The following is a 113,750-nucleotide window of genomic DNA, read 5'->3' on the forward strand; positions in this document are numbered from 1 at the left end:
TATCGTCATGCAATATAAACCTTTTTAGAAATGGGCATAGATGTTCAAATAAAAGATCATTAACAGTTAAGTGACTTTCACTTTCAGGGCAGACGATAATCGCTCCTTGTTCCTCCTTTAATTTCGATTCGACCACTCTGAAATGATGCATGAAATCTATAACATTTGATAGTTCATTTTCCTGACCTTCCAATTGAACCCTAATGGTCATAAAGGCAATACCGAATGGGCCTAAAATAATATCCACGCTTTGGATTTGGAAGAACATGCTCTTATCTCTAAGTTTTAAATTAAAGTGCTTCATGATAGGCTTTGTAAATCTGTGGAATCCATTTTCTTTTAATGAGGCTGGAAATAGTTTATTTTCAACATACGGAAGAAAGTATTGTTCTAGTTCTTTTCCATCGACAGCAATTTCTTCACCGTAAATATCCATTTCCCGTGAAGTGCCATCAATTTGAAAAAAACTATAACCATTTTTCTTTAGCATTTCTACCAGTTCAATCTTTTTTCTATTGTCATACCCTAACGGTAGAATGAAGGACATATGCGATCGATAGATATCTAGATTATTAATCAAAATAGGTTTTCGCATTAGTATCCACCCTTGAAAATCACGTATTAGTTGAACTTTATGGGCGACGAATTTCCGACCATCCCGAAAAATTATTCCTTGATACAATTAACATTTTATTTCCCCCAAACAGGTAAAATTAAACATAATGATTAAACTCGATACAAAACTTATATATGTAGAAGGGATTTTCAAAACAAACTTATGCTAGATAAACAGTCTTCGGATTTTGCAATGGCGTGATAATCATTATGATGTTCTTATAATAAAAGACCCAATGATATAGCGTATATAAGAGGCGTTCCTGCCAACTGGCTTCTCATTTCATGCTCTCCATAAGCGCTGCCGCTAACAAATCAGTCTCTAGAACTGATTGAAGCCAGTGAGAAGACATTGTTATTTGCGATTGAATTTCCTAAGTTCAAGGGCCATTTTTTCAAAACAAATAGGACTTGCTGAATATTATCCATATGATTAAAGAATCAATGCGCTTTTTGCTACCTAAACTCTATGAGATAGTTGATTTTTAAATCTCTACTGGTTTACTGTAGCAATAGTTGTTCAAGAAATTCAATAGTTACAGACCAAATTGTGAAAGTTCATTTGAAGGATGTAAAAGAATTCTATTTAGAGTCAAATTGAGATGTTATACGAAGCGGATGCAGATTTTCGGAGAGAATGTTTCATTATTTTTAAACATTTACGACTATACAATCGCGAAGTTATCACGATTGGCGCAGCAATGACAGGCGACAAAAATCGCTAGAGCGAAAATGACATGTAAAGTCGGTAGTTGACAAATTTTGATTTTTATTATATATTATTAATTGTCTAGCACGAAAAAATACATAGCATGATTCCGTAGCTCAGCTGGGAGAGCGCCACCTTGACAGGGTGGAGGTCATGGGTTCGAGCCCCTTCGGAATCATACCGGGTGTCAAAACGTTGTTACTAAGCGTTTTGGCACCTTTTTTATTTCCGTTGACATAGGCGGAGACTTAGCGCAGGGTGGCGGTTCTATTACGTACAAGGTGGCGGTCGTTGTCGTTGACATATTCGAAGGGATGATAATGTTGACGGACAAACGTAAGGGTAAACGAGTTAAGACAGCGCGGGTAAATGTGCGGAAAACCTCCGTGAAGCTGGACGAACTATACGAACGGTTCATCGAAATAAAGAAGGCGGAGGGTCGTGCGCAAAGTACGTTAGGACAGTACGAAGAAAACTACGGTTATTTTATCGAGTATCTACGTAAATACGATATACCCAAGGAAATTAACGCAATAACGAAAGATACTATTCGAGAGTATATCGTCTATATGCGCGACACACTTGTTAAATTCGAGGAACATCGCTTTAAGAATGACGACGCAAAGACTACGGGGCTTGCGCCAAGTACGATAAATACTCGGTTAAAAACGCTGAGGGTCATATTTAAGTGTTTGGAGGAAGAAGAACACATTAAGTTAAATCCGATGCACGGAGTAAAGAATGTTACGGAGTTAGAAGAAGATATATGCGTACTAGATTCGGAGGAATTGAAGAATCTTTTAGCCGTTCCCAATAAACGCAGCTATGCGGATTTTAGGGATTTCGTCTTAATGAACTTTCTGTTAGACTGTATGACGAGAATTAGCGAGGCTATAAATCTAAAAATAAGCGATTTCGATTTGTCTTCGCAGTTAGTAACGATACCGGCGTCAATCGCTAAAAATCGTAAATTTAGAATCCTTCCGTTAACTCGATCTACTGCGAGGTTAATCGGGGATTTAATTCGAGATAACGAAGCCGATTTCGATAGTGAGTACGTATTTTTAACGAATTACGGAGAAAGAATCTCTCGTGACCACTTTCGTAAACGTCTGAATACTTTTGCGGAACAAGCGAAAATAACTAAAAACGTACATCCGCATTTATTCCGTCACACATCAGCGACAATGTTTTTAGAAAACGGAGGAGATATCCGTCATTTGCAGAAGCTGTTAGGGCACGCTGACTTACGTATGGTAGTTCGTTACACACACCTTTCCGGCACAGCCCTAGCAAAACAACATGCGCAATATTCCGGTATGAATCAAGTTTTAGGTAATTTAAACAAGAAACGTAAAATTAAACGCTAATAAACGTAAAAGCCCCGCGCGGATAAATGCGTAGGGCTTTTTGTTTAAAGAGACTTCGCAATATCCACGAGTAAATCCATTAATATAGGAAGCATCTGTATTAACACGTAGCCAAGTCCCGCTTTTTGAATCATCGCAAATCCACGGTCAGCATTCCCTACCATTACGAATAATCCGCCGCCTAGCATCATTACGAGTCCAATCGGATAAGATAGCGCCTTTACTAAGTCGACCAACGGATTAAACGCGTTAACCACCTTCGACGCCACCGCGCCATCTATCGCATTAGCAAACGCAAAAGATACGTCGCCAAACGTTAAGCAAAGGACCGTTGCGCCTACGGTAACGCCCGCTCTCAGCAACGGTTTATAATCTTTACGCTCACGGTGTTTGCCCGCCATGAACTCGCTAATTGTGCCGACTGTTTTAACTTTGTTCCGCATGAACATTTCGATAACCTCCCGTTATTTAAAGTCGCTAACCGTATAGATACGCGCCGTCAAACCTTCGCATAACAACGTCAATTCTTTCCGTCTATATTCCGTCGTAGTAAGCCACGTAAATTGCGGCTGCTTTTTAAATACGCCTAGCTCGCATAGCCGTTTATACTTCGTTATCTTCTCGCGATTCACCGCCATCTTCTGCGTATGATCTATTTCAATAATATTGTAGCGTCCTCCCACCGTAAATAATGCGTCGGCGACAATCGATAGCTCGCCTTTTACCGTTAGTTTTACTTCACTTCGCCAACTAGCCGGACAATCCGCCGCTAAATAAAGCTCGTTACGCATAAGATGATGCTCGACTTGATACGTCTTTTTTAACGCCTTGACTGCGCCAACTCTTCGCCTGCCTTCCGCGTTGAGGTAATAGACGTGCTCCTGCGTCCTTAGCACGTGCATATACGGCTTTAAATCGTTTAGTATACGGTTAGTATTCCGAACGCCTCCGAGCCTGTGTAGGCGCTGTATTTGCGTCCTGCTAAGAAATCCCAACTTCTTCAACGATAAGAGTATTTCTTCGTGGCGCTGCTGTTTCTCTACGGTCGCTAAACGCATTATTACCGTCCCCTTTTCCGCGTATATTTACTTTCAAATTAAGCGTTTCTTCTATAAACTTATTTTCGATCATTGGCGTCTGTACCGTTGTCTTACGGTCGGTAACGTAGATCGCGCGTCCTTTGATTAACGGTAAGTCCTCCGCTCCCTTTTCGTCAATGACCGCCATGCTTGCGGCAACCGTATTCAGTCGAAAGGTTAATCGCGCACTACAATTCTGACGGACTTGCGGACTTAGCGTTTCATTCGTTGGGTATTGCGTTGCGTAAACCAGTCGGAAGCCTGCGCCCCTGCCACGTCTTGCAATATCGCGTATGACCGCCTGACACGCTTTGTCGCCGCTTATGTCCGCAGCTTCGTCAATAATAACGAAATGACGCTCTTTAAAGCCGGCTTCCTTTACGTCTTCAAAGCCGTTTTGCAATAGATATTCGATAGTTGCGTTCATCTTCGTCTGAGCTTCCGTTAGTATTTCGAGTGCCTCTTCGGGATTCTTCGCCAATCCGTCGACCTGTTCCAGACCGCGAAAACGATTGAACGCAAGGCCGCCTTTTAAGTCGACGAGATAAAGCCGCGTATGCTTCGTTTTGCGAGCGACTAGCGTAGTTATAATGTTTTTGAGAAACACGGACTTGCCGTAATCCGTCATGCCTGCGACGATCAAATGGCAGTGCTTATCGAAATCATGCCGTATTAACTTAGTGCGCGTAGTACCGACGGGAATTTCCCAACCGTTTAACTTATCGAAGAGAGCCGCCGTGTAATCGTATCGTGCCGTCATTTGCTCGGCGTAAACTTTGACGCATAATACACCGTCATAGGACAGTTCGACTTCCTTCCGTGCGCCTTTCTTACGTTTAAGCAGGCGTTTTATATCGTTGATTAACGTCGGACCAAAGCGTAATTCCCGCAAGATACCGAAGTCGATCGCTTGCTTGGCGTTTAAACCGTCCTGTATAGCGTCCTTAGCTCGCTCGAAGTCCTTAAACGATAAGCCTAACGGAATGCGATAAGCGTACTCGACGCCCCACGTGCGCTTGCTACGTCGTAATAACTGCATTGAATCGTCTTTAACGGATAGTCCGCTGTTGGCGCATATACGAGCGATCTTTTTACCGTCGTCCGTCAGACCGTTTTGAGCGAAGTAAGTGTATCCGATAAAGCTACCGACGAGTGCAGACGAAACTACTTCGAACAACATGGCGCCACCTCCTTATACATAGTATAGTCCCGCGCAACTGGAATACTGCCGACTGCTTGTAAACGTTGCTACGTAGCGATTCCGACTATTCCAGCCGCAATTCCAGCGTGGTATTTTAATTGGCATAGTTAATGGTATGTAACGCTGCTTGTCCAGTATGTTACTTTTTTGCACGTATAAAAAACTTGGCGCGTGTCGATACTTGTACTAAAAACGCAGGAGTTGACCGCTATGTTTTCGTTTTTTGGGTTAGGTAAGGACCGTACGAAGTTTGGGCGATGGATGGATCGGAAGGATTTAACGCAGATAGAGCTAGAAGAATTATCGGGGTTGAGTCGCAGGACTATATCACGTTTATGTAATGACGCTGACTATTCGCCGAAGTATTCGACTGTCTCACGTATAAAGAAGGCGTTAACGAAGATCGGCGAGAGTGTGCCGGATGATTATTTCGGCATGTAAACGCAAAAAATCCCCGACAGCTACGTGAGCCATCGGGGTTAATTCGTACATTATTTAATAATAGCGCCGGTACCTTTGCCAACGTAAATGTTCCGCTTGCCTCGCGAAGTATTAATCGTAACCACATCCGCGTAAGGCTTGCCGATTATTTCGTAAGTTAAGCCGCCGAATGCGCTAGGCGTCAGCGACCAGTCGGAGTTCTTCGTGACTGGCTGAACGGACAACTTGTACGTACGCCACGTCTTTGCAGATGCCGGTAAATGAACCATTCCTTTAGGTTGTACGGACGTTGCGCCGCCTTTTACCTTCGCCAATAACGTGATATTCTGCGATGCCGTTCCGCTGTAGTTTTTAATGCCGTGCTGTGCTGCTAGTTTAGCGCGATTAGTGAACGTTGAGGAAATACCCTTTGCGTTAAGATAATCGACAATGCTTCCTCCGCCAGTTACCGGCTTGCTCACTGATGGCGGACTGTACGCCTTTAAATACACAGTCGGGTCGAGACAGTTACCCGCGCGATTGGCTTCCCATCCGTAGCTCGGCGCACATGTCTTACGTACTTCGAAGTGTAAATGCGAGCCAGTCGATTGTCCCGTCGTACCTTGGTAACCTACGACTTGCCCTTTCGAAATACGCGCTCCTGACTTAACGGCAACACTGTCGAGGTGAGCGTATACTTGCGCCCGCCCGTTTTTGTCTTTGACGACGACTACGTTACCATAACCGCCTAATCCCGTGCCTGCATTGCCGAAGCCTGCGTAAAGTACAGAACCTTCGGTAAATGCATTGATTGGCGCCTTGTGCGTCTTTACTACGTCAATTCCCGTGTGAAACTCTTGCGCGCCTCCGAACGGGCTTTTGCGCCAACCAAACGGCGATGTAACTCGATATCCTGTAAACGGCAAATTATTCGTCTCCCTTCGTTTTCAAATCGCGTAAATATTCGTCAGCTTTCTGCGCTTCTTTCGTTACGCTGTTATTCTTCCACCACGTCCATAATGCCGCTCCAAACGTAAACACTCCGGTCATAACCGACTCAACTTCCGCGTCACCCCAAGGTAATGGCGAATATCCTGCGAGTACAAGCGTTTGATTAAGGAGTGCGACTGCTAGTACGATTGTTCGAATTAATACTGCTGTGTTCATCCGTAAATCCCCCTTAGTAGAATATTTTCGTAATTACAAACGCAATGATGCCGCCGACTACCGCTGTGATGCCTGCGGTAATGATAGCTCCGGTAATCTTGCGTCGAATCCAGTTGGTATCGTCCTTAATTTCGGTTAGCGACTCTTTTAACGTCTTAATCTCCTGATCCTGCATTTTGTCGCTGAATTGTAGATCGCGTATTGCGTCACGTTGCGTTAGTTGTTCGCTTCTTATCTGCGTCTGGTTGTTCTTTAATTCGCTGATGTCCTGTTGAATACGGTTTTGCCAAACGTCCATGTCCGCAAATTCCTCCTTTGGTCCCATAGTTACCTCCTCGTATTATTGCTAGAATTGAAATAACCGCCGGCGCTCCTCGCGCTGACGGCTAGGGACTGTTCGCGCAGTCCCGTTTTTTATTTAGTTCATTAGACTAAATTCAGCAAGAAGTTTTCTATCTCTCGCGCTCGTATTACATGCCCCGCTCCGTTCGGATGCAACCCGTCACCTTGATAAAAGTAATTTGTATTAATAAAGTTAATATCTGGTTGTAAATCACAAGTCGAGAAACTATCTAGCACAGGGATAGCATACTTAATGGCTACCTCTTTTATAGCACTGACATAAGGTTTTAGTCCTTCGTTGTTTGCGCGATACTTGATGGGGGTAATGATTACTTTTGGCTTATTTGGAAATTTAGTTATCATGTTTTTACAAAGTATGTCTAACGCCCCATAAAAAGTAGTATTATCTGTGCTGTCCATTGTGCCTAAAGGTAGCCCGTTTCTTAAATCGTTAACACCTCCAGCAACAATTACAACATCACAATCATCATCTAATTTTAAAATCCTCTCGCACATGTGATCCGACGTATGCCCTGATACGGTGGATTTTGTTATCATCGATCCTGATACTGCAAGATTGTTAAGTGACATATTATTTCGATCTGCAATCTGTTTCGGATACTCCATTCCATTACCTTTATATCCAACAACTGAAATACTATCGCCAATAATACCTAGTTTCAAACCATACAATTTATTTAATTCTAAAAGTTTCGTTTCAAGTGTTTTGGTTTCATCTACATATACCGCTTTAGAAACTGTTACAGGAAAAATGTAATTCCCTAAGCTATCTTTTATTTTTTTTAAATTGCCTAACATTTACCGCACCCCCAAACCGTCATAAATTTGTGTAACTTGTTGTTGACGCATGGCTGTTTTATACATTTTTAAAAGTTTTAACTCTGTTGGAGCAGTGCGTTGAATATAACTAAACAACTTTACTGATGGCGCTATTGGTGTCCAACTCTTAAAATCAGATGTAGCGTTAACCGTGGATACTAATACGCCATTTACATAGACTTTTATACATGATCTGGCGTTTATAACTTCGGAAGTCATAACGACATGAGTTAATTCTCCCAATGCAAAAGGAATGTTATCCGCTCTTACGTATGTTGCAAAATCTGCAGTATTAATATATCCGAAATTTAATTGCATTTTATTACCTGGAAGTGTCGTTACCCTAGTAGTAGAAGACGCGCTTCCCGCATCGAGAAGTATAATATTCCCTGTACCGGTTTCACTTTTCGCCCTAAATAAAAGTTCTATGGTTGCTCCTTGGTTAAATACGGTCAAGTCTGAGGTTGCCGGAATTGAGACAGTGTCATTGATTGAGTCAAATAATAAATATCCGTTATTCCACCCACTATTTATATCATGGCTAAAGTTTATGAGTGATGCTTTATAACCACCTACACTTGAATTCCATGCACTAGAGCCTAATGTTCCATCAATAGCATCAAATGCCATAAAGGGATCTAACGATGTAATAGCTTGCTTGGTATAAGTTACCGTCTGAACAACACTCGCGTTCCCCGCGATATCTACTGCGTATACTTTTATAGTAGTTGTTTCAGTTAATGTAATAGCAAATGTGTATTTAGCCCTTGTTGCCGATGTTTTAGGATCAGTGCTGTCTTTTGTATACCATATATCAGCAGTTTCATCCGTCGTCATTGTAACGATTTGTGTATCCGTAAATGTCCTTGCTGACGTAATCTCTATCATCGGAGGAGTCGTATCCGCCGGAGGTGTATCCTCATTATCAATATTAACCGACTCACCACCCACCCAATCTTCGAAAAGAATCACATTAGATGGAGCACCTCCACCTTCCGTTACCATGTCATTCAACTTATCTATAAGCGTCGGAAACGCGCCTTTTGCATTGTCTATTTCGGACTTACTTTCGTCTAACTGCGCCTGTAATCCCGTCTGCTCGTCCGTAAGTTTATCGATTAACGGTTTCTTTTCCTCAATATAAGTGGAAGCTTCCTGTGCCTGTTTTATCACCAAGGGTCCGCTACCAAGCACGACTTCGATTATCGACTGCTCCCGATCGGAAGGAACGAAACCATCTCCGGAAGGGTCTTTAATGACGATGAACGCAAATTTAATCGTTGAAACGCGCTCGTCCGCCGTATATAACTGAATTACCGCGTCTACTTTGCCGAGAACCGCGATCTCCGAAGTACCAAGATCGAATGTAATTTCGTTTAAACCCGTCTGCGTCCCCGCCGTGACTATCGTTTCTTTATCGGTACGCGTGCATACAAGAGTGTTCGTCGATACTTCGTCTAATTTAAAAGGTATGCCTTCGTCAAGGACCGAGACAATTAAACGGACCGAATCGTTTTGTGTTACGGTATAGACCGGCACGCGTCTAAGTCCTTTTAAATCCACCTCAACCGCTAATATATTCCGCATTTTTCACCTCATAAAAATATTCAATGGACGCAAAAAAGACGCCGTAATTAATAGGCGTCAAGTATATGCATCGCTTGTATTTGATATTTCGTAGCTTCTCCGGTAGTTAATCCGTTGTACATTCCGCTTAAAACTTCGTAAAGTTCGTCGTCTGAAAAGCTGCCGTAAGTCTCCGTGTAATCCTCGTACATTTCGTTAACCTTCGTCGTTTGGTCGCCGTCTTTAAACATCTGTACGTATAAAGCTTGCGATTCCTTTACGAAATCCTCTTCTTTATTTACGCCACAACCACCGATTAATACCGCTAACAACGCTAATATTACGAATATTCTTCTCATTGACGACGCCTCCCGATTGTTTTGTTATCTCTATAATACACAATCGTTATTGTTTCGTCAAGCTTTCGTTACAATTCGTTTAATATCGAAACGTCCGAATATGAAATCGCCTATAACTACGGTGTTTACTTCGCTGTCATTTAGCTTTTCGTTAACTTCCATTGCGTCATACTCCGCCACCTCTACGTTAAATAATTCGCCATCGTGCGTTAATACTTCGAGATTTATCAAGCGTCTACACCTCCCCGTGATTGCATAAAGAATTGCGTCATAACTTCGGCATTAATACGTCCGAGATCGTTGGGCGTAATTTCCACCGTGTGCCAGCCGCGCGTTACGCGATTTTCTGAATCTAACGGCAAGTACGGTATCAAATCGATTGAATCGCCGTAAGTAGCCGTGATAGGCACGGTAACGCCGTCTACTTTAATCGTTACGCGCGATGGTGTGCGATTTAACTTAAATATTCCGTGCTCGATTTCGTGCGTATGATTCGGCAGTGTAATTTCGTGCTGATGCGCCGGTATATCTATATCGTGTTGGTGAGACGGAATATCGATACTGTGTGTATGCGCCGGTATCACGACATTGTGTGTATGGTTTGGGATAGATACGTTGTGAGAATGACTAGGCACGTCGAAATCGTGAGTATGCGAAGGCACTGTCACACTGTGCGAATGATTTCCGCTCGAACCGTGAGTACTAAAACTCGTCATAGTCGGTGTATTTCCGTCCAATGCAAAAAATACCGCACCCGCCGTATTCGCGAGAACGGGTTCTCCGCCCGAAGAAGGAACGGTGCCCGTCGTTTGGAACATTACATGCCTGTGGTCTCCGCCTGCTGCGGATGATTGCGTTGTTGCCCCGCCACTCGCCGTCGATTTCGCCACGCCGCCCCCGTTTGTACTCGTCGCCGTCGTACCGCCACCGCTACTTGACGTAGCCGTTGAACCTCCGCCACTTGACGTTGACTTAACGACCGCACCGCCGGCTGACGTACTTTTAACGACCGCACCGCCCGCCGACGTAGAACTTACGATAGCGCCTCCGCCTCCAATAGCCCGCGAATACGTTCGGAACTCCGCAGTCTCATACGTTAGTTCTAGCTTATTGATGCGGACCATTTCGTCGGGTAATTTAAAACGTATGATAGCCGCGTTTTGTGCATCGGCGTTGTCCTCGTAAGAGTAAATCAACATATTCGTAGCGCCCTGCGCGTATACTTCGTTGATTTCCTGTCGCCTCTCAACGTCTGCGAGCGATGTACCGATGTTAGCCTTCGTATTCGCTATTTCGAGGTCAATGTCGCCCGGCGCTCCGTATATGTCCGCTTTCGCTTCGTTAACAATGCGCGCTGTAAACGTGCCGATTTCCGGGTCTACAATACGCACGACTTTGCCGACCGTAAACTTGTCGATAGATAAGCCGGTCAGCGACGAAAGGTCTACGGCTTTGACGCTATAACTTACGCGAGGCACCGACCATTCTTCGAGAAACGCTTTAGCAGACGCAAGTAAAGTCGGGGCATCTTCGAAACGCCTATCGACCCATACGTATTGACCAAGTCCGTATTCCGCTATCGACGCAGTGTTTTCGATATATGCGCGCCCACCGTTTACTTTTTCGATAGTTAACTGATTGACGCCCTCGCCGTAACCTAACGCATACAGCCGATTAACGATATTTGACGGATCGACTTCGCGCTCGATTTCCGCGAGGTTCTTGCCGAATCGTATTTCCGCTGATGGCGTGGTACTCGGTGTTGTGAGATTAATCGTCCAAGGATACGACTGCGTATCGAAAGTCCATACGTAAGGAACATCGAAAGGCTGTGCGATAGAAAACAACGGACCGAGCAAGCCGTTTTCGTTTTCCCACTTGTAGTGAAAATAACGCGTAATGTCGCAAGAGCCTAATCGCCAATGCTTCGTCGTTTGTCGCGCAAGAACGTATTCGATATTCTCCCGCGTGGTTAAGTTCGAGCGTTGATGATACCGGAATAATACGTCGTTAAGCAACGTCGCTAATACGTGTTCTAATTCGTAGTTAACTTCGTTTAACGTTGTGAGCTTCCGCGTCTTTGTTGGAATAATCCGGAATAAGCCGATATACTCGCCCGTGTTGTCGTCCGTGATTTCAACGTAGTTTAACGGCTTGCAGTGCGCGTTCTTGGTATCGTCGAGTGGCAGCGAAAAGCTCGCCGTCCAAAGTTCGTTGAGTTTGCGCGAATAGCCGATGCCGAACGCGTTTTCGAGGATTGCGACCGGTTGGCGCGATTGATTTAATATGCGGATGATATGCGATTACCTCCTTCTTTTAGAAATGTCGAAAAGACGTCCGGATAGGGACGCCTTTTCACGTTATATACGATATTAGTTACGACGCAGTTTGTTCCAAAGCCGCTACTGTCTAAACCTACCACAAACTATACACTTATTTGTATAATAATCATATCTGTGTTTTTTAAATAGCCTGCAATCAACCCAGTGTTTTATCTTCCTCATATAAACCCTCCGAATTACTTTAAATTATATTCGATTACTTCTATTAATTAATGTACTATAATAGTAACACTACGAAAGGGTGAATGAGCAAGTGAACAAAAAAATAATTAATGAAGTTATCTGGTTAAGGGTCGTGGCTTGCATTTCAGTAGTTTTAGGTCATTCTTTAATTACTACTAATACCATATTATACGAAGATGTAGATAGTTTTGGTAAAAAAATAGTGTACCTAATCCTAATGGCGACATATTTCGCTACACCAGTTTTTATTTTTATATCTGAATTTTTATTAGCTAAGAAATATTCTAATGGTCTACCGCCTAATTTCATAAAGAAGAGGGCAAAATACCTCCTTGTTCCTTATCTTTTTATGAGCGTTGTGTATGGGTTTGTTAATGCTGATTCTCTTAACCCACAATCGATTATGATGACAATAATTAGGAATATTCTCTTAGCTGAATCAACGGTTTATTTCATATTAATTATTTTTCAGTTTTATTTTCTACATATAGTTTTCTATAAAAAGCTAAATAAATGGAAACCTTTAACGGTGATCAGTTCAACTCTTTTATTAAATATTCTTTACTTGTCTTTTTTTCACTTTGTAAATGCTCCTGAAAATGAAATAGCCTCTTATATTTGGAGAAGAGGCCATTGGCTATTATTTGTCGCTTGGATTTTTTATTTTGTAATGGGTTTCTATATTGGTAAATATTTTAATAAGGTAAAGAAGAAATTACATTCGAAAAAAGTTGCGATATCCCTTGCATTTTCGACAACGTGCTTACTAATACTAGTGATAACAAATAAGTATTTTGATTTAATTCACACCGTTTCATCAAAAAGAATAGATATTTTGATATATACTGCAAGTGTTATCTTGTTAGTATTTTCATTGTCAACATTTATAAAGCGTACTCCTAATTTCATAATTACGATTAGTAATTATTCATTTAGTATTTACTTACTTCATAAAGTTTTTTTGGCTGTTTTTGAGGCATTTAATCTTAATTATTTTAACCCCATTCTTCACGTGGTGTTGGCTTTTCTGTTTAGTTTTTTTTCCTCTATATTGATATCTTATTTACTTAATTTAGGGAGTTTCGGAAAGTACCTTGTTGGTCAGAATCAACAATTGAAAAAAGATTTTAAGAATGAGAGAAAATTAGCTGGATAGAATTATATTTACCAGCTAATTTATTATCGACTGTACAATTCTTGTTTCGATAACACACTTCTCAGCTATTGGAGTAGAGCCGACAATTTCAAAGGACCTTAAATTCGACCAGTTTCTAAAAGTGATAGATAAATTAGTCTTATTGCCGATAATTTTAACGTCTTCTGAGCCTGTAGTGCCATCCAGCAATCTCGTAATAGATGTATTGTCGCTTTTGGTGAAAGTCACTGAATTAACTCCCCCGCCCCCATTAAAATGGAAGAAATCAAAATAGAAATTTTCTTCACCCGCTGAATGGAAGCATTTAATATAAACACGACTTCTAATTTTTTTTGTTAGTAGTTCTGTAGGGTAGTCCGGGTCAGATAAAACGAAAGTCCGTTCAGACCCCATGAGCCTTGAATTGATTTCCATTTTAATATTAACCACCTGAAACCCTCCCCTCGGTGAAAGTGCGATAGAGTTCTGTGGTATTTCTGCTATATCTATGTTAGATTTCAAAATTAAATTTCTGATATTGAGTCCATAAGCGATATTAAATGTGCCGGTAATTCTTTGCAATACAATCTCATTATTACTTAATTCAACTTTGTTTAATATTGTATTACTACTTGCTAATGTTGAGTTAATCAATGTTGTTATGCGGGGCAGTGCAATGTAGTTTCCGTTCATAATTATATCTGACAATATTTTATTATTTTCTTTTGTACTTCTTATTTGAACTAGTGTTATTCTAGTTAATGTGTTTTGTTCTTTTTCCACAATAATTGTATTATTATTAAATAAAAATTTCTCTTTATCTGTTAAATCTTCCCCGCTCCCAAAACCTTCCGGATAAACAGAAAGTAGCGTAAATACACTTCCGTAAAATGTCTCTGCGCGAATTGAGTTGTTTGAAAAGTTTATACTTCTATTTCTTTGATACTCTTTCATTCCTATCGCATAAATATTCACGGTATTATTATCTACGATTACATTTTCAATTTCCATCTGAAAATCGTACAAGTCAGCACCTAATTCACTATAAGGACGACCAAAAAAATCGGCGAAAGATTTCTCGATCTCATAGATATTACCTTTGTAAATTCGAGAGGTTCCCTTATATGTTTTTAAATTATGCATTTTCGACTTCATTAAGACGGCATTGCTTTTGTTTTCATAAAAGCACACATTATTCTTCCATCGATTATTTAGGTAATTTAATTCTTTACATGATAGATAGGCATCATATACCGCTATGTCTTTCCCTACCGTGTGCAGTCCCTCGACTGTATTGTTCTCGTAATCACACTTAGCCCCTTCAAAAAGCACAAACGCATGGTATCCTTCGTCGATATCAAAGTGCCAATCTCGGTCGTTTATTACTGTATTTCGGTCAACTTTTAAATATTCCATGCGAGTCGATATTTCACTCAAATAGGGATTGTCATTAAACAAAGATTGATAATAAAATACATTAGAAAAATTATTGATATCATTATCTAAGACACACCCATACTTTAACGGTACATTACTTAACAAAATGAAGTGTTTAGGCGATGTGTTCTTGATATTAGAACACTTATTTTTTGAAAAAGAAAAAAAAGAGATGCCATAATCATTGGAGTTTGGGTTAATATAAACCCCATCAGTAAAACTCCAAGCAACAAGGCTAATATTTCCTTCATACCCACAATCTTCAGCAATAAACCTATTAATTTTAGTATCATTTTTAATGACTATTAAATGCGTCTGCCCAAACCCGATGTGCATAAAATCTAAGTTTGCAAATTTGAGGTTGCTTCCTTTAAATTCAAACAATGTCGATGTGTTTAGAAACATAAATCCGGCATTGCCGCTAATACCCTCTATGAATAGGTCTTCATGTATAATTTCGGGTAAAGCATTTCCTGTGATGTGATATTTATCATCAACCAATATTTTATAACCTGCGTTTATAGCTCCGCATAATTTGGCGAAATTACTAACAGCTTCGATATCTGTGTTTGCAATAAGTCCTAATTGTTGACACGTTTTTTGATTGTGCGTTATATCCGCCAACTGCGTCGTAACTTTCGTAAACCCATCGTCCACACGCGCCTTCAAAGTCGGATGCGCCGCGCCTATTTCGTCCACTCTTGCCGCCGCTGCCTCAACGCTCGAATCTCCTTCGATGATTACTTGGTCAAATTGCGTTTGAACACTATCGGCTTTATTCTCGGCAGTCTGCGCAATCTGTTTCGCCTGCCCTGCCGTACTAACCGCATTCCCCGCAGTTACCTTCGCCGTATCTGCGTCTTGTATCGCCTCGTTAAGTTTCACCCGCCCATCGTTCAACGAGTCCGTTTTCTGTATTAAATCCGCCATATGTTGACACCCGCCTTAAATGTATTTGTCGCGGTATTTCACCGTTAGATCGAAGTTTAACCCGCCACCACCAACTACTACGTTGTTATCTCCGTTAATTAGCTCGATAAAGTCGCCCGTCATTGCCGCTAAGTCGAGCGTTCCATTCCGCTTAACCGTAAAATCAGCACCGTCGATTTCCCACCGTGTATTTGTAAACGCCGGCAAACTAAACGACTTTCCATTCGCGCTAATCGTTAACGCCTTCGCACTTCCGTCGATTACGAAAATCGGACGTAAAGCATCGCCGTGTAAATTAACGTTAAGCGCTCGTGGCGCTGTAACTTTAATACCACCGAAAGCTTCCGTTCCTAGTAGATAATTAAACTCAAACGTAATAACCTCGCTGCCCCACAATATTTCGTCTGCCGTTACCGTTGAATAAGCGTAAGGATCAAACGCCGTAAGCCCTAACGTAAAAAAGCCACGCTCGGCAACGCGGTCAATCGAGATTCCTTCCGTTATGCGTGCGTTATAATACTTATCTACCTCGTCGCCGAAACGTAATTGCACCGTCTTAGGGCGTCCATATTGGTCGACAAAAAGACGATTAAGGGCGCGTATCTGTCGTTTTAGGTCGTCGTAAGGCTGCCGTTTGAATACGCAGTTAAGCGCAAATTCCCTCGGCTCAAAGTAAGCCCCGAAGTCATAAGCGCCGTGTCTGCCGGGCACCGTTACGCCCATGTTCCGCATAGAGGGCAACGCCGGTTCCTCCGAATTAAGAAGTACCGCGACGTTAAAGTCCTTCTGCAATAGCGTGTCGTCGATCCATACGCGCGATTCGACTGCGCCTTCCGTAAAAATAGTCATCGTATTCTCCGTTGCCCCCTTCCCCGTGTTGCCTGCGTTGACTGACCGTTTATAGCTTCGCTAACCGTTGGCGCTACGATATGACCGACTTCTCTGCCGTCCATTTCGACGCGTAAGTCCGTTAGCTTGCGTTCTAGGCTTGCGATTGCGCCCGCGAGCATATCGTTACTTGCGTTTACGTCGACCGATCCGTTTAGTGCGCCGGAAAGTGAATCGTAAGAACCGCTAGGCGTGTCGTATGCCATCGATACTTGCGGAACGTCCGGAGTCATTGCGTCAGCTAATCGTTGCGATGCCGCCTCAACTTTGTAACGCATTGAGTCCATGCCTTTAATTGCGCCGCCCGGTACGTGTTTAGCGAGTTCGACCATGACGCGTGAAGGCGATTTAATCTTCAACGTTTTCTTAGTCGTAGCCGTAATCGTGGACGCAAGTTGCTTCGCTGCGTTGCTAAGTGCGCCTTTCATGCTTTTCATACCTTCGATGATGCCGGCGACCGTATTTTTACCGAGCGCCTTACCGCTATTTCTAAGCGAGCCTAATTTCGCAACGTCCGCACTAAGCGTCTGCAATTTACGAATGTATTCGTTACGTAACAACGAAAGTTCGTTAGTCGCCGCTTGTCGAAGTTCCGCCATCTTCTTCGCTGTGGAATCTCGAAGACCGCTAAGTTGTGTTTCCGCTTCGGTTTTCGCGAGCTTATGTTTTTCTTTCCACAGCTTGATATACTGGTCGAGTTCCGGTTTTGCCATCGAAGATATTGCGCCAATTTCCGCCGATGCACCAACACCCATTTCGCGTAATTCGTCGACAAAGGCTTTCGGTGCAACTCCGCTTAGTTTCGCGATTGAACCGTTAAATTGACGTACAGCCGTTATTTGCGACTTCAAGTTGCTGATTAGATCGTTTTTGCTAACCGCCTTCGATTCGACTTTTTCGAACAAGCCGATTTGAGCGTATATTTGCTTTTGACGATCTGCGAGGGCCTTCGTATATTCGCCGTTCGTTTTCTTTAAATCGGACGTAAGCTTTTTATTTATCGCGCTAAACTTCGACGCATACGTTTTGCTTGCAGAAAGTACCGTATTGTTTACCTTAGTGACCGCGCTTTGTTGCGACTTAACCGTTGCCGCCGCCTGTGCTGTCGATACTTTCGATGCTGCGTCCTGTATACGTTTGATTTCGAGGTTAACCTTCTGGAACTGCGCAGGCGTTTTCGCATAGGCAGCGCGTACCTTTTCGAGCGATTTAATGTGCCCCGACGTGCTGATTTCGCCCATCTTAAAGCGATAGTTTGCGCTGTTGAACGAGTCCTTAAATTGCTTCTCCGTTTTCTGCGCGAGTGCTTTCGTTGCGGCCGTCACTGACTTCGCATTTTTCGTGATACCCTTCGCGACACCTCCGGAAATATGGACGCCGACTTGATCGCGCATGACCCGGGATGGTGACTTAATACCGAGAAAGGACGTTATCGAATCTTTTATATTAGACGCAATGTTTACTGCCGCCGTTTTTACTGCCGACCCCATTGAGCCGATACCTTTAATTAGACCGTTAATAATATCCTTACCGATCTGTACGAGGTCGACACTTTCGAAAAAACCTTCGATGTTAGCCCATATTTTTTCCGCTGTTTCTTTAATAGCAGACCATGCGCCTTCCCAATCTCCGCTCAACAGCGCCATGACCGTGCGGATTATACCGAGTACCAAATTGATGCCGGTAGATACCGCGAGTTTAATAAGATTCCACGCTACCTTCGTTATACTAGAAATAATCGGCCATACGACTTGGAATACGCCCTTAATAACGCCCATGACCGCCTGTATGACAGCTTGTATATTTTTCATAATCGTTTTAACTATCGTCATAATTTGCTCGCCGTTCTCCGCCCAAAACGCCTTTATTTTCGCGAGTTGTCCGCCGAAAAACGAGGTAACTTCTTTCATTACTTTTTTCACGATGCCGCTAATGAACGCAAGCGCTACGTTAAACGCTTCTTTAATCTGCGCCCACACCGCCTGCACGCCGTCACGAAACCATTCGACGTTGTTATACGCCCATATGAAGGCAGCTACGAGTAAACCGATTCCTGCGATAATTAAGCCGATGGGACCGGTCAAAGCCGCGAAGACTATTTTGACGGCGCCAAAACCCGCGATAATTTGCGGTATAAATCCGATAAGTAAAAGAATAGGACCGGCGATAAGCATAAGTCCCGATACTATTGCAGCGCTTATTGCTATAAATCGCTTAGTTCCTTCGCTTAATCCGTTAAATTGTTCGATTAAACCCTTTAGAATCTCAGTGACAGATCGTACCGCAGGCAATAGCGCCTGCCCTAATGACATTGCCGCATCGATTACCGTGTTTTTAAGCATCCCGAATTGAGAGGCTGTCGTTTTGTAACGTTCTTCCGCTTCATTTGTAAGTGCTATGTTTTCGTCCCATGCTTTGTTACCTAATTTAAGAGAATCTCGGAACAGATCGCCTGCTCCGCTTGCCCTCAATAACGCATCCCTAACACGTATTTCAGAAAGACCTAACTTGTCTAACATTCCGAAAGTACTCTCGCCTTGTCCGTCTAATTTATTTAAACCCTCGATGAATGTTACGAGCGCATCCGCAGCATCGTCTTTAAACGCTTTTTGGAAATCTTTCGAAGACATTCCGGCTACTTTCGCGAAATTCTTTAAGTCATCTCCGCCCATTTCAACCGATTGAGCCATGTTAATCATGACGCGGGATATGGCTGAACCCACACTGTTATCGTAAAGGCTTTTTAACCTCTACTTCTTATAGTTTCCTATAAGGTCGGCATACATTTTTACCCTCAACTTTACTTGCTAGGGTAACGGATACTCGTGGGGGAATTATAGTCTGCATTGCAGGATCATCCCCTATGCTCTACGGTGCCAAAGACTTTTTAATTCCTTTGGTTACCTCGGTATTGGCATTTGACAGCTTTCACCGATTTTACCCGTTATTTTAAGCTGCTTGTTTCCAAACAACTGGGCAGTTATGTTTACCCGCTTCAGCTTCTATCCCAACGGAAGACAAAGACCCTGCGATCGCCATTATTTGCGCTTCCGTTAAGCCGATTTGATGTCCAGCTCCGGCAATACGCAGTCCCATAGCCACGATTTCACCCTCCGTTGTCGCCAAGTTATTACCTAAGTCAACGACTGTCGAGCCTAGTCGGTCTATTTGGTCCATTGGCATCTGCGTAATATTAGCGAGCCGCGCTAAACTCATAGCCGCCTCTTCTGCGTTCATATTCGTAGATTCTCCAAGGTCAACCATGACCCTTGAAAACTTTAGAATGTCCTCGCGTTTGATGCCTAATTGACCGGCAGCCTCTGCGACTCCCGCGATTTCTGCGGCACTTGCCGGAAGTTCTTTAGCCATTGCGCGAATACCCTGCTCTAACTCCGCAAATTCGGCTGGCGAAGCATCTACAGTTTTACGTACACCCGCGAAAGCTGATTCGAAGTCGACTGCGGTTTTAACCGCTGCACCAAGACCTACCGCAATCGCAGCTCCACCCGCAGTTACCGCAGCGCCTACGCCTTTGAACGCATCAAACGTTTCTTTGTTCGCCTTGCCGAAATTCGTTAGACTTTTATTTGCGTCCGCCATATTTTTTGAGAAATTCGTTATATCTGCGCCAACTTTAACGAGTATGTCGTTAGTCATTTAGTTCCTCCTTTCCGCTAAAGTTCGCAAATTGCGCCAACCATTCCGTAGCGTTCTCTGCCTTTTCCTGTAAATCAACCGACTTAGATTTCGCAACGCCTTCGTCAATTGGTCGCTTAAACAAGTCGCTCGGCTTTAATCGTTTAGCGTGATAAGCCTGACGCATCATAAATGCTTCGTGAGTCATGCGTTCATATTCGTCATGTTTGCGTTCTGTTTGGGCGCGCATCATTATCGTAAACTCGCGCGGGGTTAACGATAATACCTTTTCTGCACTAAGTCCTAAATAACGCCAACCGTCGAAAATAGCTTGTTCTACTTCGCATAAACCTTCGATTATTTCAATAAGTTGTCCAGCGCCGCCTTCGCTTCCGGAGTGTCCGCCATCATCTTCGTTACCGCGGCTTTGTAGAAAAAATTATCCGTCACCACTTCGTTTGATAGACGTAAAAGCCCTAATAGGTCAAGTCGTTCTTCTTCGACCGCTTGTTCGATCGCCGATTCTATGTCTTTAAGTTTGTATTCTTCGCCTGTGTGGCGGAGTGCTGCGGAAATGATATGTGGAATTAAATCCTCATCGCCCTGCATCGCCTGTCCTACGACTGCCAAAGCACCACCGTCTACTTTTTTATTTAAGTATTTAATGCCCGCATAATTAAGTTTAAGTTCGTGTTCTTTTCCTTTAATTTCAAAAGTCGCCATTTATTATTACGCCCCTTCGCGTTAATTTTCGATAGTAAAAAGACGAGCCGAAGCCCGTCGTGTTTTAAGGTATTTCTGGTTCTGATTGCGACCCTTCTAACGGAGCGCCATCTGGTACTACTGTTAGAATTTCTTCCGTTATACCGCCATTTAGAGTTCCATCAAGCGTGTACGTAGCAAAGTCTCCGTTGCTGTACTCGCGATCAAACGTTGATATCATGTAAAAACCGGATTCTGCTGCTTTGGTACGCGTGTTAATTTCGTAAATCTTGACGAATTGCTTTCCGCGAATTGCCGCTTTAATATGATCGATAAATTCGTCGCCTTCCGTAATAATGCCCTCTAAGGATACCGATTGAGTAATTTTTCCGTAATCACTGCCCGTTTTATCTTTCGTATCAAGTTCGATTTCGTCCGCACTTAAAGACGTACTTCCGCCTGTTTGGTTAAATGGACGGATTAGTTTTTCTCCTACTTCATCCGTAATTTCCACCGCAAAAAGTATCTCTTCCCCGCGATATTCAATAGCCATTTATTTTTCCCCCTGTATTTTCGTATTTATCTTTTAGCACGCATCACCGTGTCGATTTCCACGTCGAAGTAAACGCGATGATATTGCGATATGTCCTCGATACCTTCCGCGTTAAAAGGTTCCTCCGCTGTTAATTCACATCGAAAAAAGCCGTCAGCTTGTGCCGGCGACCTATCCGTATCTAGGTATTCGATTGTGTCGAAGATCAGTGATCGTTTAATTACGTCTTGCCTGCGCGCACGATCGTTTGCACTCGATGCAAAATAGCCGATTTGAAACCGGTAAATTGACTGAACGGCTTCACGTTGTTTCGTGAGGATTGCGTTGTTATTCTGCATTTGCTCGACCGTGATAAACGGCGTGCTTGCCGGTAACTTAACGCCTCCGTATTGCCAGATGACTGTTAAGCCGGTCAATGCCCGTAAGTGCGTAATAATCGAATGCTGTAAGCCGTGTTGGTGCACGTTCATAACCCGCTCACCACCTCGTAAATTCCTTTTTCAACGCTTCTCGATAAGGCGTGCGGTTATTCCATACGGATTTCCGTATGAACCCTTTATGCGACGCATTTTCGTATTCTTGACGCCGAGCATATTCGAGCGTTGATCCGTATTGCCAGACGCCTTTTCCGAGTGGTTCCGGTGACGCTGCGATGCTTGGCGCAAGTATGTTATCGAGTACAGGCGCCATTGCCGCGGACTCATTCGCCATCTTACGCGTGTAAGTTTCCGTAATTTTATCCGCGTTATTTAAAGCCGCCTGCCCTGCAATTCCGCTAATCTTTTTCGTCAACTTTTCGATACCTGTTACGTTTACGTTTATATTCACGAAGCAACACGTCCTAAGATTTCGTATCGATTCCGGATGCCGAGTCCCTTTTTGTCTATCGCGAGAATAACGTGTGTCTTGCCGTCATGTTCTACGCGCTCTATTTTGTCGGCAATGTCCTCGATTAAATCTATAGCGACCGAGAGCCAGATATCGCCTTTTTCGTATTTGATGCCGTTCGCCATGTAACGTTCGGCACCCGCGCCTGTTGCCGAGGATAGTTCGGTCACAACCGCCATTACTTCTCGTTCGATCCTCGTTTCCCCGATTAGCTCGCCCGTATATTCGTCGTACTCGCCATCGAGGTAAACAACGGTAACAGGGCGTTGTCTAAGCGCTGTAATTTCGCCTCTAGTTTCGTAAATCAACTGTAAATCCGCGTCTGTTAGCACGTTATAACCACCTTTCGTCGAGTACGTACGTGATAAACGATGTGCAGTTCGGATGTGGTGCGTATATTTCCGAGTCTGTTGGCTTGTAAATGCCTGCGCCTTGACCGTATGGGTCTGCGTGCGCTAATTCATAACAACGATGCACCGCGTGATTTCGGTGACCATCGGGGCGATCGTTTATCTGCACCCATTCGACCACTTTCGATCTTTCCGCGTTATAAGCCGTTGCTGTCCGATAAGCTGTAGATCCCTCCGTCTGAGCTAAACGACGAATTTTCCATGTTTCGTTTTCGTGTACCTTGCGTATTTGCGGTATCATTGCGCTAACGCCTTCGCCGCGTATAATGGACGACCGCAATACCGTCGCTATTTCTTCGCGTATTCCGCCAGCCAAGTCCCAAACGCGATCGGAAAGCACTAAATCATCGTCGCCAAACCGCTTGGTCACGTAGCGAAATACATCACGGTTCACACGGTCAAAAGATGACGCAGCGATAGCAGGCGAGCCGATTACTGTCGTCATTGCTCCGTTTATCTTGCGCGTTGTCCAGTCCGCTGATTCCGTAATGATTTCGTCTAATGCGACCGTGCCGTTACGTCTTATTTGCGCCTCTATGGCGTCTAGGTCACGTAAGAGTCGGTTGATTCGCGTACGCTTGATTGTGCCGTCGGTAGCCGCATAGTCCGCAAGCAAGTCGGATAGCTCGCCGCGTACACGACCGATTTCACGAATAGCGAAGTCCTGCTGGCGTTTGTTAAGGCGTCCGTATTCGGTTGCGAGCTTGGCGAAAATGGCGTCAAGTTCCGATTGCTTGCTCATAAATAACGCCTTCTGCGTGGTGGAGTCGTCAGTGGGCGGTCAACCCGCGCCATAAGACTAAATCCCGAACCGCTTTCGCTTACCTTTTCGGCGTCATAGTCGTCTTTGAGTTCGCGCGCTAATTTACGATAGTTTTCCGCGATCATCGACTTATCGACTGATTCTTCGCCGTCGGTATATTTAAAGTAATGCGCAACGGAAAAGGCGATTTGAAACGCGCTTTCCGACTGTGCGTATAGTAAGACCAAACGTTGTTTATCCGCAGGGACGTCCGCCGTTAGCGCAAAACCGTGAACTTGCATCGCGTCGCCAACGGAATCCATTGCGTCTGTTAACTCGTAGTTTGGAACGCCTTTGAACCGTTTAAGTAAACGCTCGGCAAGTTCCACTTGTGTCGCCATACGGCGTTCCCTCCTATTCGTTTTTCTTCGTTTTCGTAACCTTCGCCTTTGCAGTCGGCTTTTTCGGCGCTGACTCCTTTTTCACCGGTGCAGGCTTCGGCTTTTCTTTCAATATGCGCACGTAGCCGTTAGCTTCGAGAGCCTTCGCGCTACTTGCGTCAATTTCGATAGTCGAGCCGGGCGCGTTACCGTCGACAACTGCGCCTGTGACTTCGACTTTTACTTTCGCCATTATACAGTGAATACGTCAGCGTGCAATAATAGGCTAGGCGCTTCAACAATCGGGAATCCTGCCGCAGCTACACGTAGAATCGATTGAATCGGCTCTTTCTTGTCGTAAGCGTCAAGTACGATACCCGGTGCGAAGTTGTTTTCGACTGTCGGACCATATACGAAATTACCTAGTCCTTCCGAAACGAATACAACACGATTTACCGGGAAGAATTCGATTACTTCGTCTTCGCCCGTATAGTTATTTTTTGCCGTGATCTTACGATTAGTAATGATTTGTACAGGCGGTAATCCGTATCCTCCAAGCACCGAATTAAGCTCGTCGACAGATACGCGTCCCGTTCCGCTTTGCGATCCGCGCGCTTCGTTAACAATCGTCGTGTTTTTAAGTAACAACGCTTGTGCTTCGCGTGTGATTAAAATAACGTCGGCTTGTTTTCCGTTAGCATCAACGTATTTATCGTTCCAGTTAAGCAAGTCTCCGATAACGTCACGATTTACGTCAGCCCAATCGTTGCCAGCCGTAAGTGCGATCTTTTGGTCGGAAGGGATTCCGTAATCAACAACGATTTTTACGCCGTTCTTGTTATACGTAAAGTTACCTTTCGCGATTGCTTCGACTTTAGCTACGTCTACACGGCGTTGTGTAGCTTTTACCAAGTCCGCGCCTTTAACGAGTAACTTTTCAACCATCGCTGACTTCTCGCCTGCTGAACGTGCTTGATGTAAGGAAAGAAGTTCTTCTTCTGTAGCGATATATTTAAGTCCCATTTTCGCAAGTTCGCCAGCTTTGCTTGCTACTGCGTCACGGTCGATTACTGGTGGCTCTGCGCCGTATCCGATCATTGCCGCGATGTGGTTAGATTTCTTGATGATGTCATATGCGAAAGTAGTCGAATAAATCGAATCGTTCGGCATAAAACGGTCACCGAAAGAAGGTGCGTCCAGTTGCTCTTTTTCCAATGCGTCTACCAATCCGCGAAGTGCGGGCTTAGAAAATTCAGTAAGGTACGTAATTCCACTCATATTAAAATTCCTCCTATAGTTTCCCTTGTTTTTTAGTTTTCAGTTCGTCAGTCAAAGCAGTTATAAACGTGAGCCTCATACTCTTCGGGGCTAAGTCCATTTAACTCCGCTAAATAAAAAACGACGGATTCAAACCTCTTGAGGTCGATGTCCCCGCGTTCTTTAACCCATTCAAATGGATTTTTAGCACCTTTAGACAAATTCAGTGTTTTATCTAGTGGGATTAAATTACTAACTATGGTATCTCCATAACCAGTTTTAACAGGTATGAAATGATCCATATGAATGTTAAGTGAGTCTGTGATAGGACATCTGTACTTAAATCTCTCTAAAATCTGTGCGCGTTGTTCATTAGTTAATTCGATAATACTTCCTCGTTCGCGTGATTTTCTTTGAAATCTATGGAACTTAAAAATATCTTTATTAGCTAAATAGTATTCGCGAGATTTTATTGATATTTTTTCAGCGTTATTATGATGATATTTTCGCCCGTATAACTTCTTTTTCTCACGGTTATTAAAGTAGTTTTCCTGCATTTGTTTTAATATCTTATCTCTATTATTCCGGTAGTAAGTCTTACCTATATTCTTATAGTACTCTGGCTTTTTAGCTTCGGACGCTCTCTTACTAGCAGCGACTTTAACTGGATTTTTAGTGCGGTAATCCTTCGCCTGTGATCTAGTGCAGTCTTTACATTTGGATCCATAATAAACAGACCCTTTGTAACTTCCCGCTTTATAGAACTCACTTACTTCTTTTTCGTTACCACATTCCTTACATACCTTCAAAAAGACACGTCCTCTCATTCGGTATTAAGAAAAAGACACTGACGTTTTCTCGTCAATGCCTCAAATATGACTCACATACCTAATAAGTGGATTCGCTGCTCTAAACTCATCGGATACTGCGTCAGCTAATTTAGCCTCATAAACCGACCCGCGAACGATTACCTCGCCTGCAATCAAGTCGTTAGTACCGTCGTTTTCGAAATCGACGTTAAGGATGCCGAAGTTATCGAAGCCAGCTAAGTCAACTGCAGCTACTACTGGTTCGAATTTACCTGACGTTGTGTTTCTTGCGATTAGTTTACCGACGTCGTTAAATCCTACGTCGAATTTAGTAGCGTCTAAAGTTGCGCCCGCTTCGATGAACTGTAGGTGCTCTGATGCGAGAATGTTTTTACCCCCGCGAAAGTCTGTGTTTGTAAATTTCGGTGTGTATAAAGGCATTAAAATTCCTCCGTTTTATCGTATTTTGTTTTTGATTCGTGCGAATAGTTCGTGTCCATATTCCGTTGCGTCTTTCGTCTCTGGCGTATCTTTTGTTCCGTTGCCAGCGCTAGGATCAACGTAAGTAGGCGTTGGTGGCGCTAGTTTAATAAACCGTTCAACTGACGTTTTCATAGACTCTTCGTCCTCACCCGTAATAAATTCGAGCGCGTCCGTAAGCTTTTCCGCTGTGTAACCGGCTTCGATAAGTAGCGCCTGTTTCTTCGCCTTCAATGCATCAGCTTGCGCCTGCGTTTCTATTTCTGCGATCTTTTGCTGCGCTTGCTCGTATAACGTTTTGTACTCCGATTCATCCTCTAATCGTTTACGTTCCGCTTCGTCTTCGCGTTTCTTTCGGTCGCGCGCCAACCTGTCTTGCACTAACGCGTCAAGCTCTGCTTGCGTAAATTCGATCTTAGGCTCCGTTGGCGTTTCGTCCTTTACCGGTTCGTCAGTCGTTGGATTATCGTCTCCACCATCCGCAAAATGCTGTAAGTTCAGACGAAGCCATTTCGGTTTGTTCGTTTCCATAGTATTACCTCCCGTTTAAAGTCCGTTTGACTATAATTCCGTTCAGTTTACCGACATGACGTACGGTCGTGTTAATGCGTCTATGCTCCTCCGCCTTCTAAGGCGTCAAGTCTTGCGATAGTTGCGTCGTACTGTGCTTTCGTTCCGAATCCCGCTGCGCCGGTGTCGCCTTTCAAACCCTGCGATCCTTGTGCGCCAGTATCACCTTTTTCGCCTTTCGGACCGACTGGTCCCTTCGCACCTTTATTGCTATACATCGGAGTTGCCATCGTCTAACACCTCCCCGTAAGGATCGCCTTCGCTACGTCGTTTTGCGCGCTCGCTTTCGATTTCTTGACGTTTCGATTGCACGTTTTCAACGCCTAGACGTTCCATTGCGCCACGAACCGACTCAAAGCCTGCGCCAGTTTCAAACGTTAATAACTCAACGAGTTCTTTGCGATTGTCCGGTAATGGCAATATAAAGCGCATTTCATTTTCGTAATTATCCCCAATTTTATCGACCACTGAACGGTCATACGCGAAGTTAGGCGCTTTTGTTCTCGCCTGCATGTATCGGATAGTCTTTTCGTGTAATTCCGCTAAGTTATAGCCCCATGAAAGCCAATGTTCCTCAGTGTCCGTGATAATATCGTGATAAAGCACTTGTAACGCCTCGCCGTTGAGTCCGCCGAAATTAAGCTCTTGCGGAACTACTTGCGGTAACCCGGAAATCTCGTGCATAGCCGCCTTAACGCGCATGTACTGATCTTGGAACGCGTCTTTCCAACGGAATCCACCTTCGACTTTCTTAATGTCCGGTGATAATCCGTCCGAATGTCCGCGAGCCTCTACGACTGCACCCGGCGCGACAACCATCTTAGCTGCCGTTCCCTCCGGCGCATTTAATACGGCCGTCATCGAGAACATTTCGAATTTAAGCGAGTCGATTGCGTCCTCGTTCATCTGATTAAGTACGTCGTTTTGTTCGCGTAAGTCGCTAATCTCGGATTCTCCGATTGATTCCGCCAAAAGCTCATTGACTGGAAATACTACGATTGGTATAAAGTCGAGTCCCATCGGCGCTTTCTCCGTAATTGTCGCGAGTAACTTTAAGTCGGATTCGCGGTATACCGCTTCTTCAAACGTACATACGCCGTCTTCAAGTCGATATGTTTGCTTACGTATCGCATCTACTTCCGCGCCTTTTACAACCCACTTGCGCTTATTTACGAAATGTGCTCCGATTAAGTCTTCGAAATCATCGTCGGAATAAATCGGGATAAATTCGCTGTCAGGTCGCCAAATCCATCGCATCTTGCCCGTCCGCTGATTAAATACGATCTTACATACGACTCTATCGGCTATCAAACGATCCCTTGCCGCCTGTATTAAGCGAGCGCGCATTTTGTTTTCGTCCCATAAACGGTAAAGCAAGCGTTCGTAATCTTCGGCGCGCTTGTTTTCAGCTTCCTGCGCTGCACTAGGTGTATATGCGTCAGACTGCGCCGCCTTAACGTCATCAATCTGCTTACGTGGTACGCTGATGCCGTGCGTGCCGCCCATTTGCCATCGTGCTTTTCGGTCGACGATTGCTTTAAAGTAATTCGTAGCATAACGTGTTGGGTCGTAATCTAAGCCGTCCGGCCGAGGTAAATCCGCTGCTTTGACGAGTGCGCCCGTTTCAGGGTCTTCGTGCTGCTTGCCTTCGTAATAATCGTAGTTTTCGAGTTGTCGCTGTATGCGTGCGTACGTTTCTGCTCCGAGTGCTTGTCGGAAGGGAGCGAATAAAAGATCGTTCATTTCCTGCGGCGCTAGTAAATTATAGTCCGCCATGTTGCGTGTGAATTTCGTTAATATCGACAATGTTTCACCTCCTTCGTAATTACCATCGGTTCATGCGTCTGACCGTCTGTACGACCGCCGTGTTATCTGCAACAGCGCTAACCGCCATTTCGAGTGCATCAGGCAAATCGTCATGCGAACCTCCCGATCCGTACTGTTCGAATTGCTCGTTTAGTAACGTGTGTATGCGATTGAATTGAATCGTTTTGTTTTCAATCGAGGGTAATAACGCCTCTATACGCAACTCTTTACGTGAGCGCTGATATATCTTTTTAACGCGCGTGCCTGCCGGATAGCCTACCTTTTCTAGCGCCTTTTTAAGCTCGTCAACGAAAAACTCCTGCGCCGCCTGTGATTCCACTGCAATAACTGTCGGCTGATATTCGAGTACTTTTTTGACGACTACTTTAAGAAATGCGTCGGGTTTTATCCGGTCGCCATAAGCTTCGAGTACATAAATAGCGCCAGTCATACGCTCTTTCGCCACAACAACAATTGCTGAAAAGTCACCGCGCTGCTTACCCATTGCAAAATCTACGCCCATAGCTACCTCATAATTACCATTTAGAAAGTCTATTTCACCGTCGTAATACTTGAAGTTTTCAGGATTAAATAACATATTTTCTTCGTCGATGGGATTATTCATATACTCCGTATTAAATGCGAGACTTCCGTTATCCCATTTCCACGTCATCAGCTTCCATATAGGCTGCACTTCCGGCCATAGGACTTTTACGCCTTCGAGCATTTCTGATCTATTATTCTCGTAGAAGGTTCGAGCATCTTCCGCCCTCGATGGGTTATCTCGGTCGATATAAATAAGCCGACAAGCTTCCCATATATCGAGGTGCTTCGGCTGCCCTATAATTGCACGATATATTTTAGACTGAAAGTCTGATCGTTTATGCAGCAAATTCATTAAAAGCGATTCGCGATGAACTGTAGTTCCAACGACCACAAACGCTGTACGTTCGCCCTTCGGGTCGCCGAGAGGCATTACTGTCTGCGCGAACCACGATAGTAGCTTTGTCCGCTGTTCCGGCGTACTTGCGTTTCCTCCCGATCTAGCATCTTCGAGATCATCGCATATAATTAAATCAGGTCGAGATCCATTCCAGTTTCGCCCACGTAGCGCTTGCCCCGTTGATACTGCTTGAACCAATGTTAACTGCCTTTTACCGCTGTCAACGTCCGCGTGCCACGCTATGAACGCGACGCTGTTGTCGGTTATATTCGACTGATCTTTCGGCGAGAGTAAAGGTCCGAAATCCTCTCGTAATTTATGATTGAATTTTAACTGATTTCGTATCCACTCCATATTGGCTGTAGCGACGTCTGGCGTTTCGGATATAATAATTATATACTTACGCAATCTGTATACGACTTGATGAATCGGAAAGTCCTTAGTGAACCATGTCGACTTTGCGTGCGAACGTGGCGCGGCTACCGCTATCTTGGCGTTAGTATTAACCGCAGAAACATCATCGATAATATCCGTCATTTCTATATGAAAGTCCGGCGCGCTCCTTTTGTCGATTACGTCGAATCCTTCCCAATTTCCACCATTTCCGGGGTTTCTTGCTTCCGTAAAGTATTCGAGGGCGAACTCGTAAGCGTCATTTTCGCAACGGTCAATTCGCTCTAAACGCTGTAATTCCGTTGCCTTTTCGAAATAGTCGGTCAAAATATCCGCCGGCATATCGTCAGTTGACGGGTATTGGGCGTCTAGCATGTCGATGTACTGGCGATACGTTGCGATGATTTCCTTGCGTTCCTTACCGGCGACCCATGCTCCGTTTAACCACGCGATAGTAACGACCTCCTTTCCTTGCGTTTTAAGCCGTCATAGCTCCGTTTGATACTTACGTATAGGATTGCGCTTAGGACATCTGTAGTGACGTTGCAGGTGCGTGTGTGATACGTTAGGCGACGTTAGCAAAGCGTTTTAAAAATATCGCGGAATTTTCGGGAGGCAAAACGTTATTTTGTGATGCGCGAATTAAGTTAGCCAGAAATTGTCCGACAATTCCGACATACCCCCGCCCCTACCTCGATATTCGCCCGTACATCTAACGTATTCATAACAATACACTCCGTTGTATATTCGCTTGCATATCGTCTAATACGTTATACAAATCTAGTTAACATAATACTAATTTCAGGAAGCTGGCGTATATTCCAACGTTGTAACGACGCGCTTTATCGACTGTCCGTTTTTATGCGTTATGCAACGTTTTATACATCGTTGGTATGTCGCTGTTTGTGCCGTCTTACATTACGATATTTCCCGTCGATAATGTATATTCGTTAACTTGCGGAGTGTATACGGTAGTGCATAACGTGTAGCCTGCGTGTTGTATACAATTCCGTCTACATTACGTTAGCCAAAGCGTTTGAGGTACCCTCGCGGAATTGGACTTTTCCTGAGTAAATCGCCATCCCTCGTAAGCTATCGAAAGCTCCTCCGTCATGTTCCTTCATATATAGGCGTTAATTACCGCGGTTTCTAAAAGCCTCGATTTCCGCCTTCATCGAATTAAGGTCGGTGTCACCATTACCTTTCGTTTCTACTTCGAGCTTATCCGTCAATAAGGAATGCGCCTGTAGCAGCGTTCTTAGCATCGCAGCATTACCGTCATTTATGATATGATCCGGCACTGACGCCATTACTTCCGGCAATCTGTCGATAGTATTCCGGACTATCTGACGTTTTAACTCGTCATTGAATACGTCTTCCTTACGCCATGCGCGTAATGTTACCGAGCTTACTCCGACTTTCTCTGCGACTTCCTCATACGTTAAACCTCCGCGCTTAGGTAGCGCTAAGTATTCGATAGCTGCGACTTGTAATTCGCTTAATCTGCGTTTTGACATTCGTTTCACCTCCGTTTACATTCTCCTTCTATCCACGTACAACTTCGCGGTTTCCTCTATCTTCGTTATATAAACAAATATACATGCGTTCGTCTTCTCGATTTCTCTAGCGTATAATATCGCAGAATCTTCGTCAGGGAACGTTTTGAATCGTCCTCCGTCGAACATCACGTCAACAATTACGGCCCAACTTCCGCTAAGTAGGTCGTTATCTTCGTTCAAACTTCCGATACTCATGCGCAACACCTCCGTTAATTATTACGCTCTAGTTCACGCTGAACCAGACGTCATATTATCTCGAATAAACTATCCGCAAAGTCTCGACTACTTCGTTTCCATAATCGCTACATTTCGAACATGTTGCGGCGACTGTCGAGTTGTCTATCGCTTCTATAACAACGCTACTGTCTTCGCTCAACTGAACGTATCTTTCGCCTATAGTCCGTAGTTGTCTACGTAACTCTGTTTCGGATTTCATCGTTTCGCCTCCGTTATATAAAGATCAAAACCTACCAAGCCGAGGAAGACCGCCTCGTTTGGGACATCATTACCTTTATCGATAATCTTTTAAGTAATACATTTCCCGCCGAAAGAACCCGGTCTTGGTTGTTGAGGCGGTATCTCTTAATCCCTTTAAGTATTTAGCGATGGTTTCGTTATTAGCGTTAGCTCTAAGAAGAAGACGACACTTCCACGCTAAAACGCCTCAACGCCTACTCTCCGTAGGTCTCAACGCCATTTTCACGTGTTCTGTTTTCGTCACACTGAAACCCCGTTTTGTTCTGTTTTCGTCACACTGGGATTTATCGACGTGCCTTTTTCGCATGATCCTCGAACATTTTCCGCACTGCCCACGTCCATTTCGTCTCTGTTCCTTCGGCTTGACGGAACATTAAATCCGGATGCACTAAGTAACGCGCTTCATTTCGTGTGCCTGTCGTTAGTATTGCGCCAGCATTCTGTAGCTTGCCGATTAAACGCGACACAGTTTCCGGGGCATGTCCGACCTCTTGCGCCAGTCCTTCGCGTCCCATATACTCGATGTTACTAACGTCAGCATTCGCGTTTGCACAAAGGTAGTATTCCGCGTAATGAAAGAACGGTATGATTTTGTACAGTAATCCGATTTCGTTTAACTTTAACCCTGCGACTATCTCGCGTGCTCTCACCGTATACATCTTCGTAAACACTGCGTTTGCAGCCGTAGTGCCCATTACGTGATACTTAGCGTTAATCCGGAAGCACTTAGCGACAGGGTCATACAGTAGGACGTCAATCGCCATTAGCCGGTCTATGATGCCGTTCGTGTTCGATTTACTGCGCCCAAATAGGCGTGCTATGTCCGCCTTGTTAAGCGCCTTGTCGCCGTAAGTTATTCGCCCGTTATCGTTCACCTTTAACGTCAGCAACAACTTAATTAGCGCGCCTGCTTCCGTTAGCGAAAGATCGCGTATAATCTCCGCCACTTTATCGTTATAGCTGACGAAGTAATTGCGCCCATGGTGGAATCGTTTGCGAGCCGGGAGTGTAGCGAACATCTTAGCGCGTTCTATTTCTTCCGGCGTTCGTATGACCGCATTAGCAGCGTCTGGCACGAATACGCCGACTTCGCCATCTTCGGAAATTACTCTATCGTAGTTGTTCATCGTTTTCCCTCCGTATAAATTAATACGAAAGGGTGGGCGGAGCTTATGCCGCCTCATTCGTTACCCTTCGCCAAACAAAAAGAACGCCCGCAAGGACGTCCTAGTTCGTTACTTTATCGAGGTGTAAGCGCGCTAAGTCCCCGTGTGGCCCGATTCGATGTTCCGTTACGCCTTCCCTCGACGCTAACTCACGTCTAAGCTCCGAAGTAGAAATGCCTGTTAAATCGCTTTTACCGTGCTTAGCGAACCATTCCGCACGGCATTTCCTCGAGCAGAAATCGTAGACACGCATATCATCACTACGGTATTGTTTGAAATCTTCCGGAATATCTATCGACATAGTGTGGCCGATGAAATTCGGATCAATTTGCGGATTCACGTTATTGCGGCAGATATCGCATAAGGATACTCTCACTCGCAATCACCACCCAATCCGTAACTCCGCGTGATGTCATCCGTAATGGATTTCGTAGCAACCTTGTCGCCTAACGAAATCATCGCGTTTGCTGCGTCAGTTATAGTAGGCTTCGGTATTACGTTGACCTTCTTACCGTCCATTTCTACGTCAACCGGAAATGATTTCGCATGTATTGCGTCACGTAAGCGCAGTAACGTCGCATCAGACAGCGTAATCTCTCCGTCACCTTGCGTCTCGCTTTGCGCTGCCTCTAACTCCCGCAGTACCTTCGTAGCCTCACGCGCTTCACGCTGCAAGGACTTTAGTCCGACTAGTGCTTCCGATACGTCTACGTTGACCTTTACCGTTAATTCTCCGGACGAGTTACCGTCCCTTATCCGAACTTCGTTTCCGCCTACTCCCGTATACGCATCGAGTAACTTTTTCGCATCTCTTTGCACCGTCCAATGAAACGGGGAATCAGTGTCGATTTCGGGTTTATTATCGAATTCAACTACGATCTCTTCGTCAAGTCCTTCCGTTACATATACCGTCTTTCCTTCGCGCGACTGTTTGTCCGCCATGATATCGTCTCCATTTCGTTTATAATATCCGCCGTCCTCGTGAGTCAGCGGAGTTATTGCGATAATGGCTTTCGCCAATCTTACGTATCTGGCGGATTTCTCCGCTAATTAAGGTAATTCCGCAGGCGTGTCGGCACTCACGCATCTCCAACTAGGGTGACGGCTGCCTGTTCCGTCCTCTGCGGCTGAATTCCGTTTAGGACTTTCTACTGTTCCTGATACAATTTCTGCGACTCTATCGGAAGATCACGCACATTATACGTAATTACCGGTTGAATCTTCGTAAATTCGTTATATTTGCGACGCCTTTCTTTATTTCTACTCCGCGTATTTTCATCAATCGTTAGATTATCGGTCAATGTGCGCATTTTACGTAATGGTACGCGATGATCCTTGCCGTCAATGCCGACGAAATCCGCCGTAGTAAAGTTGAGTTCACCGCTGCCGCCTTCGTTCTTACGCTGATGTACGCCGTCTCTCCGACGCGCTAACTGTAAGTCGCTAAGAAACGGATATTCCGATTGACGCGATTTCCATGCGGTCGTGTCCGTTAAGTCTTCGTGTAGTACTAAATTCGCTAATTGTTCGAGTAAGTTTGCGTCGGGCGGATTAAACGGTAGCTCACGCGGCTGACGGTTCTTTTCTTCCGCGACCAAACGTTCCTTTTCGCGTGCAAGAACGTTAAGTCTGGCGTGTTCCACCGCATAACGTGACGATGCTTTTTCGACTTCAATAATGCGCTGTTCCAACGGTAATTCGCCTGCTTTCGTGCGTGTGCGTATGTCTTTTATCGCTGCTTTTAGTTCTTCGATGTACGTCATTAATACGTTCCCCCTTCGTCTGTTAGCGCCCATTTATCGTAAACCCGCTGTATCTTCGCAATTCCTAACGCCAATAACTCGCTCACCGTATTCTGTCCGACGCCTAATCGTTCCCCTGCGTCAGCCTGCGTTAAGTCATCACCGTACACCAACGCTATCGCTTGCGCCTGCCTGTCCGTTAAGCCTGCGCGTGTAATCGCCTCCGCGAGGTCTACTAGCGTCACAACCGCGTCGTAATCGCCTTTAAACTGGCGCTCGTGTATGGCGTGGTATTGCGCTAATAGGCTGCGGACATTTGGCGCTTTGTTTACGTTTTTATGCGTCAATTAATCGCCCACTTTCGTTTGTTTGTATATTTCGCTTGTCTTACGTCAATACTTCGGATATAATCGTTGTATATAATGAAATACGGAGGTTTTCGCATGATTAACGCCCAATTCGAATGGATTTCTAACGTTGACGCTAACGCACCGTTCCTCACCGTCGACAGTCAACGTAGGATTTACTTTAATTCCGGCACACGTGCGCTACTCGGCGTCGAAGCACACCAACGTTGGCTAATCGGCTTTGATCCGGCTAACAAACGCCTAATACTCGCCAAGCCTGACATCGTAAAAGCCGTCAATGTTGCGCCGTTTAGCGTGGACAAGCGTTTTTATATGTCGGCGCGGAAGTTCGTTGACAAACTCGGCTTGGAATCGTCGGACTTACCCATGAATTTCCGCTTTGTCGAGCATGTGACGGTAGCTAACGGCGCCTATCCGAGTGGATCGTATGTGTTTCAAGCGGATGGCGGCGGTTCGGACGGTTAGTCGATTAATTTCGCTACAATAGCGTCGATTTGCGCATGTAAGTCGTCCAGCGTGCCGTCATTCACTACACCGTAATCAACGACAAACGAGTCGACATAGCTTTCCGTCTTATGCGCCAAGTCCGCCATCTCGAAGGCATCGCCGGCTCTTTCGGCGCGCTTCACGCGGTCGGCTAACGGCGCTGACACGCGGATTAACGTAAAGCCATTCGCCTTACACCACGCATAGTCGTCCGGATGCCGGACGTCGGAAATAACGATGCCACGCGTACTTTTACTGTCGAGCGCTACTTCGACTTGGCTTGCGATGTGCCTCGACCATACGTCCGGGTCAAACTCGCGCATAACGTCCATGAATTGGTACAACGCGCGTGGCTTCGGCTCTTTCGGTATGTGCGGAAATATATCGTGTGCGCATCGTTTGAGCGCTGATCCGAAAGCTAACGGAAATTCGAAGCCGTGTGCGAAGTAGAGGTGTTCGCTAATAACGTCTTTACCCGCCCTAATTTGACCGCACAATGCGACTTTAATTACGTCAGTCATTCGCAACACCGCCTAGCAAGCGCGCTAATTCTTCGACATTTATTAGGACTTTCTTCGGCTTAGTCGCGTGCTTTAATTCCTCGACTTCCTGCGCCCAAGTTTCGATGTCGCGTTTGATTCCGGAAATGCTTTCGTCCAACTCCCCGTATTTCCGCCAGACATCCGACATTTCAACGTCTAAACTTTCGATGAATTCGCGATGCTCCACGTCCTTACGTTCTAACTCCGCCATACGACGTACTAGATTGGTGATAATGTCGTCGTTGGATTGCGGTGAGGCTTCGGTGGCGATCGGTTCGAGAACGTGGTAATATTCGTTTTCTATACGCTTCATCCTCGAAGGGCCATTCGAAGGGTGCGCAAAGTTTACTTGATTAGATTCGTTAGGTGCGTCAACAAGTCCAGAGATGACTTCGAGAACACTTCCCGGCATAAACGAGTACCATTTCGAGGTTACGATAATACGCTCGCCTACGTTTGCCTTCCGGTTGGTCATGCGATACCGATCGCCTTTTACGTGGATATAGGGGGTCATAATACGCCAGCCGTCGTTGTAGATTTCGTATTCCCGTAATACTCCTCCGAGCAAATCATCCGCAATTAATTCAATCTTATAACCCGCCATATTAACGCTCCCCTTCGTTTATAATTTCGACCGTCGCCGCCTGCCTTCCGAGCCTATTCGCTTCGTCCCGCGTCGCTACTAATACGTCAATCCTTGCGCCTTTAATGTCGCCACCTGTGTCGCTCGCCACCGCCTTAAACGTAGAACCGTCCGCCAACGTAACCCGCACTAACGAGCCTAACGAGATTTGCGAAGGGTCCACGGCAATAACTCGGTAACCTTCCGGTGTGTATATCGTGTTACTTACGTCTAAGCCTGTCGCGGTTATTCCGATGCATCCAGTCGGGCAAAATGCGGTGTAAAACGTGGCTTCTACGTTAATAGTTTCGCTACTCCGAGAATTGCTACGAACGTCACTATGAACGCTTTGATTACTTCGATCATCTCGATTACGATAACGTTCGACCTCCTTCTTTAAGCGAGCAACCTCCGCCTTTGCCCCGCGTAACTCCGTCTTGACTTCGCCTAAATGTGCGTCAGGTTCGGTCAAAACGGGATCATCTGCGCCTGCTATTATTTGTGCGATTAATGCCGTTGATGTGATAAATCCGATGTTAGATCGCCACCTTTCCGGCAATGTGCGGATGTGGGTCGTAGCCATTAATGCCGATGTTATCGAAGGTAAAGTCGTCAATATTATCGATAAGCGGACTCAGTCCCAACGTCGGTAGTTTGCGAGGTTCGCGCGTCAGTTGCAGCCGGACTTGTTCCGTGTGATTCGTGTATATATGGGCGTCTCCGATTGTATGGACGAACTCGCCGACTTCTAAGCCGGTAACATGTGCGATCATGTGCGTTAGAAACGAGTAGCTTGCGATATTAAATGGTAAGCCGAGAAATACGTCAGCCGAACGTTGGTATAACTGACACGATAGCTTGCCGTTAGCTACGTAGAATTGAAAAGCGAAGTGACACGGTGGCAGCGCCATTTGGTCGAGTTCTCCGACGTTCCATGCGTTAACGATAAGGCGTCGGCTGTCGGGATTCGTGCGGATTTGTTCGATTACATACCGAATCTGATCGTGTTCTATATACCCGTCACCACTCGCCCAATTGTAATCGCGCCAACTACGCCAATTGTGACCGTAGACAGGACCTAAGTCGCCGTTTTCGTCCGCCCATTCATCCCATATTCGGACGCCATTATCGCGGAGGTATTTAACGTTTGTATCTCCGGATAGAAACCACAGTAACTCATGCGCAATCGACGGCCAGTGTAGTTTTTTCGTCGTCAATAACGGAAAGCCTTCCGCCAAGTTGAATCGCAATTGCCAACCGAAGGTGCTTAGCGTGCCCGTTCCGGTGCGATCCGTTTTAACTGCGCCATTTCCGAGTATGTGTCGGCATAATTCGAAATACTGCTTATCTGCGTTGTTCATTCGCCTACCTCCTCAAATTTAACGTGAATTGCGTGATTCATATTAATCGTAAACTGAGGAGTTCCGACCCAACCGATTGTCGGCGCTGCGTGCGGGCCTCTATTCCCCGTAAAGTAACCGTGAATATCAGCAACTATAGCGCCAGTTATCGTAAATACTTCACCATTTGTCAACGTAATGATCGCCTTCATTCGCCCACCTCCGTATTTACCCCTGTTGAACCGAAGCCCCGCGTCCCTCTTTCCGAAACACCTAACGTGTCAACCTCGTAAGCTACTACGTCGGGTAGACGCTGTATCACCAACTGCGCGATGCGGCCGCCTTTACGGATGGTGTAAGTTCCGTAAGGGATTCGTCCGCCTACATAGGTCAAGTCGCCCGCGAGCGTTAGTACCTCCGGGTAAAAGTCGTGACGATCTTCTTCGTCAACCGGAAATATATTATCGACAATCACGCCAATCTCGCCGGCATATCCGTTGTCAATCGTCCCTAACTGAACGCGCAGCTTCGTTTTCGATGTAACGCCCGACCTCGGTCTTACTGTAGCCTCATAGCCAACCGGAAGCTGAACGGCAATGCCCGTCGGCACTACGACGGTAGCGCCTGGCTCGATAATTACGTCCTCTGACGCGACAAGATCAAAGCCGCTGTCGCTTGCGTGTGCTTTCGTCGGTATTACTGCGTCGGGTGATAGTCGTTTAAATCCGATTTTAATTGCGCTCATTCTTCCGCCTCCAATGCGATTCCACGTAGTTTTTGTAATACGTAACTGTGTTTTTCCGCTTCCTGCGCATCGCGTAATCTTAACGCCGCGAGGAATAACGCTTCTTCCCGCCTTATCTCACGAAGGAGAATCGATTTCATCCGCGCACCTCCTTTACGTTACCTTCGTCATCGAATACGAAGCCATTCCGTTTGGCGAGCGCCTGTACTTCGCTAAAATCCGGTTCCCTTGCGTCAACGATGATTTCGAGTAAACGGGCGAATTCCTTCTTAATTCGACTATTTCGTATGATTTGCGGTTTTTGTTGATTCGGCATATTATCGTCCTCCTATTTATACAATCGATTGATAACGGAAAGTGGATAGTTTTTACCACGTTAATTTATCGGCATGCTGCGATATAACTCCGCGGAAATTCGTATGAAGCTCGCAAACCTTCGCGTATGGTTCATTGCGGAAATGTTCGAGATAAGGCACGAAGCCACTTTTCGTTGGGTCGGCTAAATCGTTCTGTCCGTCGTGTCCGATCATAATAACGGTAACGTCCGAATGTACGCGCGTTAAAACTTTCTTTAATTCCCCGCGTGTCATATTCTGCGCTTCATCGATAATCAACGTAGCGTCCTTAATATTCGTGCCGCGCATAAATACGTGTGATTTCGCCGTTACCCACGCAGCCGCGTTCATAAAGTCGGGGTTACTGTCGCGGTAAATGGCAAGGCGAGGGTCTTCGCGTATTACCGTCAGCGCATCGATCAGTGGCGTAATGTACTTCGATTCCTTGTCCTCTACGTCGCCGGGCGTGAAGCCGAGCGCATCTTCTTCGACGGTTGCGAACGTATAATATAACGGCTTTCCGATTAACTTAGCGCAGGCGACGGCAAGGGTCGTTTTGCCCGTGCCAGCCTTCGCGTTGACGATCGTTACTTTATTATCGAAAATGGAATCGACGTAAATGCGCTGTTCCTCGGTAAGCTTCGATGCGAATCCGAATAATAAATTATCCTTCGGTAGTCCCATATAACCGCCCCTTTTCCGTTTTATTTACGCCTCACACATAACGCAAATCTTATCCTTACTAAACTGTTGCGCAGCGTTAGTGCTGTGTTGGTAGTACAACGTTTTAACTCCGTTCCTCCATGCGAATAAATATAAGTCGTTAATCTCTTTCGCGGAAACTTTCGGATTAATCATGATGTTAAGCGACTGGCTTTGGTCTATAAATTGCTGACGAATAGCTGCCTGATCTAAGACAACGTATTGGTCGATTTCGCTAAACGTCTTAAATACGTCCTTCTCATGTTCCGTTAAGAAGTCGAGGTGTTGCACTGAACCGTCATAATCGCGAATACTGTTCCAAACATCGCGTGTATCATTACCGTATTTAGCGAGGACTTCTTTAAGATATGGATTTCGGATTGTTACCTTCGCTTTAGCCACGTCTTTAACGTAGTTGTTCGACCAAATCGGCTCTATCGACTGACTGACTTGTCCTAGAATGAACGCGGAAGAAGTAGTTGGCGCCACGGCCGTCAAAGTCGTGTTCCTTCGCCCGTACCCTTTTAATACGGAGGGCTCGCCATATAATTCCGCTAGTTCCTTCGATGCCTTGAGCGCCTTCTCCTGTATGAATCGGAAAATCCACGCGTTTAGCTTCGATGCGTCCAAGCTCTCAAACGGAATCATTTTCGACTGTAAGTACGAGTGCCATCCGAGCGCTCCGAGTCCTAAAGCACGGTTAGCCTTTGCGAAGTTATACGCACGCTCCATAAAGCCGAACGCTAGTCTGTCCTCTTTGGCGACTGAATCGCGTAACGCCTCTAATTTGTCGAGGAACTCCGTCATAACGGCGTCAAGGAAATAAACCATCGTTTCAACTGCGTCCGTTTCCTTCCATTCATCGTAATGCAGTAAGTTCATGGACGATAGGTTACAGACGAACGACCATTCGGAGTTATTCGGTAAGGCTATTTCGCTGCATAAATTACTATGATTTATCCGCAATCCTTTATCCTTATATACGTCGACTGTATTGTCGTTCACTGTGTCGGTAAAGAATATATACGGATATCCGATTTCCACTCGTCGCTGAATAACTTTCGCCCATAACGCACGTTTGTCCGCATCGCCCGCGACCATTTCCTCCATCCACTTGTTAGTTACCGTTACGCCGTGCGTTAATTCTTGTATCGGATTGCCTTCCGTGCCGATGCCGAGAAATTCCTCGATGTCCGGATGATCGATAGGTAGGTAAGGAGAGAAGCGTCCACGGCGCGTTGATCCTTGTGATACTACGTCGATGATAGTTTCGAATAACTTCATAAAGTGAACGGCTCCGGACGACTCTCCGTTGTTTTTTATAGCAGCGCCACGGTGTCGTAAGTCTCCGAAGTAGCCGGAGGTGCCTCCACCGAACTTACTCATCATCCCGACCTCGGCCTGCGTGTGTAGGATATCACCCATATTATCGCCTACGTACGAACCGAAACAACTAATCGGAAGTCCTTTGTCGTTTCCAAAATTCGACCATACTGGCGACGATAGCGAGAAGTAACCCTTTTCCATGTAACCGTAAAACTTGTCGGCAAATCCTTCGATTCCTAAGATGCTCTCCGCTGTGTCTGAGATAGTTCGTACACGTTGTTCAGGCGTCACACCTTCCGTTAAATATCCGCCTTTTAAGAAATTCCTACTATTTTCGTTTAACCATTTCATTCAATCGTCTCCTTTTATTTCGTATAATAATCGAACTGCGTACTACTTACGCTGTTCTTTTACTAATTCCCAAATGTTGTGTCTTAACCAACCACTCGTTGTGTAACCTTGTTCTTTTGCTAATTCCTCAACTTCTTTAAACATATTTTCATCAATAATATTTTTAATTACATCTGCTAATTCCTGATTCATAACTTCCCCCCTTAGTTCATAGTTTTGGTCTTATACGAAATAACTTATCCTTTAAAATAAATCATCACCCGTAATGCTGCGCGCTCTTTTACTGTAATTAATCGAACGCTTTACGAAGAAATCGACGTGCTTTGTCGCTACGATTTCGTCATCAAACCAATCCGTCTGCCCTACGACGTCCTCATTAACGTTGAATAACGGTTTATATCCGGTACTTACGAGCGAGTTATTTAGGCGATTCTTCACGAACTCTTTAACGGTTGCTTTCGGCAAGAAATCTAAGTCGCCTTTCTCATAAATCCAATCGATAACGATTTCTTCCGAACGGTACGCCTCTTTGCACGCCTCTACAACAGCGCTCTCTAACTTGTCGTCGAACCATTCCGGATGCTCTTCGCGAATAATATTGATAAGCTCGATCCCGAATAAGCCGTGAATTTGCTCCTCTTTCGACGTCGCTTCGATTACGTTCGATACGCCTTTGAAGATGTTCTTATGCTTATTAAACGACATGATGATAAGGAACTGCGAGAACAGCGATACGTGTTCGATGAATAACGAGAATAGGAGGATGGATAGTGCGTAGTCCTTATCACTGCCTGTTCGTGATAACGCCGCACCTTTCGTTAGATAATCGACGCGTTGGAATAGTTCCGGTATACTTTCGATTTTCTCAAACTCGCTATTGAGTCCGAGGATTTCGAGCAGATGCGAATATGCGTCATGATGGCGTACTTCACTTTCAGCAAACGTATACCCTACCGAACCAACTTCCGGCTTAGGCATGCGGTGGTATAAATCGCCCCAAAACGTCTTAACGGCGACCTCGACCTGCGCAATGGCGAGCATGGCGTTCTTAATTGCATTACGTTCGGCTTCCGTCACATTGACTTTAAAATCCTGAATGTCGGACGTATAGTTAAACTCGGTATGCAGCCAGTACGAGTGCTGTATCGCTTCTTTATATTCGATAAGTTGCGGATATTCGTAAGGCTTTAGGTTTAATCGTGGTCGGAATATATCAGGCTTTCTCGCTTGTGTGCGCTGTTCCCTATATACGATATAAGCCTTTGCGGTGTTCTTATACTCCGAATTTAGCAAAGCGCGCTCTACTAAATCCTGTACTTTCTCAACCGATAATTCTTCGACAACGTTTATCGACTCTACGACGTCCTTTGCGAGCGCCTCCGATTCCTTAGTACCGAATTCGCCTGTTTGCGTACCCGCCTTATTAATAGCTCGCTTAATCTTATCTACGTTAAATTCCACTACTTCCCCGTCACGTTTTTTAATCTTTAGTGGCGCCGTCATCTAAACGCTCCCCTTCTATTTTCGATAATTCCTCCATAATCCCCTCGATACCTTTCCGCAACTTATCGCGCTCGACCGCAAGCTCCGTCAGCCGCGAGCCATAACGTTTTACATCCGCCTCATTTTCGGCAAGGCGAACGTAAAGACCCTCGCGTAGCTTGCGTAATTCAGTCGGGATATTCATCGCGATGCCAAGCCCGCAATTAGCGCAATTATCGAAATTGCTAACGCGACGATCGCTATTATGTTCGCTTGTTTCGGAGTCATTCTGCGTCCTCCCTCATTTTTACGAAATCTACGCTTTCCGAATAATAACCATTACTTTCACCAAGCCATCGAAGTACTACCGTGCCTTTAATAGTTGCGACTTTATAAAACGTCCATGTCTGCGTTCCCCATTCGGACTCACCATCTTGCGAAACTTCTTCCGCCATTAGAATCGGTTCGCCTAATAAATCCGCGATGTCTCCGTTTATATCTTCGATTTCTACCGACTCACAGCAGTCTTGTTCGTGGTACATTACGTAATGCTCGTTATTTGTCGTGTGAAAATGGATTTCGAACTCTCTTTTATCTACTTCTACGTTCTTCAACGTCTTTCCGACGAGTTCCCCGATTTCTACCCCGTCACTATTTCTCCAGTAACTCATTCCGCAATCACTCCAATTCGCCTATCGGCTTATTTTTTCTTCGTATATTAATTTCGCCAGTCCTACAGCGCAGGCGTCCGATTCGTCGTCACACGCAAACTCGCCAGTGTAGCCGGTCCATCGCCGCACTGCTTCGGCAACTTCGTCCTTTTCCGCCTTACCTTTTCCGACGACTATCCGTTTGATCTCCGACTGCGACATGCCTTGCTTCGTTTTCTTGCGTCCAGTTTTCGTTTCCGTGACGTGCTTATCGAATGTTAATCCGAATTTATGCGCAGCTAACTCCGTCCCTGTCCACGCTGCGAATACCGGATAATTCTGCGCCGATGACATGCCGTGAAAGTCCTCGCGAACTACGTAGTCGAATCCGCCTTTAGCTTGGTCGGCGATGAATAACGTCGCCCACGATTCAACGATGTCGGCGCGTAACGCATAAGGTGATTTAGCGTCAGGCTTTACGTGAGACATTGCGGTGATGACCGGCTTGCCGCGTTTATCTACGGTGATGATCGCAACGCCCGGTGATGTGAGCGAAGTGTCGAACGCTAGGATTCTCAATCGACTACCACCGCCGCGAAAATCCCGACAGCTACTCCGAGTAGTATCGTCTCGTAAATTCCAGGAACGTACCCAACCGCTGGATATATAACGAGATTAATTAACAACGCAATCGCAATCCCTATTACGTAACTCATCCTCTCGCCTCCCTCGTCGTTTTAATAAACTCGAAAGCTTCGTGATATTCGCGTTTCTTCTTATCCGGCAATGATGACCGCAAGTAGCGTTGTACCTTCGTCTTTATTTCGTCAAACTCCTCGTCGGATAAGTCGAGTGCGCACGCTGTTTTGAAGTTGTTAAACGTGAATTTATCGAGGTCCATCGGTGGTTTATCGCCCACACGTTGCGTCTTCGTTTGTTCCGCTAATTTATCGAATAGTTCATTGCGTTCAGCGTCGGTAATCTTACGGCAGAACGCCCGGATGTCCGGCGTCTTAGCGTATTGCTCGGCGCTCATATTCCACGCCTGCTTCGCCGCATTTACGTACAAAATGACGTAATAATCGCAATTATACATGGCGCTATAAGCTACGACTTGCGCTGCGTGCGAGCTATCCGGTTCTTTCATCGAATACAATGACGTGCGAGCTGGCGTCCCTTGCTTCGACTTGATTTCGAGTCCGACGCGAATCTTTTCGCCATCGTCCGTTGTATACTCCATAATTCCGTCCGGTGCTCCGTAAAGGTAAAACGTCTCGCCGTTATACGTAATTTTCCGATTAGCCTTCGCGAAATCTTCAAACGCAGGCTGACCGTCCTTTGTACGCAGAAACTTAAAGCGCGGCTGATTGCCGGTTTGCTTGGCGAAATGCTTTTCGATGAACAGAAACTCGCGTTGTATTAGGTCGCCGATGCTGGTTCCGATTTTTTTCCAACGGTTTTGATGCGGCTGCTGCGGAAATTGATCGCGCTTGGCACCCTTTGATTTTACGTAAAGCTCACGCGGACAACTACTGACACTCGATGGGCTGAAATACGGCTTTTGCGGCCATACTTTCGGCGGATTTACGTACCATGCGTGTATTTGCGAATCAAGTGCGTCGTCCCAAACTTCGCTTGCCGTGCCCCATTCGTCGAGCATTGCGATCAAGTCGCCTTCTATTTGAGTTGAAATATCCTCGTAGAATTCCGTCAAGTTATCGACTCCCCTTCGTCATTTTGTCCGCAATCAAATACAGCACACACACGAATATAAATCGCATGTATAATTCGTCTGACGGAACGCCTAGCACTTTAGATACTACGCTTATAACTATCGTAAATACGACTACCATTATAATGAATATTACGTTACTCATTCGCTGTCCTCCTTCGTTTTACTTTCCGCCACTACCGTCAATTCCACGGCTTTGTCGTTTGCCATTAGGATTCCGACCGTCTGTACTATCATCGCAGCCAAAAGCGCTTGTATCAGCGTTATGGTAACGCCTAAGTACGGCATGGCGAAGTAAAAGACGGCGGCTGCGAGAGCCAGTTTAATTACGAACATTTGGCGTCCTCCTTGATTACTTAACATTTTTATATGTGTTGAAAGACACTACTCTTTTCACTTGATCATAACTGTGTCCTAACTTATCCGCTAAGCCTTTTAGCCCGTACTCCCCGCCATCATAAAGCATTCTGATGTTACGTACTTCGTCATTAGTTAAGAACCTTCGGGCATCTTCTTCATATTCTTTGCCGCCTACTTTATACATCATTGTGTCTATTCTGTGTTTGACAATATATACCTTGACGTCCGGCCTGAATTTTCGTACTAATTCGCGTGGAAAGTACAGGTAGTAAAATTGCCTTCCGTCTTGTTTGCGGTCTATACGTAACCGAGGTTTAGTTCCATATAATTCACTGACTTTTTCTATTAATAATTTTGACTGGCTTTCGTCTAATTCGTTAGAATAAAGATGCATTGTACTTCGATGGATGTGCCAAGAGCCATCATCCAAATACCACAAGAATAAATCCTCTTTTGTAATATCTTTAATAAGCTCTTCGATCCCCGCGTCTGAGGCTTGTTTAACCTCTTCGCTGGCGGTTGTGGCATATACGTGTATTACCTTTGTCCCACCGTACCCCGACTCTTGTGTCTTCTTTACTGTTACTTCCAACCCTTCCTCGTTGAGTAACTTCTCTTTATGCTCTAGTAGTTTTCTGTCGGTAGAAATGAAGGTTATTGCCGCTGTCGTTTTATTTAATCGAACCATACCGTCTCCAAGAATTGCGTTCTTCGCTACTCGGCTATATTTAGACAAAGAATTCCTCCTTGCTTATTTCTCCGCCCATCTGCGCGGATTAATTTCGATGTCACAACGGACAGGAACCATTAATTTAACCGCCTGCTCCATCGTTTTCTGTATTTCCGCAAGTTCGTCATCGGCTATAGATGCTGGACAGTCGTAAACCAGTTCGTCATGCACCTGTAGAAGAATGTACGAATCTAAACGTTCGAGCACCGTTTGCAAGTCGACAATCGCCTTTTTTAAGATCGTGCCCGCGCTCTCCTGTATCGGAAAGTTACCGGCTTGCCTTTGCGCGCTGAACTGTTTCCAACGATCTTTCGCCTTAACGTCAGCATGTAAACGGCGCTTTCGACCATATAGCCCCGTAACGAAACCTTGCTTCATTACCGTTTTCTGCTGCACGTCCATATAACGCTTGATTCCGGGATACCCTTCGAAATAATCGTCAATTATCGTCTGCGCTTCGTTACGTGATATTTCGAGAGTGTCCGCAAGTTTGCCGGCTCCCATTCCATATACGATCCCGAAGTTAACCGTCTTAGCCTGACCGCGAAACCTCTTACAGTCATGTCCGTTGGTTTCTTTGTCCGTTTCGATTTCCTCGTAGGTATAACGCCCCTTACTTATCATCGCTGCTGTGACTGAATGAATGTCGCGGCCTTGTTCGAATGCCTCGATTAATACCGTTTCATTCGCCATGTGCGCAAGTACACGCAATTCAATCTGCGAATAGTCCATCGAAACTAAGATACGGTCTTTTCCTGTCGCCATAAACAAGTGGCGTATTTCCGGTCGTTTCGCCGGTATTTGTTGCGTATTAGGGTTCGAGCATGTAAAGCGTCCAGTCGCGGCTCCCCACGTATTATGCCAAGGATGTATTCGACCATCGCTTTTAACGTCTCGCGGTAACTTCTGCGTAAAGGAAGAACGTAGCTTTCCGATTTCTTTATATTCGAGTATTAAGCCAACGACTTCGTGCTCGTTTTTAATCCGCTTCATAAAACGGCTATTCGTCGAACCTTTGCCGAGGTCCGTTAGCTTCAAATCGTCGTATAGCTTCTTACTTAATTGCGCCGGCGAGTTGAGATTTATTTCTCCGCCAAGTATCGTAAATATGCGCGCCTGTAATTCCGCCTCTTCTTTCGCAAGTTGTTCATCTAAATTATGCGCTCGATCAACGTCGAAACGTATTCCGCGTATGTCTGAACGTATAAACTGGCGAGCTACCGGCATTTCTATCTCGTAAAATAAACGCTTAATGTCTCGTAAATCTTCGCGCTTGTCGTACCAATTCGAAATCCAGTCGTATAGCCGCAACGTCTTTTCCGTATCGCCTGCCGCATAAGCTAATGAAACGTCGAGAGGTACTTCGTTAAACGGTGTATTCGGAAAGAGTTCGTCGAAATTATCGCTCGGCTCCTTTAACCAATCCGTCAGCAAGTCTTTTAGCCGATGCGACCTGTTTTCGTCTAATGACATCGCCATAATCCGTGTGTCAGCGTGCAAGTTCGTTATTAAATCGATGTCTAACTTTACCGCGAACCATTTACAGTCGAAAGGAGCGTTGTGCATAACGGTCTTAACGCCTTCAAGTGCCGGCTTTATCTTGCGAATTACTTCCGCACTATCTAACGGAGTTTTCTCGACGTGATTCAACGGTACATAGTAATTCATTGTCCTCGTTGATACGGAAAAGCCAGCGACTTCACCGCGCCAAGGATCGAGTGCCCCGCCTTCTTTACCGAATGTTTCGCAGTCAAACGCTATAATGTCGGCTCTCTTTATCTCGTCGATCATTGTGTTTAACTTTTCGTAGCTATCGACTAGAATGTAATTATCCGGCGTACTCGCTACAAGTTCGGCAAGCTTACCTTCTCGTTGCATGTCGGAAACTGTTCTCCAAAGCCTTAACGCCTCCGCCTTACTAAAACGCTTGCCGGCGACTGAGGGATCTCTGCCTATAAGACCCTCCGCCATTGCCGCCTTTACTTCGATTAAACGCCGTTGCTCCGGTACTGAATTACTCTTCATCGAAAGTATACGCGCCCAAGCTTCGTCCATTGTTTCCGTTGCCGCCTGCTTACGTTTAGCTGCGTCCTTGACTGCGTTGCTTTCGCCTGTAGGACTACGTAGATTTAACGTTAGTTTCGGTTTATTTACCAAACGCATCCCCTCCGTTTAATTGACGTTCATTTCCGCGTAAAACAATACGACTTCTTCGTGGTTATCGTCCGCCCAATCTTCGTAGCAAGCCGTGTCGCAAAAGTAGTGACCACGCCTGTCATCGTATAAGCCGTCGTTGCATTGTCGTTTACATTGGACGCAGGTGATTGGCGTAGTCATACGTTATCAACGCGGCTTTCGACTGGCGCGATTAACGTTAGTCGGTCGCTGTTATTATTTACGCTATCCTCACCGAAATTTGGCGAGTAGTAATATGCACGGTTTCCGTCTACTTTTGTTACGGCGCGCATTACTACCCGTCTGTATTTAATGCTATCGTATCCAATAATATCGCCTATCTTATACTCATTAGGCTTACGTCCAATCGCCGCCCATTTCGTGATTTCCGCTACCTCTTCCGCGCTTACTTTTTCGAGGTTGCTTGCGTCTGTGTAGCCGAAGACTCTGCCGTTATTTTTGCTTACCTCGAAATCGCTGCCTCCGTTATATTCCGTATTTACCTTGACGATATCGCCTACCTCAAATCCGCTGAGTGAGCCTCTAGCTGTCTTCAATCGCGCATAGTCGCCGTTCTTAAACTCCGCTTTCGCTACCGCATTCTCATAAACCTTAATTTCCGCAGGCGTTGCGAGGCGCATTTCGGAATAAAGCGTATAAATTGCGTCAGTATCCCGTCCGCCGGGAACTCGTACAGCTACGTCCTTATCACCATTAAACGGAGCTTCCTCGACTTTACCGATATCACCGACCTTATTTGCGCTGTGATTCGTATTCGCCGTAATGACTACGATGTCGCCCGTATTAGGCTTCGGTGCTTCCGCCTTTACCGGCGCATATACTTTTACGTTGGCTTCCGTGCGGTTAAGGTGCTCTCGATAAACACGTGAGGAACGGTTAGTTCCTGTAACTTCTCCGTTTTCTCCCACCAAATATGGCTTTCCGTTTTCAAACCACATTCCAGTCGTCTCCGTAAACACAACGACATCGCCCGGCTGTGCTTTGCGGTCAACTAGCGTGTAGTTGGCGCCTTTGTAGCTGATTGTTTCCGGCGTATTGGCGCTAACCTTTTCGTAGACTTCGAAATCGTCGGAGCCATATACCGCGACATTATCTACGTCCGCGTCGTCAGTGAACTCCAAGTCGCCTTCTTCGTCAACCGCTGTGACCTCGTAGTACTTACCGGCGGTTTGGTTGTAGTCTGCGTCATCCTCGTCAAACTTTACGTAATCGCCAGCGCGTGGCTTGCGTCCTTCCACTTTGCGGTAAGTTGGCGTGGGTTCCATTGTTTCCGCTGCCGCTGCCTCCGCCGGTTCAAACGTGCGAACAATCTCCCGTAATTCTTCCGGTGTTCCTTCATAAGTTACGCCATTAATCGTCATTTTCGCCATATTATACCGCCTCCGATTGTAATAGTATCCACCGTTTCTTTGCCGTTTGTTCCGTCGACCAGTATTCCGTTAAGCCCTCGCAATCGAACATAAAAGCACGATCGCCGTCAACTCCGACTATATAATCGACCTCGTCGGGCGTATAAGGCTGTCCGTTACCTTTCCGCGCATAAACGACGAGCGCATTGTCGCGATCAGTCCGTATGCGCAGCGTCTTTACTTGGATGCGGTAAGTTTCGCTATTTAACGGGTCGCGCGCCAGATAATCGTATACTTCGGCGACTATCGGTTTTGCGACCTCGTAACCCAGCGACGACATTAAGAGTTTCGCCGCTGTTAATTCGGATATTGCTCCAGTAATTTGCGTTTCATGTGCGATAATTAACGCCTCCTTTTCGTAGTTTAGTTGCGTAAGCCTTGCGTCGGTCAGAAAGGCAAGTCATCGTCCGAGATGTCCGCAATTGCTCCGTCTTCGCCGCCTTCGTTATTTGTCGGCTGTGCTTCCGTTGGCTTTTCGAGTCCGATTAACGAAATATCGAAGCCTGCTTTAACGAGGTTTTCGATTTGCTCCGCTTCGTCAATTTCGTATATAAATTGAGAGAATACGGTGGGATCGAAATCTACGTCGTTAAACTTATCGAAGTTAGCCTGTTGCTTATCGGTAAGGGGTTCGAGCTGCGTCATGATCGGCATGAATGATACCACCGCTTGCTTGCCGGAACCTGTTTTCGAAATTTCGAATGGTATTGAACCGAGATTAGCCGCATATTTTGTGAGTGCCGCTCTGATTACCGCCCACTGGTTCGGAGATATATCGAAATGTACCGGTAAGCCCGTATCAAGATCGACGAAAGCTACTGCATAACGTTCTTTCTCGCGATACTTTCCGGCTTCCGCTTTATACTTCTTCTCATTCTCCGCGTTCTTTTCGTCCATCGCTTTAAACATTAATTCCGTATAGTATTTTGACGCCTTATCCCACGGAGTTAAATTCTCCGAAGCAAATCCGCGTGAGTCTTTAGTCGATGGATTTTTCGCTGAAAACGAGTTAATAACTTTATAAATGCCGTAGTTTCGGAACTTCATAACGGCATTTGTGTAGTTGCGGAATACGCGTACTTTATACGACATGCCCACGTTTAACTTCGTCCAGTCTAAGCTTTCGCCTCCGCCGCCATTATCCGTTGGCATGTTGAACGCATCTTCTCCGATTACGTAGTTACTCATTTAACCGCTCCCTTTACGTTATATTATTCGGACGGGCTTGCGGCAAAAGGTGCGCTCGACAAACTTCGTCGCCTTTCGCCTTGGATACGTAGCTGTGCGAGGTCACTTTCGGCAATTGGCCGCCATCGCCGTACCCTATTCCCGCGCCCGTTCGTGCGTCCGACTCTCACCGCCTTCATTTCACGGATTTTGAGTCGCTAACCGTTCGCGATGCCCTCGCCACCTTGAAGGTGCAGTCGATCGACGACCGTATTAAGCGATTTGGACACGGTTAACGCACGAACCGGCGTAGGAAATCCGGTTAATAGCTTACTCGTCAGCGCATAGAATCCTTAGCACTTTTACTAGCTCCGTCTTTTTAATCTCGGAGCACGATCCGTTATCATGCATAATTTCAACGGTATCTCCGTGATCCTCAAATGAAACTATATCGAATGTCCATTCGGTGTGTGCTTGCGTTTTAATTTCGATTTTCATATTAACTACCTCCGTTAATTTTCGTAGCTTCCGCCCGTGGTCACTCCGGAAAACGCGATAGTCTTGGACCCGTCAGCCGACCGTATTATTTACAGTCAACGTAAGTCAGCGTTATCTTTCCGAAGCATTCACGGACGGGCGAAGTTTATTCGACGCCCATCATAAATCCGACACCAAACGTTATAAATGCGATGATTATCATATCGACTACGCTAATCATGCGTACACACTCACAGCTTTCGCGAATTGGTCAAGTCGATCGAACTCCCGCGTCATTTCCGCTTCCAGTACGTCGATTGACGTTAACAATGCGTTAATTTCGCGCTGTATCAAATCACGCGTTTTCGGATTCTTTGCCTTTGCTTTCGCCAACATACGCTCTCCCTTTTCGACTGCCAGCTCGGCAATCCGAAGCTCAATGGCGCGTGTTTTGCGTGTAACTTCGCGCTTGATGCGTCTGCCTTCGCGTTCAAATACCGGTTTCAAGAAAGTCGTATCAAGTAACGGATATATTGTGACGATTGTGTGGCTCGTAGTGTCGACTATTAATCGCACCTCTTCCGTTTCGTAAACTGCCTGCGTCTTGCCGGCACTCTTTTGCGTAAATAAGTACGCTGCCTTGCGCATGATTTCGTTGAACCATCGTTGCGAATCGACTGGCGTAATGCCTAGCCGGTGCTTGGCGCGTTCAATTGCGTGTAATGTCGGTGTATATTTCATAGTTGCGTTCATGCTACGCGAACCCCCTTTAATGGCGTTTGGAAGTCGGCCGGGTCATCGTCTTGATCGGGTTCACCATTATATAGAAGAAACGTGCTAAAATAATTTGCTGAATCGTGAAACTTTTCCTCGTCTAGCTGCGTATATATAGTTAACATAGTAATTACCTCCGATTTAGTGTGGTAATGCGTTGATTTAATTACTACGCGGTGGTATAATTATTAATGGAAATACGTATAATACTAACATCACGAAATTCCACCGCGCTTTTGCGATATGCCTAGTCGTAAAATCCGTGGTATAATATTAGTAGGCGGTTTTAATAGCCGCCCAAAATTAAATAGTCACTTCGTCCGCTAGGCGTTGTTGACACTCGGTTCTGAATCTTTGGATGAAACGGCAGTGCGATCGTGCATTACCACCTATCGTGAGCGCCAACTCACGTGACAATTTGGTATCGTCGTAACAACCTTCCGTCCAAGCTTTTAGAATCGCCAATCTACGTGAGTCGCCCTTCGCCAAAAGGGCGACTTTTTCATTTACTACCGAACTTACTTCGACTATCTCTTCGACGTTCGCCAAAACGTCTGGTACTTCTAATCTCACTTCGTTTCCTTCTCCATCAGTATATAAAGGCTCGTCCAAAGAAGTTGCATCTTTAAAGCGACTACCCCGTCTTGATAAAAAATCTCTACGCTCTTCCATGATTGCGGATATTACGTGTTGACGTAATGAGCCTTTTTCTGGATTAAAGTTTTTTATTGCTCGTTTAACTTTTATTAGGCATCTACACTCGAACTTCGTTTGACTTTCCACACTGTGCCATATACTCTCGGACTGCCTGTTGATAATAGGAAGAAACATTCCTGCAAGTTCTTCTAGTGCTCGATTATCCCCTTCTTTAAATGAAACTACTAATCTATTTAGTTTTTTAGTTACCATTTTCTTCTCTCCTTTTTTGCTCTATATTATACTACCCAAAATACTCACGTGATTTGCGACACGTTTTTAAATCTTTTTGATTTTTATTTACAATTCATTTTAGTTATGCTTTAATAATATATGAGATGTTCCTAAAAGGCAACATATTTCTGGCGAAACTTGGAGGTTTTGGATATGATTAATTTTGATCCTTTGTTTAAAACTTTAGAATCTCGTAATTTAAATCCTAATTACTTACGTAAGAATGGTTTAGTAGACGGAAAGACTTTAGCTAAGATGGCTAAAGGAGGAAGTATTCGATTAGAAACAGTTGCACGTATTTGTACTTTCCTCGACGTTCCTATCGAACAAGTCGTAAGAATCACGAAATAATAACTAGGCGCCCTCACCGGCGTCTTTTTTAATACGGAAAAACATGGTAAACTTAAACGCGGAGGTGTGCGGCTATTAACGTTCAGTTGCGTTGTTTACTACGCGACCGTCGCCTCTCGCAAGGGCTTTCGCAATATGATCTGGAAGTTTTGTCCGGCGTTTCCAAGCATTCGATTTCGGCATACGAAAACGGTAGAACCGAAATGAACGTGCGAACCGCCGCCAAATTTGCGATAATTCTGAAATGCTCCATCGACGATTTATTCGTGTACAAACGGGATTAGTCGGTCGCGGGCGGTCTATACACGGCCGTCTGCGAAAGTGTTAGCGATTATCTTAACCGAACAAACGTTTTCTTATACGTAGTATATTACCGTATTTTTCCTCGAATGGCAAGAGTTAACGCGCTATTTCGACATGGAAAAACCAACCAATTCGCGTAATCCATTCGCACCACTCGCTTTGAGCACTTCGTTGGCGTCTTTGTAAGCGTTATAGTCCACGTCCTTAAAACGAACATGCCCCCGTAAAAGTCGCTTGACCTCGCGATTAAACTTCGCGCCCGCCTTATCGTTATCCCCCGCCAAAAGTAACGTTTCAATAGGCGACCTTTTTACTATGTCCGCCTGCGCTTCGGTAAATGTGACGCCGCCTGCCGCAATGCCGTAAACTTCGCTTGTTACCGCGTAAGACATGGCGTCGATCTCCGCCTCGCATATCGCTGCTGTTCGTATGCCTAACTGATGTATGACATCAATTCCGTAAACTAACTGACGGATCGGATGCGCCCCTTTTTCGTAGAAGAATAACTTACCGCGTGTTGCGCGATATTTAACGTTTGCAAGGTCGCCGTTAGGCTTGCGCCAAGGAATCGCCGTGAAGCCGTGCTGCTTGCCGTAGCCTGTTCCGTAAATTGCTTGGACTTCTTCCGTGATTCCCCTGCGCAATAAGTATTGACTCGTTGCGGGTGTGACGGTTGATTCCGGTAATGCTTCGAATTTACGCGGCAACGTTAGCTTGATCGGCGGCATTTTCAGCGTTGCGCCCGGTTCGATGCGCCCGTATTCCGTGAGTAAGTAGGATTCCGTTTCTTCATACGTTTCTTGGCGTAAGAATGCGAGTAGCTTAACGAATCCGCCTGACGCATAATCTTCGTTATACGCTCCGGAATCCCCCCATACTCCGGCATACTTTCCTTCGAGATTAACGTAAAAGGATGGCGTATTGTCATATCGGAAGGGACTGGCTGCGATTAATTTATCAGAATTCCAACGCGGGCGAGTCCAGTCGTAATTGCGTAGTTCTCCTTCTACGTCGATGTCGACCGTGTGGCTGCGTATTTTAACGTTTGGCATATTGGCTCCTCCTTCGGTTTATTATCGTAGTGCGAAATAAAAATTTATAGGCTCGGCCTAGCGACAATGCCTGCTAGTGCCTCGAGCGTTTCCCTTTCGGCTCGATGCCGTTCCTCATTCGCCAGGTGCTCGAAGTTCGGATGATAATAAACTTCGGGCTTACGACCGTCTTTTTTCTTCCTACAAAGGTATCCACTTTTTACTGCTTCGTTAAGTGATTTGCGAATCTGCGCTGGAATCGAGTTTATTATCATCCTTACCCTCTCCATCCTCACCAATTCAACGTTGGCTTCTTCTGCGGTCATTTTCCCAAGATCCATTTGATCTTTGAGCCATTCGATACTGTTTTGGTTTCTCAATTTCTCACTCTCCTTATGTCGTTTGCTCATTAAAAATCGGTGAACTGTCCCGCAACCGCCTCGCCTGTCGCCATTTCTTCGACGATCCCGTAATTCGGCAAGTACAACACGTTAATCTGCGTTCCTTCTCCGCCATTTCTTCCTTTGCCTATTTCGATAATCCCTTCGCCGTCCAACGAATCTATTCCGAAAGTGTTCGCGGCATCTTCAAGTACCGCCTTCGTTTTCTTTATTTCCGCACGTTTCGGCGGTCTTAATTCGCGATTACCTTCGTCGTCGATGTCGTCCTTTACCTCCTCGGCTTGTGTTACGACGTGGATTACCGGCTTTTCCGTTCCCGCCAATCGACGTATACGCTTCGAAGTGTTCGCAACATCGCCGCCCGCCGTCCGTGACGTATTCTGCTCGTAGTCCATAAGGTAAATCGGATCGATAAGCACGACGTCGGCTTTAGTCGTAATAATGTCCGATTCCAACTGGCGTATATCTCGGCTTATAAAGTCGGAATCATCTGCCGCCCTCAACGTAATATTTCCGTCGAGTATTTCGCCGTTAGCTAACTTTTCGATAAATACGCGCAAGCCTGCTTCGTAGTCAGCGTCTAGCTTTCCGGTTAGTAACGACCTATTTTCGAAACCAACCTCGTAATCTACTCCGTCAACCTTTTCGATAGTTTCGCTTATTCTTGCGCTGATAGTCGAGTAGGCGCGCGCCATCCATTCGAATCTACTCATTTCCATTGCCCACACGAGTACATTAGCGCCTTGAAACGCAGCTTCGATTATTTCCTCCATTGTGAAAACGGACTTACCGCGTCCTGATCGCCCGTACCACGTGTACATATTTCCGCTGAAATAACCGCCGATTTGCTCGTTGATTGTCGTAAACTTACTGCGCCAAAGCTTAAACGACTTGCCTTCCTTACGGTCGAGATACTCGTCGAGAAACGCTTTTCCGTCCGCCTTAATGTCGGTACCAACTTTATCGCGCGTTGACGTCTTAGCTTCGATACTTTCGAGATTCTTGCGTAAATCATCGAGTAACGCCTTACCGTCCGCACCTGCGTTAAACTTTTCGTTAAGTTTCGGCACGTAGTCTATTAACGCAAGCTTTATCGCGTGGTCCTTTATTTTACCGACTAGATGCGAATATGCGTCGCTGACCTCCGGCACGTAGTAAAAGTCGGGGATTTCCGTTACAACTGTCGCATAGCTTGGCGCGCTGTTCCGATTCCTTTCGGCATAGTCCGTGATAAACTTGTATGCGTCCTTTTCCGCCTTTGTCGGGAAATCCGATTCGGTGACGCCGAGCCGTGCGAATGCTGACGGGTCGTTGCTATCGAGTATTTTCGAGATTAGTAATGTACCGTATTCCAAGCGCGATCACCTCCGTTTTTAATATATTATTATCGGATTGCGTCACAGCAATTTATTCGCTTGTCTGAATGTCTATATCAGGAATAATGGATTCAGGTCGAAATATCACACGATAATGGAATGGGTCCGCATAAACTGCATCTGTTTGTTCAATAAAAAAGCTAACATTATCACTCAAACCTAAATAATGCCGTTTATATTGGTCTTCACCTACTTTGCAAGTGACACGCAGTCGATTGTCGCTGTCGTTGTTGCCTAATGCACATAACCCTTCGACTGTAAGTAGGTATTTGTCAGTTATACCGTTAAAGAATATAATACGTCTGTTTATTTCGAATGAATCTGCTGATTTATCTATGTTCTGATTTACGGTATCTGCTTCCGTACACGCCGTCAAAATAATCGCCATGATACTTACAAGAATTACTACGAGTTTCTTTTTCATTTTCATCAACCTTTCGATTTTTATTTGTTATGAACTTTGTGCCTACTCCGCCGTAACTTCCGCCAGCTTCACCGTCAAATATTCGACCTTCGCGCGATATTCCTCGTCACCAAACATTTCGACCATCGCTTTCGCATCGTTGTAATCGTCCAGCAATGCGTCAATTTTTACCGCCCTTTCTTTCCTCGCCTGTTTACGTTTCTCCGCTTCAATTCCGGATATCTCCTTTGCCGTGGGTTTACGTGGTTCCTTCGCTTTCATTTTCGGCACCTCCCCGAATATTTGGTCGAACATGTTCAGTCTTTCCGTAACTGGCGGAGGACCCGCGTTGTACATCAGATAATCGTCTGCCTGCGCCGCGTTGCAAATCCGCGTTATGTCCTCTTTTTCCGCCATCATGTATTCACCCGTATGCGAATCGGTTAGATCAAACCATACTTCCGTAAATTGTTCGCCCGGCTGGTAGTGGTGCTCGACGACAAATGATTCGACGAAGTACAAGTGTCCGTCGTAAGTGTCTATGCTCACCAAGTCGCCATACGTAATATGCTGAGGTGGTTTCTTCGACATTAGTCCGTTACCTCCGTTTCGTCTGCTACGTCGCTCCATTCCTCGATCTTTTCCGCTAGGCGCCCGTATTTATCCTCGTTGATTTTACCGCTGTGAAATTTGCGTGTTATTAGTTCGAAGTATTCCGTAAGCTTATCGTCGTAAGTCATTCGCTCGCCTCCATTTCGATTACTATATGAGCGATATTGGCGAGTACGAATACGTTTCCTCTCGTAGGTATCGTCCAATGTGCTCCGCGTGCCCCTGCGTCATCTATTGCATAATATACCTCGGCAGCTTCCTCACCGTTAAATTCAACGATATTTCCGCCAGACAACGTAATTACTAATCTTCGCATCATCGTCGCCCCCTTTTCGATTGTCCTGCGAAATGTAAAACCGCCGTTTGATCGCGCATACGGTCATGCAGCCTTGCGTCAAATACTCGCGCCATTTCTTCTAACGGTAAGTTTGACGTATAAATAGTAGGAATGGCGTTAGTCGTCCTCGCGTTAATAATTCCGTGTACAATCGATTTAAAGCTTTCTGTCGCCGACCTAATTCCCACGTCATCCATTACGAGAAATGGCACGCTCATGCAACGGCGCATCGTCCGCTTAACTTCGTCTAGTTCCGCCTCGTCATTCGTCATTGCTGCGAGGTTATATTTCGTTTGATACTCGTTAACATCGAGAAAATATGCCGGCTGCTGTAACGGTTGCCTATTCCGTTTCAACGATCCGACGTAATGTGCGACAAGCCAAGCGTTAAGCAAGGCGGAAGCCGACGTACTTTTCCCAGTTCCGGGCGATTCCGACCAAAGATACAGCGATTTTACACGTTCGCCATCTTCGTCAAACTGCCGGTCGAAAGTTTCGATGTACTGATCGAGCATTGCGTATATCTTCGGCTGTGTTTCTCGTACTGGCGTATCAGCAAGCGTTACATTCCGATAGTCGTCCGGTAAGCCTGCCGCGCCAATTCGTCCGCCTTTTCCGGATAAGCCTTCGAGCATAATTCTATGTGCGCATATACTATCGCAACTTCCGCATCCCCCTTGTTTGTAGTCATTTAAAATACAGTTTTTATGTTTCATCGGCTTCACCAACACTTTCGTCTATTGGATGTATTTTCGTATACGCTTCATCCCCCAATACTTCCACTGCCAGAATGTTATACGCCTTGATTGCGGATTTTACATCTTTAAAATATCCTGTATAATGACTTTTCCCGTTATAGGTAATCCTTCCGGTGAATCTTTGGTCTTTTTTACTCCATCGGATACCTCTATACTTAGTCGTGTATTCTCTTAACGCCGGTTTATTCGGTTCTTCTTCGTAGTTCAATAGCGCATACTCACCGAAATATTTATTAGCATAATAATCATATGCCTTAGCTGCTTCCTCTTTAGTGAGGAAATATCCTATATGTTTTCGAACATTATCTATAGTAATGTAAGCGACCCACTTTCGATGAAATTTCGAATAGCTCGCCCCCTTAAGCCCACTACTGGAATTTGTGGCAATATTACGATTTTGGCTATTTTCCTTTTGTGTACATATCCTCAAATTCTCTCGTCGATTATCCAAGCTATTCCCGTTGATATGGTCGACGACTTGCTCTGGGTTAGGATTCATTATCATGCGGTGCATAGAGTACTTTTCGAAACCTAAATCAGTACCTACGTTTGTCCTAACGTATCTACCGCTATAAAACCACTTATATTTAGATAATACGGGGTAATCCTCCTTATCTACTTTCGCTATTTTCCCTAATCCGTGCTTTCCTGTAAGTTGTATCTCTCTGTGTTTTTCTCCCATTTAACCACCACTCTCCTTCCCGTTCCCTTTTCGCCATGCCTACGTCATCAAAGACCGCCGCATGTTTGCCGAGCATCTTTCCATTAAGTTGCGCAGCCGTATAGCGTTTGCCTATTACGCTTACGACTGTTTTACCTTGCGTTGTTGCTTCGATTGCTTTCGTTAAGCCGAGTTTCATTGGCATTCTCCGTAGCAAACGAAATCGCCGGTTAATTCGTTTAAATCGTTTCTAACATAGCGTAATTCGCGTTTCTGTTCGTCATTAAGACCGTAGCTTCCGAGGTATATTTCGTCTGCCATTTCGGTAATATTTTCGATAGTTTCGTTAGCTTCGCCCTCGCGTTCCGCCGCCTTTGCAATCGCAGTAAATTCCGGCGTGCCCCACGTCATACCTTTTACGGATTTCATTCGCTCGCCTCCCGTGAATCGTCGATTATCCGTACTTGTCCTCTGCTTACTAAGAAATCCGCAGTTTTTATTCGGATGGTACTTATAGAAACGAAACCATTAGGTTTAACCGATTTGGAAGTCGTCCATCCTTCGTGTTTTACAACGTCTCCCACACGCACTTCCGTCGGACTTGGCGCGTTCATATATTCCGTCGGCACTTCGAGTCCTAACGCTCGGCGTAAACTGATAGCCTTGCCGATGTGTACGTTAAAGCAGTCGTCCGGCGCGCATATTGCGAAGCCTTTTTCGATTACATTTCCGAACGCGTGATTTCGTATTACCGCAGTTACTAGCCGTTCTTCTCTATTGATTTCGAACCCAACTTCGGATAATACGCCACCTAATTTCTGTTCGTCTCCGTACTTAAACGTAAGATTAAACGTCCCGTCCTCGGTTATCTTTTCGACGTCCGCCTTCGCCCGCTCAATCGTATTATCGCGTATTTGCTGTGGCGTTTCTTTCGGGCTTGCTTCGTCGAGTTTCCGCATTAACTCCGCGTGCGTACTTTCCGCTTTCTCGCGCCACTGCTCACGCTGAAACGCCCGCCCTGCGTCAAATCCTTCGCCATATGCTTTGCGTCGTAGCTCGTCGATTGCGTCATGGGCTGCCGTGAGTGCTGCGGATACTTGCGATGGTGTTTCGGCATTTTCGATAATGACTTCGTATTCATGTGGATAAATAGGTACGTCATGTTTGTATGCCTTTACGAAATAATCGTCTTCGATCTCTCTCACCGTGAAAATATCACCGTTGTAAAACGAAAGCGCACTAGAGTTAGTAATCAAAATACGCTCGCCTACGTTTGCTTTTCGTTTAACCGTCGTTGATTTCGTCAATATAACCGCCCCTTTTCCGTTTTATTTACTTACCGCAAGTTGGATAATATCGAGTATCCGTTCGAAATTCCATAGTACGCCCATCGCAACTATTATCGCTGCTATTCCGATTCCTTCTTTCATTCCGTCACACCTTTCCGTTTTATTTACACGAAACTCCGCAAAACTCTTCTGTTATCTTCCGTCTAACATCCGCCATCGAAAAGTCCGGCGTATCGAATGTCACTGTCATCGTAGAAGTTACTCCACTTCGTTTACTACGAAACTTAACAGTATAAGTCGCCGGAGTGCTTTCGTGTCTAACCTCTCCGAAGAAAGAATGTTCAATTGTATATTCCGGCTCGCTTTTTAAAGTAATGCTTTCGATAATCACAGGCGCTTCGTTGAATTTTCGTAAAGTTTCCTGCGCTCGTTCTCTCTCCATCCGCAACCTAACTTTACGCTCTGCTTCGGCATAACCGATCTTCTCTCCTTGCGAAAATCCTTCCGCTCTAATTTCGCCTATCTTAGCTTTGGTTAGTATTTTCATTCCGCGATACCTCCGTTAATTTATTTACGCCTACAGCCAATCTGCGAGGTCTTCCCAGTCCGTCGTTTCCTCCGCCTTGCTTGCCGCTTGCTTGCGTTGTTCCTCGATTTGCAGTCGCTGCCAAACGTTTTTCCGATACGCCCAAGAGAAACCGAAGCTTGTGCCGGGATATTCCGCTGTTGGCGTATAGCTTGCGAAACACTCGTCGATAAACTCCTTTACCATTTCGTTTGACGCCGTCCGAGGCTTCGCATTCTTTCCGCTTGTTCCGATTAATCTGCCGAGCAGTCCTTTCTCCGTTATCCAGTTTTTCATCGGTACGTAGTCACATCCGAATAGCTCCGCGTGCTTATCGACCATGTAAGCGTGAAAAGTGGTCGTATTCCAGTCGTTGATATTACGCGCTTGCCAATCTTTTGCGAGTGGTAATCGTTTAGTCATTCGCTACCACCTCCGTTAAAATACGTCATAATATTCTCCCCAATCCCTCTCGTTTCTTACCGACACACTTACTTTCTGCGGGCTTTTAATTAACTTTTCTAACGTTTCATTCTCCGTTTTTAATCGAATAAGCTCGTCCAGCACTGCTTCAATATCCTCGACATATACCGGATGGATTTCGCCGTTAGCCCGTCTTATTCCGTTTCTTAACCTCTCTACGACGACTCTCAATCGCTATCGCCTCCTTTGGCATCATACGTCCCTACCTTTTTCCGAATTTCCGTGACTAATACTTCTGCGGATTTCCGCATAGCATCTCCGAATAATGCCTCAATCAGTTCCTCGTTTAACAGGCGCAACCGCTCAACCTCCGCCAATAAAGCCGGTACATCTTTGCGTGCTGCAGATATAAAATTCATATCGCTATTCCGATTATTGGCGATTGTGACTCGAGCAACGCTTTCACCTGTACTCACTCGCTCAATAGTATCGCAATAGTCGTCATATACCCGCCAAGGACCTTCCGTAACAAGTGACGCACGCTTACGGATTGCTTCGAGCTGTTCCGCTGTTAATTTCGCCATATTATCGACCTCCTTCTTCGTACTGCTTGCGTATCTTCTGTCGATTAAGTATTGCCACTGCTTTGTCTCTCACTATGTCTTTCTCCGCATCACATACCGGACAATATAGACGCTCCCTATCGGTGCTATTAGAAAACATGCTCGTCGTATAATAACGTCCTATCGAGTGCCATTCGTGCGGGCAATGCGCTTGTATCCGCTTAGTCTCGCGCTTTCGTAGCCACTTCGCTATCACTACACAACACCTCGCTAATCTCGATCAACCCGTCAAGCATTTCGTCAGCATCAATCCGCCTGTCCATGACTTGTCCGACAAACGCCGCCGTGATTAACGGTTGTACGTACCGGTGCGCCTTATTTAGCGTGCTGCGTAACTTTGCGTTTTCTTCCGCGAGTGCTACGTTTTTTGATTCCGCTATGAATTGTTGCCGCATGCTACCACCTACCCTCCGCTTAGTTTACGCTTGATTACAGCGTCTTTGACTACGTCCTATACGTAAGTATTAGTCGCCTATTAGAACGTCTGTAACACGCTTAAATTGACGTATACGGGCGAGTGTTAATCCTTTGAGAATACTGCAAATACGACAGCCATCAACACTAATATCACAAGACCAAAAACGTCCATAGTGATTCCTCCTTTGATATACGGCGTTTACAGCCGTTTGCATTACGTTAAGATATAAAGACATTCGGCGAGTGTTAAGGCGCGTTTACTCCGGTGATTTTTACGCCTAGTAGATCTAGTGTTTCTACGATCCCCTTCATCTCCGCCTCTATCTCATAAAGATACGGACTCGAGTCCTCATTTGACGCCAAGACATATAAGCCTCTGTAATAATCGCGTAACTTTTCCTTTTGCTCCGCTTCGAGTTCCTCCGGCGTCTTTTCGACTGTGTAGCCGTTGACTAGGGCGGACATCAGTGTATCGATAAAACCATCGTCGCGGCGGATACATTTCACTAACGTCATCATTCTCGTACCGTATGCCGATCTCCCATCATCAGTTACGACAGTGGCGATAATCTCCGAGTCTCTATAAAACTTGCGTACATCTTCGATTGCTTCCGCGACTTCGCGAGGTAGCTGCACCTTTTGCGTTATATTTTCGTCTGGCATTCGTGAAAACCTCCTAGTGTTTATTTTTAGCCGAGCATTGGTCCGCGTGCTTTTATAAAGTCGGTCGCTTGTGCTTCCGTAAAGCCAGCCGTTTGAAGTCCATCGAATGCGATACGAGTTAATGCCGCGTTAAGTTCGACTTGCTTTCGCAGTAAATCCATGTTAGCGAGCATAAATTCGATTGACTGCCGAATATCCGTGTTTTCAGACATTTGCGCCGCCCCACCTTTTCTTTTTATTTAATTTTTCTTTTGGTAAGTTCTTTTCGATTCTATACCTATGTGTTATTATCGATAATCTTTTAACGTAAGTTTTTCGGTATATAATACATCTTCCGAAACAAGCGCTCTTTGCTTGGGTCGGTATGTTTAGTTTAGATAACTTAAGTCTAGATAACCTAAGTATAGTTAGTCTATCCTTTTAGACACCCCGGGCCTGTCAAAAACGACACCCCCTGCCTGCCATTTTAGACGGTCAGGACTCGTTATCTACGTCAAGTAGGAAATACTGATTCGACGTTTGGTATCCGCGTTTGTCCCTCCTTTCCTCTATATCGATGTAGCCCGCTTCCTTCAACGTTAGTAAAGAACGTCTTGCAACTCGCTCGCTACACCGTGACTTCTTCGCTATTGTTTCGACGTTAGGATACGAGTCTTTCGAATTGTTGTCCGCGTACATACATAGAACGGCGTAAACCGCGATGTCTACCGGCTTTGTGAGGAGCGTATCATTGTCGACTATATCGCGAGTCATCATGAAAAACTTACGCTTGCGAAAGTCGATTACTGTTCGATTGTTTTCATCCGCCAAATTACCGCCTCCCTTTCCGCCCTCTTACTACCTCTATCGAATAGGAATCCAAAGTGGATAGTTATTTCGCAAATTCTTTTATTTCGTCCTTACTCTATATGCCCAGACGAATTTAAAAAGTGGGACATTTATTTCGTAAATTCTTTTTCGCCTTATACTTAACTACCCAAAACGAAAACGTAATCTGCGACATTTTCCCAAAATTAATTTAAAAACTTTCATAATCCACTGAAATATATACGGAAATACGGTAATATGGACCTATATAGGAAGAAGGAGGTTTTTCTGTTGTTATACGGATTGTTTGTTGTGGGATTAATCGTAATGATTGCCGGCATTGTGCTCACCGTTAAGAAGTTCGATAAGAAGATCGCTTTACCTGTATTACTAGGCGGATTATTACTGATGTTCAGCACGGCACCTTTTATCGATGTAGAGGACGAAGTCAAAGAAGCCGGTACGGAAGTTACGATCAAGCCGGACGCCCCCGCTGAAGAAAAGTCGAAGGAATTAACGCTGGACGAAAAGGTTTCCGAAATTATCCACGCTGAGCTAGGTGAAAAGGCGAACACGAAAAAGCCGCGTATTGAGAAGGTGGACGTTTATGCAGACGTAGTAAACATATGGCTTAATGCCGATGAGAACTTGTCCGTCAATATGACGAGGAAAAATATGTGGCGCGATACTTTCGATTTACTCGAAGAATTGGCGGCTATTAACGATGTCGAACTATACTCGTTCATATGGAAGTTTCCGTTAGTTGATACGAAAGGAAATAAAACGGACGCTAAAGTAATGTCGCTCGATTTTCCGAGGGAAACTTTCGAAGACATCGACTTTGAAAACGTAGATTATAATAATGCTCCGGATATTGCCGATAATTACTTCGTACATAAAGCGTTAGAATAGACGAAAAGCCCGGCGCTTAATTGCGCAGGGTGGCGTAATGCTTTCTTGCAAGGTGACGGTGCTATGCGCTATAATCGAAATAACGACAATGACATATCGCAAGACTTAACGTAATAAGACAACGTTTGACATAGCGTAGACTTTCCGATTACCTACCGTACACCTTGACAGGGTGGAGGTCATGGGTTCGAGCCCCTTCGGAATCATACCGTAAAACATAGAGCCACAACAGTTCTAGGGTTTTTTTTTCCGTCAACAACTGCATTTTTTGCTGTTGTTGACGAACTGTTGACGATTTACTATTTCCGTACTTAAAACAGAATTTACGTTCGCATAATTACATAAACAATAAACTAGTCCCCGCTCTCACGAACGGGGATTTTTCTTATTGCACAAACAATAATATTAACACTTATTTTAATATGATCAATCTCTCCTGTATCAAGATCGATCATTTTGGTTCCTGCGTTCATTCCTGTAATTATACCTGTGAATTTTTCATGTTTCCTATTTCGAAATGTAGTTATAGTGATTGTTGATTCAAATTCATATGCTTCTGAAATCCTCTCTCCAATTTCAATATAATCTTCTTCTGTAAGTTTCGGAGTCGCTTTTGATTCTTTCCTCGCTTTCTTCGGCTTTGGTACAGCTAACATTATTATCATCCTCCTAAAACATTTGTTCTCATTGTATTACGAACGTTCGTTCTTGTCAAAAATATGTTTTTTGGTTAAGATAAGAGAAATATTAAATCAGGAGGATGAATGATGATACCTGATCATGATAGGGAGATACTGAGTAAAGCAGTTTGTTTACCCTTTCTAATAAAAGTATTACAACGGGATTTGAAAGTGGTCGAGGTTAATCCTTTTAAATTTAAAGGCCCTTATATGGTTGTAATAGAGGAATTAATGAAGGTAATAAAAAAGGATCTAGCTGAGGTAAAGAGATATTTGTACAAAAATAATATAAAGATTGTTTATGTCGGCAAAGACGAAACGTCTACAAATTATTTATTTTTATACAATGGCTTTGAGGAAAAGACAAATTATTTTAATCCTCATTTAGGGAATAAGGTTGAGGAGATGTTGAGGGAATATATGAATGGTGGACAAAGCAAAAATAGCGACCCGTCCATATAAATGGATAGGTCGATTTAGCTTTTAATTTAAGCCCGGTCAACGCCGGCCTATTTTTAATTACCATTTAATATCTTCGTGTCTATGTCTACGCTCTCTGCACTTACAGTCAAAATCTCGGTCTCGATCACGATCACGGTCACAACAATGCTTGCGCTCGCGCCTTTCTTCACGACACTCACATATCAATCTACGCCGACTTCTTTCATTTTCAAAGCACATACTCTACACCTCCTTTATAACTATTAAGGTCGACCTTAATAATAATATATTGGAAAATGTCGAATTTGATTGTACAAACTGTCTGAGAAAAGCGAGGATTTTTTATTTTATGCAATAAAAAAAGCCCCCTCAGTTATGAGGAGGCTATAGGGAAAGTGGAAACCAAGGATACATATATTATTACTTATACTATGTTTCTTATACCTGTCCAGGCTATTTTTAAGAGACAATAATGTGTAAAAATATCTTTGTTCAACTAACGTTTGTTTAATAAGAAAGATACTGTACAATGTCTATTAAATTCATATATAATTTTCAGTATATTTCAAATGGAAAGGGGAATATTTATGAAAACTATTGGCCTTATTGGTGGAATGAGTTGGGAGTCCTCGTTAGAATATTATCGTATTATTAACGAAGAAGTGAAAACCAAATTGGGAGGATTGCATTCAGCCAAGTGCATTTTATATAGCGTGGATTTTGAAGAAATCGAACGCTATCAAGCTGAAGGTGATTGGGAAAGTTCTGGTAAATTATTAGGCGATGTTGCTCAGTCTTTGGAAAAGGCAGGTGCAGAAATTATTGTAATTTGTACAAATACGATGCATAAGGTGATTAGATATATTGAAGAAAAAGTTAGCTTACCAATTTTACACATTGCTGATTCAACAGCAAATCAAATTCAAAAGTCCGAAATAAGTACGGTTGGTTTACTTGGTACTCAATATACGATGGAGCAAGACTTTTATAAAACACGAATTGAATTTAATGGTATTAAGGTTTTGATACCAAATGATGAGGATAGAAAAGTTATAAATAAAGTAATTTATGAAGAGTTATGTTTAGGGGAAATTCAACAATCATCAAGGGATTATTACAAAAAGGTTATCAAGAGGTTAATTGATGATGGAGCTGAAGGAATAATATTAGGTTGCACAGAAATTGGATTATTAGTAAAACCAGAGGATTCAGAAGTGCCATTATTTGATACAACAGTAATACATGCCATTGAATCTGTTAATATGGCATTAGAAAAATAATTTGATTAGACACTGTACTTCGATCCGAGGTACATTACTTTTTTCTTCATCAACGGGTGCTTTAGTTCAATAAGAAGAGACCGCCAATTACAAGCAAAAAAAGCGACCCATCCACATAATGGATAGGCCGCTTCGTCTTATCTTCTTAGTATATTTAACAAAGTTGCGTTCTGCTTTGCTGTACCTGTGTAGTTTTTAATACCAAGCTTAGCAGCTAGCTTAGCTCGATTATTAAAGCCTGAATCCTGCCCGATTGAATTTAGGTAATCGACCACACTTGTAGTCTTCTGATTACCTTTCGGCTTATTGACAACCACCCCGCCTTTTAGTTTATTCAAGAGAAAAGTATTTTGAACAGTAGTACCTTTATAGTTTTTTAATGCCATTTTTGGCAGTAACTCTTTGCGGTTAGCTATACTTGAATCTACACCGATTGATTTTAAATAATCGACAATACTGTTTGTTTTCATGTCACCTTTTTGGGCTACGAATTTGTGTCTTATTTATATCTTACAAAACTGAAAGGAAATTGTAAGGAAAACCAATTTTCCACTTCAAATTTAACAAATATACTTTTCTCAGAACACCTAAGGAGGAAAGTGTTATGAGTATACCTGACATTAATGTCGATTTGTTTAGAATGATAAATAATTTAGGTAAGGAAATTACGTATCTCAATTCGACTATGGTATTCATAGCTGAGTATTTGGTATTTTTCCTAGCTCTAGCTGTGTTAATTTTTTGGTTTACAAGGCGTCATGAAAATCGGATAATGATAATTTGCGCTTCAATTACTTTTTTTTCAGCTGTAATAGTTGGAAAACTTGCTGGAAAAATTCATTCCAATAACCAACCCTTCGCTGAATTATCTAATGTTAATCAGTTAATTGGACATGCCGTAGATAATTCTTTTCCAAGTGATCATACTATTTTATTTTTTTCTTTCTGTATGACTATTTTTCTTTTCAAGAGAAAAGCAGGTCTATTATGGATAGGTTTAGCAATATTAGTAGGTTTTTCACGTATATGGGTAGGTGTCCATTATCCAGGGGATGTTATTGTTGGAGCTTTGATTAGTATTATGTTCGCAGTAATTATTTACTTCACAATGAAAGAATCAACTCCTATCAAAAAAATATTAGCTTTATACGAAAAAGGAGAACAATTAATTTTACCTAAACATTATAAAAATAAATCCAGAAGTCGTTAATTTTATACTAAAAACTTACATCCCTATTTGATTTCAGCAATAAGGCGATTTTATTATATAAGGATTAATAGAATCCAATGTATAATATCCAAAACAGTTTTCACAAAGAAACATAAAATGTTCATCAAGAACTATTTCGCCCCACCGAAATAGTTGGGCATTTTTTATTGAACGTCTGACTTTTTGACCCACGAATAAATCTCTTTGAGTAATACCCTATCCGATTTAACTTGCTGAATCGTATATATTTTTTTAAATAAAAAAGACCTCCCCAATTAAGAGGAGGTTATCGCAATGTTAAAAAAAGGAGGATTGATAACAGTATTACTCTTGACGTTTTTCTTAAACCTATCTGGCTATTTTTATGAGATAATATAGTATAAAAACATCTTTTTTCAACTAACGGGGCAGTTTAATTTAAGTAGATAAAAAGGATAAAGGGGATAACATAATGCTAACAGAAAAAGTCCATATTGCCGTGCCGACAGCTTTTTTTGAAGATGAATCTTTAAATACTCAAGGGACAATAAGCCATATAAGAGACCTGTATAAACAAGGAGTAAAATCTGTTCTTGTCTCTGGATCTACTGGAGAACAGCATAGTTTAAACCTTCAAGAAAAAATTGAAATAATACACGGTTTAGAACTGGAAGAAGAGCTCATTAGTAATATGGAAATTATATTTGGTGTGGCTTCAATTAGACAGAAAGAGGCAGAGGAATTAGCTGAAAAGATTCGACACACAAAAATATCCGGTATCATGCTTGGGTATCCACCGTATGTTATACCGACACAAGAAGAAGCATTCGTTTATACAAAGAGGATTATGCACCTTAGTAATAAACCTACAATTTTATATAACAATCCAAAAAGAACTGGATTTGATTTATCAGAGAAGAGTATTATTCAATTAAGTAAGATAGACTTAGTGGTTGGAATAAAAGATGCTGGCAATAAAGAAAAAGTTGAACGAATAAAAAATGGTATGCATAAAAATAATTTATATTTTTATGCTGGTGGAGAAGAGGATTTAGAAGAAAAAGTATTACATGGATATGATCGCCTTTCTTCCATTGCTGGGAATGTTTCCCCGACAGAAATTAGTCAATGGTTTCAAAAAATGCTTAGAAAGCAAAAAGTAAGTAAACAAGAAAGTGATAAAATAGAAAATATTATGGAACAAGTTTATCAAGGAAATGCTATTGTGAATCTGAAAAAAACCATTAATCGTAAAGGTGTTCCAATGGGGATCTGCAGGAGTCCAATAGGATGTAATATGTAGGTTGCGATTTCCGAACACTTTTAATTTTCCTCACTCAATGTTTTTCAACTAACTGGTCCTACTGTGGAATAAGATAAGACCGCCAATTACAAGCAAAAAAAGCGACCCATCCACATAACGGATAGGCCACTTATATAATTATAAGCCCGGCCAACGCCTGGCTATTTTTTATGCGATAATAAAGTGTGAAAATATCTTTGTTCAACTGAGGGGGCAGGTTAGTTGAAGAGTGTTGTTTAACTTGTGTTCAACAATTGGGCCAGATTGTGGAGTAACTCTTATATTGTGTAGTAGACACATACTGCGCAGCAATGGACTTAATTATCAGCTGACTTTGTGAAGATATATATTAATACGGACTCACCTATTGGTGGGTCCGTTAGCTTAGTCAGTTTAAAATTAAAGGTTAATCCGATATATTCAGAAAATCACCGATATCCACCACAAGCAAGTACAACACTCGATGAAAAAAGAATAAAATCAAACTAAATACCGGACATACCAAGTTCACTAGTCGGGTTTTTGTGAAAAAACTTAATGATTTTGATTCACCTCTGATCCAAGAGGTACTTCTTCCGGAAGCTTATACGAAGCGCTAGGAATTTCTCGTGGCTCATTATTAATGGCATCTGACGAATACACCAAAATTCTAACGGTTCCACCGTAAACAATTGATCGAATCAATATAGGCTGGTTGTATTTGTTCGTAAAGCGGAAATCGGGTCCATACCAGCTAACAGTAGCGTCTCTTTCTGAAGGTACATAGCCAACCCGTTTGCTATGGGAGTATCGTTCTGTAATAGTTAACCCCGCTTTATCTACTGCATTATACAACGTTGAAGAAATTTGGCATATTCCACCACCAATATCCTCCGACAATTCACCCTTTACGATAACCGGTGCCCGCTTATAGCCCTTTTCCCTCGTTCGTTTTCCGACCACTTTATTAAAGGAAAAAGTCTCACCAGGAAAAACAACGTGGTTATTGATTGCTTCACTTGCAAGTAAAATATTATGAGAACGCTCTCTGTTATTTGAATTAAAATAGGTAGCATAATGTCCAATTCGATTTACTCTTATATGTGAGAGCAGTTCGCTATCCACGTTTGGAAATATTGTATGCATGGGAGCTTCTACGAAATAGGAGCCTTTATTGAAAAAATATGTATAAAACAAACGTGTGAACGCCTCGTGGTCCAGTTTATACCCTACTTTTTCAACAACAATATTCCCATTGTTATCCAGAGAAGCGTTTGTTGGCGGTTTATAGATGGTCTTATCTAGTTTTTGAATAAATTCATTGTAGTTTTTTTGATCAATAAGCGGAATATCTATTAATGGGTTTGAAAAATAAACGCGATTAACATTTGCAATTGTTTTTCCTTCATGACTAACGACTAAATTGTCAGGAAGATTGTTTTGACTTCCTATCAATAATAATACTGACAACCAGATGAATTTCATAAGTTATCCTACCTCCCAAAGTTAGTATGGGTATGGGGATACCTTTTCATGTGTATATTTACACTTAAACTCCCTAAGCTCAATAAGGAGGGAGAGGTTTTAGTCCTTCAAATTCAAAAAGGTTTAAGTATATGATGCAGTAGAAAAATTTATCAAAGTATTAGACCTCTCTTTGCATTTACACGAGTAAAATACCAATTATTAAATTCTTCAACTAATTGGTGCTTTACTTCAATAAGGAGTAAAGCGTTTTTCTTATTCAAGTAACGGGGCAGTTTATTTTAAGAAGGAGCTGACTGGTTTAATTTATTTAATCCTATATTTGTGCAGACCTATATAGCTGTAACCATCGTAATAAAGAAGGAAATGTACAGTGATAACATAGCAGCTAAACTTGCTGAAGAAACCGATGTTAGTGAAATCACAGTCTTTTGGGAAGTGCCAGATCACTTGGAAGGTAATAACGTAGCAAAGTATATGTATGAAAGATCCGGTGACGGAATGGCGAAAGTAGATAATTGGCTTGCGCCCAAAATTCGAGATTGATAGTTTGATAACACAAAAAAAGCGACCCGTCCACATGGATAGGTCGTTTTTAGTTATTAATCCAGGTCAGCACTGGGCTTTTTCTTATTCAAATTCCTTAGTATCGATCGTCTCTACGTTCTCTGCATCGGCATTCGAAATCACGATCACGTCTGCGGTCGCGGTCGCGATCTCGATCTCGATCTCTATCACGATCATGGTCACAATGATGTTCACGTTCTCCTCTTACTTCTCTACATTCACAAATTAACCTTTCCCGTCGTCTCCGTCGGTCTTCTCTTTCTCCGCCAACAAAATCATGTTCAAAACTCATACACTCATCGCCCCTTAATATTATTAAAGTCGGCCGACCTTAATAAATAATATATTGTTAAATGGTATGTGATGATTGGACAATCCGGCTGGTAAAAACGAACATTTTTTATTTTCTGCAATAAAAAAAGACCCCCTCAGTTATGAGGAGGTTATGCAATGTGAGAAAAAAGGAGGGTTGATAAAGGTATTGCTCATAACGTTTTTCTTAAACCTGTCCTGGCTATTCCTATGAGATAATAAAGTAGAAAATATCTTTTTTTCACTAATGGGCAGGATAGTTCCATAACACAAATTGGAAATATATGTGGTAATATAGGAAGAAATATATTAAAGTATGTAATTTGTTTTGGAACTCTTAATATAAAAATTAATTTTTATATCACTATTTATATTTATTATCCATTCTATCGAAAGATGTTCAATAGGGTATGGTATCTATGATGAGGAAGTTGTACATAAACCACAAGGGTATATATATATATAAAACTGTTTTTATGATGAAGAGACTCAATTAGGGTAAGCATCACGAAAAATTGATTGAGGAGTGGAGCTAGTGCATCTAGTATGTGAAACTGAAAGATTAGAAGATTATTTGCTTGAATTAAACGAAATTAATTATTCTAACCCTTTGATAAAGTCGAAAGTAGATGAACTTTTTAATACATCTCAAACTGAAATTGAAAAGGTAAAAGTTGCTTTTGAATTTGTTCGTGATGAAATATCTCATTCTTTGGATATCCGAGGGAAACGAGTTACATGTAATGCATCAGATGTATTAGCCTATAAAGAAGGAATATGTTACGCGAAATCCCATTTACTAGCATCTTTATTACGTTCGCAAGGAATACCAACAGGTTTCTGTTATCAACGTTTGATGTTGTTTGATACACCAGAAAAAAGGTATTGTATTCATGCTTTGAACGCTGTCTTTTTAAGATCACTTAATAAATGGCAAAGACTTGATGCTCGTGGAAATAAAAAGGGAATTGATGCCCAATTTTCCATTAAAGAAGAAAAGCTAGCTTATACAACTCAAGAGAAATATGACGAAAAGGATTATCCTATTATTTATAGAAAGCCACATCCAAAAACAATAGCTGTGTTAGAAGAACATTCAGATGCATTAGAAATGTGTAAATATCATTTACCAGAGAGCTTATAGTTATTCCATTAAAGAGTAGCGATTGTTCAACAGGAACATTCGCTTCTTATGCTAACGGGCAGGTTAGCTTTCCTGTAGATCGTTAAATATCAGGTTTGAAAAAAAATAGAGCCCCTCAGTAAGATTAGAGTATAGACACCACTCTAACTCAGACCCTTAAGGAGGAAGCCCTAAATGAATTTTAAAATGCAAGACAAACAGAATCAACTCATAGAAAGAATTTCCGATACACATCTTATTGTTGGTGTGGGTATCGCTCAACAACTACACGTTGCAAGAGCAGTTAATTTCCGTGGAATTGTAATTGGAGATCCTCTTACCTTTGAAAATAATGAAGAAGGGTTTATAAATCTATTAAACTGGATTCAAGAGTTAAAAAGACTAAAGAACTTAGATGCAGCAATAGTAGGTATGGAGCCTACTGGCCATTACTGGATTAACCTATCAAAATGGTTATATAACCAAAACATGGAGGTAGTAACAGTCAATCCCCACTTAGTAAAAAGGAATAAAGAGAATCGTGATAATACCCAATCTAAGAGTGATAAATAAGATGCGCTCGTTATCGCGGATATGGTCACAAATCACAAATGGCTACTATCGCCCATCATCAGAATCATTTGAAAAACTTAGAGTCTAGTGTCTAATCGTGATGTGATTGTAAAACGTCTCGTAATGTCTATTAATCAAATAAATCGATGGGTAGATGTTGTTTTTCCAGAGCTACGACAAGTGTTTAAAGATGTTTCGTGCAAAGGGGCTATCGCAACCCTCCGTTTGTTTCCGGCTCCAGATGAAATATCTTCAATGGAGTCACTAGATGTCATGACGGGGTGGAAGACATTAATGAAAAGACAACCGGGACCTAAAAAAGCTCAATTACTGATCAATTTAGCAAAATCTTCTATTGGAACTGAACAAGCACTTGATGCTTATAAACTCCATCTAGAACAATTATTAGAAGAATATGACCTCGCTGTAAAACAACTCGAAAGAGTTGAACAACGAGTAAAAGAAGTTCTTAATCAAATACCATTCGCAAAGTTTTGATGTAAGATACTTCACTGCACTTAAAAATATAACAATAAAGTCGTTTAAATCTATATGTTACTCCACAATAGCGCCCGATTCTTGAATAACTCAAGATTAGCTATAAATTCATTCATTTAAAAATCTATAGGACTTTGATATTTAATAATCTCGTTTTAGAGACCATATCAGCACTTTCTAACGTTTGTTTCGAGGGAGTGTTATAATACCAACAACCACAAATCGGATTTAGATTATTGTCATAACACCATTCCTTTAAATGATGAATTATCGTTCTGCCTATTCCTTTTTTTCTGTATTGTTCATTTGTAAACATGCCGATATTTCCATATCTATCAAGTATCTTACTTGTTTCTATAATCCCTATTCCAAGCAGAATACTTCCTTTGGTGTAGGTGAATATTTCCCTATTTTCAATACGTTCCTCCACTTTATCAATGAAGTCCTGACATACCTCAGTTATTTTTGTAGCATCGCTAGGCACCGCAGCTCTGAATTCCCCATCTTTAAATAATTTCCCCTTTGGAATTTCCACTTTGTTATCTTGGAAAAAGTAAGCTTGTTTTTCGATCTTATAATCATGATCTAATACCAAACTTAAAAAAAGTTCGTCGCATGTTGGAACCAGTATTGACCGAATTGAATAATCCTTAAGGACATTGTCAAAAATCTCTTGAGATTTTTTGTAGTATGATAAATCTAAATAAAATTGAGTTAGGTACTGGTTACTATGTATGGCATAATAACCTGCAACTTCAGAGTTGTAACTGATTGTATAAAATACGGAATTGAGAATGTGCTCCTCTAAAAAGGAATCAATAGGAGAACTTAATGTACTAACATATCTTTGGATTAAATCCCCAATATCACTTTGTTTACATTCTTTAAAATAAAAACCCATGTTTGGACACCTCGTATTTTTGTTGATCTCATTAGTGCTCATGCAATATATCTTATTACTCATAAAATAAAGAGAATCTATCCAATAAATCATCTAAAAGTATTAGTGTGTTATTCTATTTTAGTTTCGTGAAATGCTCTAACCTCCAAGTTAGTTGTACAATCTTACTTTACAATCTGGCCCGATTGTTGAATAGCACGACTGGCGTTTTTTAACAACTTTATTATTTGTTAAACGACTTTATTGTAAATTAAACACCTTTATTGTTACTTAACAATAGGATCATTACAAGTCCTTTTTTACGAGCTGTGCAAACAATACAGCCTTTTGCAAAGAAGGAAATTTGAAAGTAGAGATTGATAACCGATTATCAGAGCGCGTGCTTAGTTCAAAGTCCTTTCCAGATTGGTTGAACAAATTTTATGCGACAATCAATGATATGGAGTTAAAGCATGTGGGTGGAGAATCGAGTAAAGAAGCGATGAATCGGATCGTAAAAGTTGTAGAAAATATAGTAGCAAGCAATGCCAACAATACAATTATTGTTACACATGGAAATATTATGTCCTTATTATTGAATTACTATGATAAGAACTTTGGCCTTGAAAAATGGAAATGTTTAAGTAATCCTGATGTGTTTCTTTTGCGTATTTTACGAAATGATTTCCATATCCAGCGTCTATGGAAGGATAATCATTAATTAGTTACAAAAAGACCTTCAATCTTTTATTTGAAGGTCTTCTTTACAATCATTTAATATATTGGTAAATTCCAAAACTTTATTTAATAAAAACTGAATAATTCAGAAACTGAACTAATCAGTTCCTTTGTGCTTTAAGCATAAATGTCAACGTTCGAGCCCCTTCCGAATCATCCTCCCCTTAAAAATCAACTCCTAAACGACTGTTATATCTACTTGGTATGTTTCAATCAGCCCAGTGTTTTCTAAAATCCAATTACCTAAAATATTCTCTTTCTATTTAGGCTTACATTTCATAAACAGGCGGATCATTTCATTGTGACATAAGGCAAATTATGCGCTTTTGCGATGCCCTCGAACATAATTTCCCCGTTCATGATATTAAGGCCTTTGTGCAACGCTTGATTTTCATTAATAGCATTTTTATAACCTTTATTAGCGATTTGCAAAACATATGGCATCGTTGCATTTGTTAGGGCCATAGTGGATGTTCTAGGTACAGCGCCGGGCATATTGCCAACTGCATAGTGAACGACACCATGTTTCACATATGTTGGATTTTCATGTGTTGTTACATGTGTAGCTGTTTCAAAGATTCCTCCTTGGTCGATTGCCACATCGACTATGACTGAACCGTTCTCCATTAATTGGATCATCTCTTCCGTTACCAATTTTGGAGCCTTAGCACCAGGAATAAGTACAGCACCAATAACAAGATCTGATTCCTTAATCTCTTGACTAATCATGTACGGATTAGACATTAAAGTAGAAATCGCATTTCCATATATATCTTCTAATTCCCGTAATCTTGTTGGACTGACGTCTAATATAGATACTTGTGCTCCTAGCCCGATGGCTATTTTGGCTGCATTTGTGCCGACAACTCCGCCGCCGATAATCGTCACTTTCCCTCTTTTTACTCCTGGCACACCACCTAGTAGTACCCCCTTCCCTCCTTTTGTTTTTTCTAGAAATGAAGCACCTATTTGGGTAGCCATTCTTCCTGCTACCTCACTCATCGGGGTAAGTAACGGTAATGAATTGTCTGCTAACTGTACCGTTTCATATGCGATTGCTATCACATTTTTATCCATTAAAGCCTTTGTTAGTGGTTGATCTGCAGCAAGATGTAAATATGCGAATAAGATTAGGCCTTCGTAAAAGTATTGATATTCATCTGGAATTGGCTCTTTTACTTTTATCACCATGTCACATGCCCAAACATCTGCAGCTGCTTCGGCTATCGTTGCACCTGCTTGCACATATTGCTCATCAGGAAAACCTGAATTCATACCTGCACCTTTTTCTATAAATACCTGGTGGTTATGTTGGGATAGCTCCATCACACCTGAAGGAGTGATCGCGATACGGTTCTCATTATTTTTCAGTTCTTTCGGCACACCAATTCTCATGAAACACCAACTCCCTAGATTTATTAAGTATTACTCGTTTGTTTACTATACCCCTTAGGTAAAAAAACACTCATAATCTAATTAGTTTGTATAGATTACAAGTGTAAGCAATATTTTATATGGCATTTATCTCAACTGTTAACGTTTGAATAATAAATTCTAGATCGGCTTCCTCAATATTTAAAGGTGGAGCGAGTGTTAAGACATTATTAAAACCCGCTACAGTTGCGCCGTTTTTCCCGACAATCAACCCGTTTTGTTTACACCCTGATATAACTTTATTTACTAAGTTTGTTTCTAACGGTTCTTTCGTAGCCTTATCTTGCACAAGTTCTATTCCTATCAACAAGCCTTTTCCTCTTACATCTCCAACGCAAGGATGGTTCTCAAGGGCTGTGGTTAAACTGTGTTTCAGATACGCTCCCAATTCTTTTGATCTGTCATATAAATTTTCCCGCTCCATAATCTCAATATTTTTCAGTGCAAGTGCGCATGCAGCCGGATTTCCACCAAATGTATTCACATGCCGGAAATAATCATATTCCTCCGATCCTTTAAAAGCTTCATATATTTCTTTTTTTACTGCTGTTGCTGATAAAGGTAAATAAGCACTTGTAATTCCTTTAGCCATCGTAATAATATCTGGTTTAACACCATAATTCATGAATCCAAAAGGTTTCCCTGTCCGACCAAAGCCACATATAACTTCGTCAACAATAAGTAATGCACCATGTTTCTCACAAACCTCTTTTACACCAGCCATATATCCATCAGGTGGAACAATCACACCACCACCAGTAATGATTGGCTCCATAATCACCCCAGCAATTGTTTCACTTAGCTCCCACGTCATCACACGGTCAATCTCTTGTACTGACTGCAATTCTGAAGGCTTACAATCAGTGCGGTCCGAAGTACGATATAAGTCGGGCGGCGCCACATGTAGGAATCCTGGAGCCAATTGCTCATATTTATATTTTCGTTGTGCTTGACCTGTGGCGGCTAATGCTCCCATAGAATTACCATGATATGCACGGTATCTAGCTATAAACTTATAACGACTATGTTCACCTTTTTGTTGGTGATACTGTCTGGCAATCTTGAACGCAGCTTCATTAGCCTCAGATCCGCTATTGGAAAAGAAGATGACATACTCCTCACCTAACATTTCGTTTAATTTTTCTCCCAGTTTAATTGCAGGTTTATGACTTTGACTAAGTGGAAAATAGGCCATCTCTTTTAATTGCTCAAAAGCTGCTTCTGCGAGTTCAGTTCTACCATAACCAACGTTTACACACCATAAACCCGACATTGCGTCTAAATAACGTTTCCCAGTATGGTCTGTTACCCAAGAACCTTCAGCTTTTTCGGCAATCATAGTAGATTCAGGACTATACGGCTTCATTGAATGCCAAATATAATCTTTATCCTTTGTTAAAAGTTCTTCTCCTTGTTTCATTTTGGTCATTCTTTTCACCTCTTCACTTTTTAATAGTCAAATCTAGATGTAATCATCTTCTTACGGGTAAAGAAGTTCACCCCATCTTTACCATTAACATGAAGATCTCCATAAAAAGAATCCTTCCATCCTGAAAATGGGAAGAAAGCCATTGTTGCCGGAACACCTATATTAATTCCTAACATGCCTGCATCTGCTTCTTCTCTAAATTGTCTTACTGCCCTAGCATCTTTAGTATAAATAGTTGCTCCATTTCCGTACCGCGACTTCCGAATATATTCGAGTCCTTCATCTAAATCATTTGCACGTAACAAACTTAAAACCGGAGCGAAAATTTCATCTTTTGCAATTGTCATATCAGGTGTCACATGATCAAATATCGTTGGACCTAAGAAAGTTCCTTCCTTTATTTCATCCATTTCCCTTCGGCCATCTCGGACTAATGATGCTCCTTCTTCCAGTCCCGTTTTTATATAATCCAATACTTTTGTACGGTGCGTCTCTCTTATAATAGGCGTTAATAAAACCTCTTCATCCAGCCCATTTCCAATAATTAGCTCATCTGCTTTCCGCTTCAGCTCATTAACAAATGCATCATTATTACCCACAACAACGACTGAACTACATGCCATACAACGTTGTCCTGCACTTCCGTAAGCTGAGCTGATTACATGTGTAACAGCCTTTTTCATATCAGCGTCCGGCATGACAATATGATGATTTTTCGCCCCAGATAGTGCTTGAACACGTTTCCCTTGAGCAGCGGCACGTTCATAAACATACTTAGCAACTGGCTGGGAGCCGACAAATGAAATAGCTTTTACATCTTGATGATCAAGTAGACCATTTACAACGTCATGTGCACCATGAACAATATTTAAGACTCCTTTTGGAGCGCCAGCTTGCGAGAATAACTCGACAAGTTCACTTGCAAGGATTGGAGTACGCTCAGAAGGTTTAAGAATAAATGTATTTCCACATGCAATCGCCAAAGGGAACATCCACAAAGGAACCATCATCGGAAAGTTAAAGGGAGTAATTCCTCCAACAACACCTAATGGATAACGAAACATCTCTGAGTCAATATCTTCTGCTATATTTGATAAAGTCTCGCCCATCATTAGCGTAGGGGCACCTGCAGCGAATTCAACACATTCAATCCCTCTTTGTACTTCCCCATACGCTTCTTTATATGCTTTTCCATTTTCTTGGACTACTAGTCGAGCTAGTTTATCATGATTTTCCGTTAATAGATAATGATATTTATATAATATTCTCGCTCTTTTTGGAACAGGCGTATTTTTCCAAGTCTTAAATGCTTCATTTGCAGCTCTTACTGCTTGATCGACATCTTCTTTTGAGGAGATTGGTACGCTTGCCAACATTTCTCCAGTTGCTGGATTAGGGACCTCTAGTGTATCTGCGCTTATTGCACAAACCCATTCACCATTAATATAGTTTTTTAAAACTGCTATTTCTTGATTGATCACTGTCATATAAATGCAGCCTCCTCTTTCCTTATATCAAATGCTTCTATATAAATTATCGCTTAAAAGGAAAGTGCTTTCATTAGACAGATTGTAAAATAACTCATTGCATTTTCTCCACATATTGCAAGAAATACAGAAGGAGCTGAAACAAAGGATTGTCTATGCTAGAAAGAAGAAAGCTAATAAGTTAACGAGTTCCGTTATCTATCGCAATAACCTAATTTACAGGTTAAAATTAATGAAAGTGTTTATCTACTCTCCGCATTTGCGGTGCTTTTTGTTACCTAATATACAATAGCCTAGCTCGTAATGAACTAGGCTATTTTCTTCTTTACTAAACTGCGCCCTTTAGTTGAAGATTATAACTTATAAATATATTAAGTAAATATTGGTTTTATATTCAATAACCCAACATCAACTGATGTCTCTATATAGCCAAGTATCTGATTAAACGTAAAAACATTAAGATTTTCATTTATAACTTCCTTATCGTATTCCATATCCCCTAATACATAAGAAATGAATTTTTCAACATCTTTGGACTTAACCTCATCCAAATCTAAGATTGTAGGAAAATGGCTAATCGTTTTTCTCAATTCATCTGTGGTATCATAATATTCTAATAATTTTCCATTCAGTAATCGGAAATCATTATGGTATAACTTATATAATCCTTCATCAGCATCCATTCTGTTCCTTAACCAAGAAAGATTAAAACCTCTTAGCCATATATTATCTGCAATTAAATGTGCACAGTACCCTAATATATAATGATTTTTATTTTCTACTAGCAAACTATATTTATGTAAAAATCCTTTATAATCAATACTTCTTGAATAATCTTGTACCTCACCTATAAAGAAATGTGATACATTTTTTTCTTCATGTAAAAAAACAGCATCTGGTGCAATGCTTCCAAGCAAAAATGATGTTTTATCTTCTATCGATAAAGACTCTGCAATTTTATTACCAATAATCAAGTGCATTATTCTTGAACCCAAAATTCCCAACACCTTTCAATAAATTTTACTATTCTGCTCTTTAGCTTTAAGTTCATAATTTTACAATGTTCTCTTATTTCTTTAATATGCAATTCAAATTTTTCTATCTTTTATAAATAACTATCTGCCATTACAATTCTTTGTGCTGGAGTTTGTCTACCCCGTCTGATTTAAAAGGCTGACAAAAATCGTAATAGGTTCTTAATATTGTGATTCCATTTGTACATATTTAGGATTGAAATTGCTGTATATATAATTTTTCATCTCCTCTGTAAGTAACAGTCTTTCTAATAAAAAAAAGTTTTGTCTTATTTCCTAAAAAAAAGAGTTTACGGGCATTATCGTTAGCTCTTATAATCATTGATCTTATTGCCTATAAGGAATCATCGACTAAGAACTGACATACATACGTCAGTTCCTGTTTCACCCCTGTATTTTATCGAGTATCCTCTAATAAACTTCACTATCCACCTCGTTCATTTGTTTAGGAGTTTTTAAAAATTCATATGAAAATATCATCATTTCAATTACTAATCTTTTCTCCGGTTGCATAAAATCCCCACCCAATAACTTTTCTAATTTTTGAATACGATGGTATAGTGTCTGCCTAACAATGAATAATCTCTTAGCAGTTTCTTGTTTTGAACCATTACAAGACAAATATGTTTTCAATGTCTCCATCAACTTCCCGTTGTATCTTTTGTCATAAAGAATAACTGCGTCTAGATATTCATATACAGTTTCATCTAAATCTATATGACGATTTAATATTGAAATGAAACGAAAAATATGAAGATCATCATAAAAATGAGTATCAGATCGATTCTCTAGTCTCTCTTGGATGCGAATGGTTTCCAATGCAGTTTGATAGCTTTTATGAAGATTCGTTAACTCTTTCTCATATTTTCCAATTCCTATTAATTGTTTACTCATATGATTTTGCATTGGTGATTCGGAACTTTTCAATCTTTGAATACCTTCTTCCATTCTATTTTTCCATGGAGAAGTAGTTCTTTCATCAATAATGATAAAGATGAGTGTATTCCTTTTTTCTAAGGCAAAAAGTGCAAATCCTTGCTGTTCAAATATTGCTTTAAAATACAATTTAAAATAGGTTAAATCCACATTTGAATATTCTTCAAAAGAATCAAGCTTACATATGCAAACTAATGCTCCTTTAGGCTTTAAGTAAGGAGTATGGTAAGCTAGATACTCATCTATTGATTCTTCACTTTTTTTACCTTCTAACCATTCAGAAAGCCACTCCGTCTCTTCTACCCTACGCTTTTCTTCCACATAAAGATTACGTAAAAGTAACTGCGCTAGGGCAGTTGCTGTTCTATCTAAAATGAGTTGATCATATTCTGTTAACGTTCTTTCGCTGGATGTGATGGTAAGCTCTGCATAGTTATCACCTAATAAATGAATCGGTATTCTAGCTATGGAGTAGGGTGTTTGTATCATGGAGGTAGACGCTTTATCCTTGTTTTCTATTACCTTTAGAAGGGTCTCTCGCTTCCGCTCGAAAACTTCTGGAATAAACTGTGTTTCATCATTGTTAAAAACAATAATAACTTGAACTTGTAAATATTGTTGGATAAACTTGAGGATTTCATTATGATGTTCAATTGTTAATAGCTTTTTGTTTAGTGCTTGGGAATACTTTTCTAAGTCTGATATTATTTGATATTGGTGATTGATCAAGAGCGTATGAATGTCTTGGGTTATTTCTACAAATGGAACTTCCTTGTGGAATAGAATGATAGGAAACCGAGCCTTATTTGCTATATCGATCATTTCCTGTGGAATCAAAGAGGTATATGTACCAATTTCAATGCATAGTCCAGCAGCATTGGAGTCAATTAATTGCTCCAAAAGAGAAACAAAATGTTCTTCTTTTTCTTTCCATGCGATACATGTAGATAAAATTAATTCATCCCCATTCAAAAGATCACGAATATTTGTTACTTCTACTACATGGACCCATTTTACTGAACGGTTTAGTCCTTCATTACCTGCAATTACTTCTACCGTTTCAAAATGCTTTCTTTCTAGAATGTCTTTTACAGTAATATAAGATTTCATTTTTAATAACCCCCTCTTATATTGAATTTTGTACCATCTCTTATATTATAAGCTAAAACCAAGTGGTTATGAGGTAGCTTCTCTATTTTATTACAATTTTCACAAAAATAAGAAACTGGTAAACCTTTTTTTGGCTTACCAGTTCCGCAACATATATTTCAAGCATTTTCTGTCTGTTGTTTAATTAAATAGACAGCAAAGTATTTTCGACCTTCAGCGGTAGATATGTGTAGTATCTCATTTTTATGTTTATTGTTTGGATTTATACTTTTTTCAAATTCTACAAAAGCCCCACTTAAATTCTCAATTATGTTTTTAATAACATATCCCTCTTGTAATAAGAAGTCTATGCGGTCACGTTCTTGTAAAAATTCCTGATACTCAGACATCTCTCTAACACGTCCCTTCTTTTATATTTGTGTGTTTATAGGCTCTGGGACGACTAATGGATCTTGACCAGTATCAATATCCCAGTCCCTTCCAACCGTAATCCCTAAATATTTATCATCATTTGGGTCTTCAATTTCGGCTTGTTTATATTTAATAAACCACCAATATTTAGCCAAGAAATAGTAAATAACAGCTCCTACTACAAAGCCTATGATAAAGGAATATGTTTGCAGAAAATAGGAAGCGAGCCCGCCAATAACCCAAGCAATCATTCCGGCCATATTAAACCCATTCATAAATTTAAATTGACCATTCACTTCATACAGATCATGGACATTCACCCGCCTTTTGCGAAGCACATAGTAGTCAGTGAATAAAATACCAACAATCGCGGAGAGAATTCCTCCAATAATGAGTAATGCCGGGATAATGATATCAAACAAACTCCATGGCTGGACAACGATACCAATAATACCAGCAATTATTACCGCTAACCAAAAAGGCACCTTTGGACCACCAACGTTTGAAAAAATTGTAGCTGCTGGAATAACATTGGCAGATGTATTTGTCGACCATTGCGCAAACACAATCATTAATAATAATATCCCTAGAATAAATCCGCTTGCGGCTTCCTGAAGTGCAACAACAGGGTCAAAATTGGATACAGCAATATAGGAAACAGCACCAATAATGATCATAAATGTATTTACGATCGGCATGACGATGATACTCCCTACTATTTGTGATTTATTTCGTTTAAACCAGTTTCGTTCATTTTTTGGCGCTTTGAAAAATCTAGACAATGACGGCATATCGGCTGCTAATGTAGCCCAAAATCCCATATTACTCATGATGACAACCATAAATGCTGTTATCGCAGCACCGCCTGTAACGGGACTTTCCACCCACCCCCAAACTTCCCTTCCTTGCGACATTGCTTGATCCGAGAGAGATGTATACATCCATGCAGAAATAAGAATAATCGTTGGCGCTGCCAAATCCGCAAACCGTTCAATTGCTTTTATTCCTAATGCTGTATTTACTAATTGAACTACTGCAAATAGTAAGAAGCATACAAACCAGTTATCAAATCCCCAGAGTATATTTAAAATTCCATTCATCGCTGTTGCTCCGAAATACGTATTGAGCCCAAACCAACAAGATGCTGTTATACCACGTACTAAGGATGGAATATGTGTACCAATCGTTCCAAATGGTGCCCTCATATAGACTGGAAAGGAAAGACCATGTTCGATACCTATATCGCCAATGATGGTCATAAAGATTCCTATCGCGACAGATCCAATAATCGTTGCAAAAACAACCCATCCTAATGATAAACTTTGAACTCCTGAGCCACCAATGGCAAATGCCGCTAAAACAACTGCCATCCCTACCCAAATAACTGCAAAACCTTTCGATCCTATTTTTCTATCACCGTGAGATATAGGTAGTAAATCATCAGACTTCAAATAACTCCCATTCTGCTTCATGAAACCCCCCCTATTTTCTGGTGTGGAACTTTCTAAACACGGGCGCTAGAAATCATTAAAAGGGAATATATGATTTACTCCCCACCAACGTATCTTTAGTCTTCTTTGGATTTTCCTCTGTATCCAATCTATTGATTCGGCTACCATTAATGTTACATTCCAATTCCCCCTTTCGTTATTTATTTTAAAGATTCTGAATATTTACATATGAATCGAGTGGAGGATTCTAGTATGAATAATCCTCCACCTAGTTCCAAATTATTTAATTTATGATTAACTGTACAATTTTAATGGGTTAATTTCTTTTTTTCTTTTACTTTTTCGTTTTCGTTTGCCCCATACTTAGCACGCTTCAAATATTGCCCAGAACCTAACTCACCAACAAATTGTTTATCGCGAATGACAAATTCTCCTCTGGATAATACAGAAACAGGTTCTCCTGTAATCTTCATTCCTTCAAAGGCATTATAATCTACTGCCATATGGTGTGTTTTAGCTGAAATTGTTCTTTCTACTTTAGGATCAAAGATCACTATATCAGCATCTACTCCAACAGCAATTGTTCCTTTTTTAGGATATAATCCAAATAATTTAGCAACTTTTGTTGATGTAATATCCACGAACTGATTTAATGTAATCCGTCCTTTCTTTACACCTTCGGAAAAGAATACACTTAATCGATCCTCGATAAATGGCCCACCATTTGGAATTTTTGTAAAGTCTCCTTTTCCAAGATCCTTTTGTCCATTAAAATCAAACGAACATTGATCAGAGCCTAATGTTTGAAGTTGCCCCGTTTTAAGCGCATTCCATAAAACATCTTGGTTCCACTTTTCCCGAAGGGGTGGTGACCACACATATTTTGCTCCTTCAAAATTCGCTCTTTCTAAATAGGATTGATCTAATAATAAATATTGCGGGCATGTTTCTCCCCATATCTCTATCCCGTTATTTCTTGCTTCTGCAATTTTCTTAGCAGCATCAGCGCACGAAACGTGAACAACATATAACTGAGAGTTTGCTAGTCCTGCAAATGTTGCTGCTCTTCCCGTAGCCTCTCCTTCAATTTCTGGTGGTCTAGTTAATGCGTGGTAAATTGGATCAGTATTCCCCTGCTCCAATGCTTTTTTTGTTAAATAATCAATTACATCTCCATTTTCAGCATGAACCATAACAAGTGCCCCAAGTTCTTCAGCCGCAACCAAGATCTGGAAAAGTGTTTCATCATCTGCTTGAAGTACGTTTTTATAAGCCATAAATACTTTAAAAGAAGTAATTCCTTCATTGTCAATTACGGATGGAAGTTCTTCTAATACAGCTTCATTCACCTCTCCAATCATGAGGTGAAATCCGTAATCAATCACCGCTTTATTATTTGCTTTTGCGTGCCACGTTTCAATGGCGTCTTTTAATGGCTCACCTTTATTTGTTAAACAAAAGTCAATAACTGTTGTCGTACCGCCAAAAGCTGCAGCTATTGTACCCGTTTCGAAATCATCTTTTGTTACCGTACCACCAAACGGCATTTCTAGATGTGTATGCGGATCGATTCCACCTGGAAATAGGTAACAGCCCTTCGCATCAATAACCTCGGCACCCTCTGTAGAAAGATTTTCACCAATTTTACTAATAACGCCATTTTCTATGAATACGTCCGCATTGTATGTATCTGCTGCGGTTACAATTATTCCATTCTTGATAACTTTTCCCATGCTTATCCTCCTTCTATTTTTTGGAGACGGTTTATTTACTTAGCATATCAACGCTGCAACCAACAGTCCCAAGGGCATTTTGACGTTCATTCCATGTCATTGGTGGAAGTCCACTTGGTATTTCCATCATATCAATGGCTCCATCAACAGGACATACAATTGCACATAAATTACAGCCAACGCATTCCTCTTCTCTTACTTTTAAAATGTCATTTCCATTTTCATCTTTCAACATATCAATACATTGATGTGCCGTATCTTCACAAGCAATATGGCATTTATTACAATTAATACATATATCATTGTTAATATTAGCAACAATTTTGTAGTTGAGATCAAGATCTCCCCAGTCAGAATATTTCTGAACTGCTTTTCCTACCAAATCCTGCGCCGTGGCAATCCCTTTTTCATCTAAATAATTATTTAACCCATCTATCATATCTTCAACGATCCGAAAACCATGATGCATTGCTGCTGTACAAACTTGGACACCAGTTGCACCCATTAACATGAATTCAATAGCATTTTCCCAATTAGATATTCCACCAATTCCTGAAATCGGGATATTTATTCGAGGGTTTCTGGCACATTCTCCAACCATATGAAGTGCAATTGGTTTTACAGCAGGTCCACAATACCCACCGTGCGCACCCTTTCCGCCAACATGTGGTATTGTATTCCATGAATCAATATCAACGGCTGCCAGGCTGTTGATCGTATTAATCATACTAATCGCATCTGCGCCACCATTTACAGCGGCTTCAGCAGTCATCGTTATGTCGGTAATATTTGGAGTGAGCTTGACTATTACAGGGGTCTTAGCAGCTTCCTTTGCCCAGTATGTTTGTTTTTCAACCAATTCTGGCACTTGACCAGAAGCTGATCCCATCCCTCTTTCAGCCATTCCATGTGGACATCCAAAGTTAAGCTCTAGACCATCCACACCCACATCTTCCACTCTTTTAACTATTTCATGCCATTTATCTTGTTTTGGCTCAACCATTAATGATGCGATAATTGCATGATTCGGAAAACGCTTTTTCGTCTCATAAATTTCCTTTAAATTCACTTCCAACGGTCTGTCTGTGATTAATTCAATATTATTAAAACCAGCTACTTTTTGACCATTAAAGCTAACCGCAGCAAATCGTGATGAAACATTTAATATCGGATCACCTAAGGTTTTCCAAACAGCCCCACCCCATCCCGCTTCAAATGCCCGTTGCACTTGGTATCCAGAGTTTGTTGGAGGTGCTGAGGCTAACCAAAATGGATTAGGTGATTTAATTCCAGCTAAATTAATACGTAAATCTGCCATTCTTTTACCCCCTTAATCTTTTTCTTTACCATTTATCTTGTTTTTTATTTAGGGTTTTAGACCCCTCTTCTAAGCAAAGCATAGCTGGGAGTTACCAATCAGGTGGGGGAAAATTTTCACCCGATTCCTCGATTATCTGAAACGAATACACACGATTAGGCGGTTTCAGAGACAGATTGAAATAGCAATCTATGGATTGCATAAGCTGTCTCCTTTCCTTGTTGTGCAGCCGATACAACCATTGCTTCGCCTTGACCTTTACCAAAAATCACGTCTCCACATGCAAATATCTTTTCATTTGAAGTTTGAAATGTATTTGCGTCAATTTTTACGACCCCGCCATTATGTTCTAGTCCAAATTCTTCAATAAGCTCTATATACCTTGACTGCCCTATCGCCTTTATGACAGCATCAACTGCTAGTATAAATTCTGATCCTTCAATTGGAACTGGGCGACGCCGTCCATCCTCACCAGGTGCTCCTAACTCCATTTTGATACATTCCAATTCTTTTACATGATCATTTTCATCACCAATAATTCTTACCGGAGAGGCAAGCCATCTAAATTCAATACCATCTTGCTTTGCAAATTCATATTCAAACTCATATGCGGTCATTTCTTCAAGCGTTCTTCTATAAAGAATTTTTACGTTTTCCGCACCTAATCGCACAGAGCAAGTCGCACCATCAATCGCTGTATTTCCTGCACCGATCACAACTGCTTTCTTGCCTAGAAAATGATCGGTTATCGGCTTTGTTTTCGTATCTTTAATAAATTCAATCGCATCATATACTCCATACAAATCTTCCCCACTAATACCAATATCCGGTACTTTAGACATCCCTATTGCAAGTATAATAATGTCATAATCCCTCTGTATTTCTTCTACAGATATATCTTTTCCGACCCGTGTATTCGTTCTAATTTCCACATCCAAACTTTCTACCTGCTTCACTTCCCAATAAGAGATTGCTTGCGGAAGTCTGAATGATACAATTCCGTATGTGTTTAGACCGCCTGCCTTTTCTTCTGCCTCAAAAATAGTAACATCATAGCCCAAGAGCCCGAGTTCTCTTGCAGCGGACAAACCAGCTGGACCTCCGCCAATAATCGCGACCTTTTTTCCATTATTCTTTCCTGGTTTAAATAAGACCTGCTCATTTTTTATTGCCCAATCTGTTGCATATCGCTGCAGATTCCCAATCATAATTGGCTTTGTTGAGTGGTTAAGGACACAAGCACCCTCACATAATTCTTCCGTAGGACAAACGCGGGAACAACTAGCACCAACAGGATTTTCCGTCATAATGGTCTTTGCTGATCCTCTTATATTACCTGAAGCAATTTTTTTAATAAAAGAAGGGATATCAATTCCAGTTGGACAAGCAGTAATACACGGAGCATCATAACAATAAAGACATCGATTCGATTCATCCATAGCCTCATGATTTGTTAAACCTGGATCAACTTCTTTAAAGTTTTCATTTAAATCATCAAACAAAATCCTCGATCGCGTTGCGTTACTCACAGTAGACAACCTCCTTTAGAAAAGATATTAAAAACCTTGCATTAAAATGACAGAGAAAGGACTTTTATTAATGGAGTATTATTAGTGTTCGCAATCAAAGTAGCTTCCCTAACAATAGTAAGCGCTTTCTATTATCAGTAATTTATAAATCTATTATTCAATAATCCTCCTATTTTTGATTTTTATACGTTTGAGTTTATGTTCATTCTACGTTTTTGCAACCCTGTTTACACTATACATTTTGTTAAATGATGTACAACGTTTATCTTTCATTATGTAACATCTCACCCTAATCAAAATACGCTATATTTTTCAACAGTAGCATATTTGGTTTGAAAACTTTGTAGAATTACCTGAGTATTCCAAGTTCACCCATCAATTAAAAAATGCCTATAGGACATAATATCCTAAAGGCATTTACGATTAACTTTCAGCCAATTTAAATCTTCCTTTATTTTTTGTGAAAATTTGGATAGCCAACAATGCAGCGAATAAGATGATGCCGATGGTGTCTGACATTCCTTCTGGATACATGAGCAGCAATCCTGCGCAACCAGCAAGGATCCGCTCAAACCAATACAGTTTCCGATACCAGAAGCCAATAATTCCTGCTCCGATGCCGATCATTCCGGTAAATGCGGTGAATACGACCCAAATGAGATATGGTATCGTCGTATCGATCATTAGAAGCTCAGGGGACAACACAAACATATATGGGATGACGAATGCGGCGACGGCTAACTTCGACGCATTCATACCGGTTCGAATCGGTTCCCCCCCTGAAACTCCAGCAGCTGCAAATGCAGCTAACGCAACTGGCGGCGTTATGTCAGCAACAATTCCGAAGTAAAATACGAAAAGATGTGCAGGCAATGCCGGTACGCCTAGCAGGATAATCGCAGGCGCTGCAATAGTCGATGTAATGACGTAATTTGCGGTTGTTGGTGAACCCATCCCTAAAACAATCGATGTGATCATTGTAAAAAACAATGTTAATAACAGCTGTTCATTTGCTAGCCCTACAAGTCCGTTAGCTAGCTTTAAGCCCAACCCTGTTTTTGTTACTACACCGACAATGATACCAGCAGCGGCTGTTGCAGCTGCAACAGATAAAGCAGTACGCGCACCATCAACAAGTGCTTCGACCATTTGCTTAAAACCGATACGGGTATCTCTACGTATAGCGCTGACCACGATTGTACCAACGATCGACCAGAGAGCTGCACGCATCACACTTACACCACTCATAAGTAAAACCATAACCAATATAATTGGAATCAATAAATATACTTTTGATAATACATCTCTGCGATTCGGAAGCTGCTCTTTCGGCAACCCCTCTAAACCGACCCTTTTAGCTTCAAAGTGGGTCATAATCCAAATGCCGGAGAAATATAGAATAGCAGGAATAGCCGCTGCTTTCGCAATCTCCCAATAACTAATTCCACCAATAAATTCAACCATCAAGAACGCTGCCGCGCCCATGACAGGTGGCATAATTTGCCCACCAGTAGATGCTGCCGCCTCTACAGCACCGGCAAATTCTTTTCTATATCCAAGCTTTTTCATCATTGGTATTGTGAATGAACCAGATGTTACAACATTCGCAACGGAACTTCCACTAATTGTTCCTTGCAATGCACTTGAGAAGATTGCTACTTTAGCCGGTCCTCCAACCCTACGTCCCGCAAAGGATAGAGCTAAATCATTAAAATATTGACCAACACCAGTTTTCACTAAAAAAGCACCAAATAATAAGAATAAGAAAATAAATGTTGCTGATACATACAACGGGGTTCCCAAAATTCCCTGAGAGGTAAAGAACATCGTATTTACTAGAGATTCAAAATTCAATCCACGATGTCCCAGAAATCCCGGCATCGATTGCCCGAAATAAGCGTAAGCCATAAACAACGTCGCAATAATCGTGATTGGCATCCCTACAGCACGCCTTGTTGCTTCAAGAGTTAGTAAAATAGCAATCGTTCCTACCGTTAAATCAAGAGTAGTCAATATCCCTACTCTGTTTACAATCGTATCTATCATTAATGGCCAGTAAGCTCCCACTCCAACTGATAATAACGCAAATATATAATCATACCACGCTACTGTATTTTTCTTCTTAGATTTCCTGTTCGCTGGGAACAAGATGAAGATAAGGGATAAAGCAAATCCAAGATGAATAGATAATAGGATTTGACGCGGAATTGCCTGAGAGATTGATGCATATAATTGAAAAACAGAAAAAGCCAATAAGCCGAAAAATACAACAACGCTAAGCTTCCCTCTCAGTTTTCGTGTAGCTGATTCAGGATCATATTTTTCTAACAGCTTTTGCTGCTCTTCAATAGATAATGATTCGTGTTCATACTTGTCTGCCAATAATATTCACTCCTTTCCACGTCTGCCACAACGCCAATCGTCTCACGCGAATGATAACAAGCGATCCAGGCTCTACGACCCGGGAAAACGAAAAGCTTGTTTGATCCACTTCCAATATGTGCTCTCCTACCACTTGTGCTGTCCGCATATGTATAGACGGAAATGTACGTTTCATATTTCTAATATAATACCTTCCATCCATCACTTCGAATGTTTCGCCATCTTCGGCATTTGAAGGCATACCAATGGATGTGTCTTCATACATTAATTCAATTTGTTGGATTTCTCCGTTTTTCAACACTTCATATGTTTCTTTCACATTCGATAGATGAATAGAATGCGTATATTCAATATGAAAGACTCTGTCTGTTTTTTGTAATGGAAAATAGGCAAGGACCTTTCCCGTTTTTCCTGCTTCAATGACAAAGCATTGTTGAAAAGGTATACATATTAATAATATAACTAAGATTGAAAAAAGTAATAGGTATTTATATTTCATCATGATATCTCCAACTCTTCCCAATTCATATTGAAAGAGAATAGACCGACTCAAAAGCTTTAACAATCGGGGTTTTCGTACTGACAGATGACCTTACGACCATGAATGCATGTTTGTATTGTGTTTGCCTATATGATCTGCATCGTACAGCGTAATGAATTAACATTTCCTAATAAATATCCCCCACCTTTTCTGCTTTGCTGCGCCCAGCTTTTGGTGGGGGATTACTGCCGTTATGTGTAGAATTGGCTGTCTAATGAAGTAAGAATATCCTATTTTGCAGATATACCTTTTTCATCAAAATATCTTTTTGCACCTGGATGTAACTCAATTGCCATCCCATCTAGTGCTTTTTCGGCTTTAATCAGTTTACCTTTTGCATGACCAATTTTATCCGTATTTTCAAATATCGCTTTCGTCGCCTCGTAGACAAAATCATCAGTTAAGTCAGCGCTAACAACTAACATCGCTTGTACTGCAACTGTTTCAAGATCTTTATCAGATCCATAGGTACCAGACGGAATTGTTTCTTTCGCATAGTAAGGGTACTTTTCGATCAAAGCATCTATTTTATCGGTTTCAAGAGGAATAATGATAACATCCTCTGTTGCTGCCAGGCCTTCCACCGCCCCAGTCGGTGTTCCAGCCGTTATGAAGGCTGCATGAATCGTACCGTCTTGGATACCTGTAGTAGAATCATCAAATGATAAGTTACGCGCTTTCAAATCATCTACTGTCAAACCATACATTTCAAGAATTTGTTCCGCATTTGCAAGTGTACCAGAACCAGCTTCACCAACAGAAACGGTTTTTCCTTTCAAGTCTGCAACTGATTTAACACCTGATTTTGCAGTTGTTACAATTTGAATTGTCTCAGGATAAAGTGTGCCAAGCCCTCTAATATTGTCAACCTTTTTACCATTAAACATCATTGTTCCTTCATTTGCATATGTCGCAATATCCGTCTGTGTAAAAGCGACTTCTGCTTCACCTTTTTGAATGAGCGTCATATTTTCAGCTGAGGCACCAGAGGTAGTTGCATTTGCCTCTACACCTGTTGCATCTTTAATCATATTTGCAAAATTGCCACCAAGTGGATAATAAGTTCCACCCGTACCACCGGTTGCTAGACTAAGGTATTTAATTCCGTAATCGCTTCCTTTTTTACCCTCTTTATCGCCACCATCGCCGTTTTTCTTATCCCCGGCACCACATGCTACTAATACAATAGAAAGTACTAGCAAGAGTACTAAATTTAGTAGTAACCTACTATTTTTCATCGGCTCTCCCCCTCATGATTAACTTTTTAATTTTTAGAAATTCATTCACAAGTTTAACACAATTGAATTTCAATGCAAAGATTAGTTTGTCTTAGTCAGATAGGTGTGCACCCTATAATTCTTATAGGTCTTTTATACTGGATTTTCATTTTGTGCAATTGGTGTGGACAGTTTCCCTTGGGAAGTTCTCCGGTTTGGTGCAAGCAGTCTTTCTAACCATCCCATTACGAAATCTGCTACAACAGCCATCACGGCGGTAGGTATCGCACCAGCCAAAATGATCGCAGCGCCATCTGTTACATTCGTCCCCCTAATAATAATAGACCCTAAACCTCCTCCTCCAATGAAGGCACCGATCGTAGCAACGCCGATCGAAATAACAAGGGCAGTCCTCAATCCTGCTAAAATAACGGACATTGCTAGCGGTAACTCGACCATCCATAATAATTGGAATTTAGTCATTCCCATCGCAAAACCCGATTCAAGCACTGGTCGGTCAATACCCCTAATGCCTGTATACGTATTTTTGATGATTGGTAAGAGAGAGTATAAAAATAAACTCATTACAACCGTATTTGCTCCAAGCCCCATCACAAGCATCAAAATAGCAAGCATTGCCAAAGCTGGAATCGTTTGAATAATATTTGTAATCGATAAAACCCAACTGCTAAGACGATGATAGCGAGCAATTAATATTCCCACAGGGATTCCGACGATCGCTGCAAAAATAACCCCGTAGGCTGACATCAAAAAGTGCCGAATAAACTGTTCCCACACATATCCAGTGTTTTGTATATAATACTGTGATAATTCTTGAATAATACCCATGGGATCACCCCTTTTCCATATTCATTCAAAATAATTATTTTTCTCCAAATATTCTTTTGCTACTGTTGCCGGTTCCTTTTTTTTCACATCTGCTTCATAATTCAAATCCGTCATTAGGTCAGTCGATATTTTACCAGCTAATTTCATTAATATCTCTCTTACATCTGGATGCTTTTCCAGAAAATCATTCCGCGCAACAGGAGAACCTTCATATGGCGGAAAAAAGTTCTTGTCATCCTCAAGTGCAATTAAATCAAATGCTTTTAATCGACCATCGGTACTATAGGCTAGCACGACATCCATTTTACCGCTGTTTACTGCTTGATAAACAAGGCCCGTTTGCATCGGAAAAGCTTCACCGAATTCATATCCATATGTTTCAATAAAGCCTTGATAGCCATCTCCTTTTCGTTTAAGCCATGAATTATCAACACCTAAACTAATTTCATCCGCTATGCTTTTTACATCGGAAACAGTCTTTAAATGGGCCTCATTAGCCAACTTTTTCGTAACTGTAAATGCGTACGTATTGGAAAACCCATAAGAATCAAACCAAGTTTGATCAAATCTCTTTTTGAATTCACTTTGGACAATCTCCATTGCTTTGTCCGGGTTGTTCACGGGCTCCATGCCAAGCACTCCTGATAAATCCGTGCCTGTGTATCTTACTGCAGTAATATCTACTTGATTATCTGTTAAAGCCTTATGTTGAACAATGGAAGAACCTAGGTTCTCAATCATTTCTACTTTTAAATCTGTTTCATGCTCAATCATTAACCGAATTATATGACCGAGAACATGCGATTCTGAAATTGTCAGTGTACCAATTCTTACAGTATTGTTAGCATTCCCATTTAATCCAGGTAAGGAGCAACCAAGTAAAAGGAAGGCAGATAATAATAGCTGTAAACTATATTTAATTGTTTTTCTCATCCTTGTATCTCCTTCCTTCATGCCATTTCATTTTGCTTTCTAACCCCTTTTGGAGTGGATCTATACTCCAATCTTCCAAGCAAAAAATCTGTGAAAAGGGCAAGTAAAGTCACCGGAACCGCTCCGGCAATAACCAGATCTGTTTGAAATAGATTTAGCCCATCAAAAATAAAATCACCTAATCCCCCACCTCCAATAAAAGAAGCGAGCGTGGCCCAGCCAATTAAATATACGGAGGACATTCTTACACCAGCCATAATAACTGGTATGGCTAAAGGAACCTCCACATTAAAAATTCTTTCAAATGAGGTCATACCCATTCCTCGCCCTGCTTCTAATAAGTTAGGGTCCACACCTTTAATGCCTATATAAGTGTTACGTAAAATCGGCAATACAGAATAAAGAAATAAAGCGACAATTGCGGGGATTTTTCCTATTCCTAAAAGCGGTATGAAGAAGGCTAAGATAGCCAGACTTGGAAATGTTTGAATAACACCTGCGATTCCCATTACTAATCCTGCAATTTTAGGTATGCGAGTTAATAAAATGCCTAATGGGATCGCGACGACCACACCAAGGATTAATGCTGCAATTGAAATATACAAATGCTCCCATGTTTTTAATAGGAGCTCATTACCATTGGCGTTAAAAAAATTCATTATTGCTTCCATGAACGCACCTCCTATTGGTTTTCAGTAACGTGTTGGTCCTCATTGCCCCAAATAGAGTCATACACAACGTCTACAATACTTGTTCTAGTAATTAGACCAATTAGTTTTTGTTCTTCATCCACTACAGGAATATATTTTAATCCCCTTATTAAAATTTTCCGTATTGTATCACGTAATAAAGCGTCTTCCTGCACGACAAATAAATCTTTTTCCATCACTTCAACCACAACTTTGCTCATGTCACGGATACGGTCTATCATTTCTACCGTTATAAATCCTTTTAATATCCCGCGCTCATTCACAACTAACAATGAATCTACCCTCCGTTTTTTCATCCATTGCAGTGCCTCAGACAATGTTGCATTAATTGCAATCGTAACAGGATCGGGATTCATTATTTGTCCTACTGTTTGCATATTTTGTCTTGCTTGGATCAATCTTTCTTTGCCAATAAAATCTTCGACAAACTCATTAGCAGGATTATGTAAAATTTCATCTGGAGTCCCAGCTTGTACAATTTTCCCTGCTTGCATAATAACAATTTTATCTGCTAATTTAATCGCTTCATCCATATCGTGAGTTACAAATACGATTGTTTTTCCTAATGCTTTCTGTAAGTGTTTGAATTCAGCTTGCAATGAATCCCTTGTAATTGGATCCAGTGCACCAAATGGCTCATCCATCAAGATCAACGGAGGATCTGCGGCAAGTGCTCGAAGTACACCAATCCGCTGTTGCTGCCCGCCACTTAATTCATGTGGATACCGATCTAAATACTCTGGATCCATGTTCACTAGCTCTAATAGCTCTTCTGCCCGTGCTGTTCTCTTCGTACCAGGCCATTTCAATAGCCGAGGCACCAACGCTATATTTTCCCTTATCGTCATATGAGGAAACAAGCCAATTTGCTGAATTACATAACCGATCGATCGACGGAGCTGTACTGTATTTTTTTCCATAATATTTTCTCCATTTAAATAAATAGCACCCTTGCTCGGCTTCACAAGTCTATTGATCATTTTCATTGTCGTCGTTTTCCCACAGCCACTGGGCCCAATGAAAACAACAAATTCACCTTGATTAATTTCAAGATTAATTCCATCGACAGCCTTTTTTCCACCTTGATACACTTTTGAAACATGATCAAAAGTAAGCATATTGACCCCTCCTATATTTTATTAGTATATGTCGTAATTTGAATTTAAATATATTACTAAAATGAACCAATCTTAGGCTTAAAATTTTTTATATTTAAATAGACGTGTTAGTTATAGTACCCTTAAAGAAGATGTTAATAACTTTATTCTTGCACCTTTGCTATTTTGTTGTAATAATATGTCGTATTGTATATGTTTCGTACAATGAATGAAGGAGGAAATCCAATGCCTATTCCACAAGGAACGATCAATGAAATAGAATTTCAAAGCTCTGAGTTAAACGAAACCTTAACATTATTACTATATTTACCTGTGTCATTTTCACATCTTTATAACTATTCAGTTGTTATTGTTCAAGATGGGAAAGATTATTTTCAAATGGGAAGACTTGCAAGATATGCCGATGAGTTAATTAATGATGGTGAGATTGAAAACATCATAATGGTGGGTGTTCATTATAAGAGCATTCAAGACAGAAGAAATAAGTATCATCCGCAAGGAGATGAACATCAAGCATACATTCGCTTTCTTGCCCACGAGCTTGTACCATGGCTTGATCGGAATTATCCTACATACGAGGTAGGTAAAAGCCGTGCGCTTATGGGTGATAGTCTAGCTGCTACGGTTTCACTCATGGCCGCATTAAAGTATCCAAATACATTTGGTAAAGTTATTTTACATTCTCCCTATGTGAATAAAACAGTCCTCGATGCAGTTACCATGCATCAAAGCCCCCATTTATTAGATGTATATCATGTAATCGGAGATCAAGAATCAAATGTGGAAATTTCGGATATAAAAGACTTTTTAACGCCTAATCGGGAGTTACATAAAATATTTGAAGGTAAAGGATTCAACCATTTTTATGATGAGTTTTCTGGAGGACACTCATGGAAATATTGGCAACCTGATGTTAAAAGAGCACTGCAAAAGATGTTCCCTTAAGATAGATTCCTTCAGTATCAAGTTTTTCAAATATTTGTTATAGTGGAAGTACGTGTTATAATATGCAAAAGATTAGAAACAAAATAAGGAGGTAAATAATGTGAAATGTGGCATTGCTATATTCCCATCAAAAAAATTGCAAGATTTAGCTAATTCTTATCGAAAGCGGTATGACCCACACTATGCCCTAATTCCTCCACATCTAACTTTAAAAGCTGCTTTTGATACAGACGGAGACTTAAAGCAATATACGAAGAAACTAAAAGAAATTGCAGAAAGATATGAGCCTTTCAACTTAAAGCTTCGTAAAGTCAGTTCATTTGAGCCGATCAGTCGTACTATACATTTTAAAGCGGAAAAAAATGCAGAACTTGAAGGTTTATATTCAGACTTTTCCCAATATCTTCCGGGAGGGGAGCCTGTCCATCCTTTTGTCCCGCATATTACAATTGCACAAAGATTATCGAACGATGAACATTCCGATGTATTTGGTTCATTAAAAATGCTTGGTGTCGAACACGAGGAATTGGTTGATCGCTTCCATCTTGTATACCAACTTGAAAATGGATCTTGGACAGTGTATGAAACATTTCAGCTAGGAAAGGAACATTCGTAAATGCAAAAAGTAGTAAAAGTAACAACAGAACAGCAATTGCAAGATGCGTTTAAAGTCAGAATGAAGGTCTTTGTGGAGGAACAAAACGTACCTTCAGAATTAGAAATTGATGATCTAGAAGCGGAAGCCACTCACTTTGTTTTGTATAATGATGATCGTCCCGGAGGTGCGGGTAGATTCCGTGTTGTAGAGAATATTGGAAAAGTAGAGCGTATTTGTGTACTTAAAGATGATAGAAAAGCCGGCGCAGGTGCGCGAATAATGAATGCAATTGAAGAATATGCATCAAGCCTACAATTACAATCACTAAAGTTGAATGCGCAAACTTCTGCCATTGCCTTCTATGAAAGACTCGGATATAAAGTAATTTCTGAAGAGTTTATGGACGCAGGTATTCCTCATAAAACGATGATAAAACCATTGATTATAAACAAAAAAAATAACCATCAGTCCCAAGTCTAATAAATGACCTGGGGTTGATGGTTATTTCTTTTAATTTTTATTTAGCTCTTACTATCCCACTGAAAAAAAGGATATTTGAATTAATACTTTATTCACAAAGCTAAATATTCCGTTAATAACGAACAGGAAATATCATACTTATATTTCGGTTTATACATATTCATTAAACTTTCTGCCTTTTCCTGTTAGTTTCGCCATCATATATGGGTGTCCAGCAACATTTTGATTGTCTTCTTTTTTCTTTTTCTCACTATATTGCTTCACTCTATATTCTTCATGAATTCTTTCTTCAAGAGTTTTGTGAAATTTAGACCTAATATCTGCTTTTTGTACCTGCTCTACACCCGAGATTGGGTACTGAGTTTTTTCTGCCAATTCAATACGATCATTATACTGTTGGTATTGATAAATTGGTACCATTGAGATATATCCCATACCCTCACCTCCAATTATTATCCTTTACCCTAATTTCTCCTCTGCAATCTATTCATTACTTACTTTAATATTACGAAATATACAATAACCTTATGTGGGTCTACCATACATTCACTTCTTTATACCTAATATATATATATATATATATCCTGCGCTTGTACATCGTTTTGACCTTAGTAGAACAAAGAAAAAAGCTTGCAATAATAAGTGCAAGCGTTCAATCATTTATTTTTATTGATCATTTTCGTTATGGCGTTCATATCTAATTGGTTGCCGTCTTGAATAATCGATTTTACCATTTTATCTTCCATTTGCTTCGAGACTGGTTTATTAGCGATCTGTGCAACTTTCTTGATGATTCCCCTTACCGTTTTTTCATCTTTGAAATTTGCATTTTGTAATGAATTTGCCAGTGCAAAAACATCGTTCATATTCACACCTGACTTTTTCTCAATGTTTTTAAAAAAATGGTTATCCATTCTTCGCCGTCCCTCCTTTTAATCTTTATATATTATGAAGGAAAGGATGAATGGTGAATAAGAAAGTCCAACGGATATGATAATTCCTTTTGAATAGTCAAAAGAAGCATAACTAACCTGCTTTTATAAAAAAACGTACATTCCCCTTATTTTCGCAGTAGTATACAAAAATCAAAGTAAACTCGTTTCAGCAAGCTGAAACATCGGGGAATCAGGTGGGAATTCTAACCACCTGATTGGTAAATCCCACCAGCTCGGAGTTTCCCACCAAGCCAATTTTCCTTTTGACTTTTGTATTTTCATTAATGCCCTCTTCCGTATTATATGGTCAGCCAGAAAATATTTCTGGTTGACCATTTTTTATATATCGATATATGATAACCGTAGCCGGGGTAGTACCTAAGCACCCGTGGGACGTGATCCCGTCAACTAAACAGTTCAACCCCCTACTTGTAGAAACATGATTGAGGATGGTTGAGACCATGATCTCGTATAATAAGCGAAGCTATGAAACTACATGGAGGAATAGGGGTTATCGATTAATAGACTTTAAGGAGGAGATAAATGATGAATCCAGTCATAGGTCTGGATGTGGCAAAAGGAGAAAGTCAGGTTCAGCATTCTTGGATAAAAAGCAGCCATACAAAAAAAGTTTTAAAGTAGCACATACTCTTGAAGGATTAAATAGTCTTCTAGATTTTATTAGAGAAGTAGAAGTTCTATCAGGGGGACGACCACCCATTGTATTAGAGTCCACTGGACATTATCACACACCAATTGTCCAGTATTTTGAGGGAAGAGGGTAATTATCGTGAATCCTCTCATATCGTATCGAGCTAAGAGACTAGTTTACGAAAGCTAAAGACACATATCATTGAATCTTATCACCTCTGGGAACTGTATTATAAAGAGGACCTAGAGCCTTATAAACAAAGAGAAATTCAGCATTTAAACCTGCGTAATTTCACAAGACAACATGAAAATATTACACAGGAATGTTTGTACGAACTAAACTACAATTTCAGGCAGTTCTAGATCAAGTGTTTCCTGAATACTATGGAGTTTTTGGGGCCTTATATTCGGATGTTTCATTACTGACTTTACAAGCGTTTCCTACTTCAGAAGAAATCTTATAAGTTGGAGAAGAAACAATCGCTAACAAATATATCATAGCCTTATTCTAAGCCTAAATGTGTATATCAAAATGCTTCTTGAATACAAGAAACATCTATCTAAGTTTGAAGATGAGATAGATGCTTTAGTGGGAAGTATTGAAGCATATAAAATTATCCAATCCATCCCCGGTATCGGTGAAAAAATCGCGGCAACGATTATTTCTGAAATTTGGGATCCTAGTGTCTTCAAATCTGGTACATTCAAAGGTACTCTAAATCGAATTACCAAAAGAGGCTCTAGTAGACTACGGCACACCTTGTATATGGCCGTTAAATGTGCAATTCGTGATTGTCGCAAGAAGAAAACGACAGATGAAATCATTCCTCGTAACAAGCGATTACGAGGAATGATAAGAAACGTGATGAAGGAAAACCCTTTACTGTGATAGCATGTGCCAACAAACTCTTACATTGGATTTATGCACTTTAAAAGCAAATCAGCTTTCCAAGATCTAGCCTAGTTTTATAAATATAACTAGCCAGAAAATTACCGAATACAGAACATTGGAAGGTTATTTGGCATGTAAATTTAGTGTAGCATGAGATATTATAAATTTTCATTGAAAAATATTGACAAACTGTTAGTTGGTTCGTATTATACATTTGCGCTAACCTCCTCTTAAATGAAGGGGCTTTTTTATTGGGAAAAAAATCATCGTTTTCACCAGATTGTATGTCCAATCATCGCATACCACTTAACAATATATTATTTATTAGGGTCAGCCGACTTTAAAAATAATAAGGAGCGATGAGTATATGTGTTTTGAAGATGATTTTGTAGGCGGAGAAAGAGAAGATCGTAGACGGAGACGACGGGAAAGGTTAATTTGTGAATGTAGAGAAGTAAGAGGAGAGCGTGAACATCATTGTGACCATGATCGTGATAGAGATCGTGACCGCAGACGTGAGCGTAAGTTCGAGTGCAGATGCAGAGAACGTAGAGACGATCGCTATTAAGGAATTTGAGTAAGAAAAGGCTGCTCAGAACATTACACTGTTGACTAAAGGTTAAATGAAATAAGGCCGCCAAAATTGGCGGTCTCTTATTATTAAAGATTCGTGCCCTTTAAGTGAAAAAAGGTTTTATTAACTTATGCATTGGAATAGCGTTCTGATAGTTTCTTTTTATGAGCATTAAACACTTCTTCTAAAGGGATATTGTACTTGTTTGCAATGACAATTAAGTTACCTAACACATCCCCTAATTCTTCGGTTAACTCCTTTTTGTTCCCTTCAAACGAACCACATACTTCATCTGGTCTATCCCTGCCAATCTCAAGGGAGCGAATAGCCCGTGCCACTTCACCAGTTTCTTCTGCTAAAAAGCCAATACGAATAAAAATGTCTAATTCAGACCAGCCTCGTGCTTCATAATAATCTCTCACCCATTGTTGAAAATCAGTTACATTCATGTTAATCCACCTTCCGTTTAATAGTTTAATATTAACAAATTACCGAAAGTTTTGTATGCTATTAAGAAAGAATACTTAATTAGGATGTGAATATATTGAAAAAACTAGCTGTATTTTGTGGATCAAGTAATGGAGCATCTAATGTCTATGTCGAAGTTGCAAGAAAACTGGGTAAAGAACTGGCTAAACGTAATATTACACTTGTATATGGGGGGGCAAGTGTAGGGATTATGGGGGCAGTTGCAGAGTCCGTTTTAGAAGCGGGTGGAAAAGTAATTGGAGTAATGCCTAGTTTTCTAGAAAAAAGAGAAATATCCCATAACAACCTAACCGAACTAATTGTAGTAGGCTCCATGCATGAAAGAAAAGCAAAAATGGCAGAGCTGGCCGATGGTTTTATAGCTTTGCCAGGTGGGCCAGGAACATTAGAAGAGTTCTTTGAGATTTTTACTTGGGCTCAGTTAGGACTTCATCATAAACCTTGTGGACTCTTAAATATTAATCATTATTATGATCCTCTTGTTGCCTTATTTAATCATATGTCTGATGAACAGTTCCTGCATGAAAAATACCGTTCTATGGCACTAGTAGATGTAGAACCAAATGGACTACTTGATCAATTTAATAAATATGAACCACCAACCGTAAAATCCTATATTACTGAAAAACAGACCTAATTGTTCAAAAACAACAGACCAAGTTAATACGGAACTTGGTCTGTTGTTTAAACTAACCAATTGTCGAACAAATATAAAGCAGCACTATTCTACTCCCTCAGTTTGATACGTTTATCTCTTAAATGCTCGCATATTCGCAGTATTTCATAACTCTTTAATTAGATTAGTTGATAAATGAAATGAGTTTAGATCATTTTTGGCTTTGTGAAGGCATAGTTAAATAAAGGAGTTAGCTACTACTCCATATTTTACCATATAATACGCATCTCCACGAGGTCCCTGGGGGCTTTCCCTCCCATGTCTCAACGGGTCATTCGCCCTCTCATTCCTACGTCGTGCCTATCCAAGGGGTGGAGGCCAGTTATGCTAAACTGATGGGTCCCATTGCCTTTTTGTTGAATAAACCTGGTACTCCTTACATATTTGAAATTTTACGAATAAGACAACATTCAAAATTTATGTTAACTATTTTAAAGTAGAGGAAGCCTCGAAGTCTTGACCTGCCTCGTTTAGAAATGACTATTTGCCCTTTCCATTTACCTGAGCTTGCTGCTAGATGTAATCCTGCAAGACATAATAGAGAATTCCCATGAGAAAATCCACTTAGATCTCCTGCTTCACCTAGTATACCTGCTAATGAGATTTCACTTATTCCCTTTATCATAAGCAGATTCTTTGCAATTTTACCACCGATTGCCAAACTGTTTACCAGTTAAAACCTCTTACATAATTAGAGGGCATACCTACGGTGGTGTGAAACTTTTATATAGGAGGTTTTTTGTTTGATTCATTATCGAAAGATTTTGGAATTACATCATGACAAGTGTTGCTTTGAGAGACGTTAAACGATATCTTGATATTTGTCCCTTTTCCAACTTGGCCCGCAAGCTCAACTTCCCCTCCATGAGCTACTATAATATCCCGAGCAATTGCCATTCCAAGGCCGGTTCCTCGTATATGTCCAGTATTTGTACCACGATAATAGCGGTCAAAAACTTGATCTTGGTCTTCAGGGGAAATACCTTTTCCATTGTCGTGTATGGTAATAGCGTTTTCTGCAACATTTACAAAAACCTCTACATTTTCATCATTATGAATTAATGCATTATACATAAAGTTGAGCAAAGCGCGTTTCATTAAATGTTGGTCTATTTTCCAGCTTAGTTCGCTATTTTCACTATAGAAATGAATTTGTGACGAGCCAAATTGAGGATCATTTAGTAAATCAATGACCATTTCTCGAACAAAGCCTTCCATATTTGTGTCCTGTCGTTGAAGCGGCATTTCATGGTTTCGAAGTCGCATTGTAAGATTGAAGTCATCTAGTAACTCCTTCATATAAAGAGACTGTCGCTCGATTACCTCTGCATACTTTAGGCGTTCGTGTGATGAAACATTGTCGTTACCTAAGAGTTCTGCATAACCACGAATGGAAGAGAGTGGAGTTTTGATGTCATGCGAGACATTACTAATCCAATCGTTTCGCATTTTTTCTAATTTAATACGTTCCCTTTCGTGTTCTTGCAATGTCGTCGAAACATTATTTAGATTTGCAAATACACGATTGTATATGCCTGGGCGTTTTGGTTTATCTATGTGGAATTGTCGTTCCTTTAGTTCATTGATTCGTTCAATAATGCGATTCACGGGTTTTGTTAAAATAATACTGAACAAGAAGCCAATGACTGCCGCAATAATTAAATCTACGATGATAATGACTCCTAAAAACCGAGAAGCATACGTTATGATTGTGGTTGGATTCAGCATAAATACTTGACGTTGTTCATCGGAATTTGGCACACCAATTAAGTAACTATACCCTTCATACTCGCCTATAAAGTACGTATTCAATTCATCATCCATATACTTATATTTGTGTATAAGATCAATGGGGGTGTAATTTGTCGAAACATGATCTGGAGTTTGATAGGACGAAATTACATTTCCATTGTCATCTAAGATTTGCAGCCAGGCACCAAATTCTTCTAAGGCAGTCTCTCCTTGTTCTGTAACATAGGGCTGATTATCCTCTAATGTTAGATATTGGCTGAATGTGCGAGTGAAATTTTCACCAGAGCTACTTTCTGATTCCTCTGTATTCTGGTAACCCTGATAAATAAGCAGTCCAAATAAGATTATAGTGTTTACAATTGTTACAATATATACGATGCTTAAAATGGATATTAAATAACGAGCGGTTAGTTTCCATTTCATTTTCTATCACCTATTCTAAAAAAGGAAAGTCTATATATTATGCAAAATAACTACTACAAATCCATAACTCAATTCTCATTATTTGGCACGAATCGATAACCTAGTCCCTTCACCGTTAAAATATAGGAAGGATCAGACGGATTGTCTTCAATTTTTTCCCGAAGCCTGCGAATGTGCACCATTAATGTATTATCAGCACCATAAAAATCTTCTCCCCATACATTTAGAAATAAGGTTCTTTTGCTGAGGATGTGGTTCGGATTCCGCATAAATGATGCCAATAATCCTACTTCTTTAGCGGTTAACTCAAGTAAATGACCGTCCTTTTTTACTTCCGTTTCATCTGAATTGATTTCAAAAGGTCCGACGCTGGACGCCTTAGCTGTTGCCTCCATCGTATATACACCAGCGCGCCTAAGTTGTGCCTTCACGCGATAGGCCATCTCTTTTGGACTAAAAGGCTTCGTAATATAATCGTCTCCACCGATTGCCAGTCCTAATATTTTATCCACTTCATCGGATTTAGCAGACAAGAAAAGAATTGGGATACGTGAAACTTCTCTTATTCTTTTACACAAATCATAACCTTCTCCATCAGGAAGCATAACATCTAATATTACTAGGTTTGGTTCGAAAGCTTTAAATCTTTTCCATCCTTCTTCTATGGTGCCTGCCATTTCGATTTCAGAAAACCCTTCCTTTGTTAAGCTTGTTTTCATTAATTGGCATAAGTCTTGTTCATCGTCAACAATGAGAATAAGTGGTCTTTCCATGTTTATCACCTTTTCATACTTGTTATTATCATCTAATTTATTCTATCTTAACAGGAATTTGCAAGAAAAAACGTATTTAAGGATTTTGTAAGGTAAATGTGATTGTAGTTTAAGGATGGAGGGATATAGTAAAGACAACATACGAAAGAGGTGAAGGAATAATGGAGTTTTTATTACAGGTGAAAAATGTTGAGAAAGTCTTTGGAAAAGGAGCGAATACGTTTAAAGCGCTGGAGAACATTTCCTTTACGATAGATCATGGTGAATTTGTAGGAATCATGGGACCATCCGGTGCTGGAAAGTCAACATTACTTCATGTATTAGCGACAATTGATACCCCTTCTAAAGGTGATATTTATATAGAAAATGATAATATTGCAAAAATGAAAGGGGATCAGCTTGCTGACTTTCGCAGGGACCATCTCGGATTTATATTTCAAGATTACAACTTACTCGATTCTTTAACGGTACGTGAGAATATAGTATTACCACTTGCAGTTGCAAAGCTTCCTGTAAAAGAAATTGATGTAAAAGTAGATGCAATGGCAAAAGCATTCGGGATTGAAGCAATACTCGATAAATATCCCTATCAAATTTCTGGTGGCCAGAAACAACGCACTGCATCTTGTCGCGCTCTCGTTTCTAATCCCAAATTGATTTTTGCAGATGAGCCTACTGGGGCACTTGATTCCAAGTCAGCAACGGATTTATTAAAAGCCTTGAGCTCATTAAATGAAGATCAGGAAGCGACCATAATGATGGTGACGCATGATGCATTTGCAGCAAGCTTTTGTAGAAGAATACTATTTATCAGTGATGGGTGTTTATCTAAGGAAATGATTCGTGGTACACACTCACGAAAAGAGTTTTACCAAATGATTTTAGATGAACTGGCACAACTAGGTGGTGACGGGCACATTGTTTAATTTAGCACTGAAGAATATCCGTCGAAATATGAAAAGTTATGGACTGTATATTGGCTCAACTATTTTTTCCATCATTATATTTTTTACGTTTGCAACTTTAAAACATAGTGGTGATATTAGTGGATTGGCAGAAAAATCAAAAGAAATCAGCGGTATAATGAGTGCTTCAGCATTAGTGCTTATCATTTTTGTTGCTATCTTTATTCTGTACTCAAATTCCTTTTTCATGAGGAAAAGAAAGAAGGAAGTAGCATTATACTCTTTAATGGGTGTACGAAAACAAAAAATTGGTTTTCTATTGTTCTTTGAAAATATGGTAATAGGGATCGTTTCATTAATCGTTGGAGTAGTGTTAGGTTTCTTCCTATCTCAATTACTACTATCTCTTCTTTTGAAGTTAATGGGACTTAATATCGAGGTTGGTCTAGCATTCTCACCAAATGCTATTGTCGAAACAATTATCGTATTCTTGATTATATTCCTCTTTACATCGTTGCAAGGTTATAGAGTCATTTATCGATTTAAACTGATTGATTTATTTCATGCATCGAAAAAAGGAGAAGAATTGCCAAAAGCTAGGATTATTTCAGTAATTCTTGGACTAGCTACATTGGTTGTGGCTTATTGGTTAGCATTACAAGATTTAACTTCAGAGGTATGGCGTTATTTAGGCCTATCAATGCCAATTGTAATCATTTCCTTAACCGTGATAGGTACGTATCTACTATTTAACAGCGTGCTGGTTTACGTACTTCATATGTTGAAAAAAAGGAAGTTTTGGGCATGGAAAGGGCTCAATTTAATGTCAGCTTCTCAACTATTATATCGAATTCGTGGAAATGCAAAGACATTAACAATTATCGCTACGTTAAGTGCAACAACAATTACAGCAGGCGGTACAGTGTTTGGATTGTATTATGACACGGAGAAAAACGTAGTAGAAGCTACACCATTCTCATTTATGTGGGAAGGGCAAGAAGAAGATATCGATGATGCTATTGTAAAAGAATTGATTCGTGTAGATACGAAGAATATTCGTATAAACAGTGAACAAATGGAGAAAGAGTATACAGTTATTGACCATTCTGCATTTGAGAAGTTGGCGGAAGCGCTTGAATGGGATATTGATTCCTTAAACCTAACCAAGGACGAAGTTGCCATGATAGAACCATTTTATGATGAACAATGGTCGAAAGATGTAAAGGAAGTTTCTTTTAATAATGTAGATCATGAAGTTGTGCAAATTTATGGAGAATCTATCTTCAATATTTTTACAGTGCCTGGTACGGTAATTGTTGCTCATGATGAAGCTTACAATGATTTGAGTGCAGAAGAATCGACTTATCAAGCCGTACAAATAGAAAATTATAAAGAACACTTAGACTTGTCCCAGGAGTTAGAAGCGAAGTCATCAACAGTAGACTTTTCCAGTGCCGTACAAGATTATCAAGATTCCTTAGAGGGAACAGGGGTCACGTTATTTGTTGGTAGTTTCTTAGGTCTCGTCTTTCTTGTTGCCACTGGCAGTATTATTTTCTTTAAAACGATGACAGAGGCTGAAGATGATAAGGATAAGTATTCCATACTATATAAGATTGGTGTGCCTGAAAAAGAGATGAAGCGTACCATTCGTTACCAAGTAGGATTAATATTTATAGCACCGCTCATACTTGGATTACTGCATGGTACAGTTGCTTTGATTGCATTTTCTAACTTATTACAAATGAGACTATGGGTACCAATCACAATTTGGATGTCAGCGTATGTGTTCATTTATATTATTTATTATTTTATCACCATACGAGGGTTTCATAAGACAATTTTTAATACGATTCAGGAGGGAAGTTAAATGAAAAAAATCATTGGTATAACTTTTGGTGTAATTTCTATTCTATTGGTGGCCTGTGTAGTAATACTGGCCACGGTTGATTTTAATCGCTTGGGAAAAGAGAATGTTTATGTGCAGGTTGGAGATCCTTCTTATACTGATGAGAATAAGATTGACTCGGGACAAATTATGACAACCTATTGGTATGAACTTCCGGCATATTATGATAATGGTAGCATGATGGAAGTAGAGTTTTCCGCACAAAAAGAATTAAAACAAGATGCGTACTTGAAGTTGTATATAAAAAAAGAGAATGAAGTCACATCCTATGATGAAGTTTCTTGGGAGGAGATTCCAAAAGCCACCCAAGAAGAACTGGAGCAATAAATACCCGCCGGTAGAATAAGGATTTATATAAGCCTGCTCCACTTCTGGACAATGTCACCTTGTAAGCTTTGCACTAAGATGCAATGACCGAAGAAGAGGATTTAAATCATGATGAACTCATTCGTTGGGCCATTGAGATTATTAATAAGCAATTAGAAGATAAGAGTTTTAAATGATTACTGAACAGCCGTTGGGACAGTGATATTCCAATGGCCGTTTCTCTATAGTGTATTAAAAATTACACCCCTGTAACGACTTTGGTAAACACACTGGAAATCAATGGTAAATTTCATGACACTTGATGGTAAATAACATGGCAAGGGTGGTAAATTCTTATGGCAGTATTCAGGTTTGGGAATATTATTTATATTGAAAAATTTAAGTTCCTTGGATTCAGATTCTTCGATTATAATTTCTCCTGATATGTCCTCTGTCATATATAAGGCAGAAATAAAATATGATTCATCGCCATTGGAAAGTTTTTGAAAATAATCAGGCCCGGAAAAAACATTAACTAATTCTAATGTACCTATTTTTAACCCCGTTTCTTCAAAAACTTCTCTTCTAGCTGCATCTTCCAAAGATTCTTCTATTTCCATAAGTCCACCAGGCAAACCCCATGTACCATCAGTTCTGTTCTGTAAAAGTAACTGTCTCTTTTCATTCAATACAATAACTAATGACCCTGGCAGTATAAGTGGACTGTGTCCAACAAATGAACGTAATTGTTTAAAGTATTCCATTCTTACCTCCTGCTAAAAAATCGTTCAATTATTAACCAATAATTGGTAGTGTTTTTTTCGATAATAAGTCATCAACCATCATTTTATGTTCGGTAAAAATATTTTCTGGGAGTTCTTCTAGTGGAAAGAAGTTATTCTGTATCGACTCCTCGTTACTTTCTACTAATTCCCCACTATACCGTTTACAAATAAATGAAATCCGGTTATCAAAGCATAAATTACAGGAAATTGTACAAACAGCAGTGAAAGAAGCCATTGAGGAAGAACGAGAAGCTATGTTCGAAACTTTTGAGCATAAAATGATGTAGTGAAAAAAAGAGATCGTTTGTTCATTTCGTTCAAATGAATATCCTGCTTATTCTAACTCAATCGACCATCTTCTTAGTGTGGACGTGGTGACTTCTAATTCAGATTCTACATCTTTTGCAAAGTATAGATCATATTTGAAACTTTGGAATCTTGTGACACAAACTGTGTAGTAGATGAAAACATTTTTAAAAGGTGTAGCAGCGTCAGGAATATGCGCTTAACAACGGTAAGGATAAGAACCTACCCAAAGAATAATTTGTATGCTAAAAAAGGGGGGAATTGTTCGATTGAAATCAATCTTTATTTATAAAGTTGATAATCCTATTCTATTAGACATATCTCTCTAATGGACAATTATCACAACGAGCCAAACATACATTGTAAGAGTTTTAGGTTAATATCCAATCCCTTCTTAATAGAGTTGAATATAATTATAGGGAATAGGACATGCAAGGACAGATGTCTTATTACATTTATTAAGAAAGGAGAGTAGAAATGACTTTTGACATCGGAATAACAATTTTTGTTTTCGTTATGACCATGATTGTCATTTTTTGGAGACCGGGTGGTATAAATGAAGCATGGCCAGCATCAATCGGTGCAGGGATAATACTCCTGACAGGAATGGTATCACGAGGAGACGTTGCGGATATTATTAGTAAAATTGGTGGTGCATCTGTTACCATAATGGCAACTATTGTTATGGCTATAATATTAGAAAGCTTCGGTTTTTTTCACTGGGCAGCTGCACGACTAGCAACTTTATCTAAAGGCTCAGGCTATCGACTATACTGGTACATCCAGTTGTTGTGTTTTTTAATGACCCTTTTATTTAATAACGATGGAAGCATCTTGATTACGACACCAATCTTAATTTTACTCCTGAAAAATCTTCGCCTAAAACCACATCAAATGATTCCCTATCTGTTAAGTGGAGCACTTATTGCAACAGCTTCTAGTGCACCTATTGGGGTAAGTAATATTGTCAATTTAATCGCCTTAGAAATTGTTAACATGACGCTTTATATGCATACTGCGATGATGTTTGTACCAGCAACGTTAGGATTGTTGTTTATGTCATGGTTAATGTTCGTAGTAGTAAAGAGGAAATTACCAAGACGATTGCCAAGTATCTCCTATGACATAGAGGAGATTTTTTTCACCAAACGTTTCCATCCATTAAAAGGAAAAATGTCTGCTGAAACAAAAAGTAAACACACTAAATTTATGTTGAAAGTACTGCTGTTTGTATTTATAATGCGTTGTCTCCTCTTTGTAGCATCTTACTTTGCTATTCCAATTGAATTGGTTGCCGTATTTGGGTCAGTAGTCTTGCTAATATGGAGATGGTATCATTTGGGCACAAATCCAGTAGATCTATTAAAGAAGACACCTTGGCACATTCTTATTTTTGCCTTCTCTATGTATGTCATTATTTACGGGCTCCATAATGCAGGACTCACAGCAATGCTTGTAGAAATGTTTGAGCCTATCGTAAACCAAGGGTTGTTACAAGCCAGCCTCACCATGGGGGGATTAGTTTCCATACTATCTAACATCTTTAATAATCATCCTGCTTTAATGATCGGCACCATTAGCTTAACTGAAATGGGATTAGATCCAATTACATTAAAGACCATTTATCTTGCCAATATAATTGGTAGCGACATGGGATCATTGTTATTACCGATTGGAACATTAGCTTCACTTATTTGGATGCATATCTTGAAACAAAACAAAATTAAAGTGAAATGGATGGAGTATTTGAGCGTATCGATGATTGTTATACCATTAACAACGGTTGTAACGTTGTTTTTATTATTCTATTGGGTACAAATCGTCTTTACGTAATAAATAACATCCTAATCTAACTATGGGAGGAGATTTATTTGAGTAGTATCTTAACGAAATTATTGGGAAAACAAGTTTATGTAAAAATGTCCGGGG

The 113,750-nt window shown here is 41.5% G+C and carries 138 protein-coding genes, 1 tRNA gene and 3 pseudogenes (2 of these 142 only partly in view); 27 read left to right on the forward strand and 115 right to left on the reverse strand.

Going from position 1 to position 113,750, the window contains the following annotated elements:
- Positions 1–595: the 5' portion of a hypothetical protein gene (locus MHB53_RS07140; protein ID WP_340916607.1), read on the reverse strand. It extends 860 nt beyond the left edge of the window; only the first 595 of its 1,455 coding nucleotides appear in the window; it begins with the start codon at positions 593–595; its stop codon lies off the left edge, out of view.
- 834 nt (positions 596–1,429) lie between these two features.
- Between MHB53_RS07140 and MHB53_RS07145 the strand changes: the two genes are divergently transcribed.
- Positions 1,430–1,502 (forward strand) — tRNA-Val (locus MHB53_RS07145).
- A 142-nt stretch (positions 1,503–1,644) separates the two neighbouring features.
- The gene (locus MHB53_RS07150) at positions 1,645–2,694 is read left to right on the forward strand and encodes a tyrosine-type recombinase/integrase (protein WP_340916608.1); all 1,050 of its coding nucleotides are present in this window, start codon (positions 1,645–1,647) and stop codon (positions 2,692–2,694) included.
- A 44-nt stretch (positions 2,695–2,738) separates the two neighbouring features.
- On the opposite strand, the gene MHB53_RS07155 is transcribed toward MHB53_RS07150, so the two are convergent.
- From MHB53_RS07155 to MHB53_RS07165, 3 genes are read right to left on the reverse strand one after another with little or no spacing between them, the layout of a single operon-like run.
- Complete coding sequence (locus MHB53_RS07155) at positions 2,739–3,143, reverse strand: hypothetical protein (protein WP_340916610.1); 405 nt, start codon at positions 3,141–3,143, stop codon at positions 2,739–2,741.
- 15 nt (positions 3,144–3,158) lie between these two features.
- Entirely contained in the window at positions 3,159–3,752 is a 594-nt protein-coding gene (locus tag MHB53_RS07160; protein ID WP_340916613.1) for a replication-relaxation family protein, read from the reverse strand.
- A complete protein-coding gene (locus MHB53_RS07165; protein WP_340916615.1) occupies positions 3,676–4,953 on the reverse strand; it encodes an FtsK/SpoIIIE domain-containing protein in 1,278 nt (425 codons plus the stop codon). Before MHB53_RS07165 ends, MHB53_RS07160 begins: the two co-directional genes overlap by 77 nt.
- A gap of 231 nt (positions 4,954–5,184) precedes the next feature.
- On the opposite strand from MHB53_RS07165, the gene MHB53_RS07170 reads away from it, so the two are divergent.
- A complete protein-coding gene (locus MHB53_RS07170) occupies positions 5,185–5,415 on the forward strand; it encodes a helix-turn-helix domain-containing protein (protein WP_340916617.1) in 231 nt (76 codons plus the stop codon).
- Between the two features lie 50 nt (positions 5,416–5,465).
- Here MHB53_RS07170 and MHB53_RS07175 read toward each other — a convergent pair whose 3' ends face one another.
- From MHB53_RS07175 to MHB53_RS07210, 8 genes are all read right to left on the reverse strand, one after another.
- Positions 5,466–6,320, reverse strand: coding sequence for a peptidoglycan DD-metalloendopeptidase family protein (locus MHB53_RS07175; protein WP_340916618.1), 855 nt, complete (start codon positions 6,318–6,320; stop codon positions 5,466–5,468).
- Position 6,321: 1 nt separating this feature from the next.
- Positions 6,322–6,561: a phage holin gene (locus MHB53_RS07180; protein ID WP_340916620.1), complete on the reverse strand. Its 240-nt coding sequence runs from the start codon at positions 6,559–6,561 to the stop codon at positions 6,322–6,324.
- Between the two features lie 13 nt (positions 6,562–6,574).
- Entirely contained in the window at positions 6,575–6,886 is a 312-nt protein-coding gene (locus tag MHB53_RS07185) for a hypothetical protein (protein WP_340916622.1), read from the reverse strand.
- A gap of 101 nt (positions 6,887–6,987) precedes the next feature.
- Positions 6,988–7,722 (reverse strand): SGNH/GDSL hydrolase family protein, encoded by a 735-nt coding sequence (locus tag MHB53_RS07190; RefSeq protein ID WP_340916624.1) that lies wholly within the window; start codon positions 7,720–7,722, stop codon positions 6,988–6,990.
- Positions 7,723–9,330: a chitobiase/beta-hexosaminidase C-terminal domain-containing protein gene (locus MHB53_RS07195; RefSeq protein ID WP_340916626.1), complete on the reverse strand. Its 1,608-nt coding sequence runs from the start codon at positions 9,328–9,330 to the stop codon at positions 7,723–7,725.
- A 47-nt stretch (positions 9,331–9,377) separates the two neighbouring features.
- Complete coding sequence (locus tag MHB53_RS07200) at positions 9,378–9,668, reverse strand: hypothetical protein (RefSeq protein WP_340916628.1); 291 nt, start codon at positions 9,666–9,668, stop codon at positions 9,378–9,380.
- A gap of 57 nt (positions 9,669–9,725) precedes the next feature.
- Positions 9,726–9,899 carry a hypothetical protein gene (locus tag MHB53_RS07205; RefSeq protein WP_340916630.1) on the reverse strand — a complete coding sequence of 58 codons (174 nt, stop codon included), beginning with the start codon at positions 9,897–9,899 and terminating at the stop codon, positions 9,726–9,728.
- Positions 9,896–11,965, reverse strand: a complete 2,070-nt coding sequence (locus tag MHB53_RS07210) for a phage tail spike protein (RefSeq protein WP_340924546.1) — start codon at positions 11,963–11,965, stop codon at positions 9,896–9,898. The genes MHB53_RS07205 and MHB53_RS07210 overlap by 4 nt, the downstream gene beginning before the upstream one ends.
- A 298-nt stretch (positions 11,966–12,263) precedes the next feature.
- Here MHB53_RS07210 and MHB53_RS07215 point away from each other — a divergent pair, with 298 nt between their 5' ends.
- Complete coding sequence (locus MHB53_RS07215) at positions 12,264–13,349, forward strand: acyltransferase family protein (protein WP_340916632.1); 1,086 nt, start codon at positions 12,264–12,266, stop codon at positions 13,347–13,349.
- A 15-nt stretch (positions 13,350–13,364) separates the two neighbouring features.
- Here the strand turns inward: MHB53_RS07215 and MHB53_RS07220 are convergent, their stop codons facing one another.
- The 27 genes from MHB53_RS07220 to MHB53_RS07350 form a co-directional block, all read right to left on the reverse strand.
- Positions 13,365–15,695, reverse strand: coding sequence for an alanine-zipper protein (locus MHB53_RS07220; protein WP_340916634.1), 2,331 nt, complete (start codon positions 15,693–15,695; stop codon positions 13,365–13,367).
- A gap of 15 nt (positions 15,696–15,710) precedes the next feature.
- Entirely contained in the window at positions 15,711–16,544 is an 834-nt protein-coding gene (locus tag MHB53_RS07225) for a distal tail protein Dit (protein ID WP_340916637.1), read from the reverse strand.
- Complete coding sequence (locus tag MHB53_RS07230) at positions 16,541–19,306, reverse strand: phage tail tape measure protein (protein ID WP_340916638.1); 2,766 nt, start codon at positions 19,304–19,306, stop codon at positions 16,541–16,543. Before MHB53_RS07230 ends, MHB53_RS07225 begins: the two co-directional genes overlap by 4 nt.
- Positions 19,307–19,532: 226 nt before the next feature.
- Entirely contained in the window at positions 19,533–20,240 is a 708-nt protein-coding gene (locus tag MHB53_RS07235; protein WP_340916639.1) for a phage tail tape measure protein, read from the reverse strand.
- Positions 20,233–20,472: a hypothetical protein gene (locus MHB53_RS07240; protein ID WP_340916642.1), complete on the reverse strand. Its 240-nt coding sequence runs from the start codon at positions 20,470–20,472 to the stop codon at positions 20,233–20,235. The genes MHB53_RS07235 and MHB53_RS07240 overlap by 8 nt, the downstream gene beginning before the upstream one ends.
- Before the next feature lie 104 nt (positions 20,473–20,576).
- Entirely contained in the window at positions 20,577–20,942 is a 366-nt protein-coding gene (locus MHB53_RS07245) for a tail assembly chaperone (protein WP_340916645.1), read from the reverse strand.
- A gap of 64 nt (positions 20,943–21,006) precedes the next feature.
- Positions 21,007–21,474 carry a phage major tail protein, TP901-1 family gene (locus tag MHB53_RS07250; protein WP_340916648.1) on the reverse strand — a complete coding sequence of 156 codons (468 nt, stop codon included), beginning with the start codon at positions 21,472–21,474 and terminating at the stop codon, positions 21,007–21,009.
- A gap of 26 nt (positions 21,475–21,500) precedes the next feature.
- Entirely contained in the window at positions 21,501–21,944 is a 444-nt protein-coding gene (locus MHB53_RS07255; RefSeq protein ID WP_340916651.1) for a hypothetical protein, read from the reverse strand.
- Between the two features lie 7 nt (positions 21,945–21,951).
- Entirely contained in the window at positions 21,952–22,302 is a 351-nt protein-coding gene (locus MHB53_RS07260) for a hypothetical protein (protein WP_340916653.1), read from the reverse strand.
- Complete coding sequence (locus MHB53_RS07265; protein WP_340916655.1) at positions 22,299–22,694, reverse strand: hypothetical protein; 396 nt, start codon at positions 22,692–22,694, stop codon at positions 22,299–22,301. Before MHB53_RS07265 ends, MHB53_RS07260 begins: the two co-directional genes overlap by 4 nt.
- Before the next feature lies 1 nt (position 22,695).
- Positions 22,696–23,514: a hypothetical protein gene (locus MHB53_RS07270; protein ID WP_340916657.1), complete on the reverse strand. Its 819-nt coding sequence runs from the start codon at positions 23,512–23,514 to the stop codon at positions 22,696–22,698.
- The gene (locus tag MHB53_RS07275) at positions 23,511–23,915 is read right to left on the reverse strand and encodes a hypothetical protein (RefSeq protein WP_340916660.1); all 405 of its coding nucleotides are present in this window, start codon (positions 23,913–23,915) and stop codon (positions 23,511–23,513) included. The genes MHB53_RS07270 and MHB53_RS07275 overlap by 4 nt, the downstream gene beginning before the upstream one ends.
- 13 nt (positions 23,916–23,928) lie before the next feature.
- Positions 23,929–24,147 (reverse strand): hypothetical protein, encoded by a 219-nt coding sequence (locus MHB53_RS07280; protein ID WP_340916662.1) that lies wholly within the window; start codon positions 24,145–24,147, stop codon positions 23,929–23,931.
- Complete coding sequence (locus MHB53_RS07285; protein WP_340916663.1) at positions 24,147–25,172, reverse strand: major capsid protein; 1,026 nt, start codon at positions 25,170–25,172, stop codon at positions 24,147–24,149. The genes MHB53_RS07280 and MHB53_RS07285 overlap by 1 nt, the downstream gene beginning before the upstream one ends.
- 47 nt (positions 25,173–25,219) lie before the next feature.
- Positions 25,220–25,960: a hypothetical protein gene (locus MHB53_RS07290; protein ID WP_340916665.1), complete on the reverse strand. Its 741-nt coding sequence runs from the start codon at positions 25,958–25,960 to the stop codon at positions 25,220–25,222.
- A 60-nt stretch (positions 25,961–26,020) separates the two neighbouring features.
- Positions 26,021–26,401, reverse strand: coding sequence for a hypothetical protein (locus MHB53_RS07295; RefSeq protein ID WP_340916667.1), 381 nt, complete (start codon positions 26,399–26,401; stop codon positions 26,021–26,023).
- 15 nt (positions 26,402–26,416) lie between these two features.
- A complete protein-coding gene (locus MHB53_RS07300) occupies positions 26,417–26,971 on the reverse strand; it encodes a capsid assembly scaffolding protein Gp46 family protein (RefSeq protein ID WP_340916669.1) in 555 nt (184 codons plus the stop codon).
- A gap of 80 nt (positions 26,972–27,051) precedes the next feature.
- Entirely contained in the window at positions 27,052–27,240 is a 189-nt protein-coding gene (locus tag MHB53_RS07305; protein ID WP_340916671.1) for a hypothetical protein, read from the reverse strand.
- On the reverse strand, positions 27,221–28,816 hold the full coding sequence (locus tag MHB53_RS07310; protein ID WP_340916673.1) for a phage portal protein: 1,596 nt from the start codon (positions 28,814–28,816) through the stop codon (positions 27,221–27,223). Before MHB53_RS07310 ends, MHB53_RS07305 begins: the two co-directional genes overlap by 20 nt.
- 19 nt (positions 28,817–28,835) lie before the next feature.
- A complete protein-coding gene (gene terL / locus MHB53_RS07315) occupies positions 28,836–30,527 on the reverse strand; it encodes a phage terminase large subunit (RefSeq protein ID WP_340916675.1) in 1,692 nt (563 codons plus the stop codon).
- Positions 30,528–31,285: 758 nt separating this feature from the next.
- Positions 31,286–31,669: a phBC6A51 family helix-turn-helix protein gene (locus tag MHB53_RS07320; protein WP_340916677.1), complete on the reverse strand. Its 384-nt coding sequence runs from the start codon at positions 31,667–31,669 to the stop codon at positions 31,286–31,288.
- A 15-nt stretch (positions 31,670–31,684) separates the two neighbouring features.
- Positions 31,685–31,906, reverse strand: a complete 222-nt coding sequence (locus MHB53_RS07325; RefSeq protein ID WP_340916678.1) for a hypothetical protein — start codon at positions 31,904–31,906, stop codon at positions 31,685–31,687.
- Positions 31,907–31,961: 55 nt separating this feature from the next.
- Entirely contained in the window at positions 31,962–32,147 is a 186-nt protein-coding gene (locus MHB53_RS07330; RefSeq protein WP_340916680.1) for a hypothetical protein, read from the reverse strand.
- A gap of 325 nt (positions 32,148–32,472) precedes the next feature.
- Positions 32,473–33,315, reverse strand: a complete 843-nt coding sequence (locus MHB53_RS07335; protein WP_340916682.1) for a hypothetical protein — start codon at positions 33,313–33,315, stop codon at positions 32,473–32,475.
- Positions 33,316–33,726: 411 nt separating this feature from the next.
- Positions 33,727–34,296 (reverse strand): hypothetical protein, encoded by a 570-nt coding sequence (locus MHB53_RS07340; protein ID WP_340916684.1) that lies wholly within the window; start codon positions 34,294–34,296, stop codon positions 33,727–33,729.
- A gap of 206 nt (positions 34,297–34,502) precedes the next feature.
- Positions 34,503–35,117: a hypothetical protein gene (locus MHB53_RS07345; RefSeq protein WP_340916686.1), complete on the reverse strand. Its 615-nt coding sequence runs from the start codon at positions 35,115–35,117 to the stop codon at positions 34,503–34,505.
- Positions 35,117–35,443 (reverse strand): sigma factor-like helix-turn-helix DNA-binding protein, encoded by a 327-nt coding sequence (locus MHB53_RS07350; protein ID WP_340916689.1) that lies wholly within the window; start codon positions 35,441–35,443, stop codon positions 35,117–35,119. Before MHB53_RS07350 ends, MHB53_RS07345 begins: the two co-directional genes overlap by 1 nt.
- 96 nt (positions 35,444–35,539) lie before the next feature.
- Between MHB53_RS07350 and MHB53_RS07355 the strand changes: the two genes are divergently transcribed.
- A complete protein-coding gene (locus tag MHB53_RS07355; protein WP_340916692.1) occupies positions 35,540–35,929 on the forward strand; it encodes a hypothetical protein in 390 nt (129 codons plus the stop codon).
- Here MHB53_RS07355 and MHB53_RS07360 read toward each other — a convergent pair.
- From MHB53_RS07360 to MHB53_RS07490, 27 genes are all read right to left on the reverse strand, one after another.
- Positions 35,926–36,471, reverse strand: a complete 546-nt coding sequence (locus tag MHB53_RS07360; RefSeq protein ID WP_340916695.1) for an adenylate kinase — start codon at positions 36,469–36,471, stop codon at positions 35,926–35,928. The two genes, MHB53_RS07355 and MHB53_RS07360, sit on opposite strands and share 4 nt — an antisense overlap.
- The gene (locus tag MHB53_RS07365; RefSeq protein ID WP_340916696.1) at positions 36,464–37,096 is read right to left on the reverse strand and encodes a hypothetical protein; all 633 of its coding nucleotides are present in this window, start codon (positions 37,094–37,096) and stop codon (positions 36,464–36,466) included. Before MHB53_RS07365 ends, MHB53_RS07360 begins: the two co-directional genes overlap by 8 nt.
- Position 37,097: 1 nt before the next feature.
- Positions 37,098–37,697: a 3D domain-containing protein gene (locus tag MHB53_RS07370; protein WP_340916699.1), complete on the reverse strand. Its 600-nt coding sequence runs from the start codon at positions 37,695–37,697 to the stop codon at positions 37,098–37,100.
- On the reverse strand, positions 37,651–38,475 hold the full coding sequence (locus tag MHB53_RS07375) for a thymidylate synthase (protein ID WP_340916702.1): 825 nt from the start codon (positions 38,473–38,475) through the stop codon (positions 37,651–37,653). The genes MHB53_RS07370 and MHB53_RS07375 overlap by 47 nt, the downstream gene beginning before the upstream one ends.
- Positions 38,472–38,666: a hypothetical protein gene (locus MHB53_RS07380; RefSeq protein ID WP_340916704.1), complete on the reverse strand. Its 195-nt coding sequence runs from the start codon at positions 38,664–38,666 to the stop codon at positions 38,472–38,474. The genes MHB53_RS07375 and MHB53_RS07380 overlap by 4 nt, the downstream gene beginning before the upstream one ends.
- Positions 38,663–39,199: a dUTP diphosphatase gene (locus tag MHB53_RS07385; RefSeq protein WP_340916706.1), complete on the reverse strand. Its 537-nt coding sequence runs from the start codon at positions 39,197–39,199 to the stop codon at positions 38,663–38,665. The genes MHB53_RS07380 and MHB53_RS07385 overlap by 4 nt, the downstream gene beginning before the upstream one ends.
- A complete protein-coding gene (locus tag MHB53_RS07390; protein ID WP_340916707.1) occupies positions 39,196–39,339 on the reverse strand; it encodes a hypothetical protein in 144 nt (47 codons plus the stop codon). Before MHB53_RS07390 ends, MHB53_RS07385 begins: the two co-directional genes overlap by 4 nt.
- Complete coding sequence (locus MHB53_RS07395; protein WP_340916710.1) at positions 39,336–39,515, reverse strand: hypothetical protein; 180 nt, start codon at positions 39,513–39,515, stop codon at positions 39,336–39,338. The genes MHB53_RS07390 and MHB53_RS07395 overlap by 4 nt, the downstream gene beginning before the upstream one ends.
- Before the next feature lie 52 nt (positions 39,516–39,567).
- Positions 39,568–40,218: a PhoH family protein gene (locus MHB53_RS07400; protein WP_340916712.1), complete on the reverse strand. Its 651-nt coding sequence runs from the start codon at positions 40,216–40,218 to the stop codon at positions 39,568–39,570.
- A 24-nt stretch (positions 40,219–40,242) separates the two neighbouring features.
- Positions 40,243–41,913, reverse strand: a complete 1,671-nt coding sequence (locus tag MHB53_RS07405; RefSeq protein ID WP_340916714.1) for a ribonucleoside-diphosphate reductase subunit alpha — start codon at positions 41,911–41,913, stop codon at positions 40,243–40,245.
- Between the two features lie 42 nt (positions 41,914–41,955).
- On the reverse strand, positions 41,956–42,105 hold the full coding sequence (locus MHB53_RS07410) for a hypothetical protein (RefSeq protein ID WP_340916716.1): 150 nt from the start codon (positions 42,103–42,105) through the stop codon (positions 41,956–41,958).
- Between the two features lie 51 nt (positions 42,106–42,156).
- Positions 42,157–43,416: a ribonucleotide-diphosphate reductase subunit beta gene (locus MHB53_RS07415; protein ID WP_340916718.1), complete on the reverse strand. Its 1,260-nt coding sequence runs from the start codon at positions 43,414–43,416 to the stop codon at positions 42,157–42,159.
- Positions 43,394–43,600, reverse strand: a complete 207-nt coding sequence (locus tag MHB53_RS07420) for a hypothetical protein (RefSeq protein ID WP_340916719.1) — start codon at positions 43,598–43,600, stop codon at positions 43,394–43,396. Before MHB53_RS07420 ends, MHB53_RS07415 begins: the two co-directional genes overlap by 23 nt.
- A gap of 79 nt (positions 43,601–43,679) precedes the next feature.
- Positions 43,680–44,066 (reverse strand): DUF7448 domain-containing protein, encoded by a 387-nt coding sequence (locus tag MHB53_RS07425; protein ID WP_340916721.1) that lies wholly within the window; start codon positions 44,064–44,066, stop codon positions 43,680–43,682.
- Between the two features lie 21 nt (positions 44,067–44,087).
- Positions 44,088–44,624, reverse strand: a complete 537-nt coding sequence (locus MHB53_RS07430) for a hypothetical protein (protein ID WP_340916723.1) — start codon at positions 44,622–44,624, stop codon at positions 44,088–44,090.
- Positions 44,621–44,761: a hypothetical protein gene (locus MHB53_RS07435; protein WP_340916726.1), complete on the reverse strand. Its 141-nt coding sequence runs from the start codon at positions 44,759–44,761 to the stop codon at positions 44,621–44,623. The genes MHB53_RS07430 and MHB53_RS07435 overlap by 4 nt, the downstream gene beginning before the upstream one ends.
- Positions 44,758–45,759: a hypothetical protein gene (locus MHB53_RS07440; RefSeq protein ID WP_340916728.1), complete on the reverse strand. Its 1,002-nt coding sequence runs from the start codon at positions 45,757–45,759 to the stop codon at positions 44,758–44,760. The genes MHB53_RS07435 and MHB53_RS07440 overlap by 4 nt, the downstream gene beginning before the upstream one ends.
- Before the next feature lies 1 nt (position 45,760).
- Entirely contained in the window at positions 45,761–45,922 is a 162-nt protein-coding gene (locus MHB53_RS07445; RefSeq protein ID WP_340916731.1) for a hypothetical protein, read from the reverse strand.
- Positions 45,919–46,113: a hypothetical protein gene (locus MHB53_RS07450; protein WP_340916734.1), complete on the reverse strand. Its 195-nt coding sequence runs from the start codon at positions 46,111–46,113 to the stop codon at positions 45,919–45,921. The genes MHB53_RS07445 and MHB53_RS07450 overlap by 4 nt, the downstream gene beginning before the upstream one ends.
- Before the next feature lie 16 nt (positions 46,114–46,129).
- Positions 46,130–46,873: an LAGLIDADG family homing endonuclease gene (locus MHB53_RS07455; RefSeq protein ID WP_340916735.1), complete on the reverse strand. Its 744-nt coding sequence runs from the start codon at positions 46,871–46,873 to the stop codon at positions 46,130–46,132.
- Between the two features lie 15 nt (positions 46,874–46,888).
- Entirely contained in the window at positions 46,889–49,024 is a 2,136-nt protein-coding gene (locus MHB53_RS07460) for a DNA polymerase (RefSeq protein WP_340916738.1), read from the reverse strand.
- A gap of 176 nt (positions 49,025–49,200) precedes the next feature.
- Complete coding sequence (locus MHB53_RS07465) at positions 49,201–50,433, reverse strand: hypothetical protein (protein ID WP_340916741.1); 1,233 nt, start codon at positions 50,431–50,433, stop codon at positions 49,201–49,203.
- 426 nt (positions 50,434–50,859) lie between these two features.
- Positions 50,860–51,660, reverse strand: a complete 801-nt coding sequence (locus MHB53_RS07470) for a hypothetical protein (RefSeq protein ID WP_340916743.1) — start codon at positions 51,658–51,660, stop codon at positions 50,860–50,862.
- A gap of 309 nt (positions 51,661–51,969) precedes the next feature.
- A complete protein-coding gene (locus MHB53_RS07475; RefSeq protein WP_340916746.1) occupies positions 51,970–52,137 on the reverse strand; it encodes a hypothetical protein in 168 nt (55 codons plus the stop codon).
- Positions 52,138–52,353: 216 nt separating this feature from the next.
- Positions 52,354–52,869 (reverse strand): hypothetical protein, encoded by a 516-nt coding sequence (locus MHB53_RS07480; RefSeq protein WP_340916748.1) that lies wholly within the window; start codon positions 52,867–52,869, stop codon positions 52,354–52,356.
- The gene (locus MHB53_RS07485) at positions 52,866–53,015 is read right to left on the reverse strand and encodes a hypothetical protein (RefSeq protein WP_340916751.1); all 150 of its coding nucleotides are present in this window, start codon (positions 53,013–53,015) and stop codon (positions 52,866–52,868) included. The genes MHB53_RS07480 and MHB53_RS07485 overlap by 4 nt, the downstream gene beginning before the upstream one ends.
- A gap of 178 nt (positions 53,016–53,193) precedes the next feature.
- Positions 53,194–53,799 carry a hypothetical protein gene (locus MHB53_RS07490; protein WP_340916753.1) on the reverse strand — a complete coding sequence of 202 codons (606 nt, stop codon included), beginning with the start codon at positions 53,797–53,799 and terminating at the stop codon, positions 53,194–53,196.
- A gap of 174 nt (positions 53,800–53,973) precedes the next feature.
- Between MHB53_RS07490 and MHB53_RS07495 the strand changes: the two genes are divergently transcribed.
- Positions 53,974–54,171 (forward strand): helix-turn-helix domain-containing protein, encoded by a 198-nt coding sequence (locus MHB53_RS07495; RefSeq protein WP_340916756.1) that lies wholly within the window; start codon positions 53,974–53,976, stop codon positions 54,169–54,171.
- Positions 54,172–54,257: 86 nt separating this feature from the next.
- On the forward strand, positions 54,258–54,455 hold the full coding sequence (locus tag MHB53_RS26295; RefSeq protein ID WP_445661408.1) for a helix-turn-helix transcriptional regulator: 198 nt from the start codon (positions 54,258–54,260) through the stop codon (positions 54,453–54,455).
- A 123-nt stretch (positions 54,456–54,578) separates the two neighbouring features.
- On the opposite strand, the gene MHB53_RS07500 is transcribed toward MHB53_RS26295, so the two are convergent.
- From MHB53_RS07500 to MHB53_RS07590, 19 genes are all read right to left on the reverse strand, one after another.
- Entirely contained in the window at positions 54,579–55,526 is a 948-nt protein-coding gene (locus MHB53_RS07500; protein ID WP_340916758.1) for a toprim domain-containing protein, read from the reverse strand.
- A gap of 44 nt (positions 55,527–55,570) precedes the next feature.
- A complete protein-coding gene (locus MHB53_RS07505; RefSeq protein WP_340916760.1) occupies positions 55,571–55,885 on the reverse strand; it encodes a hypothetical protein in 315 nt (104 codons plus the stop codon).
- Between the two features lie 29 nt (positions 55,886–55,914).
- Complete coding sequence (locus MHB53_RS07510; RefSeq protein ID WP_340916762.1) at positions 55,915–57,261, reverse strand: DnaB-like helicase C-terminal domain-containing protein; 1,347 nt, start codon at positions 57,259–57,261, stop codon at positions 55,915–55,917.
- Between the two features lie 52 nt (positions 57,262–57,313).
- Positions 57,314–57,706 carry a beta-sandwich lipoprotein gene (locus tag MHB53_RS07515; protein ID WP_340916764.1) on the reverse strand — a complete coding sequence of 131 codons (393 nt, stop codon included), beginning with the start codon at positions 57,704–57,706 and terminating at the stop codon, positions 57,314–57,316.
- A gap of 42 nt (positions 57,707–57,748) precedes the next feature.
- On the reverse strand, positions 57,749–58,276 hold the full coding sequence (locus tag MHB53_RS07520) for a hypothetical protein (protein ID WP_340916766.1): 528 nt from the start codon (positions 58,274–58,276) through the stop codon (positions 57,749–57,751).
- On the reverse strand, positions 58,276–58,425 hold the full coding sequence (locus tag MHB53_RS07525) for a hypothetical protein (RefSeq protein ID WP_340916767.1): 150 nt from the start codon (positions 58,423–58,425) through the stop codon (positions 58,276–58,278). The genes MHB53_RS07520 and MHB53_RS07525 overlap by 1 nt, the downstream gene beginning before the upstream one ends.
- Positions 58,422–58,616: a hypothetical protein gene (locus MHB53_RS07530; RefSeq protein ID WP_340916769.1), complete on the reverse strand. Its 195-nt coding sequence runs from the start codon at positions 58,614–58,616 to the stop codon at positions 58,422–58,424. The genes MHB53_RS07525 and MHB53_RS07530 overlap by 4 nt, the downstream gene beginning before the upstream one ends.
- Positions 58,613–59,029 (reverse strand): ATP-binding protein, encoded by a 417-nt coding sequence (locus tag MHB53_RS07535; RefSeq protein ID WP_340916771.1) that lies wholly within the window; start codon positions 59,027–59,029, stop codon positions 58,613–58,615. The genes MHB53_RS07530 and MHB53_RS07535 overlap by 4 nt, the downstream gene beginning before the upstream one ends.
- 310 nt (positions 59,030–59,339) lie before the next feature.
- Complete coding sequence (locus MHB53_RS07540; RefSeq protein ID WP_340916773.1) at positions 59,340–60,074, reverse strand: HNH endonuclease; 735 nt, start codon at positions 60,072–60,074, stop codon at positions 59,340–59,342.
- Positions 60,004–60,252 (reverse strand): hypothetical protein, encoded by a 249-nt coding sequence (locus MHB53_RS07545; protein ID WP_340916775.1) that lies wholly within the window; start codon positions 60,250–60,252, stop codon positions 60,004–60,006. The genes MHB53_RS07540 and MHB53_RS07545 overlap by 71 nt, the downstream gene beginning before the upstream one ends.
- The gene (locus tag MHB53_RS07550) at positions 60,249–60,482 is read right to left on the reverse strand and encodes a hypothetical protein (RefSeq protein WP_340916777.1); all 234 of its coding nucleotides are present in this window, start codon (positions 60,480–60,482) and stop codon (positions 60,249–60,251) included. The genes MHB53_RS07545 and MHB53_RS07550 overlap by 4 nt, the downstream gene beginning before the upstream one ends.
- On the reverse strand, positions 60,479–61,360 hold the full coding sequence (locus tag MHB53_RS07555) for a hypothetical protein (protein WP_340916779.1): 882 nt from the start codon (positions 61,358–61,360) through the stop codon (positions 60,479–60,481). The genes MHB53_RS07550 and MHB53_RS07555 overlap by 4 nt, the downstream gene beginning before the upstream one ends.
- 142 nt (positions 61,361–61,502) lie before the next feature.
- Entirely contained in the window at positions 61,503–61,889 is a 387-nt protein-coding gene (locus MHB53_RS07560; RefSeq protein WP_340916781.1) for a hypothetical protein, read from the reverse strand.
- 30 nt (positions 61,890–61,919) lie between these two features.
- Positions 61,920–62,330, reverse strand: coding sequence for a hypothetical protein (locus MHB53_RS07565; RefSeq protein ID WP_340916783.1), 411 nt, complete (start codon positions 62,328–62,330; stop codon positions 61,920–61,922).
- A gap of 15 nt (positions 62,331–62,345) precedes the next feature.
- Positions 62,346–62,561 carry a hypothetical protein gene (locus MHB53_RS07570; protein ID WP_340916785.1) on the reverse strand — a complete coding sequence of 72 codons (216 nt, stop codon included), beginning with the start codon at positions 62,559–62,561 and terminating at the stop codon, positions 62,346–62,348.
- The gene (locus tag MHB53_RS07575) at positions 62,558–62,914 is read right to left on the reverse strand and encodes a hypothetical protein (protein ID WP_340916787.1); all 357 of its coding nucleotides are present in this window, start codon (positions 62,912–62,914) and stop codon (positions 62,558–62,560) included. The genes MHB53_RS07570 and MHB53_RS07575 overlap by 4 nt, the downstream gene beginning before the upstream one ends.
- 702 nt (positions 62,915–63,616) lie before the next feature.
- Positions 63,617–64,033, reverse strand: coding sequence for a hypothetical protein (locus MHB53_RS07580; RefSeq protein WP_340916789.1), 417 nt, complete (start codon positions 64,031–64,033; stop codon positions 63,617–63,619).
- 26 nt (positions 64,034–64,059) lie between these two features.
- The gene (locus MHB53_RS07585) at positions 64,060–64,245 is read right to left on the reverse strand and encodes a hypothetical protein (protein ID WP_340916791.1); all 186 of its coding nucleotides are present in this window, start codon (positions 64,243–64,245) and stop codon (positions 64,060–64,062) included.
- Between the two features lie 262 nt (positions 64,246–64,507).
- Positions 64,508–64,789, reverse strand: coding sequence for a helix-turn-helix domain-containing protein (locus MHB53_RS07590; RefSeq protein ID WP_340924548.1), 282 nt, complete (start codon positions 64,787–64,789; stop codon positions 64,508–64,510).
- 342 nt (positions 64,790–65,131) lie between these two features.
- Here MHB53_RS07590 and MHB53_RS07595 point away from each other — a divergent pair, with 342 nt between their 5' ends.
- Positions 65,132–65,752 carry a hypothetical protein gene (locus MHB53_RS07595; protein WP_340916793.1) on the forward strand — a complete coding sequence of 207 codons (621 nt, stop codon included), beginning with the start codon at positions 65,132–65,134 and terminating at the stop codon, positions 65,750–65,752.
- 353 nt (positions 65,753–66,105) lie between these two features.
- Here the strand turns inward: MHB53_RS07595 and MHB53_RS07600 are convergent, their stop codons facing one another.
- A complete protein-coding gene (locus tag MHB53_RS07600) occupies positions 66,106–66,408 on the reverse strand; it encodes a YolD-like family protein (protein WP_340916795.1) in 303 nt (100 codons plus the stop codon).
- Between the two features lie 108 nt (positions 66,409–66,516).
- On the opposite strand from MHB53_RS07600, the gene MHB53_RS07605 reads away from it, so the two are divergent.
- A complete protein-coding gene (locus MHB53_RS07605) occupies positions 66,517–66,894 on the forward strand; it encodes a hypothetical protein (protein ID WP_340916798.1) in 378 nt (125 codons plus the stop codon).
- 566 nt (positions 66,895–67,460) lie between these two features.
- Positions 67,461–68,153, forward strand: coding sequence for an aspartate/glutamate racemase family protein (locus tag MHB53_RS07610; RefSeq protein WP_340916800.1), 693 nt, complete (start codon positions 67,461–67,463; stop codon positions 68,151–68,153).
- Between the two features lie 137 nt (positions 68,154–68,290).
- Here MHB53_RS07610 and MHB53_RS07615 read toward each other — a convergent pair whose 3' ends face one another.
- Positions 68,291–68,623, reverse strand: a complete 333-nt coding sequence (locus tag MHB53_RS07615) for a hypothetical protein (protein ID WP_340916802.1) — start codon at positions 68,621–68,623, stop codon at positions 68,291–68,293.
- 134 nt (positions 68,624–68,757) lie between these two features.
- On the opposite strand from MHB53_RS07615, the gene MHB53_RS07620 reads away from it, so the two are divergent.
- Entirely contained in the window at positions 68,758–69,363 is a 606-nt protein-coding gene (locus MHB53_RS07620) for an undecaprenyl-diphosphatase (RefSeq protein ID WP_340916805.1), read from the forward strand.
- Positions 69,364–69,814: 451 nt separating this feature from the next.
- Entirely contained in the window at positions 69,815–70,645 is an 831-nt protein-coding gene (locus tag MHB53_RS07625) for a dihydrodipicolinate synthase family protein (protein ID WP_340916807.1), read from the forward strand.
- A gap of 534 nt (positions 70,646–71,179) precedes the next feature.
- On the opposite strand, the gene MHB53_RS07630 is transcribed toward MHB53_RS07625, so the two are convergent.
- Positions 71,180–72,109, reverse strand: a complete 930-nt coding sequence (locus MHB53_RS07630) for a VanW family protein (RefSeq protein ID WP_340916809.1) — start codon at positions 72,107–72,109, stop codon at positions 71,180–71,182.
- Positions 72,110–72,475: 366 nt separating this feature from the next.
- On the opposite strand from MHB53_RS07630, the gene MHB53_RS07635 reads away from it, so the two are divergent.
- Positions 72,476–72,655, forward strand: a complete 180-nt coding sequence (locus MHB53_RS07635) for a hypothetical protein (RefSeq protein ID WP_340916811.1) — start codon at positions 72,476–72,478, stop codon at positions 72,653–72,655.
- A 97-nt stretch (positions 72,656–72,752) separates the two neighbouring features.
- Here MHB53_RS07635 and MHB53_RS07640 read toward each other — a convergent pair whose 3' ends face one another.
- Positions 72,753–72,968, reverse strand: a complete 216-nt coding sequence (locus MHB53_RS07640) for a hypothetical protein (protein WP_340916813.1) — start codon at positions 72,966–72,968, stop codon at positions 72,753–72,755.
- Between the two features lie 555 nt (positions 72,969–73,523).
- Between MHB53_RS07640 and MHB53_RS07645 the strand changes: the two genes are divergently transcribed.
- Together MHB53_RS07645 and MHB53_RS07650 are read left to right on the forward strand one after the other, a co-directional pair.
- Complete coding sequence (locus tag MHB53_RS07645; protein ID WP_340916816.1) at positions 73,524–74,132, forward strand: transglutaminase-like domain-containing protein; 609 nt, start codon at positions 73,524–73,526, stop codon at positions 74,130–74,132.
- Positions 74,133–74,306: 174 nt separating this feature from the next.
- A pseudogene (locus MHB53_RS07650) lies at positions 74,307–75,176 on the forward strand (IS110 family transposase); the annotation flags it as partial.
- Positions 75,177–75,306: 130 nt separating this feature from the next.
- Here MHB53_RS07650 and MHB53_RS07655 read toward each other — a convergent pair.
- Complete coding sequence (locus MHB53_RS07655) at positions 75,307–76,083, reverse strand: GNAT family N-acetyltransferase (protein ID WP_340916819.1); 777 nt, start codon at positions 76,081–76,083, stop codon at positions 75,307–75,309.
- 343 nt (positions 76,084–76,426) lie between these two features.
- Between MHB53_RS07655 and MHB53_RS07660 the strand changes: the two genes are divergently transcribed.
- Positions 76,427–76,783: a histidine phosphatase family protein gene (locus MHB53_RS07660; protein WP_340916822.1), complete on the forward strand. Its 357-nt coding sequence runs from the start codon at positions 76,427–76,429 to the stop codon at positions 76,781–76,783.
- A gap of 308 nt (positions 76,784–77,091) precedes the next feature.
- Here the strand turns inward: MHB53_RS07660 and ald are convergent, their stop codons facing one another.
- From ald to MHB53_RS07745, 17 genes are all read right to left on the reverse strand, one after another.
- Complete coding sequence (ald, locus tag MHB53_RS07665) at positions 77,092–78,195, reverse strand: alanine dehydrogenase (RefSeq protein WP_340916824.1); 1,104 nt, start codon at positions 78,193–78,195, stop codon at positions 77,092–77,094.
- A 115-nt stretch (positions 78,196–78,310) separates the two neighbouring features.
- Entirely contained in the window at positions 78,311–79,663 is a 1,353-nt protein-coding gene (locus MHB53_RS07670; RefSeq protein ID WP_340916827.1) for an aspartate aminotransferase family protein, read from the reverse strand.
- Between the two features lie 20 nt (positions 79,664–79,683).
- Positions 79,684–81,150, reverse strand: coding sequence for a CoA-acylating methylmalonate-semialdehyde dehydrogenase (locus MHB53_RS07675; protein ID WP_340916831.1), 1,467 nt, complete (start codon positions 81,148–81,150; stop codon positions 79,684–79,686).
- Positions 81,151–81,521: 371 nt separating this feature from the next.
- Positions 81,522–82,145: a zinc dependent phospholipase C family protein gene (locus MHB53_RS07680; RefSeq protein WP_340916835.1), complete on the reverse strand. Its 624-nt coding sequence runs from the start codon at positions 82,143–82,145 to the stop codon at positions 81,522–81,524.
- A gap of 450 nt (positions 82,146–82,595) precedes the next feature.
- Entirely contained in the window at positions 82,596–84,230 is a 1,635-nt protein-coding gene (locus MHB53_RS07685; RefSeq protein WP_340916838.1) for a PucR family transcriptional regulator, read from the reverse strand.
- Positions 84,231–84,388: 158 nt separating this feature from the next.
- On the reverse strand, positions 84,389–84,619 hold the full coding sequence (locus MHB53_RS07690) for a hypothetical protein (RefSeq protein ID WP_340916841.1): 231 nt from the start codon (positions 84,617–84,619) through the stop codon (positions 84,389–84,391).
- Between the two features lie 21 nt (positions 84,620–84,640).
- Positions 84,641–86,113, reverse strand: a complete 1,473-nt coding sequence (locus MHB53_RS07695) for an NCS1 family transporter (protein ID WP_340916844.1) — start codon at positions 86,111–86,113, stop codon at positions 84,641–84,643.
- A 287-nt stretch (positions 86,114–86,400) separates the two neighbouring features.
- Positions 86,401–87,825 carry a dihydropyrimidinase gene (gene hydA, locus MHB53_RS07700; protein WP_340916847.1) on the reverse strand — a complete coding sequence of 475 codons (1,425 nt, stop codon included), beginning with the start codon at positions 87,823–87,825 and terminating at the stop codon, positions 86,401–86,403.
- Between the two features lie 31 nt (positions 87,826–87,856).
- The gene (gene preA, locus MHB53_RS07705; RefSeq protein ID WP_340916851.1) at positions 87,857–89,143 is read right to left on the reverse strand and encodes an NAD-dependent dihydropyrimidine dehydrogenase subunit PreA; all 1,287 of its coding nucleotides are present in this window, start codon (positions 89,141–89,143) and stop codon (positions 87,857–87,859) included.
- A 155-nt stretch (positions 89,144–89,298) separates the two neighbouring features.
- Positions 89,299–90,672, reverse strand: coding sequence for an NAD(P)-dependent oxidoreductase (locus tag MHB53_RS07710; RefSeq protein ID WP_340916854.1), 1,374 nt, complete (start codon positions 90,670–90,672; stop codon positions 89,299–89,301).
- A 423-nt stretch (positions 90,673–91,095) separates the two neighbouring features.
- On the reverse strand, positions 91,096–93,054 hold the full coding sequence (locus tag MHB53_RS07715; protein ID WP_340916857.1) for a TRAP transporter permease: 1,959 nt from the start codon (positions 93,052–93,054) through the stop codon (positions 91,096–91,098).
- Positions 93,038–93,553 (reverse strand): DUF1850 domain-containing protein, encoded by a 516-nt coding sequence (locus tag MHB53_RS07720; protein ID WP_340916860.1) that lies wholly within the window; start codon positions 93,551–93,553, stop codon positions 93,038–93,040. The genes MHB53_RS07715 and MHB53_RS07720 overlap by 17 nt, the downstream gene beginning before the upstream one ends.
- Before the next feature lie 272 nt (positions 93,554–93,825).
- Positions 93,826–94,833: a TAXI family TRAP transporter solute-binding subunit gene (locus tag MHB53_RS07725; RefSeq protein WP_340916863.1), complete on the reverse strand. Its 1,008-nt coding sequence runs from the start codon at positions 94,831–94,833 to the stop codon at positions 93,826–93,828.
- A 132-nt stretch (positions 94,834–94,965) separates the two neighbouring features.
- Positions 94,966–95,661 carry an ABC transporter permease gene (locus tag MHB53_RS07730; RefSeq protein ID WP_340916866.1) on the reverse strand — a complete coding sequence of 232 codons (696 nt, stop codon included), beginning with the start codon at positions 95,659–95,661 and terminating at the stop codon, positions 94,966–94,968.
- 21 nt (positions 95,662–95,682) lie between these two features.
- A complete protein-coding gene (locus MHB53_RS07735; RefSeq protein ID WP_340916869.1) occupies positions 95,683–96,594 on the reverse strand; it encodes an osmoprotectant ABC transporter substrate-binding protein in 912 nt (303 codons plus the stop codon).
- Between the two features lie 17 nt (positions 96,595–96,611).
- Positions 96,612–97,265, reverse strand: coding sequence for an ABC transporter permease (locus MHB53_RS07740; RefSeq protein WP_340916870.1), 654 nt, complete (start codon positions 97,263–97,265; stop codon positions 96,612–96,614).
- Between the two features lie 11 nt (positions 97,266–97,276).
- Positions 97,277–98,422, reverse strand: coding sequence for a betaine/proline/choline family ABC transporter ATP-binding protein (locus MHB53_RS07745; RefSeq protein WP_340916872.1), 1,146 nt, complete (start codon positions 98,420–98,422; stop codon positions 97,277–97,279).
- A gap of 225 nt (positions 98,423–98,647) precedes the next feature.
- On the opposite strand from MHB53_RS07745, the gene MHB53_RS07750 reads away from it, so the two are divergent.
- From MHB53_RS07750 to MHB53_RS07760, 3 genes are all read left to right on the forward strand, one after another.
- Positions 98,648–99,367 (forward strand): alpha/beta hydrolase, encoded by a 720-nt coding sequence (locus MHB53_RS07750; RefSeq protein ID WP_340916875.1) that lies wholly within the window; start codon positions 98,648–98,650, stop codon positions 99,365–99,367.
- Between the two features lie 100 nt (positions 99,368–99,467).
- Positions 99,468–99,983 (forward strand): YjcG family protein, encoded by a 516-nt coding sequence (locus MHB53_RS07755; RefSeq protein ID WP_340916878.1) that lies wholly within the window; start codon positions 99,468–99,470, stop codon positions 99,981–99,983.
- Positions 99,984–100,445, forward strand: coding sequence for a GNAT family N-acetyltransferase (locus MHB53_RS07760; protein ID WP_340916880.1), 462 nt, complete (start codon positions 99,984–99,986; stop codon positions 100,443–100,445).
- Between the two features lie 150 nt (positions 100,446–100,595).
- Here MHB53_RS07760 and MHB53_RS07765 read toward each other — a convergent pair whose 3' ends face one another.
- From MHB53_RS07765 to MHB53_RS07775, 3 genes are all read right to left on the reverse strand, one after another.
- Positions 100,596–100,880 carry a hypothetical protein gene (locus MHB53_RS07765; RefSeq protein ID WP_340916882.1) on the reverse strand — a complete coding sequence of 95 codons (285 nt, stop codon included), beginning with the start codon at positions 100,878–100,880 and terminating at the stop codon, positions 100,596–100,598.
- A 221-nt stretch (positions 100,881–101,101) separates the two neighbouring features.
- On the reverse strand, positions 101,102–101,359 hold the full coding sequence (locus MHB53_RS07770; RefSeq protein ID WP_340916884.1) for a stage VI sporulation protein F: 258 nt from the start codon (positions 101,357–101,359) through the stop codon (positions 101,102–101,104).
- Positions 101,360–101,530: 171 nt separating this feature from the next.
- Positions 101,531–101,662: a hypothetical protein gene (locus tag MHB53_RS07775; RefSeq protein WP_340916886.1), complete on the reverse strand. Its 132-nt coding sequence runs from the start codon at positions 101,660–101,662 to the stop codon at positions 101,531–101,533.
- 264 nt (positions 101,663–101,926) lie between these two features.
- Here MHB53_RS07775 and MHB53_RS07780 point away from each other — a divergent pair.
- Together MHB53_RS07780 and MHB53_RS07785 are read left to right on the forward strand one after the other, a co-directional pair.
- Positions 101,927–102,995 (forward strand): annotated as a pseudogene (locus tag MHB53_RS07780) (IS110 family transposase).
- 295 nt (positions 102,996–103,290) lie between these two features.
- Positions 103,291–103,491, forward strand: a complete 201-nt coding sequence (locus MHB53_RS07785; protein WP_340916888.1) for a hypothetical protein — start codon at positions 103,291–103,293, stop codon at positions 103,489–103,491.
- Positions 103,492–103,625: 134 nt separating this feature from the next.
- Here the strand turns inward: MHB53_RS07785 and MHB53_RS07790 are convergent, their stop codons facing one another.
- Positions 103,626–103,946 carry a MazG-like family protein gene (locus tag MHB53_RS07790; protein ID WP_340916890.1) on the reverse strand — a complete coding sequence of 107 codons (321 nt, stop codon included), beginning with the start codon at positions 103,944–103,946 and terminating at the stop codon, positions 103,626–103,628.
- Between the two features lie 95 nt (positions 103,947–104,041).
- On the opposite strand from MHB53_RS07790, the gene MHB53_RS07795 reads away from it, so the two are divergent.
- Positions 104,042–104,623, forward strand: coding sequence for an LOG family protein (locus MHB53_RS07795; RefSeq protein WP_340916892.1), 582 nt, complete (start codon positions 104,042–104,044; stop codon positions 104,621–104,623).
- Between the two features lie 457 nt (positions 104,624–105,080).
- On the opposite strand, the pseudogene MHB53_RS07800 reads toward MHB53_RS07795, so the two are convergent.
- The 3 genes and pseudogenes from MHB53_RS07800 to MHB53_RS07810 form a co-directional block, all read right to left on the reverse strand.
- Positions 105,081–105,302: pseudogene (locus MHB53_RS07800) on the reverse strand (transposase); the annotation flags it as partial.
- Positions 105,303–105,385: 83 nt separating this feature from the next.
- Entirely contained in the window at positions 105,386–106,837 is a 1,452-nt protein-coding gene (locus MHB53_RS07805) for a sensor histidine kinase (RefSeq protein WP_340916895.1), read from the reverse strand.
- Between the two features lie 68 nt (positions 106,838–106,905).
- The gene (locus MHB53_RS07810) at positions 106,906–107,610 is read right to left on the reverse strand and encodes a response regulator transcription factor (RefSeq protein WP_340916897.1); all 705 of its coding nucleotides are present in this window, start codon (positions 107,608–107,610) and stop codon (positions 106,906–106,908) included.
- A gap of 161 nt (positions 107,611–107,771) precedes the next feature.
- Here MHB53_RS07810 and MHB53_RS07815 point away from each other — a divergent pair, with 161 nt between their 5' ends.
- The 3 genes from MHB53_RS07815 to MHB53_RS07825 are packed head-to-tail and all read left to right on the forward strand — an operon-like array spanning position 107,772 to position 110,751.
- On the forward strand, positions 107,772–108,536 hold the full coding sequence (locus MHB53_RS07815) for an ABC transporter ATP-binding protein (protein ID WP_340916899.1): 765 nt from the start codon (positions 107,772–107,774) through the stop codon (positions 108,534–108,536).
- The gene (locus MHB53_RS07820) at positions 108,529–110,385 is read left to right on the forward strand and encodes an ABC transporter permease (protein ID WP_340916901.1); all 1,857 of its coding nucleotides are present in this window, start codon (positions 108,529–108,531) and stop codon (positions 110,383–110,385) included. Before MHB53_RS07815 ends, MHB53_RS07820 begins: the two co-directional genes overlap by 8 nt.
- The gene (locus MHB53_RS07825) at positions 110,386–110,751 is read left to right on the forward strand and encodes a YxeA family protein (protein ID WP_340916903.1); all 366 of its coding nucleotides are present in this window, start codon (positions 110,386–110,388) and stop codon (positions 110,749–110,751) included.
- Positions 110,752–110,972: 221 nt separating this feature from the next.
- Here the strand turns inward: MHB53_RS07825 and MHB53_RS07830 are convergent, their stop codons facing one another.
- A complete protein-coding gene (locus tag MHB53_RS07830; RefSeq protein WP_340916906.1) occupies positions 110,973–111,494 on the reverse strand; it encodes an NUDIX hydrolase in 522 nt (173 codons plus the stop codon).
- Between the two features lie 804 nt (positions 111,495–112,298).
- On the opposite strand from MHB53_RS07830, the gene MHB53_RS07835 reads away from it, so the two are divergent.
- Positions 112,299–113,654, forward strand: coding sequence for an arsenic transporter (locus tag MHB53_RS07835; protein WP_340916910.1), 1,356 nt, complete (start codon positions 112,299–112,301; stop codon positions 113,652–113,654).
- Between the two features lie 38 nt (positions 113,655–113,692).
- Positions 113,693–113,750, forward strand: partial view of a DUF2642 domain-containing protein gene (locus MHB53_RS07840; protein WP_445661409.1) — the 5' end (the start) only. Its footprint extends 611 nt past the window's final position; only the first 58 of its 669 coding nucleotides appear in the window; its start codon is at positions 113,693–113,695; its stop codon lies beyond the right edge, outside the window.

Source organism: Bacillus sp. FSL K6-3431 (genome assembly GCF_038002605.1).
Taxonomy (GTDB): domain Bacteria; phylum Bacillota; class Bacilli; order Bacillales; family Bacillaceae_C; genus Lederbergia.

Bases quoted from the DNA above. Each gene is read 5' to 3' on its own strand.
- MHB53_RS07275 (WP_340916660.1), bottom strand. From the start codon at position 23,915: ATGGCGACACAAGTGGAACTTGCCGAGCGTTTACTTAAACGGTTCAAA.
- hydA (WP_340916847.1), bottom strand. From the start codon at position 87,825: ATGGGAAAAGTTATCAAGAATGGAATAATTGTAACCGCAGCAGATACA.
- MHB53_RS07810 (WP_340916897.1), bottom strand. From the start codon at position 107,610: ATGGAAAGACCACTTATTCTCATTGTTGACGATGAACAAGACTTATGC.
- MHB53_RS07630 (WP_340916809.1), bottom strand. From the start codon at position 72,109: ATGAAATTCATCTGGTTGTCAGTATTATTATTGATAGGAAGTCAAAAC.
- MHB53_RS07220 (WP_340916634.1), bottom strand. From the start codon at position 15,695: ATGGCGGATTTAATACAGAAAACGGACTCGTTGAACGATGGGCGGGTG.
- MHB53_RS07670 (WP_340916827.1), bottom strand. From the start codon at position 79,663: ATGACCAAAATGAAACAAGGAGAAGAACTTTTAACAAAGGATAAAGAT.
- MHB53_RS07150 (WP_340916608.1), top strand. From the start codon at position 1,645: ATGTTGACGGACAAACGTAAGGGTAAACGAGTTAAGACAGCGCGGGTA.
- MHB53_RS07425 (WP_340916721.1), bottom strand. From the start codon at position 44,066: ATGAGTTACTGGAGAAATAGTGACGGGGTAGAAATCGGGGAACTCGTC.
- MHB53_RS07160 (WP_340916613.1), bottom strand. From the start codon at position 3,752: ATGCGTTTAGCGACCGTAGAGAAACAGCAGCGCCACGAAGAAATACTC.
- MHB53_RS07835 (WP_340916910.1), top strand. From the start codon at position 112,299: ATGACTTTTGACATCGGAATAACAATTTTTGTTTTCGTTATGACCATG.
- MHB53_RS07285 (WP_340916663.1), bottom strand. From the start codon at position 25,172: ATGAGTGGAATTACGTACCTTACTGAATTTTCTAAGCCCGCACTTCGC.
- MHB53_RS07485 (WP_340916751.1), bottom strand. From the start codon at position 53,015: ATGTTAACTATATATACGCAGCTAGACGAGGAAAAGTTTCACGATTCA.
- MHB53_RS07295 (WP_340916667.1), bottom strand. From the start codon at position 26,401: ATGCCTTTATACACACCGAAATTTACAAACACAGACTTTCGCGGGGGT.
- MHB53_RS07690 (WP_340916841.1), bottom strand. From the start codon at position 84,619: ATGTCTGAGTATCAGGAATTTTTACAAGAACGTGACCGCATAGACTTC.
- MHB53_RS07405 (WP_340916714.1), bottom strand. From the start codon at position 41,913: ATGAAATGGTTAAACGAAAATAGTAGGAATTTCTTAAAAGGCGGATAT.
- MHB53_RS07250 (WP_340916648.1), bottom strand. From the start codon at position 21,474: ATGGCTATTGAATATCGCGGGGAAGAGATACTTTTTGCGGTGGAAATT.
- MHB53_RS07415 (WP_340916718.1), bottom strand. From the start codon at position 43,416: ATGACGGCGCCACTAAAGATTAAAAAACGTGACGGGGAAGTAGTGGAA.
- MHB53_RS07300 (WP_340916669.1), bottom strand. From the start codon at position 26,971: ATGGAAACGAACAAACCGAAATGGCTTCGTCTGAACTTACAGCATTTT.
- MHB53_RS07475 (WP_340916746.1), bottom strand. From the start codon at position 52,137: ATGAAAATCGAAATTAAAACGCAAGCACACACCGAATGGACATTCGAT.
- MHB53_RS07565 (WP_340916783.1), bottom strand. From the start codon at position 62,330: ATGACTAAACGATTACCACTCGCAAAAGATTGGCAAGCGCGTAATATC.
- MHB53_RS07305 (WP_340916671.1), bottom strand. From the start codon at position 27,240: ATGGCAACTCCGATGTATAGCAATAAAGGTGCGAAGGGACCAGTCGGT.
- MHB53_RS07550 (WP_340916777.1), bottom strand. From the start codon at position 60,482: ATGAAATCCGTAAAAGGTATGACGTGGGGCACGCCGGAATTTACTGCG.
- MHB53_RS07530 (WP_340916769.1), bottom strand. From the start codon at position 58,616: ATGATGCGAAGATTAGTAATTACGTTGTCTGGCGGAAATATCGTTGAA.
- MHB53_RS07515 (WP_340916764.1), bottom strand. From the start codon at position 57,706: ATGAAAAAGAAACTCGTAGTAATTCTTGTAAGTATCATGGCGATTATT.
- MHB53_RS07720 (WP_340916860.1), bottom strand. From the start codon at position 93,553: ATGAAATATAAATACCTATTACTTTTTTCAATCTTAGTTATATTATTA.
- MHB53_RS07365 (WP_340916696.1), bottom strand. From the start codon at position 37,096: ATGGCGGGTTATAAGATTGAATTAATTGCGGATGATTTGCTCGGAGGA.
- MHB53_RS07640 (WP_340916813.1), bottom strand. From the start codon at position 72,968: ATGAGTTTTGAACATGATTTTGTTGGCGGAGAAAGAGAAGACCGACGG.
- MHB53_RS07635 (WP_340916811.1), top strand. From the start codon at position 72,476: ATGTACAGTGATAACATAGCAGCTAAACTTGCTGAAGAAACCGATGTT.
- MHB53_RS07830 (WP_340916906.1), bottom strand. From the start codon at position 111,494: ATGGAATACTTTAAACAATTACGTTCATTTGTTGGACACAGTCCACTT.
- MHB53_RS07545 (WP_340916775.1), bottom strand. From the start codon at position 60,252: ATGAAACTCGGCTTAACGAAAGCAATCGAAGCAACAACGCAAGGTAAA.
- MHB53_RS07615 (WP_340916802.1), bottom strand. From the start codon at position 68,623: ATGAAAACAAACAGTATTGTCGATTATTTAAAATCAATCGGTGTAGAT.
- MHB53_RS07560 (WP_340916781.1), bottom strand. From the start codon at position 61,889: ATGAAAATACTAACCAAAGCTAAGATAGGCGAAATTAGAGCGGAAGGA.
- MHB53_RS07435 (WP_340916726.1), bottom strand. From the start codon at position 44,761: ATGAGTTACGTAATAGGGATTGCGATTGCGTTGTTAATTAATCTCGTT.
- MHB53_RS07465 (WP_340916741.1), bottom strand. From the start codon at position 50,433: ATGGCGAAAATGACGATTAATGGCGTAACTTATGAAGGAACACCGGAA.
- ald (WP_340916824.1), bottom strand. From the start codon at position 78,195: ATGAGAATTGGTGTGCCGAAAGAACTGAAAAATAATGAGAACCGTATC.
- MHB53_RS07325 (WP_340916678.1), bottom strand. From the start codon at position 31,906: ATGAGTATCGGAAGTTTGAACGAAGATAACGACCTACTTAGCGGAAGT.
- terL (WP_340916675.1), bottom strand. From the start codon at position 30,527: ATGCTAGACGCCCAATACCCGTCAACTGACGATATGCCGGCGGATATT.
- MHB53_RS07385 (WP_340916706.1), bottom strand. From the start codon at position 39,199: ATGAGCGCAATTAAAATCGGATTTAAACGACTATCACCCGACGCAGTA.
- MHB53_RS07280 (WP_340916662.1), bottom strand. From the start codon at position 24,147: ATGGCGAAAGTAAAAGTCGAAGTCACAGGCGCAGTTGTCGACGGTAAC.
- MHB53_RS07490 (WP_340916753.1), bottom strand. From the start codon at position 53,799: ATGGTAACTAAAAAACTAAATAGATTAGTAGTTTCATTTAAAGAAGGG.
- MHB53_RS07180 (WP_340916620.1), bottom strand. From the start codon at position 6,561: ATGAACACAGCAGTATTAATTCGAACAATCGTACTAGCAGTCGCACTC.
- MHB53_RS07155 (WP_340916610.1), bottom strand. From the start codon at position 3,143: ATGTTCATGCGGAACAAAGTTAAAACAGTCGGCACAATTAGCGAGTTC.
- MHB53_RS07675 (WP_340916831.1), bottom strand. From the start codon at position 81,150: ATGACAGTGATCAATCAAGAAATAGCAGTTTTAAAAAACTATATTAAT.
- MHB53_RS07450 (WP_340916734.1), bottom strand. From the start codon at position 46,113: ATGTTCGTAATTAAACTGGCTCTCGCAGCCGCCGTCTTTTACTTCGCC.
- MHB53_RS07495 (WP_340916756.1), top strand. From the start codon at position 53,974: ATGATTAATTTTGATCCTTTGTTTAAAACTTTAGAATCTCGTAATTTA.
- MHB53_RS07320 (WP_340916677.1), bottom strand. From the start codon at position 31,669: ATGTCAAAACGCAGATTAAGCGAATTACAAGTCGCAGCTATCGAATAC.
- MHB53_RS07605 (WP_340916798.1), top strand. From the start codon at position 66,517: ATGATGATACCTGATCATGATAGGGAGATACTGAGTAAAGCAGTTTGT.
- MHB53_RS07200 (WP_340916628.1), bottom strand. From the start codon at position 9,668: ATGAGAAGAATATTCGTAATATTAGCGTTGTTAGCGGTATTAATCGGT.
- MHB53_RS07400 (WP_340916712.1), bottom strand. From the start codon at position 40,218: ATGGGACTACCGAAGGATAATTTATTATTCGGATTCGCATCGAAGCTT.
- MHB53_RS07620 (WP_340916805.1), top strand. From the start codon at position 68,758: ATGAGTATACCTGACATTAATGTCGATTTGTTTAGAATGATAAATAAT.
- MHB53_RS07790 (WP_340916890.1), bottom strand. From the start codon at position 103,946: ATGAATGTAACTGATTTTCAACAATGGGTGAGAGATTATTATGAAGCA.
- MHB53_RS07825 (WP_340916903.1), top strand. From the start codon at position 110,386: ATGAAAAAAATCATTGGTATAACTTTTGGTGTAATTTCTATTCTATTG.
- MHB53_RS07815 (WP_340916899.1), top strand. From the start codon at position 107,772: ATGGAGTTTTTATTACAGGTGAAAAATGTTGAGAAAGTCTTTGGAAAA.
- MHB53_RS07355 (WP_340916692.1), top strand. From the start codon at position 35,540: ATGATTAACGCCCAATTCGAATGGATTTCTAACGTTGACGCTAACGCA.
- MHB53_RS07410 (WP_340916716.1), bottom strand. From the start codon at position 42,105: ATGAATCAGGAATTAGCAGATGTAATTAAAAATATTATTGATGAAAAT.
- MHB53_RS07745 (WP_340916872.1), bottom strand. From the start codon at position 98,422: ATGCTTACTTTTGATCATGTTTCAAAAGTGTATCAAGGTGGAAAAAAG.
- MHB53_RS07655 (WP_340916819.1), bottom strand. From the start codon at position 76,083: ATGGGTTTTTATTTTAAAGAATGTAAACAAAGTGATATTGGGGATTTA.
- MHB53_RS07520 (WP_340916766.1), bottom strand. From the start codon at position 58,276: ATGTCGAAGAAACCACCTCAGCATATTACGTATGGCGACTTGGTGAGC.
- MHB53_RS07335 (WP_340916682.1), bottom strand. From the start codon at position 33,315: ATGAACAACTACGATAGAGTAATTTCCGAAGATGGCGAAGTCGGCGTA.
- MHB53_RS07225 (WP_340916637.1), bottom strand. From the start codon at position 16,544: ATGACTATTTTTACGGAAGGCGCAGTCGAATCGCGCGTATGGATCGAC.
- MHB53_RS07330 (WP_340916680.1), bottom strand. From the start codon at position 32,147: ATGAAATCCGAAACAGAGTTACGTAGACAACTACGGACTATAGGCGAA.
- MHB53_RS07195 (WP_340916626.1), bottom strand. From the start codon at position 9,330: ATGCGGAATATATTAGCGGTTGAGGTGGATTTAAAAGGACTTAGACGC.
- MHB53_RS07390 (WP_340916707.1), bottom strand. From the start codon at position 39,339: ATGAAATCGATTCTCCTTCGTGAGATAAGGCGGGAAGAAGCGTTATTC.
- MHB53_RS07235 (WP_340916639.1), bottom strand. From the start codon at position 20,240: ATGACTAACGACATACTCGTTAAAGTTGGCGCAGATATAACGAATTTC.
- MHB53_RS07185 (WP_340916622.1), bottom strand. From the start codon at position 6,886: ATGGGACCAAAGGAGGAATTTGCGGACATGGACGTTTGGCAAAACCGT.
- MHB53_RS07540 (WP_340916773.1), bottom strand. From the start codon at position 60,074: ATGGGAGAAAAACACAGAGAGATACAACTTACAGGAAAGCACGGATTA.
- MHB53_RS07470 (WP_340916743.1), bottom strand. From the start codon at position 51,660: ATGAGTAACTACGTAATCGGAGAAGATGCGTTCAACATGCCAACGGAT.
- MHB53_RS07375 (WP_340916702.1), bottom strand. From the start codon at position 38,475: ATGAACAACGCAGATAAGCAGTATTTCGAATTATGCCGACACATACTC.
- MHB53_RS07740 (WP_340916870.1), bottom strand. From the start codon at position 97,265: ATGGAAGCAATAATGAATTTTTTTAACGCCAATGGTAATGAGCTCCTA.
- MHB53_RS07750 (WP_340916875.1), top strand. From the start codon at position 98,648: ATGCCTATTCCACAAGGAACGATCAATGAAATAGAATTTCAAAGCTCT.
- MHB53_RS07735 (WP_340916869.1), bottom strand. From the start codon at position 96,594: ATGAGAAAAACAATTAAATATAGTTTACAGCTATTATTATCTGCCTTC.
- MHB53_RS07190 (WP_340916624.1), bottom strand. From the start codon at position 7,722: ATGTTAGGCAATTTAAAAAAAATAAAAGATAGCTTAGGGAATTACATT.
- MHB53_RS07580 (WP_340916789.1), bottom strand. From the start codon at position 64,033: ATGCCAGACGAAAATATAACGCAAAAGGTGCAGCTACCTCGCGAAGTC.
- MHB53_RS07245 (WP_340916645.1), bottom strand. From the start codon at position 20,942: ATGGCGACTTTTGAAATTAAAGGAAAAGAACACGAACTTAAACTTAAT.
- MHB53_RS07360 (WP_340916695.1), bottom strand. From the start codon at position 36,471: ATGACTGACGTAATTAAAGTCGCATTGTGCGGTCAAATTAGGGCGGGT.
- MHB53_RS07625 (WP_340916807.1), top strand. From the start codon at position 69,815: ATGCTAACAGAAAAAGTCCATATTGCCGTGCCGACAGCTTTTTTTGAA.
- MHB53_RS07165 (WP_340916615.1), bottom strand. From the start codon at position 4,953: ATGTTGTTCGAAGTAGTTTCGTCTGCACTCGTCGGTAGCTTTATCGGA.
- MHB53_RS07575 (WP_340916787.1), bottom strand. From the start codon at position 62,914: ATGGCGAAATTAACAGCGGAACAGCTCGAAGCAATCCGTAAGCGTGCG.
- MHB53_RS07805 (WP_340916895.1), bottom strand. From the start codon at position 106,837: ATGAAATGGAAACTAACCGCTCGTTATTTAATATCCATTTTAAGCATC.
- preA (WP_340916851.1), bottom strand. From the start codon at position 89,143: ATGGCAGATTTACGTATTAATTTAGCTGGAATTAAATCACCTAATCCA.
- MHB53_RS07765 (WP_340916882.1), bottom strand. From the start codon at position 100,880: ATGGGATATATCTCAATGGTACCAATTTATCAATACCAACAGTATAAT.
- MHB53_RS07240 (WP_340916642.1), bottom strand. From the start codon at position 20,472: ATGATGCGCGCCCAAACAGAACGCAAACATGACGAATATGAACGCATG.
- MHB53_RS07610 (WP_340916800.1), top strand. From the start codon at position 67,461: ATGAAAACTATTGGCCTTATTGGTGGAATGAGTTGGGAGTCCTCGTTA.
- MHB53_RS07590 (WP_340924548.1), bottom strand. From the start codon at position 64,789: ATGATGACTCGCGATATAGTCGACAATGATACGCTCCTCACAAAGCCG.
- MHB53_RS07380 (WP_340916704.1), bottom strand. From the start codon at position 38,666: ATGAAGGCGATCATTACGTTGACAAATGGTGAAGTATTTACGATAACT.
- MHB53_RS07685 (WP_340916838.1), bottom strand. From the start codon at position 84,230: ATGAAATCTTATATTACTGTAAAAGACATTCTAGAAAGAAAGCATTTT.
- MHB53_RS07445 (WP_340916731.1), bottom strand. From the start codon at position 45,922: ATGAGTAACGTAATATTCATTATAATGGTAGTCGTATTTACGATAGTT.
- MHB53_RS07785 (WP_340916888.1), top strand. From the start codon at position 103,291: ATGTGTTTTGAAGATGATTTTGTAGGCGGAGAAAGAGAAGATCGTAGA.
- MHB53_RS07345 (WP_340916686.1), bottom strand. From the start codon at position 35,117: ATGACGTACATCGAAGAACTAAAAGCAGCGATAAAAGACATACGCACA.
- MHB53_RS07340 (WP_340916684.1), bottom strand. From the start codon at position 34,296: ATGGCGGACAAACAGTCGCGCGAAGGAAAGACGGTATATGTAACGGAA.
- MHB53_RS07525 (WP_340916767.1), bottom strand. From the start codon at position 58,425: ATGACTTACGACGATAAGCTTACGGAATACTTCGAACTAATAACACGC.
- MHB53_RS07775 (WP_340916886.1), bottom strand. From the start codon at position 101,662: ATGAAAATACAAAAGTCAAAAGGAAAATTGGCTTGGTGGGAAACTCCG.
- MHB53_RS07730 (WP_340916866.1), bottom strand. From the start codon at position 95,661: ATGGGTATTATTCAAGAATTATCACAGTATTATATACAAAACACTGGA.
- MHB53_RS07695 (WP_340916844.1), bottom strand. From the start codon at position 86,113: ATGAAGCAGAATGGGAGTTATTTGAAGTCTGATGATTTACTACCTATA.
- MHB53_RS07370 (WP_340916699.1), bottom strand. From the start codon at position 37,697: ATGGCTACGACCCACATCCGCACATTGCCGGAAAGGTGGCGATCTAAC.
- MHB53_RS07395 (WP_340916710.1), bottom strand. From the start codon at position 39,515: ATGCCGAATCAACAAAAACCGCAAATCATACGAAATAGTCGAATTAAG.
- MHB53_RS07725 (WP_340916863.1), bottom strand. From the start codon at position 94,833: ATGAAAAATAGTAGGTTACTACTAAATTTAGTACTCTTGCTAGTACTT.
- MHB53_RS07420 (WP_340916719.1), bottom strand. From the start codon at position 43,600: ATGAATATCCCGACTGAATTACGCAAGCTACGCGAGGGTCTTTACGTT.
- MHB53_RS07170 (WP_340916617.1), top strand. From the start codon at position 5,185: ATGTTTTCGTTTTTTGGGTTAGGTAAGGACCGTACGAAGTTTGGGCGA.
- MHB53_RS07585 (WP_340916791.1), bottom strand. From the start codon at position 64,245: ATGTCTGAAAACACGGATATTCGGCAGTCAATCGAATTTATGCTCGCT.
- MHB53_RS07480 (WP_340916748.1), bottom strand. From the start codon at position 52,869: ATGAACGCAACTATGAAATATACACCGACATTACACGCAATTGAACGC.
- MHB53_RS07255 (WP_340916651.1), bottom strand. From the start codon at position 21,944: ATGAACGTGCACCAACACGGCTTACAGCATTCGATTATTACGCACTTA.
- MHB53_RS07500 (WP_340916758.1), bottom strand. From the start codon at position 55,526: ATGCCAAACGTTAAAATACGCAGCCACACGGTCGACATCGACGTAGAA.
- MHB53_RS07600 (WP_340916795.1), bottom strand. From the start codon at position 66,408: ATGTTAGCTGTACCAAAGCCGAAGAAAGCGAGGAAAGAATCAAAAGCG.
- MHB53_RS07770 (WP_340916884.1), bottom strand. From the start codon at position 101,359: ATGGATAACCATTTTTTTAAAAACATTGAGAAAAAGTCAGGTGTGAAT.
- MHB53_RS07760 (WP_340916880.1), top strand. From the start codon at position 99,984: ATGCAAAAAGTAGTAAAAGTAACAACAGAACAGCAATTGCAAGATGCG.
- MHB53_RS07270 (WP_340916657.1), bottom strand. From the start codon at position 23,514: ATGAGCAAGCAATCGGAACTTGACGCCATTTTCGCCAAGCTCGCAACC.